The organism is Sinomonas albida (assembly GCF_004919045.1).
GTDB classification, from domain to species: domain Bacteria; phylum Actinomycetota; class Actinomycetes; order Actinomycetales; family Micrococcaceae; genus Sinomonas; species Sinomonas albida.
In genome coordinates, this window is record NZ_SWDW01000004.1 from 1 (window position 1) to 115343 (window position 115343).

The 115343-nt window shown below is 67.7% G+C and carries 92 protein-coding genes (1 of these 92 running past the window's edge); 58 read left to right on the plus strand and 34 right to left on the minus strand.

The annotated features are described in order from the left end of the window. Positions 1-88: 88 nt before the first annotated feature. The 4 genes from E6A26_RS04780 to E6A26_RS04795 all read right to left on the minus strand — a co-directional run bounded on the left by E6A26_RS04780 (position 89) and on the right by E6A26_RS04795 (position 6235). On the minus strand, positions 89-331 hold the full coding sequence (locus tag E6A26_RS04780) for a hypothetical protein (RefSeq protein ID WP_136610065.1): 243 nt from the start codon (positions 329-331) through the stop codon (positions 89-91). 45 nt (positions 332-376) lie between these two features. Beyond that, positions 377-3313 carry a DEAD/DEAH box helicase family protein gene (locus E6A26_RS04785; protein ID WP_136610066.1) on the minus strand — a complete coding sequence of 979 codons (2937 nt, stop codon included), beginning with the start codon at positions 3311-3313 and terminating at the stop codon, positions 377-379. Continuing rightward, positions 3310-5367: a site-specific DNA-methyltransferase gene (locus E6A26_RS04790; protein ID WP_211128958.1), complete on the minus strand. Its 2058-nt coding sequence runs from the start codon at positions 5365-5367 to the stop codon at positions 3310-3312. Before E6A26_RS04790 ends, E6A26_RS04785 begins: the two co-directional genes overlap by 4 nt. A gap of 505 nt (positions 5368-5872) precedes the next feature. Further along, on the minus strand, positions 5873-6235 hold the full coding sequence (locus E6A26_RS04795; RefSeq protein WP_136610067.1) for a transglycosylase domain-containing protein: 363 nt from the start codon (positions 6233-6235) through the stop codon (positions 5873-5875). A 758-nt stretch (positions 6236-6993) separates the two neighbouring features. Between E6A26_RS04795 and E6A26_RS04800 the strand changes: the two genes are divergently transcribed. After that, a complete protein-coding gene (locus E6A26_RS04800; RefSeq protein ID WP_136610068.1) occupies positions 6994-7587 on the plus strand; it encodes a hypothetical protein in 594 nt (197 codons plus the stop codon). Positions 7588-7633: 46 nt separating this feature from the next. Here E6A26_RS04800 and E6A26_RS04805 read toward each other — a convergent pair whose 3' ends face one another. Together E6A26_RS04805 and E6A26_RS04810 are read right to left on the minus strand one after the other, a co-directional pair. Then, positions 7634-8413: a hypothetical protein gene (locus E6A26_RS04805; protein ID WP_136610069.1), complete on the minus strand. Its 780-nt coding sequence runs from the start codon at positions 8411-8413 to the stop codon at positions 7634-7636. A 241-nt stretch (positions 8414-8654) separates the two neighbouring features. After that, positions 8655-8900 carry a hypothetical protein gene (locus E6A26_RS04810; RefSeq protein WP_136610070.1) on the minus strand — a complete coding sequence of 82 codons (246 nt, stop codon included), beginning with the start codon at positions 8898-8900 and terminating at the stop codon, positions 8655-8657. A 388-nt stretch (positions 8901-9288) separates the two neighbouring features. Between E6A26_RS04810 and E6A26_RS04815 the strand changes: the two genes are divergently transcribed. The 3 genes from E6A26_RS04815 (at position 9289) to mobF (ending at position 14448) form a co-directional block, all read left to right on the plus strand. Continuing rightward, positions 9289-9627 carry a hypothetical protein gene (locus tag E6A26_RS04815; RefSeq protein WP_136610071.1) on the plus strand — a complete coding sequence of 113 codons (339 nt, stop codon included), beginning with the start codon at positions 9289-9291 and terminating at the stop codon, positions 9625-9627. Between the two features lie 326 nt (positions 9628-9953). Then, a complete protein-coding gene (locus E6A26_RS18160) occupies positions 9954-11264 on the plus strand; it encodes an integrase core domain-containing protein (protein WP_456114975.1) in 1311 nt (436 codons plus the stop codon). Between the two features lie 136 nt (positions 11265-11400). Continuing rightward, complete coding sequence (mobF, locus tag E6A26_RS04825) at positions 11401-14448, plus strand: MobF family relaxase (protein WP_136610072.1); 3048 nt, start codon at positions 11401-11403, stop codon at positions 14446-14448. A 597-nt stretch (positions 14449-15045) separates the two neighbouring features. On the opposite strand, the gene E6A26_RS04830 is transcribed toward mobF, so the two are convergent. Continuing rightward, positions 15046-18381, minus strand: coding sequence for an SNF2-related protein (locus E6A26_RS04830; RefSeq protein ID WP_136610073.1), 3336 nt, complete (start codon positions 18379-18381; stop codon positions 15046-15048). A 442-nt stretch (positions 18382-18823) separates the two neighbouring features. Between E6A26_RS04830 and E6A26_RS04835 the strand changes: the two genes are divergently transcribed. After that, the gene (locus E6A26_RS04835) at positions 18824-19633 is read left to right on the plus strand and encodes a hypothetical protein (RefSeq protein WP_136610074.1); all 810 of its coding nucleotides are present in this window, start codon (positions 18824-18826) and stop codon (positions 19631-19633) included. A 1454-nt stretch (positions 19634-21087) separates the two neighbouring features. Further along, on the plus strand, positions 21088-22731 hold the full coding sequence (locus E6A26_RS04840; protein WP_136610075.1) for an SIR2 family protein: 1644 nt from the start codon (positions 21088-21090) through the stop codon (positions 22729-22731). A 7-nt stretch (positions 22732-22738) separates the two neighbouring features. Here E6A26_RS04840 and E6A26_RS04845 read toward each other — a convergent pair whose 3' ends face one another. Further along, complete coding sequence (locus E6A26_RS04845) at positions 22739-23092, minus strand: hypothetical protein (protein WP_136610076.1); 354 nt, start codon at positions 23090-23092, stop codon at positions 22739-22741. A gap of 744 nt (positions 23093-23836) precedes the next feature. Here E6A26_RS04845 and E6A26_RS04850 point away from each other — a divergent pair. The 4 genes from E6A26_RS04850 (at position 23837) to E6A26_RS04865 (ending at position 34673) form a co-directional block, all read left to right on the plus strand. Continuing rightward, a complete protein-coding gene (locus tag E6A26_RS04850; RefSeq protein WP_136610077.1) occupies positions 23837-26086 on the plus strand; it encodes an McrB family protein in 2250 nt (749 codons plus the stop codon). After that, positions 26076-27272, plus strand: coding sequence for an McrC family protein (locus E6A26_RS04855; RefSeq protein WP_136610078.1), 1197 nt, complete (start codon positions 26076-26078; stop codon positions 27270-27272). Before E6A26_RS04850 ends, E6A26_RS04855 begins: the two co-directional genes overlap by 11 nt. A gap of 402 nt (positions 27273-27674) precedes the next feature. Beyond that, positions 27675-33107 (plus strand): DUF3320 domain-containing protein, encoded by a 5433-nt coding sequence (locus E6A26_RS04860; protein WP_136610079.1) that lies wholly within the window; start codon positions 27675-27677, stop codon positions 33105-33107. Between the two features lie 747 nt (positions 33108-33854). Then, on the plus strand, positions 33855-34673 hold the full coding sequence (locus E6A26_RS04865) for a hypothetical protein (RefSeq protein ID WP_136610080.1): 819 nt from the start codon (positions 33855-33857) through the stop codon (positions 34671-34673). Positions 34674-35121: 448 nt separating this feature from the next. Here the strand turns inward: E6A26_RS04865 and E6A26_RS04870 are convergent, their stop codons facing one another. After that, positions 35122-36330, minus strand: coding sequence for an IS481 family transposase (locus tag E6A26_RS04870; RefSeq protein WP_136610081.1), 1209 nt, complete (start codon positions 36328-36330; stop codon positions 35122-35124). A gap of 319 nt (positions 36331-36649) precedes the next feature. Between E6A26_RS04870 and E6A26_RS04875 the strand changes: the two genes are divergently transcribed. Further along, a complete protein-coding gene (locus E6A26_RS04875) occupies positions 36650-37405 on the plus strand; it encodes a mechanosensitive ion channel family protein (RefSeq protein WP_136610082.1) in 756 nt (251 codons plus the stop codon). Between the two features lie 65 nt (positions 37406-37470). Here E6A26_RS04875 and E6A26_RS04880 read toward each other — a convergent pair whose 3' ends face one another. From E6A26_RS04880 to E6A26_RS04900, 5 genes are all read right to left on the minus strand, one after another. Next, on the minus strand, positions 37471-37998 hold the full coding sequence (locus E6A26_RS04880; protein WP_211128960.1) for a MarR family winged helix-turn-helix transcriptional regulator: 528 nt from the start codon (positions 37996-37998) through the stop codon (positions 37471-37473). After that, complete coding sequence (locus E6A26_RS04885) at positions 37949-38809, minus strand: N-acyl homoserine lactonase family protein (RefSeq protein WP_136610083.1); 861 nt, start codon at positions 38807-38809, stop codon at positions 37949-37951. The genes E6A26_RS04880 and E6A26_RS04885 overlap by 50 nt, the downstream gene beginning before the upstream one ends. Before the next feature lie 533 nt (positions 38810-39342). Continuing rightward, the gene (locus tag E6A26_RS04890; protein WP_136610084.1) at positions 39343-39720 is read right to left on the minus strand and encodes a VOC family protein; all 378 of its coding nucleotides are present in this window, start codon (positions 39718-39720) and stop codon (positions 39343-39345) included. 23 nt (positions 39721-39743) lie between these two features. Further along, positions 39744-40244 (minus strand): SRPBCC family protein, encoded by a 501-nt coding sequence (locus E6A26_RS04895; RefSeq protein ID WP_168928676.1) that lies wholly within the window; start codon positions 40242-40244, stop codon positions 39744-39746. Then, a complete protein-coding gene (locus E6A26_RS04900; RefSeq protein ID WP_211128962.1) occupies positions 40234-40575 on the minus strand; it encodes an ArsR/SmtB family transcription factor in 342 nt (113 codons plus the stop codon). Before E6A26_RS04900 ends, E6A26_RS04895 begins: the two co-directional genes overlap by 11 nt. Before the next feature lie 100 nt (positions 40576-40675). Here E6A26_RS04900 and E6A26_RS04905 point away from each other — a divergent pair, with 100 nt between their 5' ends. After that, positions 40676-41227, plus strand: coding sequence for a DinB family protein (locus E6A26_RS04905; protein WP_136610086.1), 552 nt, complete (start codon positions 40676-40678; stop codon positions 41225-41227). A gap of 54 nt (positions 41228-41281) precedes the next feature. Further along, on the plus strand, positions 41282-42331 hold the full coding sequence (locus tag E6A26_RS04910) for an LLM class flavin-dependent oxidoreductase (protein ID WP_136610087.1): 1050 nt from the start codon (positions 41282-41284) through the stop codon (positions 42329-42331). 15 nt (positions 42332-42346) lie between these two features. Here the strand turns inward: E6A26_RS04910 and E6A26_RS04915 are convergent, their stop codons facing one another. Further along, positions 42347-43087 carry an IclR family transcriptional regulator gene (locus E6A26_RS04915; protein ID WP_136610088.1) on the minus strand — a complete coding sequence of 247 codons (741 nt, stop codon included), beginning with the start codon at positions 43085-43087 and terminating at the stop codon, positions 42347-42349. Positions 43088-43340: 253 nt separating this feature from the next. Here E6A26_RS04915 and E6A26_RS04920 point away from each other — a divergent pair, with 253 nt between their 5' ends. Next, a complete protein-coding gene (locus E6A26_RS04920) occupies positions 43341-44738 on the plus strand; it encodes an MFS transporter (protein WP_168928677.1) in 1398 nt (465 codons plus the stop codon). A gap of 118 nt (positions 44739-44856) precedes the next feature. On the opposite strand, the gene E6A26_RS04925 is transcribed toward E6A26_RS04920, so the two are convergent. After that, positions 44857-45765, minus strand: a complete 909-nt coding sequence (locus tag E6A26_RS04925; protein WP_136610090.1) for an Fpg/Nei family DNA glycosylase — start codon at positions 45763-45765, stop codon at positions 44857-44859. A 181-nt stretch (positions 45766-45946) separates the two neighbouring features. On the opposite strand from E6A26_RS04925, the gene gcvH reads away from it, so the two are divergent. The 5 genes from gcvH (at position 45947) to E6A26_RS04950 (ending at position 48898) form a co-directional block, all read left to right on the plus strand. Beyond that, positions 45947-46333 carry a glycine cleavage system protein GcvH gene (gcvH, locus tag E6A26_RS04930; protein ID WP_136610091.1) on the plus strand — a complete coding sequence of 129 codons (387 nt, stop codon included), beginning with the start codon at positions 45947-45949 and terminating at the stop codon, positions 46331-46333. A gap of 31 nt (positions 46334-46364) precedes the next feature. Beyond that, positions 46365-46853 carry an FHA domain-containing protein gene (locus E6A26_RS04935; RefSeq protein WP_234865100.1) on the plus strand — a complete coding sequence of 163 codons (489 nt, stop codon included), beginning with the start codon at positions 46365-46367 and terminating at the stop codon, positions 46851-46853. Positions 46854-46862: 9 nt separating this feature from the next. Then, positions 46863-47588 (plus strand): transcriptional regulator FtsR, encoded by a 726-nt coding sequence (gene ftsR / locus E6A26_RS04940; protein WP_136610093.1) that lies wholly within the window; start codon positions 46863-46865, stop codon positions 47586-47588. Beyond that, positions 47588-48094, plus strand: coding sequence for a bifunctional nuclease family protein (locus E6A26_RS04945; protein ID WP_136610094.1), 507 nt, complete (start codon positions 47588-47590; stop codon positions 48092-48094). Before ftsR ends, E6A26_RS04945 begins: the two co-directional genes overlap by 1 nt. Before the next feature lie 210 nt (positions 48095-48304). Further along, positions 48305-48898: a MerR family transcriptional regulator gene (locus E6A26_RS04950; protein WP_136610095.1), complete on the plus strand. Its 594-nt coding sequence runs from the start codon at positions 48305-48307 to the stop codon at positions 48896-48898. Between the two features lie 93 nt (positions 48899-48991). Here E6A26_RS04950 and E6A26_RS04955 read toward each other — a convergent pair whose 3' ends face one another. Beyond that, positions 48992-49816: a ParA family protein gene (locus E6A26_RS04955; protein ID WP_136610096.1), complete on the minus strand. Its 825-nt coding sequence runs from the start codon at positions 49814-49816 to the stop codon at positions 48992-48994. A gap of 210 nt (positions 49817-50026) precedes the next feature. On the opposite strand from E6A26_RS04955, the gene E6A26_RS04960 reads away from it, so the two are divergent. Together E6A26_RS04960 and E6A26_RS04965 are read left to right on the plus strand one after the other, a co-directional pair. Beyond that, positions 50027-53428 (plus strand): pyruvate carboxylase, encoded by a 3402-nt coding sequence (locus tag E6A26_RS04960; RefSeq protein ID WP_136610097.1) that lies wholly within the window; start codon positions 50027-50029, stop codon positions 53426-53428. Positions 53429-53566: 138 nt separating this feature from the next. Next, positions 53567-55006 (plus strand): MinD/ParA family ATP-binding protein, encoded by a 1440-nt coding sequence (locus tag E6A26_RS04965; RefSeq protein ID WP_234865068.1) that lies wholly within the window; start codon positions 53567-53569, stop codon positions 55004-55006. Positions 55007-55057: 51 nt separating this feature from the next. Here the strand turns inward: E6A26_RS04965 and E6A26_RS04970 are convergent, their stop codons facing one another. Beyond that, positions 55058-56872, minus strand: a complete 1815-nt coding sequence (locus tag E6A26_RS04970) for an AMP-dependent synthetase/ligase (RefSeq protein WP_136610098.1) — start codon at positions 56870-56872, stop codon at positions 55058-55060. 160 nt (positions 56873-57032) lie between these two features. On the opposite strand from E6A26_RS04970, the gene E6A26_RS04975 reads away from it, so the two are divergent. Next, complete coding sequence (locus E6A26_RS04975; protein WP_234865104.1) at positions 57033-58055, plus strand: ROK family glucokinase; 1023 nt, start codon at positions 57033-57035, stop codon at positions 58053-58055. 71 nt (positions 58056-58126) lie between these two features. Here E6A26_RS04975 and E6A26_RS04980 read toward each other — a convergent pair whose 3' ends face one another. The 3 genes from E6A26_RS04980 to E6A26_RS04990 are packed head-to-tail and all read right to left on the minus strand — an operon-like array spanning position 58127 to position 60202. Further along, positions 58127-58672, minus strand: a complete 546-nt coding sequence (locus E6A26_RS04980; protein WP_136610100.1) for a COX15/CtaA family protein — start codon at positions 58670-58672, stop codon at positions 58127-58129. Next, positions 58669-59427 carry an alpha/beta hydrolase gene (locus tag E6A26_RS04985; RefSeq protein ID WP_234865070.1) on the minus strand — a complete coding sequence of 253 codons (759 nt, stop codon included), beginning with the start codon at positions 59425-59427 and terminating at the stop codon, positions 58669-58671. The genes E6A26_RS04980 and E6A26_RS04985 overlap by 4 nt, the downstream gene beginning before the upstream one ends. A 19-nt stretch (positions 59428-59446) precedes the next feature. Continuing rightward, positions 59447-60202, minus strand: a complete 756-nt coding sequence (locus E6A26_RS04990; protein WP_136610102.1) for an alpha/beta hydrolase — start codon at positions 60200-60202, stop codon at positions 59447-59449. Positions 60203-60313: 111 nt separating this feature from the next. Between E6A26_RS04990 and E6A26_RS04995 the strand changes: the two genes are divergently transcribed. Beyond that, positions 60314-61099: a lysophospholipid acyltransferase family protein gene (locus E6A26_RS04995; protein ID WP_136610103.1), complete on the plus strand. Its 786-nt coding sequence runs from the start codon at positions 60314-60316 to the stop codon at positions 61097-61099. A 53-nt stretch (positions 61100-61152) separates the two neighbouring features. After that, a complete protein-coding gene (locus E6A26_RS05000; protein WP_136610104.1) occupies positions 61153-62544 on the plus strand; it encodes a class II 3-deoxy-7-phosphoheptulonate synthase in 1392 nt (463 codons plus the stop codon). A gap of 57 nt (positions 62545-62601) precedes the next feature. On the opposite strand, the gene pknB is transcribed toward E6A26_RS05000, so the two are convergent. Together pknB and E6A26_RS05010 are read right to left on the minus strand one after the other, a co-directional pair. Then, positions 62602-64596 (minus strand): Stk1 family PASTA domain-containing Ser/Thr kinase, encoded by a 1995-nt coding sequence (gene pknB, locus E6A26_RS05005; RefSeq protein ID WP_136610105.1) that lies wholly within the window; start codon positions 64594-64596, stop codon positions 62602-62604. A 61-nt stretch (positions 64597-64657) separates the two neighbouring features. Continuing rightward, complete coding sequence (locus tag E6A26_RS05010) at positions 64658-65830, minus strand: lytic transglycosylase (RefSeq protein ID WP_136610106.1); 1173 nt, start codon at positions 65828-65830, stop codon at positions 64658-64660. 199 nt (positions 65831-66029) lie between these two features. Here E6A26_RS05010 and E6A26_RS05015 point away from each other — a divergent pair, with 199 nt between their 5' ends. Then, complete coding sequence (locus tag E6A26_RS05015) at positions 66030-66365, plus strand: Rv2175c family DNA-binding protein (protein WP_407695368.1); 336 nt, start codon at positions 66030-66032, stop codon at positions 66363-66365. A 36-nt stretch (positions 66366-66401) separates the two neighbouring features. On the opposite strand, the gene E6A26_RS05020 is transcribed toward E6A26_RS05015, so the two are convergent. Next, positions 66402-67532 (minus strand): polyprenyl synthetase family protein, encoded by a 1131-nt coding sequence (locus E6A26_RS05020; protein ID WP_136610108.1) that lies wholly within the window; start codon positions 67530-67532, stop codon positions 66402-66404. Between the two features lie 2 nt (positions 67533-67534). Beyond that, positions 67535-68071 carry a hypothetical protein gene (locus tag E6A26_RS05025; RefSeq protein ID WP_136610109.1) on the minus strand — a complete coding sequence of 179 codons (537 nt, stop codon included), beginning with the start codon at positions 68069-68071 and terminating at the stop codon, positions 67535-67537. Positions 68072-68220: 149 nt separating this feature from the next. Here E6A26_RS05025 and dinB point away from each other — a divergent pair, with 149 nt between their 5' ends. The 26 genes from dinB (at position 68221) to nrdR (ending at position 97748) form a co-directional block, all read left to right on the plus strand. Then, the gene (dinB, locus tag E6A26_RS05030) at positions 68221-69501 is read left to right on the plus strand and encodes a DNA polymerase IV (RefSeq protein WP_268815208.1); all 1281 of its coding nucleotides are present in this window, start codon (positions 68221-68223) and stop codon (positions 69499-69501) included. Positions 69502-69691: 190 nt separating this feature from the next. Continuing rightward, complete coding sequence (locus E6A26_RS05035) at positions 69692-70057, plus strand: DUF3040 domain-containing protein (RefSeq protein ID WP_136610110.1); 366 nt, start codon at positions 69692-69694, stop codon at positions 70055-70057. Between the two features lie 321 nt (positions 70058-70378). Then, positions 70379-70810: a division/cell wall cluster transcriptional repressor MraZ gene (gene mraZ / locus E6A26_RS05040; RefSeq protein ID WP_136610263.1), complete on the plus strand. Its 432-nt coding sequence runs from the start codon at positions 70379-70381 to the stop codon at positions 70808-70810. A gap of 205 nt (positions 70811-71015) precedes the next feature. After that, on the plus strand, positions 71016-72014 hold the full coding sequence (gene rsmH, locus E6A26_RS05045) for a 16S rRNA (cytosine(1402)-N(4))-methyltransferase RsmH (protein WP_136610111.1): 999 nt from the start codon (positions 71016-71018) through the stop codon (positions 72012-72014). Next, positions 72011-72670 carry a hypothetical protein gene (locus tag E6A26_RS05050; RefSeq protein ID WP_136610112.1) on the plus strand — a complete coding sequence of 220 codons (660 nt, stop codon included), beginning with the start codon at positions 72011-72013 and terminating at the stop codon, positions 72668-72670. Before rsmH ends, E6A26_RS05050 begins: the two co-directional genes overlap by 4 nt. A 159-nt stretch (positions 72671-72829) precedes the next feature. Further along, positions 72830-74575, plus strand: a complete 1746-nt coding sequence (locus E6A26_RS05055) for a peptidoglycan D,D-transpeptidase FtsI family protein (protein ID WP_234865106.1) — start codon at positions 72830-72832, stop codon at positions 74573-74575. A 132-nt stretch (positions 74576-74707) separates the two neighbouring features. Continuing rightward, positions 74708-76372 carry a UDP-N-acetylmuramoyl-L-alanyl-D-glutamate--2,6-diaminopimelate ligase gene (locus tag E6A26_RS05060; RefSeq protein WP_136610265.1) on the plus strand — a complete coding sequence of 555 codons (1665 nt, stop codon included), beginning with the start codon at positions 74708-74710 and terminating at the stop codon, positions 76370-76372. Beyond that, positions 76365-77870: a UDP-N-acetylmuramoyl-tripeptide--D-alanyl-D-alanine ligase gene (locus E6A26_RS05065; protein WP_136610113.1), complete on the plus strand. Its 1506-nt coding sequence runs from the start codon at positions 76365-76367 to the stop codon at positions 77868-77870. Before E6A26_RS05060 ends, E6A26_RS05065 begins: the two co-directional genes overlap by 8 nt. Continuing rightward, on the plus strand, positions 77867-78976 hold the full coding sequence (mraY, locus tag E6A26_RS05070) for a phospho-N-acetylmuramoyl-pentapeptide-transferase (protein WP_136610114.1): 1110 nt from the start codon (positions 77867-77869) through the stop codon (positions 78974-78976). Before E6A26_RS05065 ends, mraY begins: the two co-directional genes overlap by 4 nt. Beyond that, positions 78958-80493: a UDP-N-acetylmuramoyl-L-alanine--D-glutamate ligase gene (murD, locus tag E6A26_RS05075; protein WP_407695361.1), complete on the plus strand. Its 1536-nt coding sequence runs from the start codon at positions 78958-78960 to the stop codon at positions 80491-80493. Before mraY ends, murD begins: the two co-directional genes overlap by 19 nt. Before the next feature lie 3 nt (positions 80494-80496). Further along, complete coding sequence (ftsW, locus tag E6A26_RS05080; RefSeq protein WP_136610116.1) at positions 80497-81762, plus strand: putative lipid II flippase FtsW; 1266 nt, start codon at positions 80497-80499, stop codon at positions 81760-81762. 2 nt (positions 81763-81764) lie between these two features. Further along, positions 81765-82901, plus strand: coding sequence for an undecaprenyldiphospho-muramoylpentapeptide beta-N-acetylglucosaminyltransferase (murG, locus tag E6A26_RS05085; protein ID WP_136610117.1), 1137 nt, complete (start codon positions 81765-81767; stop codon positions 82899-82901). Continuing rightward, complete coding sequence (murC, locus tag E6A26_RS05090) at positions 82898-84322, plus strand: UDP-N-acetylmuramate--L-alanine ligase (protein ID WP_234865072.1); 1425 nt, start codon at positions 82898-82900, stop codon at positions 84320-84322. The genes murG and murC overlap by 4 nt, the downstream gene beginning before the upstream one ends. Further along, the gene (locus tag E6A26_RS05095) at positions 84315-85439 is read left to right on the plus strand and encodes an FtsQ-type POTRA domain-containing protein (protein ID WP_136610118.1); all 1125 of its coding nucleotides are present in this window, start codon (positions 84315-84317) and stop codon (positions 85437-85439) included. The genes murC and E6A26_RS05095 overlap by 8 nt, the downstream gene beginning before the upstream one ends. 178 nt (positions 85440-85617) lie before the next feature. Further along, complete coding sequence (gene ftsZ, locus E6A26_RS05100; RefSeq protein ID WP_136610119.1) at positions 85618-86835, plus strand: cell division protein FtsZ; 1218 nt, start codon at positions 85618-85620, stop codon at positions 86833-86835. Next, positions 86832-87572 carry a polyphenol oxidase family protein gene (locus E6A26_RS05105; RefSeq protein ID WP_136610120.1) on the plus strand — a complete coding sequence of 247 codons (741 nt, stop codon included), beginning with the start codon at positions 86832-86834 and terminating at the stop codon, positions 87570-87572. The genes ftsZ and E6A26_RS05105 overlap by 4 nt, the downstream gene beginning before the upstream one ends. Beyond that, the gene (locus E6A26_RS05110) at positions 87565-88287 is read left to right on the plus strand and encodes a YggS family pyridoxal phosphate-dependent enzyme (RefSeq protein ID WP_136610121.1); all 723 of its coding nucleotides are present in this window, start codon (positions 87565-87567) and stop codon (positions 88285-88287) included. The genes E6A26_RS05105 and E6A26_RS05110 overlap by 8 nt, the downstream gene beginning before the upstream one ends. 73 nt (positions 88288-88360) lie before the next feature. Beyond that, entirely contained in the window at positions 88361-88894 is a 534-nt protein-coding gene (locus E6A26_RS05115) for a cell division protein SepF (protein ID WP_136610122.1), read from the plus strand. Between the two features lie 7 nt (positions 88895-88901). After that, a complete protein-coding gene (locus tag E6A26_RS05120) occupies positions 88902-89189 on the plus strand; it encodes a YggT family protein (RefSeq protein ID WP_136610123.1) in 288 nt (95 codons plus the stop codon). A 140-nt stretch (positions 89190-89329) separates the two neighbouring features. Continuing rightward, the gene (locus E6A26_RS05125) at positions 89330-89962 is read left to right on the plus strand and encodes a DivIVA domain-containing protein (protein WP_136610124.1); all 633 of its coding nucleotides are present in this window, start codon (positions 89330-89332) and stop codon (positions 89960-89962) included. 72 nt (positions 89963-90034) lie between these two features. Beyond that, positions 90035-90664 (plus strand): signal peptidase II, encoded by a 630-nt coding sequence (gene lspA / locus E6A26_RS05130; RefSeq protein ID WP_234865074.1) that lies wholly within the window; start codon positions 90035-90037, stop codon positions 90662-90664. Then, on the plus strand, positions 90657-91577 hold the full coding sequence (locus E6A26_RS05135) for an RluA family pseudouridine synthase (protein ID WP_136610126.1): 921 nt from the start codon (positions 90657-90659) through the stop codon (positions 91575-91577). Before lspA ends, E6A26_RS05135 begins: the two co-directional genes overlap by 8 nt. Positions 91578-91659: 82 nt before the next feature. Then, entirely contained in the window at positions 91660-95193 is a 3534-nt protein-coding gene (dnaE, locus tag E6A26_RS05140) for a DNA polymerase III subunit alpha (RefSeq protein WP_136610127.1), read from the plus strand. Between the two features lie 10 nt (positions 95194-95203). Further along, entirely contained in the window at positions 95204-95689 is a 486-nt protein-coding gene (locus E6A26_RS05145) for a hypothetical protein (protein ID WP_136610128.1), read from the plus strand. Positions 95690-95835: 146 nt separating this feature from the next. Continuing rightward, positions 95836-97200 carry a histidinol dehydrogenase gene (hisD, locus tag E6A26_RS05150; protein WP_234865076.1) on the plus strand — a complete coding sequence of 455 codons (1365 nt, stop codon included), beginning with the start codon at positions 95836-95838 and terminating at the stop codon, positions 97198-97200. A gap of 68 nt (positions 97201-97268) precedes the next feature. After that, entirely contained in the window at positions 97269-97748 is a 480-nt protein-coding gene (nrdR, locus tag E6A26_RS05155; protein ID WP_136610130.1) for a transcriptional regulator NrdR, read from the plus strand. Positions 97749-97862: 114 nt separating this feature from the next. Here nrdR and ppgK read toward each other — a convergent pair whose 3' ends face one another. Together ppgK and map are read right to left on the minus strand one after the other, a co-directional pair. After that, a complete protein-coding gene (ppgK, locus tag E6A26_RS05160) occupies positions 97863-98657 on the minus strand; it encodes a polyphosphate--glucose phosphotransferase (RefSeq protein WP_136610131.1) in 795 nt (264 codons plus the stop codon). Positions 98658-98742: 85 nt separating this feature from the next. Further along, the gene (map, locus tag E6A26_RS05165) at positions 98743-99621 is read right to left on the minus strand and encodes a type I methionyl aminopeptidase (RefSeq protein ID WP_136610132.1); all 879 of its coding nucleotides are present in this window, start codon (positions 99619-99621) and stop codon (positions 98743-98745) included. A 7-nt stretch (positions 99622-99628) separates the two neighbouring features. Here map and E6A26_RS05170 point away from each other — a divergent pair, with 7 nt between their 5' ends. Beyond that, complete coding sequence (locus E6A26_RS05170; RefSeq protein WP_268815209.1) at positions 99629-99847, plus strand: SPOR domain-containing protein; 219 nt, start codon at positions 99629-99631, stop codon at positions 99845-99847. Between the two features lie 67 nt (positions 99848-99914). On the opposite strand, the gene panB is transcribed toward E6A26_RS05170, so the two are convergent. Further along, complete coding sequence (gene panB, locus E6A26_RS05175) at positions 99915-100805, minus strand: 3-methyl-2-oxobutanoate hydroxymethyltransferase (RefSeq protein ID WP_136610134.1); 891 nt, start codon at positions 100803-100805, stop codon at positions 99915-99917. Positions 100806-100879: 74 nt separating this feature from the next. On the opposite strand from panB, the gene E6A26_RS05180 reads away from it, so the two are divergent. The 3 genes from E6A26_RS05180 to E6A26_RS05190 are packed head-to-tail and all read left to right on the plus strand — an operon-like array spanning position 100880 to position 105625. After that, positions 100880-102220, plus strand: a complete 1341-nt coding sequence (locus E6A26_RS05180; protein WP_136610135.1) for a glutamine synthetase family protein — start codon at positions 100880-100882, stop codon at positions 102218-102220. A 6-nt stretch (positions 102221-102226) separates the two neighbouring features. Continuing rightward, on the plus strand, positions 102227-105265 hold the full coding sequence (locus tag E6A26_RS05185; protein WP_136610136.1) for a bifunctional [glutamine synthetase] adenylyltransferase/[glutamine synthetase]-adenylyl-L-tyrosine phosphorylase: 3039 nt from the start codon (positions 102227-102229) through the stop codon (positions 105263-105265). Positions 105266-105295: 30 nt separating this feature from the next. Then, the gene (locus E6A26_RS05190) at positions 105296-105625 is read left to right on the plus strand and encodes a HutD family protein (RefSeq protein ID WP_136610137.1); all 330 of its coding nucleotides are present in this window, start codon (positions 105296-105298) and stop codon (positions 105623-105625) included. Between the two features lie 167 nt (positions 105626-105792). On the opposite strand, the gene E6A26_RS05195 is transcribed toward E6A26_RS05190, so the two are convergent. From E6A26_RS05195 to E6A26_RS05205, 3 genes are all read right to left on the minus strand, one after another. Further along, the gene (locus E6A26_RS05195) at positions 105793-105981 is read right to left on the minus strand and encodes a RidA family protein (RefSeq protein ID WP_136610138.1); all 189 of its coding nucleotides are present in this window, start codon (positions 105979-105981) and stop codon (positions 105793-105795) included. A gap of 201 nt (positions 105982-106182) precedes the next feature. Further along, positions 106183-107607, minus strand: a complete 1425-nt coding sequence (gene glnA, locus E6A26_RS05200) for a type I glutamate--ammonia ligase (protein WP_136610139.1) — start codon at positions 107605-107607, stop codon at positions 106183-106185. Between the two features lie 278 nt (positions 107608-107885). Beyond that, positions 107886-108488 carry a dihydrofolate reductase family protein gene (locus E6A26_RS05205; protein WP_136610140.1) on the minus strand — a complete coding sequence of 201 codons (603 nt, stop codon included), beginning with the start codon at positions 108486-108488 and terminating at the stop codon, positions 107886-107888. Between the two features lie 152 nt (positions 108489-108640). Here E6A26_RS05205 and E6A26_RS05210 point away from each other — a divergent pair, with 152 nt between their 5' ends. Next, positions 108641-109075, plus strand: coding sequence for an RDD family protein (locus tag E6A26_RS05210; protein WP_136610141.1), 435 nt, complete (start codon positions 108641-108643; stop codon positions 109073-109075). Between the two features lie 128 nt (positions 109076-109203). On the opposite strand, the gene E6A26_RS05215 is transcribed toward E6A26_RS05210, so the two are convergent. The 3 genes from E6A26_RS05215 to lipB form a co-directional block, all read right to left on the minus strand. Beyond that, entirely contained in the window at positions 109204-109923 is a 720-nt protein-coding gene (locus E6A26_RS05215) for a DUF4191 domain-containing protein (protein ID WP_136610142.1), read from the minus strand. 85 nt (positions 109924-110008) lie between these two features. Next, entirely contained in the window at positions 110009-111019 is a 1011-nt protein-coding gene (gene lipA / locus E6A26_RS05220) for a lipoyl synthase (RefSeq protein WP_136610143.1), read from the minus strand. After that, positions 111016-111720 carry a lipoyl(octanoyl) transferase LipB gene (gene lipB, locus E6A26_RS05225; protein ID WP_136610144.1) on the minus strand — a complete coding sequence of 235 codons (705 nt, stop codon included), beginning with the start codon at positions 111718-111720 and terminating at the stop codon, positions 111016-111018. The genes lipA and lipB overlap by 4 nt, the downstream gene beginning before the upstream one ends. Before the next feature lie 118 nt (positions 111721-111838). On the opposite strand from lipB, the gene E6A26_RS05230 reads away from it, so the two are divergent. After that, positions 111839-113569, plus strand: coding sequence for a serine/threonine-protein kinase (locus E6A26_RS05230; protein WP_136610145.1), 1731 nt, complete (start codon positions 111839-111841; stop codon positions 113567-113569). A 106-nt stretch (positions 113570-113675) separates the two neighbouring features. Next, positions 113676-115343 carry the beginning of a S41 family peptidase gene (locus E6A26_RS05235; protein ID WP_136610146.1) on the plus strand. Its footprint extends 1857 nt past the window's final position, so only the first 1668 of its 3525 coding nucleotides appear in the window; it begins with the start codon at positions 113676-113678; its stop codon lies beyond the right edge, outside the window.

A 115343-nucleotide genomic window follows, 5' to 3' on the forward strand; every position in this document is an offset into this window, starting at 1 on the left:
CCTCTACGGGTACTGCGGAGACATCCCACCGGCGGAGATGGAGGCCGCCTACTACACTCGACAACCGGACCCGGCAATCGTCGGATCCTCAAACTAGAAAGTCTCCGGACACGCCGGGGCGGTTCACCCATCCCCAGACGGTCACCTTGCTGCCGTTCTCGCTGACGTAGACCCAGCCCTCTGGCTTGGACACGACGTACGTGTACGCTTCGGTTTTCGTCCATGTCGATCCGACCAGTGTCAGATCGTCTTTCCACCAGAACTTTGCCAAGGCCTCGTGGTCGGACCCGTTGGCGATTCCAAATTCAGCGTCATAGATACGGATGCCCATCGATTTCTCCCCTCGTTGAATCTCTGATGGCCTCGGTGTCGGCAGTCACCAGATCTGCTGCTCGCCCTCTTCTTCCTCTGTAGTACGCAGACGGCTCCGATCCAATAGGTCGCTCGCGCGCTCGTTGGCAGCGATAGACCCCTTTACGGCCTGCTCAGCGAGCAGAACGTAAGCCCACCGTCGATGACTGCGCTGGTCCGGCTCCAGCTCATTGATCTGCTCGCACCAGGCGACTGCAGCAGCCTGTTTCCGTTGCACGTTGATGTCGGACATCGCAAAGTCTGCCTTTGTCTCGACGACGTAGATCATGCTCTCGGTGCGTACCAAGAAGTCAGGGGAGTAGCGCGCGGGCATCCCGTCAGCCTTCAGATAGGGCCGCTGGACGAAGGTGTGCTTGTACTCGCTGACCTTGCAGACGGCCTCAACCAAGGTGTCCTTGTCGATCCACTCTAGGAATTTGCGCTCGAGGCCTCCGGCGTGGGTCGGGATCGGGAGCTTCGGATAGATGCACTTGGTCATCTCGACGCACGATGATGCCCTGACGCTGAGCGAGGTGACTTCCGACAGTCTGCGATGGTTCACCTCGGCGATGGAGACGGTTTCATTCTGAAGCGCGGCGACGAGTGCCGACGCGAAGTTGCCTGCCAGCTCATTGGTTATTTGGTCCCACAGCAGGACGCGCCAGTTCTCGTCCTCAAGCGGGTCGATCTCCATATTGAAGAAGCGATGTCGGACGTACGTGTCGATCCAGCCGAGGAGCTGAGGACGGTACATCTGGAGCAGCGGGAATGCCGCCAGCTCGCTGTACTTCTTAGAGCTTCTAGTAACCTCTGCGCGGCGTCCACCAAGCGCCTCGGTGATGCGCACGGTCACCCTGCTGAGGAAGTCGTTGTAACCGGTAGCCGTCATCACGCCACCGTTGACCCGGTAATCCCCGAACTGCGTCTTGGTCTGAGCATCCTCAGAGACGAACCGATCCCCGGAGCCGACAACCTTCTTGGCTTCGCTGAAGGGGAAGCGCGAGCGCGGAAGCAAGAAGGGGTCGACCAGGGGAGCCTTGAGCTCTTCCTCCCGGTCCCGCACCATCATCGGGACGTGGAAGTCGAACTCCTCGTACCCGGCTTTGAGGTTCACGATCTCAAGGTCACCCGTAGCCGATGTCGGTCGATCCAGCTGGTCACCGATGGCGCTGGCGAGACCAGCGGCCATTAGGGAGTCGTAGAACTGCGAGAATGCCGGGTGTTCAACGACGAAGAGCACGTCGAAGTAGTTCTGTGGTTCCAGGCGCTGAGCGATGCGACGCCGGTTCTCGCGCTTCATCTCGTCGATTTGCTCGTCGCCGCGCCACATCAGGCGTAGACCGCGTCCGATCGTCTGTTCGAGCAAGATGCCCGATGTGCTGGCCCGTAGAGGAACGATCACGGCGATGTTGTTGACATCGAAGCCTTCCCGCAGCATGAGGACGCTAACAATCACCCTGGGAGACTTATGCCGGTCGACGTCGAAGAGCCGTTCGCGAGCGACATCCCACTCCGCAGCCGTCATCTCGCCCTTGCGGTCGGAATCGACTACTAGGACATCTTCGGCTGGGAGGCCTTCGGCGTGTAGGAACTCCTCGACGAACCGCGTGACGGCGGTCTCCTCACAGACGATGAGGAGCTTGGGGTGCTTGTCCGGATCGACCGACGAGAACTCTTGCTCGAGCATCCCCAACTTGGTCAGCCCGGCCCGGATCATGACCCGCTGCCCTGACGAGAGCCCGATGACCTTGCCTCTGCCGTCGCGATCGGCGTTGAAATCGAGCGGCAGGCTCGCGATCTCCTTGCGCTTGTCGAGTGCCAGATTCTTCACGAGACCTAATGACATGGCCTGGTTCAGGTCGAAGTCGACGACGATATGGGGGAACCAGCGCCTGCTCTTCTTCGCGCCTGATCCGCTCTCATTGAAGGGCGTCGCTGAGAAGTCGACTTGGATAAACTTTTGACCCTTGGTCGACGCGATGTCGGAGAGGCTTTTCTGCCACTCAACCTCGTCGACCTGATCGCCCTTCTTGACCGTGTGGATGTGGTGCGCCTCGTCGTTGAACACCATCAGCGACGGCAGATCCTTGAGCCAAAGGAGTGGCCCACCACGGGTGAACTTGTTATCGAGAGCGCTCAGGCTGTTCCCGGCCGTCTTGCCAGGTCGGATCGGGAAGAAGCTCTCGACAGCTGCCTTCGCGTCTATGTCGGCCCCAGGCGAATCGGTGTCGGGTACAAAGTCAGGGTCTTCTACGCCGGCCAGGACGTGCCAGTTTGCGACCGCGATGACGCCGCTGCCGGTCACCTTCGAACCGATCTCGCCCTTGGTCACCACTGATGACTGGACGAATCCGAAGACGGCATCTCGGTAGTTGTCAGGCACAAAGATGTCTTGATTGGTGAAGATGTCCGACGTCTCAAAGTCGCGTTCGCCCTCGCGCTCCTTACCAAGGAACGAGTCAAGAAGCCGGTCGTAGACAATAAGCCCGGGCGCGACGACCAGGAAGTTCGAGGTGAACCGCTCGTCTTCTGGGTACTCACGGTGATTGAGGTACTGCCAGACCAGCAGAGCGTTGAGCACCCACGTCTTGCCGGTGCCGGTCGCCATCTTGGCTGCGTACTTGGGGTGGTTGTGAGCGCTCCGCGTCACCTCACCGAGCACATCGCCATCCAGTAGCGCTTCAGTCGCGATCTCTCGGTAGAGCGATTCGAGGTTGGGCGCTTTGAGGACTTCATGCGCGTAGATGATGTGCAGGATCGCCTCGCGCTGGCCATCGTGGAAGTTCGCGGTGCGGAGGCGCACATAGTCGTCTTGGAACCAGAACTTCAGCAGCTCGGCGGTGATGGGCGTGACCTCATCCATCAGAGCAGTCGGCTGTCCCTTGACGATGTCCGCGACCTGATCCCCGATTACTTTCTGGAGACCCGCGGCAAGTGGAAAGGTGCTCAATCCGGATGTCATGAGTTCACCTCCACGCTCTCGATGATGACCTCCGACTCGAAGCCGAACACATCGACGGCGCGAACACAGACGCGCCGAGCTGCCGGCTTTATTGGCACTGTCACCTCAGCCTTGGTGATGACCCGCAGCTCGTCACCATCATTGTCAGTGTTGCCCCGGTAATCTTGCCAGACAGACCGGAAGACCTGACCGTCATAGTCGGGGTCGATGGCCCAGTATTCGAGGAGCGCGAGCGGCTCTCGATTCATGACATCGAGGAGGAGCTCGCGGTTCTTCTCGTCCAAGTTAATCGAATCAGGCGACAAGAGCACATAGTTGTTGAGGTTCACGGTAAGTGTTTCATCAGCGCCCGAGGGAATCCGACTGACGACGCTGGCACTAAGGTACTGAAGCGTTGAGAATCGAACGTCGTCGGCCAGTTTGTCGACCGAACTGTTCTTGCTGATTCGGTCGAGCAAATCGGGTGGGATCACGCGGACCTCAAGGTGGTCGTCGTTCAGCGCATCGATGTCATGTCCGATCGAGTCGGCAAAGTTCCAGCCGAGTACGTACACCTTGTCGAAGCCGCCCATGACGGATAGCCGGGCTTGTTGCGCTCGACGAAGCGTCGACCCGGTAACGAGCGCGTTAGGGCTTGTGGCGATGACGAGCGCCTTCTCATCAGGAATGCGGCCGAGTGCTCCGCCTTGGCTGATCTCTGGAGGCAGCGGCACCGCACCGAAGAGTCGCAGGACCACCTGAGCAAGCTGGCCAACCCTGAACTTTCGCCCGAGCACCGACTTGGCCTGCTCAACCTGGTAGTCACCGATCGCTTCGTAGACGAAGGGCTGAGCATCTTGGTCGATGAGTCGCTTGCGAGTGACCATGATCGACGGCTTTCCAAGATCAGTAGCCACCCATCGCCGGCCAAGCTTCTCCGCGACGGCGGCGGTTGTACCCGAGCCGACGAAGAAGTCTGCAACCAAGCCCCCTTCGGGCGCGCATGACTCTATTATTCTTGCGAGCAGCCGCTCAGGCTTCTGAGTCGCATAGTCTAACCGTTCGTTTGCCTGAGATTGAACCGGCGATACATCATCCCACAAGTTCTGAACGGGATAGCCTTTCCAATCATCGAGATACGTCTTGCGACGAATCCTGCCGCCTTCTTTTTTGGGAAAGATCAACCGCCCCTCGGCGTCCATCTGTGCCATTACGGCTTCGCTGACGGCCCAACCATTCTTGGGCGGCTGGTGACCTTTGTATACGTACTTCAAATTTGGTCGATCGGCCGGATTGCCAAGGTTGTCACTAAGATAGCGGCGACCATCGGGCTCTACTAGATTGAATTTCGCCTCGATCTCCTCTCGGGAGACATCGCGACGATATTGAGGGGTGAAACGGAATCCGTCGGTTTTGGAGTACCAAAAAATCGAATCGGTCTGGACGCCAAAGGCGTTGTTCGAGCTAGCGGCTCCCGTGCGCCGCTTCCAGACGATCTCGTTCCTGAATTGGTCACGGCCAAATGTCTCGTCGAGCAGAAGTTTGACGTAGTGACCAACGTGATAGTCGATGTGGACGAAGATCGAGCCACTCTCCGCCATTAGCTCTCTCATAAGCACCAGGCGCGGCACCATCATCGCTAGATAGGAAGCGGTACCGTCCGACCAAGTATCAGAGTAGGCAAACTGCTCCAGTACAGTCGGCTTCTGGTCAATCGTTGTGCCTGGCAGCGTGATCTTTGTCCGGTAATCCGCCTTGGAGTCAAAGGGCGGGTCGATATAGATCAGGTCGACCTGATTGCGCATCGACGGACGCTCATCATCGCCAGCGAGAAGTGCTGCCATCGCGAGCAGGTTGTCGCCATATATCAGTTGGTTTGGCTGATCACCGTCCGCTTCGTCACGACGCAGGTGCCGGAAGAGGTCCTCTTCAGTGACGCTTTTGCTGGGTATCACCAGCTCACGAGTCTGAAGGGTGACACGATTGCGGCCCTCAAGCTGCTCGAGGTACTGGGAGGCACGGCGCTTCCCCTCAGCCACGATGCCAGGCAGCATCTCCAGTAGTGACTTGCTCAACGGTCCTCCCCATCAGCGTCTGATTGCTCGATTCAAGACTCTACCTGCGGCGCCGACAATCCAGCCGAACGACCGCCACGCGGTGCCTGTAGCTGACAGGCAAAAGGAGAGGGCCGCGCCCCCTACTGCACGGCCCTCTCCGTCTTTGGGAGAGCGCTACTTGGCGCCATCGCCCGCGAGGCGGTCAGCTACAGCTTGCGGCATGGATGCGCACGCGTCAGGGCTGTTCTGCGTGTCAGCGTGCGCCGAGGCGGTGTCCGTGATGCCGATGGTGGCCACGGCCGTGTGCCAGTCGCCATGGTTGTCGAGCTGCCTTGGAAGCCATACGTGGGGCCGCGCCGTTGATCAGGTCGACCGCGTACTTGTCTGCACCTGGCCCGAGATCGAGTCCACCTCCAGATGCCCGCTTCACCTTATCCGGGTCGGGCAGGACACCCATGAGCTGATCGGCCTGGTACTGCGTCATGGCATACGGCGGCGTGTCGGAGCAGTACCAGCTCGCTGCTTAGATCCCGAAGAGTTTTGGCCCCAACTGCGCGTAGTTGAGGTACAGCTCCATCATCCGTTTCTTCGGCACCAAGAAGTCGACTTCTTGCGATAGGCCGGCTTCGATACCGTTCCGCACCCAGTCTCGGTTTGGCCAGAGGAAGATGTTCTTGACGAGTTGCTGAGGGATCGTCGAGCCAGAGGGATCAGGCCGGCCTGCACTGTACGCCTGAGCCCGCGCCCAGAACGCATCCCAGTCGAAGGCACCGACACGCGTGCCGAGCCGATCGTCCTCATGCACGAGCGCTGCTGCCACGACGAACCGGCTGATGTGATCCATGCCCACCCACTGGTAGACGATCGGTTCGCGCGCTTGGAACATGTACGACGTGCGCTCGACGTGAAGTCAGTTGAGGGAGCTCGTGGCAAAGAGGCTGAGCGGGACCAGGGCGGCGACGAGCCGAAACAGGACGCGAAAGACGCGGCGCGCGCGGTGGTGCTTGATCTTTGAAATTTCCCTCAGGAACGTAGTTGAGATAGTGATCGTACGGAGCTGTCCAGTAGCGTTGACCACGCTCTGCCAGATACCCCATGTTGGCGGAAACTAGCTAGCACGTCGCTCGGATCGAGACCCAACTGGCCAACAGGCATCAATTGCGCGGCTTACTCTTGCGCGAAGATTTCGTTGGCGGTCCTATCGACCACGGTCCAGCACACCGCTTCGACCAAGTTCATCCGGTCTTCTGACCTATCAGTGGAGCTTACGAATGCCCTCTTCGATGAGTGCATAGTTCGTGCCCTCGTTCAGCCGGTTTTGCGCCGCTCGAGCGCACGCTGGTGGGAGGCCTGAACCGTCCATCTTGGCTGCGGCTGCCAACATACTGGCCAGCTACTCAGGCACACCCAGTGTCATCATTTCCAGCTGCATCGAGGTCGCCGAACGACCGAAAAGACCCATGACGCCCCGCCTTTGGGGGACTCGCTCGGACATGGCAACTACCAGCAGCCCATAGCCTAGTTCCCCCATCGAGTTGTACACGTCGATTGTCGGCATGCCGCGATAGTCTCCAAGTGGCCGGCTCGAGGCGAGTCAAGGCCAGACGGCTGACGGAGATGTCAGCATGAAATGGGGAGAAGCACATGGACGAAGACCGTCCCGTCGCGCCGAAACGACGTCGCTGGGTTTGGATCATTGGAGTCTCAGCCGTCGTCGTGGCGGTGATCGCGACCTGCACAATTTGGGCGTCGATCGCCATCGCTCAGTCTCAAGCGCAGTCCGCAGCCGACAGTGTGAGTGCCAGTGCGAGTGCATCAGCGTCCGCCGCGGCCAGTCGATCAAAGGCTGCCAGCGATGCCTTCTGGGCGCAGGTCGCCCAGGATAACCGGCGGATCTACGCATCCGAGAGCGCGTTCGCCAAAGCATTCAACGACTCACAGGCGCAAGACCAGATGACGGCGCAAGGATTCGTGCCGATCGCATCAGGTATCTACCGCAAGGACGGGAACTTCCACTGCACCGGCAGCTTGCCATGCACGATGTTCTACCTCACTGTGACGAAGGCATGTCCGGGCGGCGTGTATGTTGAAGCGTCCGCGATCCAGAACGGCGTCTCGGTCGGCCGAGCTGACGACTTGACCGCTGCCCTGAAACCCGGTGATGAGGCCGTGATCACGCTGACGGATACGTCGGGGATGGCCAACCAGTTCAAGATCACGTCGGCTACGTGCGAGTGATGATGATCAGTCGGAGACTGGCTGTACAACTCGCACCACCATCGCGCTATACGGGCTCCTTTGCTTGGAGTGAAGCCACAAAGGCGTCGCGCGCTTCAGCAACTTGGCGATCTGCAAGCTCAAGGATCTCGGTGAGATCCTCACCTTTGAGATAGATCAAACGCATGGCGGTTACACGGAAAGACAGGTACGCGATCCATAGCGGCTCCAACCAGTCCTTCGCGTCGACTAAGTCTCCGTAGACGGCTTTCGTACCGAGATTGGTTCGATAAGACCTGGTGCCAAGTTCCGCCGCGTGGGTGTACTGAGACGCCATGACATAGAACCGTGGGAGTCCTTCGCCTTCCGCAGCAAGAATTTCCTGTATCGTGTCAACTCTTTTCGGGACGGATACACCATCGGGGAGCTCTGCGGTGACCGCATTTGCAAAATCCTCGATTGCTTTGGCCTGAGCGACGATATGCGGAAAGCCCTCGGTCTCTTTCCGCTTGATCCGAGCCCCCTCATGCAGGAGCGCGATCCATCGCGCCTCGCGCTCCCACTCGTCCTCAGGTTGAAGTAGCCATAGGCAACGAGCAGCTGTTTCGACAGCAGCACGCGCAGTGACCCAGGCTGTCGGAGCCAGCACCATATCGGTCTTCGCGAGCGTGAGGGTTGACTGGGAATGGCGGAGTGCAAGATTGCTCAGCGTCCAGCCATGACGGGGCGCTTCGAACTTGGTGGTGAGATCCCAAGTGCCGCGCTCGGAGAGGAACTGCTTCAAGGCAAAATCGATCCGAGTAGCCAATCGTCGAAGCTCACGGGTCGGTTCGCGCACAGCAGTCATGCAAGCCATCTTCGCAGAAGGCCGCACGCCGGGCCTCTTTTGTCTTCTGCCGACCGCTGGGCGTTGATGGCGAGGCGGCCCAGGGGCCAGAAGCTGACCAGGAGATGGCGGACAAGGCGATGGCGTCGCCTGGCTATGCTGGCCGGCGCCTCTCTGAGGCGTGGGACCAACGATTTCCCCGAGCGTGCAGCAGATCTCGTCGTAACCGTTCGCGCAGATCAGCTGCGGGCCTTTCTTATGTCTAGGCCTTGCGTAGGTGGTGCTTTGCGGCCGCGCCGCCGGCAGCAAGTACGCGTCGGTCCTCCTCGCTGAACGTCTCGATCGACTCTCGCGGGTATCTCGGCAGCAAGAAGTCGAGTGCGCGACACTGATCATCGTAGGTCTTGGCCTTTGCTTCCTCGAGAATCTCGCGCGCTGGATCGGGGGTTTCTTTGGATTTGAGCAGGATCTCGATTGCATTCGGCACGATGGTGCTGGTCTCGGTCATGAACCGACCGTACGACATGGGTCCGACTAAAAGTCCACTTCTTGCGCCAGGCAGGTCGACTCCAGCCACGTTGACGACGTGCATTGTGTAGCCTTCCCCGTCCTAGACCGTCACGAAGAACACCGCATATTCGTTCTCGTCGTCCACCCGAATGGTCATAGAGCACCCGCTTGAGGTCGGTCGATCGGAGCCCCGACGCGCGGCTTCAACCGCTCGCCGGTGTCGCAGGGCGGGCGTGTCATTGCGCATGGCTCGGCCTCCTCGCTGGGACTGCTAGTGCCACTCGGGCGGCCAGCGGTGACGATGCTCGCGTATGCGATCACGATGGTGCTCGCGGAGAAGATCGTGACCGCGATCGAGCGCGGTGAAGCCAACGCCCGCTGGCGACTTGGCAGACGTGTACACGCTAAGCGGCCGGCACGAGATCAACGGAGCTGAACTCCGACAGTCGCTCGAGACGGTTGGCGCCTATCGCAGCGCAACGGTGGAACCACACGCACACGCGCTGGGGCGCGTGCCAGCCATCGCGCAGCCGAAGTGGCGGGCCTGGCGCACCCGTGTCGGCCGCGACGGCGAACTGCCTGAACAGTTCGAAGAACTCCTCGCAGCGCTCTCGATATTCGCCGACCCTGTTCTCACTGGTTCCACGCGCCGGCACCTGGAGCCCGTCAAGCGCCACCTGGAGCTAACAGCCCTCTGGCTCGACACGTGCTCTGTCAGCAATTGAATGTGTTATGTCTCAGGAGATCTCGGACACTCGGGTATCAACACATCCCGGACTGTTCTGGGGTCTGTGGTGTGGACACTTCTGCGGTCGAATAGACCGAGTGCCCGAAACCGAATCCACCAGTAGACCCCCGCATCCGACTCGCGATCGCGCGCTGGCCCGATGACGCCCCCAGGGGCACGGTCACGACGTTCTGCGCTGAGCATGACATCGCAAGGAGCACGTTCTACGCGCTCCGCGACCGCGCCAAACAGGAGGGGCAAGCGGCCGTTCTCGCGCCGAAGTCCAAGCGTCCGAAGACCAGCCCCCGTACCATCGCTGATGACGTGAAACAGCAGGCGGTCCAGGTGCGTGCCGCGCTGGAATCCTCCGGGCTGGATCACGGCCCGATCAGCGTCCACGACAAGATGGTGGCCCTGGGCTTGCCCGCCCCCTCGGTCGCGTCGCTGGCGCGCATCTTCCGCAACGCTGGCGTTGCCCGGAAGGAACCGAGGAAGAAGCCGCGTTCGTCGTATCGCCGCTTCGTGTATCCGGCCCCGAACGCATGCTGGCAGCTCGACGCCACCGAGTACGTTCTCGCAGGAGGCCGCAAGTGCGTGATCTTCCAGCTCGAAGACGACCACTCCCGCCTCGCCGTCGCCTCTCACGTCGCCACCGGGGAGACCAGCGCCGACGCGATCGCCGTCGTCCGGAAGGGCATCGCCGCCCACGGGGTGCCGCAGCGCCTCCTGACCGACAACGGTTCCGCGCTCAACACCTCCCGACGCGGGTGGGAAGGACAGCTCACCGCCTACGTCACCTCGCTCGGCGTCGCAGCGATCACAGGGAAGCCGGGCAAGCCGACCACGCAAGGCAAGAACGAACGGTTCCATCAGACCCTGTTCCGCTGGCTCGACAAGCAACCCCTCGCAGCCACCGTCACCGAGCTCCAGGAGCAGGTCGACCGGTTCGACCTCATCTACAACACCGAACGCCCACATCAAGGCTTGCCCGGCCGGCTGACCCCGCAGGCCGCATGGGATGCGACCGAGGTCGCCGAACCGCCCCGTCCCCTGCAGGACATCCCGAAGTCGATCATTTTCGACCCCGCCACCGCTGCTCCCGGCACGCCGCTGGAGGGTCTGCGCCCGCGTCGGGTGAAGGCCAGCGGCGCGATCGAGATCAAGGGCGTCTCCTATCAGATCGCCCGCGAACTCGCCGGGCACACCATCTACATCGCCACACCCGCCGAGGGCGTGAAGATCTGCGACAACACCGGCGACCTCCTCCTCGAACACCCTTGGCCCGCGCCAGGCGTCAAACACGTCAGCAACGGCAGACCCCCCGGCGCAGGAGCCAAGCGACCCAGGAACATCACCGAAGCGCTCCGCTCGACAGACCAGCAACCCGACGGCGAATACCGCCGCACCGTTCGCACGGACGGCCGCGTGAGCGTCCGCAACGTCGTCTACGGGATCGGCAAGGAACACGTCGGCGAAGAACTCCATATCCTCGTAGACAAGGCGACGGTGACGTTCTGGAGCACACGCACCGGGGAACTCGTTGGCGAGCACCCGCTCCCCGAACCTGGCATGAAACACGTCGGCTACGTCCGCTACAACCGCGCAGCCCGCCCCGAAGTGTCCACGATGTCTTGAGACATGAAGTGTCCGAGATGTCCTGATGCAGAACTGTCCGGCATGTCCCGAGACATCACATCAGCAATTGAATGGACGCATGCTACCGCGGGTAGGTGCTGCGCACCTGTCTCTCACAGAGGTGAGGGAGGCGGGCGTGAAGGGCGGTGTGACGCTGTTCCGCGGGGAGGGTGCGGCCGCGCGCCGGTATGTCGAGTCCGATCGCTCGCGCGCCGATGACTACTATCTCGGCGAGGGGAGCGTTGCCGAGTTCGTCCAGCTCGACCGCGACGGCGAGATCGTGGCCGTCCATGACCTTGCCCCGGAGGCGTACGCCGGATGGGTCGACTGGGCGCACCCGATCACCGGGGAACGGCTGGGTATCCCACGCCGGGCGGGCGACGGCCGTGGGGGATCGCCGCGCTTCGCGGAGATGGTGGTCAACGCGCCGAAGTCCCTCTCCATCGCCGCGGCCCTGCACCCCGAGGTATCGGCCGCGCTCGATGCCGCGCAGCAGGATGCCGCTGCGGAGATCCGCCGGTGGCTTGCCCGGCATTCGGTGACACGGGTCGGGCCGCGCGGGGCGCAGGAGGTGGTCCCCGTCGAGGAACTGCATACTGTCGCCGTCGTGCACCGCACGAGCCGCGCCGGGGATCCGCACCGGCACATCCATCTCCAGATCGGCGCCCGTGTGCGCGCGGCCGGGGCCTGGCGTGCCCTCGACACGGCGGCGCTGTTCGCGCAGCAGGGCGCAATCCGGGCGCTCGGCACTGCTGTGATCGCCGCCCACCCCGGGCTCGCTGAGGTGCTCGACCGGCACGGGCTGACGCTGCATCCTGTCACCGGCGAGGTCGCCGAGCTGCGGCCGTTCAACGCGGCGATGAGCGAGCGGGCCGTCCAGGTGGAGCGGAATCTCGCCCGCCTGACCGCCGAATGGGAGGCCGCGCACCCCGGCGAGACACCCGGGCCGGTGGTCACGGCGCGGTTGCAGGCGAAGGCGTGGGCGCACGGGTGGCCCGCGAAGAAGCCGACCAGCCTCGCTGAAGAGGCCGCGTGGATCGCCGAACTCCGTCAGGCCGGATACGACCCCGCAACGCTGAATCGGCCGGCACCGCGCATGGTGGTTGCACTCGATGAGCTCTCGATCGAGGAGGTCGCATCCCGAGCCCTCGACCGTTGCGCCGCCGGCGCCTCCGCATGGACCACGCACACGGTCACCGAGCACGTCACCGGCCTGGTGACCGAGTATGGCGTGCGCGCAACCGGCGAGGAGCTGCGGGAGTTCGTCGCTCTCGCGACCCGACTTGCGCTGGGGGACTGCCTCTCGCTCCTTCCGCCCGGCGCACCCGCACCGAAGCACGTCGCGCACCTCACGAGCGTGCGCGTGATCGAGGCCGAGACGAGGCTTCGCGACCTCCTGACCGCCCGCGTCGCCGAAGTTGAGCCCGAGCGCCTCGATATCGGTGGCCTCGTCCAGGCCGACGGCCTCGATTCCGACCAGCGCGAAGCGGCCGCGGCTGTTGCCTCGACAGATCGGCTCGTCGTCGTCGAGGGCGCGGCCGGTGCGGGGAAGACGACGATGCTCGCCGCCGCGATCGCCGCCTCCGGGCTCGACGGACGCCGGGTGCGCGTCCTCGCTCCGACGAAGAAGGCGGCAAAGGTCGCGGCTGAGGAACTCGGCGTTGCCGCCGACTCGGTTGCGGCGCTCGTGCACGCACATGGCTGGCGGTGGAACGACGACGGCGTCTGGACCCGCCTCGCCCGCGGCGGGCTCGACCCCGAGACCGGACGCGCCTACGACGGCCCGCCCGCCACCGCCCAGCTCAGCCACGGGGAGCGGATCGTCGTCGACGAGGCGGGGATGCTTGACCAGGACACCGCGCTCGCCCTGTTCACCCTCGCCGCGGAGTCGGGAGCGGCCGTCGCGCTGGTCGGCGACCGCGCGCAGCTCCCCGCCGTCGGCCGCGGGGGAGTGCTCGACATGGCCGCCCGGCTCCGCGGCCGCACCTGGCAGATGACTAGCGCGCACCGCTTCGCCGACCCCGCCTACGCCGATCTGACCCTCGCGATTCGGGACGGACGCGACCCCGGCGCCCTGTTCGACCAGCTCACCGCACTCGGCCTCGTAAGGATCCACGCAGACGCAGAAGACGCCCAGACGCACATCGCCAGCACAGCCCACGACGGCGACGCGATCACCGTCGCGACCACCGAGGAAGCCACCGCCCTCAACGAGCGCGTACGCGCCCGCCGCGTCGGGCAAGGCGTCGTCGACTGCGCGCGCGCGGTCACGGGCAGCGACGGCCTGGCCATCGGATCTGGCGACCTGATCCAGACCCGGCGCAACGACGCCCGGGTCGGCGTCGCGAACCGTCAGACCTGGACCGTGCAGCAGGTCGACGCCGACGGATCACTGTGGGTGCGCGAGGCCGCCACGGGACGCAAGCGCAGCACGAGCGTCCGCCTCCCTGCCGACTATGTGGCGGACCATGCGCACCTTGCCTATGCGGCGACCGCCTACGGCGTTCAGGGCACGACCGTGACGGCATCGCACACGCTGCTCACCGACCAGACGAGCGCGGCGGCCGTTTACGTCGGCATGACCCGCGGCCGCCAGGAGAACCTGCTGCACGTCGTCGCCGAGAACCATGCCGATGCCCGGGAACAGTTCACCGCAGCGATGGAACGCGACCGCGCCGATCGCGGCCTCGCCGTTGCCACGGACCGTGCAAGGGAGGCGGTCCGCGGTCTCGTCGACGACGGCCTGGCCGGGCGGGTACGAGACGAAATTGCCGCGCTAACTGCCCGCGCCGAGGCCGCCGAATGCACGGCCGCACAGTGGGGCCGAGTCGCTGACCTCCTCGCTTCGTCAGGCACGGCCCACCCTCTGTCCCTAAGGGAAGACAGACTGGTCGCTATGGCCCGCGTGTTCGGCATCGAGCAGATCCACCGCGCAGCTGCGCGGTACGAACGAGTCAACCCCGACCGCGAAATTCGACGTTGGACAATGGCCGCCCACGACGCCCGAACCGAGGCCGATGCGCTGAAGGCCCTCACCCCTCGCGACGCCCTCGCCCGCATCGAGCGCGCCCGTGCAGCCGAGGCACGGAAGGTCGCAGCCCGCACGGCCCGGCAAGCCGAAGCTGAGCACCTGGCCATGCGAGGGCAGGCATCCGGCCGGGAGGCTCGCGGCCGAAGCCTCTGAGCGAGGCAGCGAACTCGAGGGGCCATCCCACCAAGCACTTGGGAATCCCGTGGTGCGAACACCGGGGCATTCGTGGAGGTCGACAGATCTGTCTGCCAGCGGAGCGAGCCAGACAGCCATCGAGCACTGCAACGGTGACAGGAACGGTCTCGTCGATGGGTACGTCTGGCATGCGCCGGTCCGGGCTAGAACCTCGGGCGCGGCTACGAGCAGGACTTCGTGGACTCGGCCTCCGGCAGGCTTGCCTCCCGACCCGGGCTGGAGAAGGCGCTGGTGTCGGCGAACAGGAGTGCGGATCAGCTCATGGTGACCATGCAGCGATGCTGTGGATACGTTGATCAAGACCTTGGCGGACTAATGCCATGGTCCTCGGAGCGGATGTCACTCGGGTCAGTATTCGCCCCGACCTGAACGCCGGCCGGCAGAGCACCTGCGAGGAAGTTGGAGCCGATACCTGCGGCTAGCAGAAGCAGTTCTCCGTGACCACGCTCGGCTGTCTAGTGCTCCCACACGGAGCGAGGATGATCACCAGGGCCAGAAACGTCCAGACGATGGCGCGCGCGGCGAACACGTTCCTGGCCGCTTTGGCGCGTTCGTTCACGCGCCGCTGTCGGGAAGAATCAAGCCTTTGTCATAGCTGTGCTGCGGAACAGCCTCCGGGACACCTAGGATGCAGGCGGTGACACGTTTCGTCAGCGGCGCCCCGAGCGGGAGGCCTGTGAACGTTGCCTCGACGTGGTCTATGGGAAATGGCTCTGCGCGCAGTCTCGGCGTGATGTGCTTGAGACGGAGGTAGCGTGAGCGCCGGCGTACGCGGCGGGCGTCGTCGAGCAGCGGCTGGACGAGTGTGAGCCATTGTTCGGCCACGAGGTGCGGGTCGGGGTGCGCCTCGTCGCTGCTGTGAGCGGCGATCGCGCCGATCCTTCTCCAACGTTCGCTGGTCTCATGGTCTCCTTGCCGCGCGGCGTCGGTTGCCCAGTGCCCGGTGACTTCTCCCATTTGCTCGAGTGCTCGCAGCATCCTGCGGGGAAGGAGCAGCCGTTCGAGGCGCGTGGCTGCTGTGAGATAGAGGTTCAGCCATTCGTCACAGGTCGGATCGAAGGGAAGACTTGGCGGGTCGTCGCCCAGTTTCTCACGCAGAGGCTCGGAGACGTTCTCAAGACCGATGATCGGTTGAGCGTCCTTCCCCTCGAGCATGATCCAGCGGGGGGCGCCGTGTCCGACGCCGGTGACGGCAAGGAAAGCCCAGGGCGCTGTGGATCTGACCGGGCTGACCCGTGCGAGCACGCGATGTGAGGTGTTCCGGTGCTCCTCATACACCGGCCGCGAAATCAGCGCGTTCGGCCCCTCGACCAGGCGGCGCACTGGATCGAGTGCATCGCGGATGCCGTCCCAGGCTTCGGTGCGAGGCGCCTCCATTGCGGCGATGTGCTGCTCTATCTCGACGATGTCGTCTTTCCCAGCGGCGAGATCGGGCACCTTGAGATTCGCACCCAGCAGCGACGTGCTTTCCTGTGTCCGAACCGCAAGGAGCTCATTCGATCTCGTGGCGAATGATGCGCCGTCGCGCGGCCACCAGGCTTCGATCGAGTCGTGCGGGCTGTCCATCCGGTCGACCCGTCCAACTCTCTGCTCAGCGACTCGGAGAGTTGTCGGCACGTCGAGATGGACGATTGCCGAGGCGCCCTGAAGGTTGAGCCCTTCGTTCATGGCATCGGAGCACAGCGCGATCCCGGGAACGCCACTGTCCGGGGCGAAGACGCGCTCGACCTCCTTGCGGTTCTTCTTGTTGACGCCGGTTGCAACTATCACTTTGGTGTCGCCTGCGTCGATGAGCGGTTCGATTGCCGCGAGCGTAATGAGGTGGTGGTCGAACGCGATGACTCGTTGGTGTTTGCGGCCGAGCTGCGCGAGGAGGTCGGCCTTAGTCCTTTCGCGTGCCGTCGACAACCGCTGGCCAGCGTTCAGGATCATCCGGTATCGCTCTGCTTCTTGCTCGCAGGCTGCCCGCCATTCTTGGGCGTCGGTGAGCCACTGCGGCACTTCGCACTTGAGGAGTATCTCCGGGGGGCCCTCACGGGCGAGCCGAGTGACGGTTCCCAGCATGTTGCCTGTCGGCTTGGGCTTGAATGCGCCCTCGATCGAGCATTGGCGGACGGCTTCCTCAGTTCCGGCCACGTGCTCGATGAGGGCCGCCTTGGATGACCGCATCGCGGTCAGCACATGGTGGTTGGCGAGTCCGCGGCCCGACGCGAGCCGGATCTCCAGCCAGCGCTCGTCGGTGTACTCATGGGCCAGCCCGGGTGGGACAGCGATCTGGCGGCCGAGCAACGCCAAGCCGGCCAGCTCGGCCGATGCTTCACGAACCTTGCCCGCGGCCGCCTTATCCTCGGAGCTCTCCCCCGTTGGATAGGTCATGGTGTCGTGCTGCGGGTATCGACAGATCCGCCCGGTTTCCGGGTGACGGTATGAGTCAGGGTCGTCGTCGACCATAGAGTTCAGCAACGCCTTGGTGCGTCGTACAGTGAAGCGTTGGATCTCGCGGCGCAGCTGCTCCTGCTGCTGCGACGACAGCTCAACGTTCTGGCCGCGTCGTCGTTCGAGCTGCTCCAGTATCTCCAGCGTCTCGTCCTCGAAGTTGTCCGGCCCCAGGAGCCCGACCAGCTGGAGAAGGTCGGAGGGGCCTCGGTTGATCGGCGTGGCGGTGCACAGCACGACGTGCTCGGCGAGACTGTCCCTAACCTGGCGAGTACGGTTTGCATCGGGGCTCAGGAAGTTGTGGCATTCGTCGACGGCGAGGATCTGCGCGTCCCTGACCGCCAGTTCCTGCGCCCGGGGTCCGTCGCCCGACTGCCGGCTCAGCAGGCCGTGTGAGACCGTGTTGATCGAGACACCGCAAGACACCGCCTCGCGATACCAGGTTTGCTCCACGGACGGCGGACAGACCAGCACAGTCAGATCTCGCCTCACCCGACCGGTGTTCCACAACCGGTCCCGCACAGCGCGCACAAGGTGGGCTCCCATCCGCGTCTTGCCGGACCCGGTGGCGTCGGCTACGAGCACACTGCCAACGTTCTCCACGATCCACAGAGCCTGCGCGATCCCCGATACCTGCGACGGCCAAAGCCGCGAGCCCTCAACGCTTCCTGACAGGTAGCGCTCGGCCCACGCCCCGTCCAGTAGGTCAGAACACGCCCGCGCCAGCGCCTCCTGCCAAGGGACGAACCGGAGCAAGGCGAGCAGAAGTTCACGGAACTGGTCGCTCCACGGCTGACTGATACTCCAATAGTTCTCCGCCACCTTGACGAGGTCCCGGTAGCGCTGGCTGTCGATCCGCCGGTCAAACCTCGTGTTCGCCTCGATCTGGCTGCCGAGGCCAGCGTCGGTGAAGTTGCTCGAGCCGGCCGTCGCCGCGTCCGAACCCACATAGATCTTCGCGTGCAGCCGCGTGCGGCCATCGACGAACCGGACCACGAGCCGGTCCTCATCGAGCGCTTTGAGCACCTGAAGGACCTTGGCCGACAACCTCAGGGACACACCCTCCTCCTCGAGCCAGTACCGCCGGACCTCATCGGTGAACATCACCTCAGCCGAAGCGAAGCTCGATCTTGCCGACGTGAACGGCTCCGTGCCGAGTAGCACCCTCGCCTCGGCAGCATCGGGCTGTCGATCCCAGGCTGCGATGAGATCGACCAATTCGGCGATCGAGGAAAACCCGGCCACCATCAGCGGCGACGCAGACGAAACCAGATCTTTCTTGACCACAGACCGCACGCGCGCGCCCGCATGGTTGACGGGGAACTCATCAGCCGCCGGCCAGCCGAGGCTCGCCAGACTCTCCAACGCGTAGCTGCCCGGCTCGACTGAGAACAGATCGGCCTGTCCCTCCCACTCGTTGCGACGTGGACGCGGACCGGTCCCTCGCGGACTCACGATCGCCCTAGTCGTCCTTGTTCGTGGTGCGGTAGCGCATTGGCGACAACTTGTCGCCAATGGCGTGGGTGAGGCTGCGATGAGTGTGGTTCGTCATGCGCCCATCATCCATGGGGGCACCGACAGAATAAGGAATCTGGGCCGTCAGGCGTCGAAATCGCGGACTGCCGGTGGGCGATTCCCGCCGGTGGGAACGCTATGGTGGGGCGGGGCTGACTGGTCAGGGGTGCTCATCGGGTTCTCCTGCTGTTTGAGGATGGCCGGCGGGAGCGAGACGACAAACGGCGCCGGGGGAGAGTCCGCAGCGAGGACCTGCCTCGATGCGCGTGCTGCGGGCAAGACGTGGGAGGTTGTGATGTGTTCTAACCGAGTTGGGCATGTAGGAATGAGTCAATCGGAGCGCCCGACAAAGGTAGGGCGACGCGTAGCGATACTTGTGGTCGTGACAATCTTGGTTGCTCTAATTCTTGCGTTCATATATTGGCCAATCTGCGAACAGAGAATAACGGATGGGGGACAAGTACTCACCGCTTGCCGTCGCCTGCAGGCGTCGGACCCGCCCGTCCTGGCGGCAGCTGTCGTCCTACTTGTAGCCTTAGGAACCTTCTTCACGGAAGTCGCGGCCTTCGGCATTTCACTAAAGCGGCAGGTCGCCGAGGCAAAAGCTTCCGCGGACGACGCGAGGGTTGCCTCGGGCAAGGCTGAAGAGGCAGCGGCCTCTGCGCAGGGAGCAGAGCGGAGTGTGGCTCAGGCCGAGCAACTCGTAACCCAGCTCGCACTCCCTCAACGTGAGCCCGCGCCAGCCAAAGACCTCGAGGAGCACATCCGAGCACTCGCGGCCGAATACAATGCCATCCGCCGCGACCTTCCTAGCAGCCCCCAACGCACTACCCGCATGACGAGCATCGTTGGCCGGATGGTTACCGCGGCAAATGCCCAAGGGCCGGAAGATGTCGACGTAGCGCCCTGGCTAGGTTCCGCAGACCAGGGTCTGAGGTTGGCGGCATACGCGTTCCTTTACACTCATCCTGTACCCGCACTGACCCTGCAACTTGCCGATGCCGCCGTTGAAGAGGATACCCGGTTCGGCCAGTACTGGGCTCTACGTGCACTACGCCGACAAGTCTCCCTGGATCCGGATTCCTTGGACCTCAATAGCAGGCGACGACTTGAAGGGCTGCTCACTAAGGTCGGCCCCAGCACTGACCGTGGTTATGAACTGCGCCAAATTCTAGAGATTCGAGGCACATGATCCTTTGCCGCGGTCAGCCGGCCGCCCACCATAAACCCATCGAAAACACCCGTGACCGACTTGGGATAATCCGTAAAATCCACATGGGGGAGTCGTCCGATTCCCTGTGTGACCAGGGAAAACGCGAGCTTTCCGCAGCATCCCAGAAGGTTCCAAAATTCTCCAAGCACATGCGGTCTTTTCATCTTGAAACGGTGACAGCCGACGTCTTCAGGAAAGTCGGGCAAACTATCGCGACGCCCTCCAAAAGTTCTTCGCATGGGCCCCCAACCACGTCGATGGGACTGATCTAGGTGGTCAGGCTGGTTTTCGGACTGCCTACCTCACCATGTTGGGAACGCAGGACCTAAAGCAGGCGCTGTCTTCGGCTGCTCAACGAGCGAAAAAACGAATGAAGCCGAAGCCAGGGGAGATCATGCTGAGCGAAACGGCTCTGGAAGATCCTCCTTGATGACACGTTCCCCGTTTCCTAACGGGGAAGACCTGTGTGCGGAGATGACAACGGGCGCGCTGTTACTCAAGGATCCTGAGGTTCAAACGCGGTGCCGGCCGAGGTAGGTTCAGGCGCCCGCGCAACACGAGGATCCCCTTCGTGCTTGACCGTAACCACCAGGGCGCCCTTGGACGCCGCGGTGACCCCAGGCGGCTTTTTTGGGGGGCACAGGCATTGGCGTTCGTCGGGTCCGGGCCGCAACGACACCTCGGTGCCTGCCAGAGGCGCAGCCGGCAGCACCGGGCAGGTGCTTGTTCTTCGGGCAGCTCGATCGTGTGAGATGCCGTGTCCAGCCACCCCTCAAGGATGCGCCGACACGCGAATTACAACCGTGTCATTCCGCAAGAATGGGGGGTAGACTCTGGACATGGAGGGGATGAGAGGGCGATACCTGCGGAGCGGGCAGGGCTTGTCAACGACCCCCCGGTCGGGGGAGACTGGAGTTCGTCCTGCTTCTCTCAGCGCCCGGTCGTGGTGTCCGGCGGATTGTTGCTAGATGCATGGACAAGTTGTCTGTTTTGTAATTACATGTAGCTGTTAGTTATGGAACAGATTAGGTCTTCGGAACTGAATGCAGTACTGCGGTTGCCCAGATTGTGGCTACGACTTCAGCGTCGAAGTCTCCTCTGGTGCTATCGAAGACCTTGTGGAAGAAGGGTTTATGCCGCGAGCTGATGAGAATGCAAACTCTCGCGGGGACATGATTGGGGGAAACGATCAGGTGAAGATCTCCAGTGCTGAAAAGCGAGGCGACACGGTCATCCACGTGCTTGTAGGTGCGTCCAGTCGTGAGATTGCCAGGAAAGCCAACATGGAGGTTAAGAATCGCCGTCTTAGGGGCGACAGAAGTCTGATTCGGGTGATTGGCGCGCGCCGAAAGTCTGAACAGGTGGGGCCTCCTGAAGAATCGAAAGTCGTAAATAAAGTCATTCGGCCTGCGCTGTAGATATCGTCGCCTAGAATGGTGTTCGGTGGGGAGCCCTTTCTTCGTGATAGCGACGTCAGTGCGTCTTTGCTCTCATTGGTTGAGCGTGATTCCTTGGTTATCTACTGTGGTGCCGGAGTCACCCGAGACAGAACCAACCTCGGATGGAACGAGTTGGTCGGCGCGGTCTTTAGTGAGGTCAAGAAGCGAAAGGGCCGGGATAGGACCCGCGATTCGGTACTGGAGATAGCACTCAGGGACGGGGCGATCGATCCGAAGCATAAGGCATCCATCGTCACCCAAGATTGCCAGAAGAGTCTTGAGGAAGAGAACCAACTCCTGGCCCCGATGCTTAGGAAGGCCCTCTATGCGACCCATGGGTGGCAGCAAGGGTATCTTCTCCGCAACGTAATCCGACTGTCAGTGCTTTATGCCGTACAGGGACGTAGGATAAGCATAGTCACTTCGAATTACGACGACTATATCGATCGCAAGCTACAACAAGAGATCGACGACCAGTTCGCGGGCGCGGCTCCTGATGATCCAACGCCTGGGCTTCGAGTTAATGTGCTCGGTAATCCTCATTATCAAGAAGTGCTGAAGGAACCCACCAACGGGGCATCGTATATCGATGTTCATTTTATTCATGGCAGAGTTCCGAAATCGGGTCGCACCCGGGGAACTATCGTCTTTTCCGAAAACTCCTACTCATTAAGCCGCCGTCAAGTTGTCGACTTTCTGATTGGCCAGTTCAACGCGGGATCCACGTTTCTTTCAGTTGGCGCGAGCCTTAATGACGAGCCGTTGATTGAAGCTCTGATCCGGACTCGTCCAGTAGATACGACCCGCGTGGCGCTAGTTGTTCCGGGGGCAACGGACTCTTCTACTCGGGAAGCGGAAGCACTAGCGCAGAAGGTCCGAGGCGACCATATGCGCGTTAGCGTACTCACACCCGATAGCTTCGCTCAGGTTGCCCAGTACGTAGATGAGCTGCGCGTCTGTGCCGCAGCCAGGGAACTCGGGGTCCTAGACCAGCATGAGCCGGTTTTCTGTTATTCAAAGAGATTGGAGTGGTGGTGGCAGGAATGGTCACACTCCAATTGGTCTCGACGACGTGACCGGCACTATCGTCTCCTTAGTGAATCTGTCGCGCAGATACGACAGTTCTTCCAAGTCAATGGAATCGTTCGGCCCTCCGGGCGAGACGAGGAAGTTCTAAGGCTTGAGTTGTGGATCAGAATCGATCCGTCGGTTTCCCGTGACCGAAGAAAATTTACTCTTTTTGCTAACTCTACCGGTCCGCTGCTCGGGCCTTTCGAAGCCATGAGGAGTGAGCAGATCCGCCCGGGGAGTTCCATCGCCGCGATACGCACGTTCATGGAGGGGCGCCCACAACTCTACGACTTGCATGACCTTGGCTATTCCAGTCAAGCGTCGCGCTGGAAGAGCTTCCTTTCAGTTCCTATCTTCCAAGAGCTTGGCTATGAAGTGGACGGGGCATTTTTCACCGGTGCGGTTCCCGTTGCGGTCGTCACGTTGACATCGACGTTGCCCACTAAGGCTTCAGATTCCAAGAAGTCGGTAAGCTCTTTCGCCGACCCGGTGCTCACGAATGATCATTACGTCGAATTGCTTGCTCACATGATCGGTGTCGGCCGGGAAATTACTTCGCTCAAGTAGAGCTGTGTCATGGAGTGCTTCTCGCCGACAATATTGCGATTGTGCTCTTGATTCGAGGGTTGGCAACTATCTGTATCCCGAATCGGGATGCACGCCTTAGTAGGCTGCTTCCAGATCGTCTACGAGCCTTCGCCTTGCCGTCTGCATCGGCCCTGGCCTTGGCGCCCTTCTCGGTCATATCGACGTCGACGACCGGATGCGTGCGCTCTGGGATCGGGACGCCGGCCACAGGCTCCTTGCCGGTGATCTTCGCCGAGTCCGGGGCGTTGTCGAACTGAAACCCATCCGGGCCGCGGAAGACGAAGCGCACGCCCAGCGCGACGAGGGCGGACTGAGGGTCGCCGAAGGCCTGCCCGACCACAGGTGGCATTGTGGGGCGCGGGATGCCCGACGGGGTGCTCCGCGCAGTCGACGAGGACTGCAGGGAGCCGCATGCCGAGAGGCCCACAGCTAATACCGCTGCAATTGGATGGCTTTAGACCGTGCTGGCGGTGCCTGCGTGCCAGGACTGGGCGAGGCTCAGAGTCCTCCACCTTCCGACGTGTGCGCTCCGACTCCTTTCCGAACGCAGCTCGAGGTTCTGCAGGCCTTGGCTGCTGCGCGCCCTTCGAGAGTGTGAGAAGTCGTCAGTGGCTATTCTGTCCTTCTTCGCGTCGTCGGCTGCGCTGACCGCAGCTGCTTGCACATGTCAACCTACCGTCAGGGCGGCTCATAGGCTTTGGACAGCCCTTCGATACGATGCTGCCGAAGCGAAACGACCCAGAGTGCCATCTTGGGGGACTTCTTGGCAGATCCTGCGGCTGGGTTGCCGGAAAGTCGGTCGCCGCGGCGGGCCCCTGGCGTTGAATCCACTCGGGGCGGGGGCAAGGTGGCGTCCAGGCGACAGGGCAGGATCCGCTTAGGGGGACAATTTGATGTCCCCAACTGTCCACGCTTGCGCGCCCGCTTCACTGGAAGAAGCGTGATCACATCTGGGGAACGCTGCCCGCAGCCGGCGATCCCTCCGGAGCCTGTGCTCGCCGCTTTGACATGCGCGGCGACAGCGGGGTAGGGCTGTGACGAACGGGCCTGCACCCTATGCGCACCGTTCGAAAGGAAGGTATCGATGAAGACCCGTCGCCATGGCGAATCCGCGATGCGCGTGTACGAGGCGCTGGACGTGTTCCGGGAGGTGTCGCTCCGTGGGCTCCGCTCGAGCTTCCTGCCGCCGGACGATCCGGATGCCCCCCGTGTCTGGACGGCGGAGTCGGCTGCCAGCCTGATGCGCTTCTTCGTCGAGAGCCCGGACGAGAGCGCGCGGTCATTCCTCGAGAAGCTCGCCGATCAGCTCAGCGGTGTGCCGCGGGCTGCGGGCCAGCTCTTCGAGGAGCTCGCCTGGCTCCATTTCGCCGTAGCGGCCCCCTCCAAGCAGGGCTACGGGTCCAAGCGCAAGCTGCTCGATGACATCGCAGCGATGGCACGGGCCACCGGACCGACAGGCATCTTCGACGAGGCGCTCCACGCAGGGCTTGTCGCGCCGGGCACGTCGTTCTTCACCCGGCGTCCGAACCAGCTGTGGCTGCTCGTCCGCTTTGCCGTCCGCTGGACGGCTGCGACGGCCGACGAGCGCACCCTCTGGCTCTCCGACCCGCGGGCCTTCCGGCAGATGGTCTTCGGCCTGGACGGCGTCGCCGATCAGACGCAGCGTCACGCGCTGCTGCACCTCATCCATCCGGACGCCTTCGAAGACGTCGTCAGCCAGTACCACAAGCACGCCCTCGCCGCCCTCGCAGAGCCCGGCGAGGTCGGAGCCGACGACGACGAGACGATCGCGAACATCCGAGCGCGGCTTGCGAAGGACCACGGCAGCGACTTCTCGTTCTACAGCCCAGAGATCCGCCGCCTCTGGCAGCCCGAGGAGGCTCCTGCGACTGAAGATCAGCACGACGGCGCCGTCCCGGCGCAAGGGGTCGATGTCGACGAACCGGACGCCGCCCTGCGCGGCGCCTGGCTGGTCCGCGGGGCAGGCGGCGAGAAGGTGCCTGAATGGCTCGAGCAGGGAATCTGCGCCATCTACTACTCGGACTCTTTCCCCTTTCCGCTGCTTCAGGGCATGCCCCGGGACGAACTGCGCGCCCTCTCCGAGGAGGCCGGCATCGACACCACGACCGGCGGCTACAACATGGAGCTCGGCCAGGTGTGGCGGTTCGTCAACAAGATCGAAGTCGGCGACTACGTCGTGACCGTCAACGGGTCGGACGTGTATCTCGGCGTCGTCGATTCCGGTCCCAGGGATCGCAGCGCGCGGACCCGGATCGAGACGGTCAGGTCGGTCGAGTGGCTCAACGCGGGCCAGCCGATTCAACGGCGGGCGATCGCGCCGAGCCTGCAGTCGAAGATGAAGACCCTGCTCACCGTCAGCCTCATCACGTCCGAGATCGACGAGCTGGAGCGTTGGGTCACCGGCCACACGTGGGAAGAGCCGGCGACAGCCCCGACCATCCGAGAACTCGCCCTGCCTCGCGCGACCGCCGAGCTCGAACGCGACCTGCTCCTCCCGCAGCAGTGGCTGACGGACGTGATCGAGCTGCTCGAGGAGAAGAAGCAGCTGGTCCTCTACGGTCCGCCCGGCACCGGCAAGACGTTCCTCGCGCAGGCACTGGCCGACCACCTCACCGCCGGCGGCGGGGCGTCCGAGATCGTGCAGTTCCATCCGTCGTACACGTACGAGGACTTCTTCGAGGGCTACCGGCCCGCGCCCGGCGCCACAGGCCGCGTCGAGTTCCAGATCAAGCCGGGGCCGCTGCGCCGCATCGCCGAGGCTGCGTCGGCTGCCCCCGATACGCCCCACGTGCTGATCATCGACGAGATCAACCGGGCGAATCTCGCCAAGGTGTTCGGCGAGCTGTACTTCCTGCTCGAGTACCGCGACCGGCCGATCAGCCTGCAGTACTCCGAGCTGGAATTCACGCTCCCCGCCAACCTGTTCATCATCGGCACCATGAACACCGCCGACCGCTCCATCGCCCTCGTCGACGCGGCAATGCGGCGTCGTTTCTATTTCCTCGAGATGGCGCCGTCTGCGGCGCCGGTCAGCGAGGTGCTCCCGAAGTGGCTCGCCCGGCACGGGATGTCCGACGCTCCCGCCCTGCTGCTCGCCGAACTCAATCGGCGGCTCGGCGATCCGGATGCGGCGATCGGCCCTAGCTACCTCATGAGCAGGTCGGTCACCGAACCCGGACGACTCGAGCGGATCTGGGCGCACGCGATCCTCCCGCTGCTCGAGGAGCGCTTCTACGGCAGCGGCGAAGACCTCAAGCAGTACTCCCTCGGCGCCGTCCGGGCCGCGATCGACGGCGCGGCGAATGAGGATTGAGCTCGACGAGTGGGCGAGCGCCGGGGACCTCGGACTCGCTCCCGGTGCCATCCAGCAGCTAGCGCGCTCATCCGCATTCACCGTCGGCCCCGACCCCGACAGCCCAGGCCGATGGATGCTTGCGGCGAAGCAGCACGTCGGCATCGCCCGCGTAGACGGGCTCGAGCTGCGTGTTCGCCCGAAGGTGCCACCGGATCGCCTGATCGAGCTGCTCGCCGCGTCCCTCGACCGGATCGCCTGGGACCACCGCGACGTTGCATGGGCTGTCTCGGACGATCTCATCGCCACGATCGCGGGAGCATTCCTGGCCACAGCCGAACGCGCGCTCAACCGCGGCATCCTCCAGGGCTACGTGACCGAGGAAGCAGACCTCTACGCCGTCCGCGGCCGCATCGATCTCAGCCGGCAGATGGCCCGCAACCCCGGCCTGCCCCTGCCTGTCGCCGTGACCTACGACGAGTACACGACCGACATCCTCGAGAACCAGCTTCTTGCCGGGGCCGGGAGACTGCTGCTCCGACTCCCCGGGCTCACGAATTCGCTGCAGCTCCGGCTCAGACGCCTCGAGTACCAGCTGCTCGAAGTCACTCCGATGCGGCCTTCGCCGACTCCGCCTCCGGTGCAGTGGACGCGGCTCAATCTCCGGTACAGGCCAGCGGCTGTGCTCGCACGCATCATCCTCAGGTGGGGAGCGCTCGACTTCGAGGGCGAGGGCTCGACCGACGCGCCTGCCTTCATGGTCGACATGAACCAGGTCTTCGAGGACGTCGTTGGGCACGGAGTCCGCGAAGCCCTTGATTCCAAGCTCACCGTCGACCTGCAGCGCGGCGACTCTCTCGATGCGCAGAGGCAGATACCGATCCGGCCGGACATCGTCATCCGCAAGGGCTCCCGGGCGATCGCTGTCGCCGATGTCAAGTACAAGCGGGTCGCCCGGAGGGGGATCTCAAGCGAGGACGTCTTCCAGGCGCTCGCGTACGCCACCCGCTACGGCCTGCGCGAGTGCACGCTCGTCTACCCCGAACAGCCGCCCGTCGAGCGGCTTGAAGTGGGCGAGGTCACGATCTCGCTCGCCGCGGTCGAGCTGGATCAGCCCTCTGCGCAGCGAAACGCGTCGATCCGCGCTCTCGCGGAGCGCCTGGAACAGGCATCGGCACTTCGCTCCGGGAGTCCAGCCGCGCAATGACGGCGCGGATTGGGGGGAGTCGTCCGCGCGGTGTTGGCCTGCGTGCGCTCCATCCGAATTCCGGTTTCCTTACGTTCAGGGAAGGTCCAGCCCTGCCACACTCGGCCTCGACGCAGCGGTCCCCGAGCGCGGGAGCGCACGCTCGGTGAAGCGCCCAACGACATGGACTCCTGCCCATCTCGGCGATGAAGCTGGGCTCGGCTGGAACGGGCCGTAGGACGAAAATCCTCGAACGACGTACTCGCAACTCCTTGAAACCTTCTGCGCCAAAACTCGTCAATCCTTTGCTTAATTTAGGATTGGGTGCGGCTACCGTGGACACGCGGTAGGTGTTTGAGCACTCTCCTCCCAGTGCTCGTGCCCCCAGGCGCGATCGGCGAGGAAGATTCGAGAAGAGGGACAATGACCCAGACCCAGTGGGCCGAGCATCGGGCGGCGCTCAAGGCATGGCGTGACGGGCTGGTCGGGCTGACTGGGCAGAGCGCCCTCATCAAGTTCCGTGCCCCGAAGGGTTCGTCGCTCCTCATCGACTCGCCGTCTCCGGACGAAGTCCTGGCCCGGCTCCAGTCGGGAAAGCCGAACGTATTCCGCGGCGAATTCAGCCCGGAGGACCTGGACGCGCCGAGGCCGCTGCCGGCGGGAAGCTTCTTCCATTCCCCGAGGCCGGACGGCGAGGTCGGCAGGGTCGTCCGCAACCTCATGCGCAAGGCGTCGGCCGAGTTCCTCGACCGCGGCCTCGCGGTGCTGTACATGGCCTTCGGCCTCTTGGACTGGCACGACGTGGACGGCACGCCGATGGCCTCGCCGCTCCTGCTGGTGCCGGTCCGGCTGCTTCCCGAGGGCCCGAAGGGCACGCCCCGGATCACCGAGGGCGAAGACGACCCCGTCCTCAATCCGGCTCTTGCCCTGCGCCTGAGGGAGTTCGGCATCGAGCTCCCAATGGCGGAGGACATCGAGGGGCTCGGGGTCTCCGAGACGCTCGCGGCGGTCCGGGCCGCCCTGGAGAAGCACAAGCCCTTCACAGGCTGGACCCTCCGCAGCACCGCCTTCCTTGCGACATTCTCCTTCGCGAAGGAGGCCATGTTCAGGGACCTCCTCGACAACGAGGCCAGGATCCTCGAGCACCCCATCGTGCGGGCGATTGCCACCTCGGACCCGACCCGGCAGTCGCCGGAGTTCCAGTTCGACACGATCGACCCCTCCGACATCGACAGGCTTGCCCCGCCGGAGGCCACGCCGCTCGTGCTCGACGCCGATTCCTCGCAGCGTGCGTCGGTCGCTGCCGCCCTTGCAGGGAGGACGTTCGTCATGGACGGCCCTCCCGGAACCGGCAAGTCGCAGACGATCGCGAACATGATCGGCGCACTGCTCCATGCCGGTAGGACAGTCCTGTTCGTATCGGAGAAGATCGCGGCACTCGAGGTCGTGCGGAACCGTCTCTCCCACGTCGGACTCGGCTCCTACGTCCTCGAGCTCCACTCGCACAAGGCAAGCCGGAAGGAGGTCGCGGCCGAGCTGCTCAAGACGCTGGACAGCGTCGTCAGGCCCCCAACGCCGATGCCGGCGCTGGCCCGGCAGAGCGTGAAGGAGCGCCGGGAGCAGCTCAACGGCTACGCCGCCGCCATGAACGAAGTGCGCGAGCCGCTGAACATGTCCCTGCACCAGGTGCTGGGCCTGTACGCGAACCTTGCGACGGCGCCGATCGCACCTGTCCCGGAGAAGGCCCCGACTGCCCTCACCGAGGCCGGGTACCTCGGGATCCAGGAGACCCTGTCGAGGCTGGTCCGCGCCTGGCGGCCCGCGGCGCAGGGCAGGTCGTTCCTTTGGCGCGATGTCGTGGACGACCAGTCACTCGAAGTCCGGCTCTACCAGGCCGAGACGGCACTGGAGGAGCTGCGTGGCACGGTGGCGCTCAACGCGGACCTCGTCGACGCGTTCGGCCTCGGGAAGCCGTCCGAAACCCCGCGCCTGATCGCGCTCATCGAGCACCAGCATCGGCCCCACCCCAACAGTGTCATGGAGCAGTGGCTCACCGACGGGTCCACCGAGCCCCTGGAGTCTGCCCGCGCAGACCTCGGCCGGCAGATCGCCCGCCTCCGGGAGGCCGAGGAGAAGGCCGCGCAGGAAGCCGGCGTCCCCTGGACCGCGCTGCCGCAGCCGGAGGCGGTCCCGCCTGGCCCCTCACCAGTCATGGCATCGCCGTTCCCCGTGGACCTGCAGGCCGTTCCGGCCTCGCACTTGGCCCCGGCCGCCGACCGCTTCCAGGCGCAGGCGCGCATGCTGGGCGAGCGGACCTCGTCCCTGTCCTCGCTCGCAATCAGCCTCGGCCTCCCGCCGGTCTCGATGTTCGCGGACGCAGATCGCGTGACCCGCATCGTCGACCTGCGCGCGCAGGGCACGACGCCCGACCGGCGCTGGTTCACCCCGCTGGGACTGGCAGAGGCCCGCGCGGCCGCAGCCAGGCTTCGGGAGCACATCGCCGCCCTGGAAGACGCAGAGTCCAAGGCCTCGTCGGTGTTCACCCCCGAAGCGCTAAAAGCGCCCCTGGCGGAGCTGCAGGACCGGTTCACGAACCTCCACAGGGGCCTGAAGAAGCTCTCCGGCAGCTACCGCACGGACAAGAAGACCGTCGCCGGGCTGCTGACTAATGCCGCCGACGTGAAGAACGGCATAGGCCACCTCGCCGATGCCGTGGCGTGGGGCGAGGCCAGCAGGGACTTCGACGCCTTCGCCGCCGCCCACGGGGCGACCCTCGGCATGCACTGGGCAGGGCGCGAGACCAGCTTCGAGTCGCTCAACGCCGCCTTCGATACCGTCGATGAAGTCCTCGCACTCACCGACGGCAGCGTGCCAGCCCCTCTTGTTGCGTACATGACTGCGACGGACGCCAACGCCGCCCACCGGGCCGTGGCTGAGGCAGCCCGCGCCGACATCGAGGAGTGGAAGCGGGGACTGGAGCCGGCTCCGGCGCTGACCGGCCGTCCCGAGCTCGTGCTCGAGCCCATCGCCCAGGCGATCGACTGGCTCACCGCACACGTCGAGCCCATGCGGGAGGCCTCGGCACGCATCGGCGCTGTGGGGAGCGCCACCGGCCGAGACCACACGCTCGACGAGGCTGACGGCATCCTCGAACTGGCGGCCGACGCCGGGCGGGCGACGGAAGAGCTGCGCGCGGCGGAGCCTCGCTACCGGACCGTGCTAGGGGACGGCTTCGACTTCGCAGGCACGGATCTCGAGAACCTCGACGAGGCCATCGCCTGGGCGCTCGGCCTCCGCTCGCTCGCCGGCGGAGCCCTGACCGCCCGGCAGGCGAAGGCCCTGGCCGACTCCACGCCCGTCGACGCGATGGGCCCCGCCCACGAGAAGTGGGCACAGGCTCGTGACCGTGTGATCGCTGCCTTCGCTGAGAGCCGCCACGGAGAGCTCACCGAGGAGTTCGACAGCTTCAGCGATGCCGTGGAGCTCATGGCCGAGTTCCGTGCCGACACCGTCGGCCAGCAGGAGTGGTTCGACTACCGACGGGCCTACGGGGACCTCGCCGAGTTGGGCCTGGACACGGCCGTCGACTTCTGCATCGAGCAGCGCCTCAGGGAGCACGAGGTGCCCAACGTGGTGATGCGGGCCCTCCTGCGCGGCTGGTCCGACGCCGTCATTCAAGGCGATGCGCGCCTCCGTCCGCTCCTGGCGACCGACCGCGAGGCGCTGGTCGAGGAGTACCGCACCCTCGACGGCGACCTGATCAAGGCCGCAACCGCGGACATCATCCTGGCCGCCAACGCGCGGCGCCCCGTGAACACCGCGATGGGGGAACCGGCGATCATCCGCCGCGAGGGGGCCAAGCAGAAGAAGCACAGCCCGGTGCGCGAGCTCATGTCGCTCACCCGCAACGCCACGCGCAGCATCAAGCCGGTCTTCATGATGTCGCCGCTGGCGGTCTCGCAGTACCTGCCCCCCGACATGGAGTTCGACGCCGTCATCTTCGACGAGGCCTCCCAGGTCACCCCCGGCGACGCCATCAACTGCATCTACCGGGGCAGGTCACTGATCCTGGCCGGCGACGACAAGCAGCTGCCGCCCACATCGTTCTTCGAGCGGAACACCGACGACGACGAAGAGGAGGAGACCGACGTCAAGGACTTCCAGTCCATCCTCGAGCTCGCCAAGGCCTGCGGCGCCTTCAATAACCTCGGCCTGCGCTGGCACTACCGCTCGCGCCAAGAGGACCTGATTGCCTTCTCGAACTACAAGTTCTACGAGGGCAAGCTCGTCACCTTCCCCTCGGCCCACGCCGAAGGGGACGACGTCGGCGTCGAGTTCTTCCACGCCCACGGCATGTACCGCCGCGGCGGCGGCGCCTTCAACCCTGTCGAAGCCGCCAAGGTCGCCGAACGCGTGATCGAGCACTACACGAGGCGCCCGGACCTCACGCTCGGCGTCGTGACCTTCTCCGTCGCACAGGCCGAGGCAGTCCAGAACGCCGTAGACGAGGCACGCGTCGGCCGGCGCGACCTTGACCGGTTCTTCGACACCGAGGACCGCCTCGACGGCTTCTTCATCCGGGCCTTGGAACAGGTCCAGGGCGACGAGCGCGACGTCATCATCTTCTCCGTCGGGTACGGCCCCGACGAGGCAGGCAAGATCTCGACCAACTTCGGCGCCCTGAATAAGGACAAGGGCTGGCGGCGCCTCAATGTCGGGATCACCCGTGCCCGTCAGCGCGTCGAGGTCGTCGCCTCAATGCGCGCCGGACAGATCCCGCCCTCGACGAACGAGAACGTGGAGTACTTCCGCGCCTACCTCGACTATGCCGAGAAGGGGCCCCAGACCCTCGCCGTGCCGTACTCGTCGACCGGCCTCGACCCGGACTCGCCCTTCGAGGAATCGGTCATTGCCGCCGTCCGCGGCTGGGGCTATGCCGTCGAGCCGCAGGTCGGGGCGGCGGGCTTCCGAATCGACATCGGCGTGCGCCATCCCGCGTATCCCGGCATGTTCGCCATCGGCATCGAATGCGACGGCTACCAGTACCATTCGGCTCCCGCCGCCCGGGACCGCGACCGGCTCCGCGACCAAATCCTCACCGGCCTCGGCTGGCGACTGCACCGAATCTGGGGCACAGCTTGGTATCGCGACCGTGCTACCGAGGAGCGCCGCCTGCGCTCCGCCATCGAGGAAGCCATCCGCGCTCCGATCGAGGGCCGGACCAAGAAGGCGCCAGCGATCGAACGGCCCGTCGTCGAGACGGAACAGGCAGACAGCGCCGCGTCCCCGACGTGGACGACCCCGTATCGGATCGCGCCCGCGCAGGCCCTACCCTACTGGGTCGAGCCGGGCGAACCCGGCAGCCACCTCCACATGGTCGAGGCCATCGAGACGCTCGCCGAGCACGAGGCGCCGCTCCACCTCGACGTCGCGTATGAGCGCCTTCGGGACTGGTGGAACATCGGCCGGATCGGTGCGAACATCCGCGGCAACATCCACCTCGCCATCCAACGGGCACAGGTCGTCCGGGACGGCGACTTCCTCCTGGTCCCCGGTGGCGATGTCGCGTCCGTCCGCACACCAACCGCCAAGGTCGCCCGGAAGGCCGAACAGGTGCACCTGGAAGAGCTGGCCGTCGCGGCGGTCCTGACCATCCGCGATGTCGGGGCAGTCAGCAGATCCGAAGCCGTCCAAGGCGTGGCCCGGGTGTTCGGCTGGACCCGAACCGGGACTGCCGTCGATCGCCGGATCAACGAGGCACTCGACCGTCTCGTCGGCCGTGGCGAGATCACGTGCTCGGACGACGACACGCTGACTCTTGCCAGGGCGCTTCCGGAAGGCGGGGCCTCGGTGTAGGCGTCCCGCGACGCCGGCTCTCCTCAAGAAGCAGCGGTGCATCTCACCCGAATCTCACAACCCGCACCCGAGTTCGCTCGATCCATTTGTCAGCGCTCCTGAGGAATGGCACTCTTTCGCTCTTCCTGGGCAAATTGAAAAGCGTTCCCGGGCGCGGTGAGATCAGATGGCTTCAAGAACTGGGGGACGCCGCGCCCGACACGTCCAAGTTGGATCGGATCGAAGTCCCACGGCCTCGCAGCCCGCGACATTGTCATCTACCTGCCCGAGCGCAGCTTCATGAGTACCCAGGCACGCGCTAGATCACGAATACGGTCAGTACGAGCGGACCGCAGATCCTACGCGCCGCCTGGATGTCTAGGACTGGCTGCCCAAGAACTACGGAGCGCATTTCTGCCGGGGATGACACCTGATATGCGGCTCAAGCAGCCTCTCCGAGCGGTGAGATCCAAGATATCGGCCCCACTCTCCAGGAATTGGCGCGATTCGGTGGGCCCGATGCACTGGAGGGCCCACAGCATTTCAGATTTCCAGACGCTGATGTGACGACAGCCCATACGTTGAGGGAGAGAGAATTCCTAGAAGGTTGGCTTTCAGTTGCTCACCACGGTCTGTGCCTGCCGAGGAAGCCGATCGCCGTGCAGACGAGGGTGGGTCGGCCAGAGGCATGAGCGGAATGTCGTCTCGGACTCGCGGAAGGGCGCGCCGTCGGTCAAGACCATCCCGCCCGCCGATAGCATGGGCGTTATGTCTGACGGCAAGGCGATCGAGAACCCCGGATCAAAGTTCACCCAGGTGCTGGACGCTTCGGCGAAGCTCCCAGGGGTACGGATCAACAGGGCGGCATACCTCCGCGCAGCGCTGAAGCGATACTGCCCCGAAGAGCAGATCGACAGGGCGATCGCCGCCAGCCCCGCGGCCGCAGGCGTCCCGCTCGAAGTCATCACGGAGATTGCGAACACCTCCATTGCCTTCGAGACGAGCAAGGTGGCCGGGATCTCCGCTCTCGCCGGATTGCCCGGCGGGTTCGCGATGATCGGCACGGTGCCCGCCGACCTCCTGCAGTACTTCGGCCACGTACTCCGCACAGCGCAGAAGCTCGCCTACATCTACAGTTGGCCGGACCTGTTCGCCGACGACGATGAGGAGCTCGACGAGGCGACCGAGGGAATCCTCACCCTCTTCGTGGGGGTGATGTTCGGCGTCCAGCTGGCACAGTCCGGGTTGTCGAAGGTCTCGGCCATGATCGCTGCGCAGGTTCTCAAGGAGCTGCCGAAGCAGGCGCTCACCAAGGGGACCGTCTACCCGGTGGTCAAGAAGGTCGCCTCCTACCTTGGCGTCAGTATGACGAAGCAGCTCTTCGCCGGCGGCGTCGCAAAGTTCGTCCCGGTTGTCGGAGCCGTCCTCTCCGGTGGTCTCACGCTCGCGACATTCCTCCCCATGTCGAAGCGGCTGCAGAAGCACCTCGCCAGTCTGGAGCTCACGAAACCGGGGCACCGAGATGAAGCAGATGACTTCATCTACGCAGAAGTCAGCGAGGACGAGATCGAACTGTCGAAGCCCTAAGGCGCTACGGGCCCGGTGCTGCTGAAGACGCCGGGGAGCAGCTGCTCTCTGCGGCGAAGTGGCCCGGGCAGAAAGCCTGCGATTGCGGCCGGCACGCCTGCTGTCGTCGTGGGCGTCCTGTTGCGGTTGGCGGTTGTGGTTGCGTTCATGGAGCGGAATCCGTTCGCCGTGCCAAGCGATGGTTCAGGTGGCTCACATCAGACAGAATTTCTTATTTGCCCTCGGCGGTACAGTTTCGCCCGGCCCCAGGCCCATCACATACCCATCGAAAACACCCGTGACCGACCGGGAATGACCCGGTACAATTCAAATGGGGGAGTCGCCCGATTCCCCGTCTGACCAGGGAAAACGCGAGATTTTCGCAGTCTTCCGGAGGGTTCAAAAATCCTCCAAGGGGTCGCAGGTTCAAATCCTGTCAGCCCGACCATGTGATGAGTCGGGTCATCCTTCACGGATGAGTCGGGTCATAGGTAACACCCCTGGTCTTCGGACCGGGGGTGTTCTGTTTTCTGGGTTGGTAGTCCTTGGTGGGGTCGATGGTGAATTCGGCGAAGATTTCGCCGGTGCCGTGTTCGAGGGCGGTGACGTCGGTGTCGTGCACGAGCAGGATGATGCGTTTGTGCTTGTGGGCGCGGCCGATGCCGAGGTGTCTGAGGCGTCCGGCGTGGCGCAGGGTCACGACGCCGACGGTGTCGACGCGGTCGGTGCGGATCCGCCAATGTCTGCCCTGGGCTGCGATCGCGGGTGCGGCTTTGGGGGTTGCCTCGTAGGCCTGGGCCGGGGTGCGGCGGTCGAGTGCCCTGTGGGGTCGTTCGTGGTTGTAGACGTGGCGGAACTTGGCCAGGAGTTCGTTCAGGTCGGCGAGGGTGTGGGCTTCGGGCTGGGAGCGGAGCCATTTCTTCAGGGTCTGGTGGAAGCGTTCGATTTTGCCTTGGGTCTGGGGGTGGCCGGGGTGTCCGTTCTTCTGGGTGATTCCGAGGGACGCCAGGAGGTTCTCGAAGGCGTTGCGTCCGCCGCGTCCGCCGGCCAGACGGGTGGTGTAGACCATGCCGTTGTCGGTCAGGGTGCTGGCGGGGAGGCCGTACTCCTGGGCGGTGGCGAGGAAGGCTTCGACCACGATGGGTCCTGTGACCCTGTGGTGGGCGGTGAGGTGGAGCAGGGCCCGGGAGTGGTCGTCGAGGAAGTCGATGATCTCGGTGTCGGTGCCGTCGGCGAGGGCCCAGTGGGTGAAGTCGGACTGCCAGGTCTCGTTGGGCTGGGCGGCGACGAAGCGGCGCAGGGACGACTTCGGGCGCTTGTGCGGTTCGGGGGATACGAGCCCTGCGGCGGTGATGATCCGGCGGATGGTCGAGACCGCGGGGGCTGGTCCGCCTTCCTTTTCCAGGTGCCAGGCGATCGTAGCCGGTCCGGCGTCCAGGCCCCTGGCGGCGAGCTCGGCGCGCAGGGCCACGATCCGGGTCCGGGTGGCCTCGGCCGTGGCGTGCGGGGTAGTGCTGGGGCGGCGGGATCGCGGTTCGAGGCCGGCCTCGCCTTCGGTGGCGTAGCGGGAGAGGAGCTCGTGGACCCAGCGGCGGCTGACGCCGTAGCGGTAGGCAGCCCCGGACTGGGACATCCCGCCCTCGAGCACGGCCAGGACGATGACCTTGTTCTTCGACATGGCCCATGCTGGCGTTCGTGGCCGTGGGAACCATGTCGCGACTCACCGGTGAACGATCACCTGTGAACGATGTCCCGACTCATGTGGGAACGATGTCCTGAATTCACACACCGTCAGCCCGACCACGAAGCCGCGGAAACCTTACGGTTCCCGCGGCTTTTGCGTTGGTGAGATCACCACCCGGCGCCTACCTAGCGGGGGGTCGAAGCCCCTACCCTTCCGTGGCGTTGTTTGTCCCTGCCCGTGCCGGGGAATTGGATACCAGTCCTTCCCGCCGGGATTGGACTCTGGCTTTGCCGATCAGAACGGGGGCTTCACCATGCTGGACACTCTCACTGCCGGGCTTGCGGAGGTAGCGCGCTTCGTCCCACAGTTCCTTCTCTTCCTGTTGATACTCATCGTCGGGATGCTGGTGGCGAGGGCGCTCGCGAAAGCCCTCTCGCGCCTGCTGGCCAAGGTCGGGTTCGACCGGTGGGTCGAGCGCGGCGGGGTGAAGCGGGCCCTGTCGGGGTCGAACCTAGACGCCAGCACGATTGTGTCGAAGATTATCTACTACGCCCTGGTGCTGTTCGTGCTCCAGTTCGCCTTCGGTGTCTTCGGCCCGAACCCGGTCAGCACGCTCCTGGCGGCGATCATTGCGTTCCTGCCCAAGGTCGTTGTGGCGATCATCATCGTCATCGTCTCCGCGGCGATCGCCGCAGCCGTGAAGACCCTGATCCAGGGCTCGCTCGGGGGCCTGTCCTACGGGCGGGTGTTGGCAAACATCGCAGGCATCTTCATCATCGGCATCGGGATCATCGCCGCCCTGAACCAGGTCGACATCGCCGTCACCGTCACCACCCCGATCCTGATTGCGGTCCTGTCAGCCCTCGTCGGCGTGGTCATCGTCGGTGTCGGGGGCGGGCTGATCCGGCCCATGTCCGAGCGCTGGGAGCGCTACCTCACCCGTGCCGAGCAGGAAGCGCCCCGGGTCAGGGCCCAGGCCCACGCCGCCCCGCCGGCCGCGGAGCAGATCAGGGACGCCGCCCGCCAGTACGCCCCCGAGGACCCCGAGGGCGGCTCCCACCGCCACTGACCCCGGGACCGCCGGGAACGAACCCCAAGGGAGCCCCTCAGGACGCCGGGGGGCCACCGTACAAGCTAGCTCGTCGCGTAGTGGGTGCCGGGGTTTTTGCGCCGCTCAATCGCCTCGCCTGAGGGCTGGTTGGCAACGAGGCCCCCTAGCCAGCGGATCAAACTGTCACGGTCAAACCCTGCCGTCGAGGCGTCGAGCATCGCGTAGAGTTCCGCTTCGACTTGTTCCACCTGCGCTGCTGTTTCCTGACCTCGGTCGGTCAGGGTTAGCTTGATGGCGCGCCGATCCTCGGGGGCGGTTACCCGGTGGACCATGCCCGCCTGCACCATGGAGCTGACGAGGCGGCTTGGGTTCGTTCCCGCTTCGCACACCAGCAATTCCCCCAGTTGCATCAAGCTCAGCGGCGCATGCTCAGCGAGCAGACGCAGCACTTCCGCTTGTGACGGCGTCACCCCGAGCGGGCGGAGGGCATGCGCCAGTTGGCGGTTGCCTTCGCGCTGGGCGGCCAGGATGAGATAGCGCAGCTCTTCAGCGGGCCGCATCTCAGTTTCGCGCTTCCGCCCGGTGGAGCCGATCAGCAGCGCTAGGATCATGCGCAGGCAAGATCACCAGGTCAGGGTAGATAGTACGGAGGGCGTTGACCGCCCGCGTCGTCGCCTGCAGCTTGGCGTGGTCGCCCACGCCAGGGACGCGTTCCTCAGGCATCAGGGCCACGTCATAGGTGAGGTCGCCGACCATCAGAAGCGGTGTCGCGCCTTCGCGCCGGACGAGGAGGGACATCGAGCCTGGTGTGTGACCTGGCGTCGAGAGGAGAATTAACGATCCGTCGCCGAACAGGTCGATCGACGTCGGAAATTCGCCGACCCGTTCACCAGCACCATCCGTGAAGCTAACGCGTCGCCAAGCGAGGCCGGGCAGCTCGATATGGCCGCGCATCAGGCCATTTAGTGCCGCGTCAGGACGCTGGAGGCTGCGCCACTCGTCGTCGTTGACGACAATCTCGGCGTGCCTGAGTTCAGCGAGGCCACCGATATGGTCCTGATGCAGATGAGACAGGATGGCGTAGCGCACGTCGCCGATGTCGTGCCCGGATCGAGCGAGGGCCGCCGGCAGCGTGTCCTCTGTTCCAATCTGGAACTTCGCTAGCCGGCCATACAGCCAGCCAACGATGCCCTTCGGGAAGTAGTGCGGATCGGTCACCGAGGCGCGGTCCTGGCCGGTGTCGAACAGCACCAAACCCTGCTCGTGTTCGACGACGTAGACGTTAATCGGTCGCGGCGCCGTCCACCGGCGGGATGTCAGCAACCACCAGAGCAGCGGCGCGTGAGAGCTCGCAACATGCTCGGGGCGGATCGCGACAGTACCGGTGCTGACGACCTCTACGGAACGGATGGGACTAGACATGGAAGTGTCTCCTAGTCATGTATCGGTACAAAGTATATTACATGTCACATATTTTGTATACCCATCGAGCTAGTCATATCGAGTCGCCTTCCGACTACTGCCTGAAGAAGGCCTGCGCCCTCCTGTAGCTACAGCCAACCTCGGCGGCGATGGCGCGAATGGCTGTGCCCTGGGCGCGGAGCCGGCACATGCGGATCTTCCGCTTGGCGGTCAGGCTTTGCTGCCGCATTGGGACCTTGCGCGCTGAGAAGGCGTAGCAGCGAGGACTTGGCGATGCCTTACCCGACTGCGAGTTTCGTGGTCGGCTTGCCTGCCTCGTAGAGCGCGACCAGCTTGTCCAGCGTGTCTTCACCCAGCCGATCGACGAGGCGGTAGCGCTGGCGAGTGAGTGGTGGGGCTACCGCCGACGGGGTGGACATAGTGTTCGCGGGTTGGTTGTTAAGGGCGGCCTGGAGGGCCGGCAATGGGCGCCCCATGACGGAGAGTCCGGCCTCACAACCCCGAGCCCGCAGTCTTGCCCTTCGTGGTGGCGGCTACGCCCCCGCGAGCGCGCTCAGGTCCTGAAGCTCCCACGAGTTGCCGTCTGGGTCGCGGAAGTGCGCGAACTTGACGCCGCCCATGTCCCGAATCTCGCCAACGTCGGCTCCGCGGGCCCGCAACGATTCGCGGACCGCTTCGATGTCGGTGACGACCAAGTGGAGGCCTCGGACGGTGCCCTTCCCAGGACCGCCGAAGCCCATTCCCGTGCCGATGGCGATGGAGCAGGCGGAGCCAGGCGGGGTGAGCTGGACGATCCTCATGCCCTCCGCGGGCTGAATGTCGTGATCGACCGTGAAGCCGATGGCGTCGGCATAGAACGCCTTGCTGCGGTCGACGTCCGAGACGGGCAGGGGGACGAGTTCGAGCTTCATGGTGAATGACAATGTTCTGCTCCCTAATCGGTGACGGATGCCCGCTGAAACAGGGCTGGGGTGAATTTGTCGAGGGATTGGTGCATGCCGGCGTACGCGAACACGGACATGAGGCTCCGAGTCCAGCCACGCTCGGTGATGGTGAGCTCGGTGAGGCCTTTGACGTCCTTGAACTCGACTACCGTGTGCACGTTCTGGGAGAAATTCTCGGGAAGCCTGTCCGGAGGCAGCGGAACCCCCTGCGCATCGGTGATGTTCTGCGTGAATTCGAGCCGTTCCATGGGGACAATCCGCTGATATGTGCCGCCCGTGAAACTCTCCGCCCCGCCCTGATAGTCCGGCGCGCGCATGCTGAAGACGTAGGAGCCGCCCTCGCGCAGATCGATCGTCGCAGAAGGCGAGGTGTAATCCTCAGGCCCCCACCAATGGGTGACCAACTCCGGGTCCGTCCACAGCTTCCACACCGTTGGCACCGGCGCATTGATAATCCGGCTGATCACAATCTGCGTGCCGTCACTCGCCATCGTGAGTCTCCTGCCTTGTCTTTTCGATATAGGCGGCCATCGCGTCGAGGCGCCCATTCCATTGCCGTGCCCGATCGGAGAGCCAGCCCTCGACCTCGGCCATCGACGCAGTGTCGAGCCGGTAGATGCGCTGCTGGGCTCGTCGCGTGACACTCACGAGCCCGGCTTCCCGGAGCACTTTGAGGTGCTGTGAGATCGCCGAGGCGCTGCTCGTGAAGGCCGTGGAGATGTCTCCAGCGGGCAGCTCGCCCCGCCTAGCCAGCAGGTCCACGATGCCCAGCCGTGTCGGGTCGGCCAGCGCTGCGAACGCGATCGTCGGGCTTCTGCTCACGGCAACAACAATACAGTCAACACTTAATTAAGTGAAGTCTAAAATATACAGGTGAGCTGGTCCCAGCGTCCCGGGAGCCGCCTCGGGTAGCGTGGCCAGCATGACGGAGATCCTGATCGACGATCATGGCCGCCCCGAACCGCCCTATGCGGGAGATGAGGCGTCGACCCTCCTCGGCTTCCTCGACTTCCAGCGCGCGACTTTCGAGTGGAAGTGCCGCGGGCTGAGCGACGAACAGCTTCGGGTGACGCTCCCGCCGTCGTCCATGACGCTGGGCGGGATGCTCAAGCACCTCGCCCTCGTCGAGGATGGTTGGTGCTCGGAGGTGTTGGCCGGCCAGGCGATGTCCGAACCATGGGTGGGCGTCGACTGGGATGCGGACCGCGACTGGGAGTGGCACAGTGCGGCGAACGACGACGGCGCGGCCCTCCGCGCGCTGTGGGCCGAGCGGGTCGAGCGGTCCAAGGAGATCGTCGACGAGCTCCTCGCCGAAGGCGAACAGGCCGCGCTCGCGACGCCGCACGCCAACCGCGAGGGCCGCGAGGCCGTGTCGCTTCGCTGGGTCCTGGTCCATCTCATCGAGGAGTACGCGCGCCACAACGGCCACGCCGATCTCCTCCGCGAGTCGATCGACGGGCAGACGGGGGAGTGACCGTGCAAGTGGGTCGCGGGAATTCCGCGGGGCGCCGGGAAGTTGGCGTGTGACGTGAAAGCATTCGGCTTCCTCTCGTTCGGCCACTACGGCCCGTTCCGCGGTTCGGAGACGCGGACGGCCGCGGACATGATCCTGCAGGCCATTGATCTCGCGGTCGGCGCCGACGAACTCGGGGTCAACGGCGCGTACGTGCGCGTGCACCACTTCGCGAGGCAGCAGGCGTCTCCGATGCCGCTCCTGTCCGCGATGGCCGCCCGGACGAAGCGCATCGAGGTCGGTACCGGAGTGATCGACATGCGCTACGAGAATCCCCTCCAGTTGGCCGAGGAGGCCGCCGCGCTCGACGCGATCGCCGGGAACCGGATCGCGCTGGGCATCAGCCGCGGCTCGCCCGAGCCGGCGCTGCGGGGCTACGAGGCGTTTGGCTACACGGGTTCGGCGGACCCACGCGGCGCGGACCTCGCGCGGTCGAAGTTCGAGCTCTTCCTCTCCGCGATCAGCGGCGAAGGCATCGCCGAGGCGGATCCGCGGCAGGCGCCGGAGGGCACGCGGCTGCATGTCGAGCCGCACTCGCCGGGCCTGAGGGACCGGATCTGGTGGGGGAGCGGAACCCGGGACACGGCCGAATGGACCGGCGCGCAGGGCCTCAACCTCATGAGCTCGACCCTGCTCACCGAAGACGCCGGGGTGCCGTTCCACGAACTGCAGCGCGAGCAGATCGAACGGTACCGGGCCGCCTACAGGGCAGCGGGCCACGAGCGCGCGCCGCGTGTGTCGGTGAGCCGGAGCATCTTCCCGATCGTCACGTCCCGCGACGCGATGTATTTCGGGTCGCGCACGGACAGCGATCAGGTGGGAGTGATCGACGGCTTCCGGTCGACGTTCGGCAAGACGTATGCGGCGGAGCCGGACGAGCTCGTCGAGCAGCTCCTCGGGGATTCGGCGGTCATGGCCGCGGACACGGTGATGCTGACGATCCCGAACCAGCTTGGCGTCGAGTACAACCTGCACGTGCTCGAATCGTTCGCCACGCACGTGGCCCCCGCCCTCGGCTGGAAGCCGAACACCGAGGGCCCTGTCGAGGGAGATCCGGTCGCGTGAGCCTAACCCCTGCGGTCAGGCGAGGGCCTTGGCCACGACGGCGGCCGTCTCGCGGAGCTCCGGGAGCATCGCGATGAGCTCCTTCTCCGGAGTGAGGAACGTGATGCTCGAGAGGCTGATCCCGGCCGGTCCGTTAGGGCCCACGTCGAGGGCGAGAGCGATGCAGCGGACATTCTGTTCGTTCTCCTCTTGGTCGACCGCGTAGCCGAGCCGCCGAATCGTGGCGAGCTCCGCGAGGAACGCCTCGGGGTCGGTGATGGTGGTCGGGGTGCGGCGTGGCATGCCCCGCGCGGCGAGCACCTCGTGGACCTGATCGTCGGGCAGCGTTGACAGCATGGCCTTGCCGACGCCGGTGGAGTGCGCGGGCATGCGGAGCCCCACGCGCGATCTCATGATGAACGCGTTGGGCGCGCTGGCCTTGTGAGTGTAGAGCGCCTCGCCGTCCGCGAGGACCGCAACATGGACCGTCTGGTTTGTCGCGTCAGCGAGGGCATGGATGGCGCGGTCGACGACGTCGCCCCAGCCCGCGTCCGCCCCGCCGAGGGCGCGGGCCCTTGGCCCTAGTCCGTAGAAGCCGCCGTCTCGTTGGACCGCCCAGCCTGCAGAGGTTAGGACGCCCAGGACCCGATGGACGGTCGGCTTGGTCATACCGGTGCGCTCGGCGAGCTCGCCCAGCCGCTGCGGCTGGGCGGACGCGGAGAGGGCTTCAAGCATGTTCAGGATCTTGTGCCCCGAGGCCGACTCGCCTTCAACCATGTGGTCCTCTCTCCCTTTTTGGATGGCCCGTTTGCCGGGTAACCGCTACACGGGGTGACCCGTGCCCGGGGAAACCCTTGACCGTCCGCAACCGCGGTTCTAGTGTGGCCGATGGTTCTGGATTTTAGAACACCATTCCGGATGCCGGAACACCGGGGGTGCAAGGTCTGCCGGAGACGACGACGTCTCGTGCAATGCCGCGCGAGGCCACACATTTCGAAGGGCGAAGATGGATCAGGCCACTATTCGACGGTTGTCCGATGAGGCAACCGGCGTCCTGCTGAACAAGAACGGAACGACGTCCAGTCGCCGTGGCGGCTGGATGATGATCGCGACGATCCTCATCGAGGCGTGGGATCTGTATGCGATCTCCTTCGTCCTCGTCTTCATCTCGGCGGAGTATCACCCGACGGCCGTGGAACTTGGCCTCGTGACGGCCGGCGTCCAGGGCGGTGCCCTCATCGGGGCACTGATCGGCGGCTACGTCGCCGACCGGCTGGGCCGCAAGCGCGTGTTCATCCTCACGATGGTCCTGTTCATCGTGCTCGCCATCGTCCAGGGGTTCTCGGTCGGGGTGTGGGACCTCATCATCATGCGGTTCCTCATCGGCATCCCGCTCGGCAGCGACATCTCCAACGGCTACGCCTACATCATGGAGTCGATGACCAAGGGCGCCCGCGAGGTCATGGGCAGCCGCTGGCAGTTCATGTTCGGCCTCGGCGAGGTCTTCTCGATCCTTGTCATCACCATCATGTACGTGACCGGGATGCCCCACGAGATCCTGTGGCGCGTCGCGCTCGCCATCGGCGCCATCCCGGCGCTCATCCTGCTGCTGGCGCGGCTCAACCTGCCCGAGACACCGATGTCGCTCATCCAGCGTGGGCAGTTCGTCAAGGCCAAGGAAGTCTCGCAGCGCCTCTTCGACGACCCGCTCGAGATGCTCCCGAACCACGACGTCGAGATCGAGAAGCCCAAGGTGAGCGACTTCCTGAAGGTGATCTGGGCCGACAAGACCCGTCGCCGGGCCACGATCTTCGGCTGGATCTCCAACGCCTGCCAGGGTGCGGAGTTCACCGCGTTCGGCTTCTACCTCCCGGTGATCCTCGTGACCGCGGGCGTCGGCGTGGCCGGCAGCGGCGCGAACACGAACATCACGGGCACCAACCTGGTGACCGCGGCGATCTACGTCCTCGCGACGATCTCGGGCTTCACGGCGCCGCTCATGATCAAGAGGATCGGCCACCGCGGCGTGGCGATGTGGGGCTTCGGGCTCGCGTTCGTCGGCCTGCTCATTGGCGCGTTCGCCCTCGGCGCGAACATCCAGTGGCTCATCGTCCTCGGCGCCTGCACCCTCATGTGGGGCCACTACTGGGACGCCTCGAACGGCATGACGATCACCTCGATGGTCGCGCCCTCGCGGTTCCGGGCCACGGCCTCGGGCTTCGGCTACGTGTTCGTGAAGGCGGCCTCCTTCTTCGGGGCGTTCATCTTCCCCGTGATGACCGTCTCGTGGGGCAAGGTCGGCGCGACCCTCGCGGTCTCCGTCCTCTCCCTGATCGGCTTCCTCTCGGCGAAGTTCATCCTGCCCGAGCTCTACGGCTACGTAGACCAGGAGGAAACTGTTCCGAGCGCGAGCGGAACGGCCCGCTAATCGGGTACCGGCCGCGGGCCGATAGGGAGATCTCGCGGCGGAGGCCGTCCTGCTTCACCACGGCGCTGGGCTCACGTTCGGCGCCGTGGTGTCGCGGACGGCCTTCGCCGTGTCGGCACTACTTGAGGAACTTGGAGGTCGTCCGGTCGGCGAGGAGCTTCCCGCCCGTCTGGCACGTGGGGCAGTACTGCAGGGCGCTGTCTGAGAACGTGACCTCGCGGATGGTGTCGCCGCACACGGGGCACGCCTCGCCCGTGCGGCGGTGCACGCGCATGCTGGCACGCTTCTCGTCCTTGAGGTCCTCAGGCGGCCGCCCGACCGCCTCGGCGGTCGCCCCCTCGAGCGTGGTGCGGACTGCCTCGTACAGGCGCTCCGTCTCGGCGTCGTCGAGCGTCGACGCGACCGCGAACGGCGAGAGCTTCGCGACGTGCAGGATCTCGTCGCTGTATGCGTTCCCGATCCCCGCGATGATCTTCTGATTCCTCAGAAGCCCCTTGATCTGCTGGCGCTTGTTGAGGAGCGCGCGGAAGCGTTCGAGCGTGAAGTCGTCCTCGAGCGGTTCGGGACCGAGCTCCGCGATCGCGGGCACGTCCTCGAGCCTCGGGACAATCCACACCGCAAGGCGCTTCCAGGTCCCCGCCTCGGTGAGCTCGATGCCGGTCGTCTCATCCCCGCGAACGAACCCGAAGCGCGCTGCGGAGTACACCTTGCCCCGACCGACAGTGGCTTCGGGCAGCTTGTCGAGGACCTTGACCCAGCCGCCCAGCGCCAGATGGACGACGACGACAAGCCGGCCCCCGCCGTCGTCCGCGCCTTCCGCGCCAGAACCGTCGGGCGAGACGCGGAACACGACGTACTTGCCCCGCCGGCTCACGGACTCGATCGTGCGGCCCACTAGCGCTGTGTAAGGCGGATTGGCGGTCTTGAGGGCGGAGGGAGAGGTGAAGAGCACGCGCTCGAACGTGGCACCCGCGAGCCGTGCGTCGAGGAACGCCGCAAGTGCCGTGACCTGTGGAAGTTCGGGCATGGCTCCCTTTCGTCCGGCCGGCTCCGCAGCCGGTCCGCCGCGTGGGGACGGCGTGCCGCGCCACGCTCCATCGTCGCAGAAACAGGCGCCCTAAGCGGTGGATTTCTTGTGCCTATACTTTCAGCGACACGGCCCTGATGGAAGCGCCGGAGCGCTTCCGACCGACGAAAGGCGAGCCCCCATGAGCAACGTCCCCGCCGATCTTTCCTACACCGCCGAGCACGAGTGGGTCACCGCCGCCAACGGCGACGGGATCGTCCGCGTCGGCATCACCGACTTCGCGCAGGACGCGCTCGGCGACGTGGTCTACGTCCAGATGCCCGAGGTGGGCACGGAGGTGAGCGCGAACGCCGTCGTCGGAGAGGTCGAGTCGACCAAGAGCGTGAGCGACATCTACGCTCCCGTGTCCGGGACGGTCGTGGCTCGCAACGAGGCCCTCGACGGCGATCCGGCCCTCGTGAACTCGGATCCGTACGGGGACGGATGGCTCATCGATGTCAAGCTCAACGACCCTGCGGAGGTCGAGGATCTCCTCAGTGCGTCGCAGTACGAACAGCAGGTAGGGTAGACATCTGGGAGTACGTGATAGAGGAGGAATGATGGGCACCGAGGAGCGTCGCGGGCTCGACGCAAGTGAGGCCACGCAGCGCGACATCTCGGCGTCGGAGACGACGTCGATCCATCTGCCGCCAGTGGTTCCGGAGCCTCCCCGGAATCGGCAGCTAACTTCCGAGGAAGCGGCCGCCATCGCAGCGCTTCCGCACGGCTCCGCCCTCCTGATCGCCCACTCGGGCCCGAACGCGGGCGCGCGCTTCCTTCTTGACTCGGACGCGACGACGGCAGGGCGTCACCCCAACGCGGACATCTTCCTCGACGACGTGACCGTCTCGCGGCGTCATGCCGAATTCCGGCGCACGCCGAGCGGTGCGTTCGAGGTGGTCGACGCCGGGAGCCTGAACGGAACCTACGTGAACCACGACCGCGTGGACAGCGTGACGCTGCGCAGCGGCTCCGAGGTCCAGATCGGCAAGTTCCGGCTCACCTTCTACATGAGCCCCGCGCAGGCCACGGTGAGGCACACCGCCTAGGGGGCGCGCATGGCACTCGCTCATCCGGAGCGCCGGGGGTCCACAACCCTCAACATCGGGGAAGTGCTGGCCGCACTGGCCGAGGACTTCCCGAGCATGACTGCGTCCAAGATCCGCTTCCTCGAGGAGAAGGGCCTCATCTCGCCGCAGCGGACGCCGGCTGGCTACCGCCAGTACGGCGAGGGCGACGTCGAGCGTCTGCGCTTCATCCTCGCCCTGCAACGCGATCAGTACCTTCCGCTCAAGGTCATCAAGGACTACCTCGACGCGATCGATCGTGGCGAGCGTCCCGAGAACCTGCCGGGCGGCCTGACGCTGTCGCCGCGCGCCGTGAGCGAGGACGTCGCAGCGGAGCTGCGCACCACCCGTTCGCGGCTGCTCTCGGAGGAGCAGCTCCGCGCAGAGTCCGGTGCCAGCGCGACCCTCATCGACGCCCTGCGGAGCTACGGGCTTGTAGCGCCCGAGGACGGTCGCTACGACGAACACGCACTGCAGGTGGCGCGCGCGTGTGTCCAGCTCGAGTCCCACGGCATCGAGCCGCGTCACCTCGGCCCGTTCCGCTCGGCGGCAGAGCGCGAGTTCGGGCTCGTGGAGCGGGCTGTCGCGCCGATCGCGTCGCGCCGGGACGAGGCCTCGCGGGCTCGCACGGCGGAGACGGCTCGGGAGATCAGCGACCTGTGCCTGAGCCTGCACCGGGCGCTCGTTCATGGTCGGATTTCCAGGATGGAGGGCTGATGATCGAAGTTGAGGTAGTGGGCGTCCGCATCGAACTGCCGTCCAACCAGCCTCTCGTGCTCCTCCGGGAGAAGCACGGCGAGCGGCACCTGCCCATCTGGATCGGCACGGCGGAGGCCAGCGCGATCGCCCTCGCCCAGCAGCACGTGGTCCCGCCGCGGCCGCTCACGCACGATCTGCTCGTGAACGTGGTCCACGGCCTGGGCCGCCAAGTGGTGAGCGCGACCATTGTCGCGGTCCAGGACAGCGTCTTCTATGCGCAGCTCAGCTTCGACGACGGAACGGTCATCGAGTCCCGCGCATCGGACGCGCTGGCGGTGGCGTTGCGGGTCAACTGCCACATCTGGTGCGCCGATTCGGTGCTCGAGGAGGCGGGCGTCCAGCTGGCCGAGGGCAGCGAGGAAGGCACCGAGGAGGCCGCACCCAGCACTGACGAGGAAGAACGTGAGATGCGTCGCTTCCGGGAGTTTCTCGCCGATGTCGAGCCCGAGGACTTCGACGAGTAGATCCGACACGGCAAACGCTACGGCCCGATGTCTTTGATTTCACTTCCGGCGAGTCCTAACGTCATGGGTAGAAGCTCCCATTGCATCCCCGGCAGGCACGGGCGAAACTGGAAGTTGCACTGATCGTTGTAATTACAGTGCAAGTCTTCAGTCGCCTCCCTCTCCTGGGCGGTGCGGCATCCCCAGGGGGAGCGAGAGAAGGAGGGTGACGTGAGTCCTCAGGGCGATTCTGGCAAGTTGCGCCGTGTCAGCGGCCCCGGCACCGATGTTCCCAGCGGCGAGCAGGGACTGCTGTTCAGCGAAGACCTGCCCGTGCTTGACGAAGAGGCCGGCTACCGCGGCCCCACCGCCTGCAAGGCTGCCGGCATCACGTACCGGCAGCTCGACTACTGGGCCCGCACGGGTCTCGTCGAGCCGACCGTGCGCGGCGCCGCCGGGAGTGGCTCCCAGCGGCTCTACGGCTTCCGCGACATCCTGGTCCTCAAGGTCGTCAAGCGCCTCCTTGACACGGGGGTGTCCCTCCAGCAGATCCGCATCGCGGTAGGCCACCTTCGCGAGCGCGGCGTCGAGGACCTTGCGCAGATCACCCTCATGAGCGACGGCGCCTCCGTGTACGAATGCACCTCCGCGGACGAGGTCATCGACCTGGTCCAGGGCGGGCAGGGCGTCTTCGGCATCGCCGTGGGCCGCGTGTGGCGCGAGGTCGAGGGAAGCCTCGCCGAGCTCCCGAGCGAGCACGCCGAGGACCAGGCGTTCCCGGGCGACGAGCTGGGCCGGCGGCGGGCTGCTCGCAAGATCGGCTGACCATCGGACGACGGCGGCCATTCAGTACTTAAGGCAAAGGGCACCCCGCGTGGGGTGCCCTTTGTCGTTGCCGGATGAGCGGTCGTGTCGGGATCAGCGAGCGGACCGCGGGCGGAACTCGCGGCTCTGCTTCATCACTGAGTCGAGGAGCTGGTCGTACAGCGCGGCGGTGCTGCGTGCGGCATCGCCGGGCCAGTGGTGCACGGCGTGCGCCGCGCCCTGAATCTGCTGCCAGTTGGCGAGCTCGGGGATGGTCGGCGTGAGCAGGAGCGGGCCGAACATCTGCTTCATCTCCTCGAGCCGGTACGCATGCTCGGTCGAGGACGGGCGGACGCGGTTCGCGATGATGCCCGCGGGGGCGAGCGTCGGCGCGAACTCCTCGCGGAAGAGCTGGATGGCGCGCATGGTGCGCTCCGTGCCAGCCACCGAGAACAACCCCGGCTCAGCGACGAGGAGCACACGGTTGCTCGCGGTCCAGGCCATCCGCGTCAGCCCGTTGAGGGACGGCGGGCAGTCCACGAGAACAAGGTCGTAGCCCTCTACTCCGTCCAGCACCGACGAGAGGCGCTTGAGGTCGCGGCGCGCGAGGTCCGGGCGGTCGTAGACGCTGCTCAGCGAGCCGCCGAACGCCACGTCGAGGGCGCGGCCCTTGCGCCCGTCGAGGTTCCCGGCGCGCGCGACCCAGCTGCTGTTGACCACGTTGTCGGCCATCCGGACGCGGCGGGGCGACTTGAGCATCCGCGCGACCTCGGCTTTGCCGTCCGCGGCCACGCCCAAGGCCGTGGAGGCGTCGGCATGGGGGTCGAGGTCCACGACGAGCGTCGGGATGCCGGCCGCGAGGGCCGCCGACGCCAGGCCTGTCGTGACCGAAGTCTTCCCAACCCCACCTTTGAGGCTGCTGATGCTGACTACTTGCACTGGAGAATCCACACCTATCCGCTGGCCGACTCCCCACCATCTTAGTGGTCGCCGAGGAGCGCTGAGAGCCACACCCGTGGTCCTGCGGGCGGCACATTACATGGTCTGTCATCGTGATTCCGGGCACACGCCATTGAGTTGGTAGTTTTCTCGGATAGAGACTAGGCACCACCTAGCTGGACCCATCCGTGCCCCGAATGAGGAGTCGACGTGTTCTCGAAAATTCTGGTGGCCAACCGCGGAGAGATCGCCATCCGAGCCTTCCGCGCAGGCTACGAACTAGGTGCCAAGACTGTCGCGGTCTTCCCGTATGAAGACCGCAATTCGATCCACCGCCAGAAGGCGGACGAGGCCTACCTCATTGGCGAGGAAGGGCACCCGGTCCGCTCCTACTTGGACATCGAAGAGATCATCCGCGTCGCCAAGGAAGCCGGCGCTGACGCGATCTACCCGGGCTACGGGTTCCTCTCGGAGAACCAGGGCCTCGCCCGGGCGGCCGCCGAGGCCGGCATCACGTTCGTGGGCCCGCCGGCCGAGGTGCTCGAACTCGCCGGCCACAAGGTCCACGCGCTGCAGGCGGCCCGCAAGGCCGGGATCCCCGTGCTCAAGTCGAGCGCGCCGAGCGCGGACCCGGAGACGCTCCTCGCTGAGGCCGAGTCGATTGGCTTCCCGATCTTCGTGAAGGCGGTGGCGGGCGGAGGCGGTCGCGGCATGCGCCGCGTCGACACCCCCGAGGCGCTCCCCGAGTCGCTCAACGCCGCGATGCGCGAGGCGGACGCGGCGTTCGGTGACCCGACGGTGTTCCTCGAGCAGGCCGTCCTCCGCCCGCGGCACATCGAGGTCCAGGTCCTGGCGGACGCCGAGGGGAACGTGGTCCATCTCTTCGAGCGTGACTGTTCGCTCCAGCGGCGCCATCAGAAGGTCATCGAGATCGCGCCGGCCCCGCAGCTCGATGAGTCGATCCGCCAGGCCCTCTATGCCGACGCCGTCAAGTTCGCCAAGGCTCTCGGCTACGTCAACGCAGGCACCGTCGAGTTCCTCGTCGACACCGTGGGGGACCGGGCCGGCCAGCATGTATTCATCGAGATGAACCCGCGCATCCAGGTCGAGCACACGGTGACCGAGGAGGTCACCGACGTGGACCTCGTCCAGGCTCAGCTGCGCATCGCGTCGGGGGAGACGCTCGCCGATCTGGGCCTCACGCAGGATTCGATCCAGCTCAAGGGCGCCGCCCTCCAGTGCCGCATCACCACCGAGGACCCGGCGAACGGCTTCCGTCCCGACGTCGGGAAGATCACCGGCTACCGCTCGGCAGGCGGCGCGGGCGTCCGCCTCGACGGCGGGACGGTCTACCAGGGTGCCGAGATCAGCCCGCACTTCGACTCGATGCTCGTCAAGCTCACGTGCCGCGGCCGCGACTACGCGACTGCCGTCAAGCGCGCGCGGCGTGCCCTAGCCGAGTTCCGCATCCGCGGCGTCTCCACCAACATCCCGTTCCTCCAGGCCGTGCTCGATGACAAGGACTTCGTGGCCGGCAACGTCGCGACGTCATTCATCGACGAGCGCCCCGAGCTCCTGCGGGCCCGCAGCTCGGCGGACCGGGGCACCAAGCTCCTGACCTGGCTCGCGGACGTCACCGTCAACAAGCCGAACGGCGAGCTCCCGGTCCACGCCGATCCGCGCGCCAAGCTTCCCGCGGTGAACGCCTCTGCCGTGCCAGACGGATCGCGCCAGCGCCTGCTCGAGCTCGGTCCGGAGGGCTTCGCGAAGGCTCTCCGCGAGCAGTCCGCCGTCGCCGTCACGGACACGACGTTCCGCGACGCGCACCAGTCGCTTCTCGCGACGCGCGTCCGCACCCGCGACCTCGTCGCGGCGGGCCCGGCCGTCTCCGCGCTCACGCCGCAGCTCCTCTCGGTCGAGGCGTGGGGCGGTGCGACGTACGACGTCGCGCTGCGTTTCCTTGGCGAAGACCCCTGGCAGCGGCTCGCCGCGCTCCGCGCGGCCATCCCGAACATCTGCATCCAGATGCTCCTGCGCGGGCGCAATACGGTCGGCTACACGCCCTACCCGGAGGAGGTCACGAACGCGTTCGTCAAGGAGGCGGCCGAGACCGGAATCGACATCTTCCGCATCTTCGACGCCCTCAACGACGTGAACCAGATGGCCCCGGCCATCCGCGCCGTGCGCGAGACGGGTACCGCCGTGGCCGAGGTGGCCCTGTGCTACACGGGCGATCTGCTCGACCCCAACGAGTCGCTCTACACGCTCAGCTACTACCTCGAGCTCGCGCAGAAGATTGTCGACGCGGGAGCGCACATCCTCGCGATCAAGGACATGGCGGGGCTCCTGCGGCCCGCCGCCGCGGCAAAGCTCGTCTCGGCGCTGCGCGAGCGCTTCGACCTTCCCGTCCACCTTCACACCCATGACACCGCTGGCGGTCAGCTCGCGACGCTCCTCGCGGCGGTCGACGCGGGCGTGGACGCGGTCGACGTCGCGTCGGCGTCCCTCGCCGGGACCACGAGCCAGCCGCCGGCCTCGGCGCTCGTGGCCGCACTCGCACACACCCCGCGCGACACGGGAATCTCGCTTGAGGCGGTCAGCGCCCTCGAGCCGTACTGGGAGGCCGTCCGGCGCGTCTACGCGCCGTTCGAGTCCGGACTTCCGGGCCCCACGGGGCGCGTCTACCGGCACGAGATCCCGGGCGGTCAGCTGTCGAACCTCCGCCAGCAGGCCATCGCGCTCGGCCTGGGCGAGCGCTTCGAGGCGATCGAGGACATGTACACGGCCGCGGACCGCATCCTCGGCCACCTCGTCAAGGTCACACCGTCGTCAAAGGTCGTGGGCGACCTCGCCCTGCACCTCGTGGGGCTCAACGCGGACCCGGCCGACTTCCAGGAGAACCCGCAGAAGTACGACATCCCGGACTCCGTGATCGGCTTCCTCGGCGGCGAGCTCGGCGACCCGCCCGGGGGCTGGCCTGAGCCCTTCCGCACGAAGGCCCTCCAGGGCCGCACGGTGCGCGTCCGCGAAGAGCAGCTGAGCGCCGAGGACTCCGCAGGACTCCGCAGCGACTCGGCGACGCGGCGGGCTACGCTCAACCGTCTCCTGTTCCCCGGACCCACGAAGGACTACCTCGCGAGCCGCGAGGCGTATGGGAACCTCTCAGTCCTCGACACGCGCGACTACCTGTACGGGCTTCAGCGCGGCACGGAGCACGTGATCGAGCTCGAGCGCGGGGTGCGCCTCATCGCGCAGCTCGAGGCCGTCTCCGAACCGGACGAGAAGGGCATGCGCACGGTGCTCGCCCTGCTCAACGGCCAGTCCCGCCCCGTCTTGGTGCGCGACCGCTCCGTCGAGAGCAACGTCAAGCAGGCGGAGAAGGCGGACCCGGGCAACGCGAACCACGTCGCGGCGCCGTTTGCCGGCGCCGTCACCGTGACGGCGAAGGAGGGCGACACGGTCAAGGCCGGCGACACGATCGCGACGATCGAGGCGATGAAGATGGAGGCGTCCATCACCACGCCGACCTCGGGAACCGTGTCCCGCGTGGTCATGAACGGCGTTCAGCAGGTCGAGGGCGGTGACCTGCTGCTCGTCGTGTCGCCTTCCTGACCCTCGACCTCAGGGACCCCGGACGGGCGAGCGGCTACACTGACAGCGATCAGAGGCTGGGGCGGCGGAGCATGGGCTGCGCCGCCCCAGCCTCCTCAAATGTCACCGAAGGTGACGAGCCGAGCCTGAGCGGGAGTCATGACCGAGGAGAACACTCACCAGCACGACGTCGAGCCTGACGGCGTCGCCGGGCCCACTCCAGAGGCCGACGCCGCGGCGAACCATCCTCCGGCTGAGGAATCCATCGGGGGCCACGACGGGGCCGAGGCTCCCGGGACTGCCGAGCACGGGAAGCCGCCCGCAACGCACGACGGCGGCGAGGAGCCGAACGAGGCCGGGGCGCCAATCGAGGTGGTCACGGTGGCCGATGCGCAGGATCGTCTGTCCGCGGGCTCGCTCGCGGCGCTCACGATGCCCCAGCCGTCGATCGGCTCGAGCGTGCCTCCGGAGCCGGGCCGGCCGCCGGCGGGCTACCTTCCCCAGTCGCCGCTGCCGCGTGTCGAGACCGTGGGGCTTCCCCTCGGGGACCCCGCCGAGACCAGTCGGATGACCGTCGGCGACCCGCGCCCGCCCGTCGAGGAGGAACCGGCCGTCGCGCGCCAGGACGCGGCCCCCGAGGCGGCCGTGAGCGAGCGCCGCGCCCGGCCGACCGGGCCCGAGCCGGCGTCGTCTCTCACGTCCGATCGGCTCATCGAGAAGGTCGCCACGCCGCCGGTGGGCGGGTGGCGCCTCTGGCTCTACAAGTTCACGTTCGGCTACGTGAACCTCGGCGACTCTGATGCTGTACGGATGCAGCGCGCCCTCGAGCACCGCATCGCGACCCGGCTGGGCGACCGCACGCGCTACGTGCCGATCCTGTCGCGCAAGGGCGGAGTGGGCAAGACGACCGTCACGACGCTTCTGGGCATGGCCCTCGCAGGCCTCCGCGAGGACCGGGTCATCGCCCTCGACGCCAATCCGGACCGCGGAACCCTGTCAGACCGCAATCCCGGCCGTGCCACGTTCACTGCGAGGAGCCTCGTCAAGGACCGCTTCGGCGTGGATTCGTTCGCGCAGCTCTCGGCCTACACGGCCCGGGAGGGCTCCCGGCTCGACGTCCTCGCGTCCGATGCCGACCCCATGGTTGCCGACGCGTTCGACGACGGCGACTACCGCGCCGTGACGGACATCCTCGGGCGCTACTACTCGATCGTCCTGACGGACTCGGGCACGGGCATGGTCCACTCGGTCATGAAGGGCACGCTCGACAAGGCGGACGCCGTCGTGCTCGTCTCGGGTGGCAGCGTCGACGAGGCGCGGCTTGCCTCGGAGACGCTCTCATGGCTCGAGGCGCATGGCCGCGACGACCTCGTGAAGAAGGCGATCGTCGTGGTCAACATGGCCGCAGGCGACGGGACCCGTGTGGACATCGACGAGATCGAGGATCACTTCCGCACGCGCGTGGCGCACGTGATCCGCATCCCGCATGACCGGCACCTCGCCGAGGGCTCGCAGATCGAGTTCGACAAGCTCCGGGCCGAGACCCGCCACGCGGCCGACGAGCTTGCGGCGCTCGTGGTCGAGGAGCTCATCGACTGACAGGGCCCCGTGGTGCGCGGGTGCCCTCGGCGTCCGCCACGCTCGGCCCGGTCAGACGGCGGTGGGCTTCGGCGCCGAGTAGATCTGCTCGACCACGTCCCCGAAGTCGGACATGACCTTGGCGCGCTTGACCTTGAGCGACGGCGTGAGGTGGCCCGACTCCTCCGTGAAGTCGGTCGGGACCACACGGAACGCCCTGATCGCCTCCGCCTTGGACACTGAACCGTTCGCGCGGTCGATCACGGCCTGGACGTGCTCCCGGACCAACACATTGTCGCCCGCTTCGGCGATGCTCAGCGCGGGCTGGCCGTGGCGCTCGAGCCAGCCGGGGAGGGCCTCTTCGTCGAGCGTCACGAGGGCCGCGATGAACGGGCGCCCTTCGCCGACCACGACGACCTGGGAGACGAGGGCGTCCGCCCGGATCTGGTCCTCGAGCTGGGCGGGGGCAACGTTCTTGCCCCCCGCCGTGACGATGATCTCCTTCTTGCGGCCCGTGATCGTGAGGAAGCCGTCGGGGTCCAGCTCGCCGATGTCGCCAGTGTGGAACCAGCCGTCCGTGAACGTCTCGGCCTGGAGCTCTGGAAGCTCGTAGTAGCCGCGCATGACGCACACGCCCTTGGTGAGGATCTCGCCGTCGTCTGCGATGCGCACGGCGTTGCCCGGCAGCGGGGCGCCGACGGTGCCGATCTTGACGCGATGGGGCGTGTTGACGCTGATCGGGGCGGTCGTCTCGGTGAGCCCGTAGCCCTCGAGCACGAGGAGCCCGATCCCGTGGAAGAAGTGGCCCAGGCGCTTGCCGAGTGGGCCGCCCCCGGAGACCGCATACCGAATGTGGCCGCCCATGGCCGCGCGCAGCTTCCGGTAGACGAGCGCGTCGAAGGCCGCATGCCGAAGCCGCAGGCCCAAGCCGGGCTTCCCGCCGTCGTCGTGCGCCGCGGACCACGCGATCGCAGTGTCCGCCGCTGCGGCGAAGATCTTGCCCCGGCCTTCGTTCTCGGCCCGCGTTAATGCCGAGTTGTAGACCTTCTCGAAGACCCGCGGGACGGCCAGGATGAACGTCGGCTGGAAGCTCTGCAGATCGGGGAGCAGGTTCTTGATGTCCGGCGTGTGGCCCACCTGGACGCCCGCGGCGACCGCGAGCACCGAGATGAAGCGCGCGAAGACGTGGGCGAGCGGGAGGAACATGATGGTCTTCGCCCCCGGGGTGAAGACCTCGCGGACGGCGGCGACCGTGTTCTCGGAGAGCCCCACGAAGTTGCCGTGCGTGAGCTCGCAGCCCTTGGGGCGGCCGAGCGTGCCCGACGTGTAGATGATGGTCGCGAGCGAGTCGAGCGTGGCTGCCGAACGGCGCTCCTCGAGTTCCTCGTCACTGATGCGCGCCCCCGCTGCGCGGAGCTGGTCGAGCCCGGCCGGCGTCATCTGCCAGACGTCATTGACCGCGAGGCCCTCCGAGTCGACGGCGATGCGGATCATGTCCTCGTGGCTCGCCGTCTCGCCGAACGCGGCGATCGCGCCCGAGTTGCCGAGGTTCCAGGCGATCTGCGAGGGCGAAGAGGTCTCGTAGATGGGGACGGACACCGCTCCGGCGAACCAGATCGCGAAATCGACGAGCACCCATTCGTAGCACGTGCGCGCCATCACGCCGACTCGGTCGCCCTGCCCGATCCCGCTCGCCATGAGCCCCTTGGCAATCCTCTCGACGTCGGCCCGGAAGTCCTTCGCGCGCACGTCCTGCCACGCTCCCGAGGCGTCGCGCCGGGCGAAGAGGGGTGGGTTGGAGGGCTTCTCCGCCTGTTCGACGACGAAGTCCGTCGTGTTCCGCGCGACTGCGTGGGGGACAAGGGGCGGGACGATCTTCTCGCGCACGGTGACTCCTCTGCTGTGCCCACAAGGGGTGCTTATCTCAACGATAGCCAAGGCGGCGGCGGTGTGGCCCGCGCCACGTTGCGAAAGCTACTGGCCAGTAACTTTACTCCGGGGGCCGGGAGTCCGCCACTGTCTGCCGCTTTAGACTGGGCCGGTGCCCATTCAACGACGCCCTTTTCCGCCGCGCCGCCCAGCAGGACCCCGCCTCCGCCGCCGCGGGCTCGCCATCGGCATCGACATCGGCGGCACGAAGGTTGCAGCGGGCGTCGTGGACGCGGACGGTGCGATCCTCCGCGAGGCTCGGCGCGCCACGCCGGGCTCGCAGCCGCGCGAGGTCGAGCGCGTCATCGCCGAACTCGTCGACGAGCTGAGCGGGGATCACCGCATCGCGTCCGTGGGGATCGGGGCGGCCGGCTGGATGGACCTTGAGGGCGGCACCGTCCTGTTCAGTCCGCACCTCGCGTGGCGCAACGAGCCGCTGCGCAACAACCTCGAGCGGCTCCTGCGGCGCCGGGTCCTCCTGACCAACGACGCCGATGCCGCGGCCTGGGCGGAATGGCGCTTCGGGGCGGGGCGCGCGGAGCCCAGGCTCGTGTGCATCACGCTCGGCACGGGCATCGGGGGCGCGATGGTCCTGGGCGGACGCCTCGAGCGCGGACGCTACGGGGTGGCCGGAGAGTTCGGACACCAGATCATCATGCCCGGCGGGCACCGTTGCGAATGCGGCAACCGAGGCTGCTGGGAGCAGTACGCGTCGGGCAATGCCCTCGGTCGCGAGGCGCGAGAGCTCGCGAGGGCAAACTCTCCCGTCGCGCAGGAGATCATCAAGGCGGTCGACGGCGACCTCGACGCGATCACGGGCGCGGTCGTCACGGACCTCGCCCGCAGGGGCGATCCCACCTCGAGGGAGCTGCTCGAGGACGTCGGCGAGTGGCTCGGCCTCGGCCTCGCGAATCTCGCGGCGGCGCTAGACCCGGGAACGTTCGTGGTGGGCGGCGGGCTGTGCGATGCGGGCGATCTGCTGCTCGACCCGGCGCGAAGGGCGTTCGCCCGCAACCTGACCGGCCGCGGCTTCCGTCCGGCCGCCAGCATCCACCGGGCCCAGCTTGGCCCCCAAGCCGGACTCATCGGTGCGGCCGACCTCTCGCGGGTCAACGCGCGCGGAAATGGATGGGTGCGCTAGACGCGTCCGCCGCTCGCTCTGGGCCGAGCCGAGGGGCGCCCTGACACCCCGCGCGGGTGGCGCGTGATCGCTCAGAGCCGCGCGCCGTCGTCGTCCTCGTCTTTGTCCCGGGGGAGCCGCATGATCAGGAAGCCCACGGACGCGATGAAGATCGCGACAAGCCCAGCGATCGCGTAGCTCGGGATGCCGCGCCAGAACAGGGCGGACAGCAGGAGCGCCACCGGGGCTCCGAGCGCGCCGATCCACGAGAGGACGGCCGCGGGGTCGGCGCCGGCAAGCACCGGCTCGGGCTCCTCGGGGACGAACTCGCCGTCGTCGATGGGCTCGTAGTCCCGCGGCCCGTCCGTCGGGCGTCCGCTCAAGCCCAGAGGGTCGAACTCCGCAAAGCCCTGGGCCTTCCCCGGCTCGGAGGCCTGGGCGCCGTTCGGCGACTCGGACGCGTGCGCAGCCGCGGCGCGCTCGGCCGCGGACGGCTCGAGCGGCGCTGGGCCGAACTCGTCGGCGTCCCAGTCCGGGCTCACCCGCGGATCGCCCGCGCGGAGCCTCGCGACGAGGTCGCGCCAGACGTCGTCGTCGGCCTCATGGTCGGCGCGGTCCGGGTCCGGCTGGCCGTTCATGCATTCTCCTGGCTCTGCGGGCGCGCGCCCTCCGGTTGCGCCGACGTGACGCCGCGGAGGAACTCCGACGAGCGCGTGAAGATCGTCTCGGCGTCGTAGTCGAGCGTCGCGACGTGGTAGCTGTTCGGGAGGCGCACCAGCTCGATCTCGGTGCCGCCGTAGCGGCGGGCGAGGGCAGCCACGCTGCGCTCGGTCGAGACGGTGTGGTCCGCCGTCGAGCGGAAGATCTGGAGCGGCGCCGTGGCCTGCGGGAGGAGGCGTACCGTGTCGCGGAAGAGGAGCTTGAGTTCGTGTGCGGCCGCGACCGGAACGCGAGGGTAGGCCCGCTCGTCCTGTCCCGGCTTCTTGATGTCGTTGCCGATCGCAGGGACCGAGCGCACCGCGTACCGGATGAAGAACGAGAAGTGCGAGCGCGGATCGTCGACGACAAGACCCGGATTGACCACCGAGACCCCGGCCACCGGGTGGAGGGCCGCGAGCCGAAGGGCGAGCGCTCCGCCCATCGAGAGGCCCGCCACCGCGACGGAGGAACATTCGCTCGCGAGGTCCAGATACGCGGCCTCGAAGGTGTCGTACCACTCGTGCCAGCGGCGGGTCGAGAGGTCCATCCACGTGGTGCCGTGTCCTGGCAGAAGCGGCGTCACGACCCGGAGCCCGTCGCGGCGCAGCGCATCGGCCCATGGGGCCACGCTCGCAAGGCCCCCCGTAAAGCCATGGCTCAGGACGACGCCGGCCGGCGTCGTGACGCTGTTCATGTCAAGCATTATGCCCCGATCACGCGCCGACGGCGGGGTGGGCGGTTCTCGCAGCGCAGCGCTCGAAGAATTCCGCGGTCCGGTCCACGATGAGCGGCGCCTCGCGGTCGCGCGTCGCGACGTGCGGGCTCTCGTGCAGCGGGACGAATTCGACGTCGTGGCTCGAGACGCGCCGCAGGATGCGCGCCACGGACGACGGCGGGACCACCGGATCCTCGTCCGACTTGAACGCGAGCAGCGGCGCTGTGACCTTCGGCAGCGCGCGGTCCGCGGCGCGGAAGAGCTGACGGAGCTCGTAGACGGCCGCGAGGGGAGTGACGTCGTACTCGCCCTCGTCGCCCACGGGCTCGGGTGCCGCGGGCTCGTCGATCGGCGCGGTGGTGCGGCGGAAGTGCCTGATGGCGCCGATGTAGCGGACACGCCAGTCGTAGAAGCCGAGGCCCGGGTTGACCACCGCCACGCCTGCGACGTCCAGACGTGCGGCGGCGCGCAGGGCGATGGCGCCGCCCATCGAGAGGCCCGCGACGAAGAGGGCGTCGTTGCGAGCCGCGAGGCGCGCGCATGCCGCTTCGAAGCACTCGGTCCACTCACGCCAGCGGCGGCCCTCGAGGTCATGCCAGTCGGTCCCGTGGCCCGGGAGAAGCGGAACCTCGACGTCGAAGCCGCGGGCGGCGAGTCCCTCCGCCCACGGCGCGACAGACGAGGGCGATCCGGAGAACCCGTGGCACATCGCCACTCCCCACCGGGCTCCGGGCCGATCGACAGGTGCGGTCATGCCTCCATCGTGGCATCGCCACGCGGTGCGTGCACGAATTCGGGCGCACAGGGTGCGGGTCCTTACTAGAGTGAGTGTGGCAAGCATGCCCGCGACCGCGGAAGGCGCACCGTGATCTACTGGGTCCTCAAACGGATTTTCATCGGACCGATCGTCAAACTCCTGTTCCGGCCGTGGGTCAAGGGACGTACGAATGTCCCCGACGAGGGACCCGCGATCCTCGCCTCGAACCATCTGTCGTTCTCCGACTCCATCTTCATGCCGCTCATGGTGCGGCGGCCGGTCGTCTTCCTCGCGAAGCAGGAGTACTTCACCGGAACAGGCCTCAAGGGGTGGCTCACGGCCACGTTCTTCCGGGTCACGAACCAGCTCCCCATGGACCGCTCGGGCGGCGCAGCCTCCACGGCGTCCCTGACCGCCGGGGCCGAGGTGCTCCGCAAGGGAGGCCTCCTGGGCATCTACCCCGAGGGCACCCGCTCGCCGGACGCGCGCATGTACCGCGGGAAGGTCGGCGTGGCGCGGCTCGCGCTCGAGACGCGCGTGCGGGTGGTCCCGGTCGCGATGATCGGCACGGACAAGGTCCAGCCGATCGGCCAGCGCTTCCCGTCGATCCGCCGCATCGGCGTGATCTTCGGCCAGCCGCTCGACTTCTCGGAGTACTACGACCGTGCTGAAGACCGTGACGTGCAGCGGCTCGTGACCGACCGCATCATGCAGGAGCTCCAGCGCCTTTCCGGCCAGGAATACGTGGACGTCTACGCGGCGACCGTCAAGGCCCAGCTGGCCGCAGGGGAGGGCGCCCAGTCCAAGCAGGGGAGCCGAGCGCATCAGGGCGAGCCGGAGCCCGGCGAAGGGACGACGGCGGGGCCCGGCGAAGGGACGACGGCGGGCGCGTGAAGTGCCGTCGTCATGCGGCTTGGCGCCCTGATGCGCTGAGCTAGCCTTGTCTCGTGACTGAACTCTCCACGCCTCCGCCGGCCCCTTTCACGAGCACGTCGCAGAGCGGCGCAGCCGACTATCCGGGGCTCGACGCCTGGCGGTCACTTCCGGCGTCCCAGCAGCCCTCGTGGTCTGACGCGGGAACCTTCAAGCGCTCCGTCGCGGAGCTGTCCGTTCTCCCGCCGCTCGTCTTCGCGGGAGAGGTCGACCTGCTCCGCCATCGCCTTGCCGACGCCGCGCAGGGGCGGGCGTTCCTCCTCCAGGGCGGCGATTGCGCGGAGACGTTCGAGGCGGCGACGGCGGATCGCATCAGCGCGCGGGTCAGGACCATCCTCCAGATGGCCGTCGTGCTGACCTATGGCGCCGCGATGCCGGTCATCAAGATGGGCCGCATGGCGGGCCAGTTCGCGAAGCCGCGTTCCTCGGACACAGAGACGCGCGAGGGCGTCACGCTGCCGGCGTACCGCGGCGACATCGTCAACGGCTACGAGTTCACGCCCGAAACCCGCGCGCACGATGCGGGCCGCATGCTGCAGGCCTACCACACGTCCGCGGCCACCCTGAATCTCATCAGGGCCTTCACGCAGGGCGGCTTCGCGGACCTGCGGCTCGTGCACGCGTGGAACCAGGGTTTCACGAAGAATCCTGCGCACGCGCGCTACGAGTCGCTCGCGCGGGAGATCGACCGGGCCATCACGTTCATGGGCTCGTGCGGCGCCGACTTCGAGGCGCTCAAGCGCGTCGAGTTCTTCGCGAGCCACGAGGCGCTCCTGCTCGACTACGAGCGCGCGCTCACCCGGATCGACTCGCGCACGGGCCTCCCGTACGACACTTCGGCCCACTTCCTGTGGATCGGGGAGCGCACGCGCGAGCTCGACCACGCCCACGTCGACTTCCTCTCCCGTGTCCGCAACCCGATCGGCGTCAAGCTCGGCCCCGGCGTCTCGGGCGACGACGCCCTGCGCCTCATCGACAAGCTCGACCCCGAGCGCGAGCCCGGCCGCCTCACGTTCATCACGCGCATGGGTGCGAAGAACATCCGCGAGAAGCTTCCCGCGGTCGTCGAGAAGGTCACGGCCTCGGGCGCGAAGGTGCTCTGGGTGACCGATCCCATGCACGGCAACACCGTCACGTCGCGCAACGGCTACAAGACGCGCCGCTTCGACGACGTGGTGGACGAGGTGCGCGGCTTCTTCGAGGTGCACCACGCCCTCGGCACGGTGCCGGGGGGCCTGCACATGGAGATGACGGGCGACGACGTGGCGGAGTGCCTCGGCGGCTCGGACCCCATCGACGAGGCCGCGTTCGAGGACCGGTACGAGTCGGTGTGCGATCCCCGGCTCAATCACATGCAGTCGCTCGAGATGGCGTTCCTCGTCTCGGAGTCGCTCACCAAGCGCTGACCGGCCGAACGCCGACCGCGCAAGCCAACCGCGCGCCGTCGTCCGTCCCGACGTCGGTCAGACGACGGTGAGCGTGATGGTCGAGCCCTCGGGCACGTCCCGGTCGACGGGGTCCTGGGCACGGACCGTGCCGAAGAATCCGCCCAGGACGTTCTGGACCTTGACCGTGAAGCCGAGCTTCTGAAGCGCGTCCTGGGCCGCGCTCACCTGCTGGCCCACGAAGTTGGGCACGTGCACCATGCGCGGGCCCTTCGAGAGCGTGAGCGTGACGGTCGAGCCCCGCGTGAGACTCTGGCCGGCGCCCGGATTCTGGGTGACCACGGATCCGGCCGGAATCGTGCGGTCGAACACGGGGGTGTCGGCCACGGACGGCTTGAAGCCCGCCGCGGTCAGCGCGGCGACAGCGTCAGCCTGCGTCATCCCGACGACCTTGGGGATGGGGATCGGCTGCGGGCCCTTCGACACCGTGAGGGACACGGGACTCCCGTGCTTGAGCGGGGTCCCCGCGGTCGGATCCTGCGCCATGACGACCCCCGCCGCGACCGTGTCGCTGAACGACTCGGTCACGGTGCCGAGCGTCATCTTCGCGTTCGAGAGTGCCTGCTTGGCCGCGTCGATCGGGGTCCCCGTGAGCTGGGCGAGGGGGAAGAGCTCGGGGCCCTTCGAGACCATGAGCTGGACGCCCTCGAACTTGCGGATCTGGGCGCCGGCCCCCGGCGTGCTCGCGACGATGAGTCCCGCGTTCACGGTGTCGTCGAACACGTCGTGAGTGGTGAAGCCGAGGCCAGCATCCTGGATGACCGCCTGGGCCTGGGCGACCGTGAGGTTCCTCACCGGTGGCACGGTCGCGAGCGCACCGGGGCCGAAGCCGAAGAACCACCCGATCGCTGCCGCGAGGAGAGCGAGGACGACGACGATGGCGAGCCACACGAGGCCCCGTCGCCGGGGATGGCCCTTGCCGAGCTGGTGGGTGGGGCGCGCGGCCGCGGCGCGCGCAGCGCGATCGGCCTCTTTGGCCTGCCGCTTCTGCTCGCGCGGTCTCGGCGGCTCGTTGCCTTCGGGCCTCGGCATGACCGAGGTGTGGGACGAGCCGTAGGCCGTGATGACCTCGGTGCCGCGCGGCATGGCCTCCGTCCGATCGCCGGAGAGGCGTTCGGTGAGCGAGTCGTGGGGGCCGCGGGCGGCCGGCGCACGGTAGTCGAGCTGCGCGTCCGTGAGGGAGAGCCGGATGTCGCGGATCTCGCCCAGCAGGGCACCGGCGCTCGGCGGCCGGCCGTTCGGGTCCTTGCGCGTCATCCAGCCCACGAGCTCGTCGAGCTCGGGCGCCAGGCCTGGTGCCCGGTCCGAGGGCGGCGGGACGTCGCTGTTCACATGCTGGTAGGCCACATGGGTCCGCTCCGGCCCATGGAACGGAAGGCTGCCGGTGAGCATCTCGAACAGCATGATCCCGGTCGAGTACAGGTCGCTGCGGGCGTCCACCGGCCGGCCAGTGAGCATCTCCGGGGGAATGTATTCGGCGGTCCCGAACAGCGTGTCCGTGACCGACGTCGCGGAGAGGCTCCGGGCCAGCCCGAAGTCCCCGACCTTGACGCGCCCGTCGTCGGCCAGCAGGACGTTCGCCGGCTTGACGTCGCGGTGGATGATTCCCGCCGTGTGCGCGGCCGCGAGCCCGTCCACGACCGCGTCGATGAGCGCGAGGGCCTGCTTCGGGGCGAGCGGCCCGGTTTCGTCGAGCAGGTCCCGGAGGGTGCGCCCCTGGACGTACTCCATGACGAGGTACAGGACGCCGCCGTCCTGACCGCGGTCGAGCATCGACACCACGTGCGGGTGCGAAAGCTGGGCAGCCGCGATGGCCTCGCGCTCGAAGCGCTCCGCGAAGCTGCGGTCGCGGCTCAGGTGGGGGTGGAGCACCTTGAGGGCCACCCTCCGGCGCAATGACGTGTCCATCGCGAGATAGACGGTCGCCATGCCCCCCGTCCCGAGCAGCGACAGAACCTCGTAGCGGGCCCCCACGAGGGAGCCGACGAGGCCGTCGGTGTGCTGTCCGTTCACCCTACGATCCTATGCCGCCCGCCTCTGAGCGGCGCTGAGGCGAGGGCCGTACGGCGAGGTGTCAGTGGAACAGTGCCATGTCGGCGGTGACTGCCTTGACGTAGTCCTTCGTGTCGTCGAACATCCCGCGCTTCGCAACGGAGGTCTGCCCCTGGTAGTAGCTCGCGATCGCGGTCTTCTGGTCCGGGGTTGCGGCGGCGAGGGCGCGCAGGACCGCGACGCCTGCAGTCGCGTTGTCGCGGGGATCGAGCGGGTTGAGCGTGCGCCCCACGAGGGCCGAGGCCCAGGCCGCGGTCGACGGCACGATCTGCATCGCGCCGATTGCGTTCGCCGGGGAGACGGCCCGCTGGTTGAAACCGGACTCGTGGTAGGCGATGGCCTGGGCGAGGACGGGATCCACGCCCATGGTCCGGGCCGTGTCCGCGACGATCTGCCGCATCTGGTCCCTCGAGGGGACGGGCGCCGCGTTCAGAAGGCGCTTGTTGTCATTGGCCGAGGCCACGACGGCGTCCGGGTACGTGAAGCCCAGGAAGGACTTGTCCACGAGCGGCTTGGGTGCCCCGGCAGAGGCCGGGGTCACCGCGGACGCGGGGCTTACCACCGGGGCTGGCGGGGCCGGGAGCTTGAGGGAACGGCCCGCGTAGATCACGGAGGAGAGGCTCAGGCCATTGGCAGCGAGGAGATCGCCCATGGGCACCTTGAGCTTGGCCGAGATGCTGTAGAGCGTGTCTCCCGGCTTGATCTGGTAGCTCCCTGCGGTCTGCGGAGCCGGAGCCGGAGCCGGTGCGGGGTCCGCGGCGGGCGCGGGGGCTGGCGCCGGTGCGCCCGTGAGCCGCAGCTTCTGGCCCGGGAAGATGAGCGAGCTGGGCTGAAGGCCGTTGAGTTTCAGCACGTCGTGCCAATCGAGCCCATAGCGCGAAGCGATGCCGATAACCGTGTCCCCGCTCGCGACGGTGTAGTCGGACCGGGCCTGCGGGGCTTCGGGGACCACCTCGGGCGCGAGGCGCGAGGGAACGAGTGCGGCGATCTCCGAGGCGGGGACGACGTCGGCCTGCCTGGTGCTCTCAGGGACGACGGCGCCGGCACCTTGGACATGGGCGGGCGCGGGCTCGGCGATGGCTGGCTGGGCGAGGGCCAGCGATGAAAGGACAACCGCCGGAAGGGTCGCCGTCGTAACGGCGACCGCGGGCAGCATGGCCTTGGCCCCGGGCTGAGCGTTGCGGATGGCCGACATGACAAGTCCTCCGTGTGACGGTTGTGACTAATGTGACTGGAGCGATGACATAACACTCACGATACATATGTGACTCGAGTGAATCTCTCACGGATCAGTCACGAGCACAAGGCGCGGGCACGCGCGAAGGTTCTCATGCGCCGACTAGGAGCGACCGCAGGGTCCGTGGCACGCTTGACGCGTGAGTGAAATTGAACAGATGGTGTCCGAGTGGCTTCCGCTGCCCGACGTCGCAGAGCAGCTTGGCTGCAAGATCACCAAGGTGCACGGCCTTCTCGACGAGCGCGCCCTCGTCGCACTGAAGGTGGGGGAGCGAAACATCAGATCAGTTCCCGCGCTCTTCCTCGACGGCGATCACGTGGTCGACAGCCTCAAGGGCACCATCGCGGTGCTCGCGGATGCCGGGTTCTCCGACGAAGAGCTGATCGCGTGGCTGTTCACGCCGGACGAGTCGCTCAGGGGCCGGCCGATCGACGCGCTCCGCGAGGGACGCAAGACGGAGATTCGGCGCCGCGCGCAGATTCTCGCCTGGTAGCCCGCGGAGTCGGCTTCTCGGCTGAAGGGGCCGAGCTCAGGCGGCGCGCTGCACCGCGGAAAGGCCGAGGCTGCGCAGCGCCGCGCGCACGTCGGCGGGGAGGTGCAGATCCTCGAGGGCGTCGAAGGCCCGGCCCGAGAGACCTTCGATGAGGTCCTCGGTGGCGGCCAGGGCCCCGCTCTCGCTGATCACGCCGCGGAGCCGCTCGACGTCGTCGTCGCTCAGGTCCTGGCGACCCAGGCTCCGCTCGAGCAGCGCGGCGCCCTCCGCCGTCGCCCGTTCGAGCGCGAACGCGACGAGCACGGTGCGCTTGCCCTCCCGCAGGTCGTCGCCGGCTGGCTTGCCCGTGGTCTGCGGATCGCCGAAGACGCCCAGGACGTCGTCGCGGAGCTGGAACGCTTCGCCGAGGGGGAGCGAGAAGCGCGAATAGGCGGCCAGGAGGGCGTCGTCCGCCCCGGCAAGCGCTCCGCCGATGCCGAGCGGGTGCTCGGTCGAGTACTTCGCCGACTTGTAGCGGATCACGTTCGCCGCCGCGGCGACCGCTTCGCTGCGGGCCCGGCTCGGCCCGGCTACTTCCTCGAGGATGTCGAGGTACTGGCCCGCCATGACCTCGGCCCGCATGGTGTTGAAGATGCGGCGCGCTGATGTCCCCGACGCGGCGGCTGCCCCGATTCCCGTGAACGCCTCTTCGCTGAACGAGAGGCACAGGTCGCCGGTCAGGATGGCGGCGGCCTGGCCGAAGCGCTCCTCGTCGAGCGCCCAGCCGCGGTCCCGGTGGAGTTGGCCGAAGCGTCGGTGCACGCTGGGGCCCCCGCGCCGGATGTCGGATCGATCGATGATGTCGTCGTGGATGAGGGCCGCGCCCTGGAAGAGCTCGAGCGCGGCGCCGGCCCGAACGGCCTCGTCGCCGAGGCGGCTTCCGCCGGCACCACGCCAGCCCCAGTAGCACAGGAGGGCGCGCAGGCGCTTGCCGCCGGTCACGAGTCCCGTGATGGCGTCCATGAGCGGCGCGACATCGGGGGAGACCGCGGCCATCGCCTCGCTCTGGGCCGCGAGGAAGCGGTCGAGCTGGACCGCGAGTGCGTCGCGGTAGGCCGTCTGCTCGTGCCGCGTCTCCTCGTCGAGCGTCGCTCCGTGCTGCTGGGGGCGGGCGTGGTCGTCGGACATGGCTACTTGATGGTCCCGGGGGCCACCGAGGCGCCGACGGTGAACGTCGTGCGTCCGTTCACGACGACGACCGCGACGTTCACGGTCTCCTTGCCGCCCGAGCGGACGAAGTCCTGGCTGTCCGTCGTTCCGACCTTGGTCTTCGCGGCGGCGGTGAAGCCCTGGCCGGTGAACTGGCCCGCATAGTAGTCGAGGATCTGATCAGAGGTGGCCGAGGTCGAGGCCACGAGCGATGCCGTCTGGGGGTTGGCCGTGGCGTCATAGCTCGTCTGGAGCGTCGTGGCTCCCGGCATGATCGGGACCACCTTCTGGGGGAAGCCCGGCACGAGGGCGTTCACGGTCGCCGACGCGGAGCCCGACGGCGCGGAGCTGACCGAGGCGCTTGCGCTGGCGGAGGACGACGGCGACGCCGCGGCCGAAGTCTGCGCGGGGCTCGACGACGGGCTGCTGCTGGCTTGGGCCGAGCAGCCCACGAGGGCGAGAACGGCAAGGGCCACCCCCGGGATCAGGCCTCCACGGTTCCTCAAGTTGACTGGCACTCGTATCCTCCACACATTCGTTTCGTTCAGTCGTCTCGTTGTGGCTCGGCCCTGCCGTCAGGGCCGAGCCCCCGGTCAAGTCTAGGGGGCGGCGCAGGGCACGGCTCAGCTGGCTCCGGTCGGAAGCGCCCGCCGCCTAGTATGGATAGGTGGAGAACCGAGATCCGGCGAAACCCGGCGAGACGCTCGACGTGCTGCGCCGGCGCGGGATCCTCCACGTCGATATGGACGCCTTCTTCGTGGGCGTCGAGGAGCGGGAGCGGCCGGAACTCCGCGACCGGCTGGTGATCGTGGGCTTTCCCTCCGACCGCTCGGTGGTGCTCTCTGCCAGCTACAAGGCGCGCGCCTATGGCGTGCGGAGCGCCATGCCCATGTCGGCGGCACTGCGGCTGTGCCCTCGGGCGATCGTCGTGGAGCCGCGGCACTCCCTCTACTACAGCGTTTCCCGCGAGCTCATGGCCCTCCTGCGCGAGTTCACCGACCTCGTCGAGCCGCTGAGCGTCGATGAGGCGTTCCTCGACGTCTCTGGCGCCGTCCGGCGTCTCGGTCCTCCCGAACAGATCGCTGCGTCCATCAAGTCGGCGGTTCGCTCGCGGCTCGGGCTGACGGCGTCCGTGGGTGTCGCGTCGACCAAGTTCGTGGCCAAGATCGCCTCGACCCGGAGCAAGCCGGACGGCCTCCTCGTCATCCGGCCCGAGGACACGGTTTCCTTCCTCCATTCGCTCCCAGTCGAAGCGCTGTGGGGGATCGGCGGCAAGACCGCCGAGGTGCTCGCGCGGCTCGGAGTCCACACGGTCGCGGATCTGGCCCACACCCCGGACTCGACGCTCCAGCGGACGCTCGGCGCTCCGGGGCTCCATGCGAAGGCCCTCAGCTGGGGCCTCGACGATCGCCGCGTCACGCCCGAGCGCGAAGAGAAGAGCGTCGGCGCGGAGGAGACTTTCTCTGTCGACGTGTCCGAGGACGAGCCCCTGCGGCGCGAGCTTCTCCGCCTCGCCCACCGGATCGCCGTCCGCATGCGGTCGGCGGGGGTCCAGGCGGGGACGGTCGCGCTCAAGCTCCGCTACGCCGACTTCTCCACTCTGTCGAGATCACGGGCGTTGACCGTTCCGACCGACTCCGCCCACGTGCTCTACGAAGAGGGGATGCGACTCCTCGCTGGCCTGGGGGAGCGCCCCCAGAGCGTCCGGCTCATCGGGCTCCGGGGGGAGCGGCTCTCCCGCGGCGGGGGAGCGGTCCAGCTGAGCCTTGAGCGGCGGGATGACAACTGGCGCACCGCCGAACAGACCCTCGACGCGGTGACGGCGCGGTTCGGGAATTCGTCCCTACGTCCCGCCAGCCTGCTGGACGACGGCGGCGAGCGTCGCCGCCCGTCGGGGCCGTCCGACGGGCATCCGCCGCCCCGGGGACGTTCGGCCCCTTTTGGTTGACGGGCCGTGGGCATATCCTTAAAAGACCTTGAATATCGGTGAAAGCATCGTATCGGCGGGCAGCCGGAGAGCCTCACGGACGGGCAGCCTGCTCGTCGGGACCCGTCAGATGCTCGCGGAACTGGACGTCGGTCCGATGCGTTGTGCTGATGGCGGCAGTGTCCGTCGCAGCAAGCATGAAGGAGTCGCGATGCCTCTCTCCGAGCACGAACAGAAGATGCTCGAGCAGCTTGAGAAGCAGCTGCACGAGGAAGACCCCAAGTTCGCTGACTCCATGGGCGCCGATGCGCTGCGTCGGTTCTCCACGCGCCACATCGTCCTCGGAGTTTTGGGCGTTATTGTCGGGCTTCTGGTTCTGCTCTTCGGTGGGGTTCAATTCTCGAACGTCTTCGTCGGGGTCCTCGGCTTCCTCATCATGGGCGCGAGTGTCTATTACGGGACGCTTCGCGGCGCGCGGCGGATGCGCGCGCCCCGCAAGGGCGGCGCAGCTCCGAAGGCCGGGTTCCTGGCGCGGCTCGAGGCGCGGTGGGACGAGCGGCGTCGCGAGCAGGGCTGAACACCCCCACTCTCCTCCACGGCAACACGTCCGAATCCGCCCACTTTCCTCCCCAGACCACCTCAGGGACCCGCTGACAGCGGGTCCTGGGTCATTTAAGGGCCCTGAGCCGCGTTCCGTCTTCCTTTTCCCGCCCTGAACCATCCACTTCCCACCACCCCGGCTCTCGCCCGAGATCCCGGGGTTTTTTCTTTGTCCGCGTGGGAGATAACACGTCGTGTCGCGTTGACGGTGGGGAGTTGTGGAGTAAAGTGGTGGCTGTAAGAGGGAAGTGGCGGATAGGGACGTGCAGCTCCTCGGATCAGACGGGTGGTGGTGCCGATGTTGCTCGGTACTCATTCGCCGCGTCTGGACGAGAAAGGGCGGCTCATCCTCCCGGCGAAATACCGCGACGAACTGGCCGACGGGCTGGTTCTGACCCGGGGCCAGGAACGCTGCCTCTACGTCTTCAGCCAGAAAGAGTTCGAGCGAATCCACGAGCAGATGCGAGAAGCCCCTATCTCCTCGCGTCAGTCGCGGGACTACCTCCGGGTCTTCCTGTCTGGAGCCTCTGACGAGGTGCCTGACAAGCAAGGGCGCGTCACGATTCCGCAGAACCTCCGCAAATATGCGGGGCTCGAACGGGAACTCGCCGTCATCGGCGTGGGAACCCGGGCGGAGATCTGGGACGCCCAGGCGTGGGAGGACTACCTCGCCGAGAAGGAAGCCTCCTTCTCGGAAACCGACGAGGATGCCCTGCCGGGCATCTTCTGACGGAACGGCCGGCTGGCCGCGATCTCCAGCCGCCCGCGGCTCCGTCCTGGCTCACCTTCCCCGGCGCCAGGCTGGAACCCACGGTGCGGAGGGGGATCCCGATCAGTCGGCAGCCTGAATGCCGCACGGGACAGGTGCGGCAGCGAGAGTGCGGCGCGGGACAGGTGCCGGGCTCTCGGGAAAGACACGGCACTAAGGAGGGGACATGCCGCAGCAGGACGACGAACGCCCGACCTCGGAGCGTCACGTTCCGGTGCTCAAGGAGCGCTGCGTCTCCCTCTTGGCTCCTGGTGTCGAGGCCGCGCGCTCGGCTGGCCGCGCTCCCGTGGTCGTGGACGCGACGCTCGGGATGGGCGGACACAGCGAGGCCATCCTCGAGCGATTCCCGGACGTGACCCTCGTCGGCGTCGACCGCGACGAGGAGGCCCTCGCGCTCGCCGGGGCGCGGCTCGAGCGGTTCGGAGACCGGGCGCGTCTGGTCCACGCCGTGTACGACGAGATCCCGGAGGTGCTCGAGGAACTCGGGTTCGACGGAGCAGACGGGATCCTCATGGATCTCGGTGTCTCCTCGCTTCAGCTCGACGAGCGCGAGCGCGGCTTCGCCTACTCCTATGACGCGCCGCTCGACATGCGCATGGACACGAGCCGGGGGCAGACCGCCGCCGACGTCGTGAACACGTACAGCGTCGAGGACCTCACCCGGATCATCCGGGCGTGGGGCGAGGAGAAGTTCGCGGGCCGGATCGCTCGGCGCATCGTCGAAGAGCGCGCCGAGCGCCCGTTCGAGACCACGGGGCAGCTGGTCGAGGCCATCCGGACGGTCGTCCCGGCCGGGGCCGCCAGGACCGGCGGGCATCCCGCCAAACGCACGTTCCAGGCGCTCCGCATCGAAGTCAACGAGGAACTCGACGTCCTCGAGCGCGCGGTGCCCGGCGCGGTCGACTCGCTACGCCTCGGGGGCCGGATCGTCGTCATGTCCTACCACTCGCTCGAGGACCGCATCGTCAAGGGAGCGCTGCAGTCCCGCTCGCGGTCGTCGGCTCCTCCGGACTTCCCGGTCGAGCTCGAGGAGCACAAGCCCGAGCTCAAGACGCTCACCCGCGGCACGGAAGTCCCCACCGCGCAGGAGATCGAAGAAAACCCGCGGGCCGCCTCGGCCCGCCTGCGAGCCGCCGAACGCATTAAGGTCAGGAGCACACGATGAGCGCAGTCGCCCAGCGGAACGTCGTGACGGACGGAACTTCCGCCGTCGCCCGTCCCCTCGCCCCCGCGAAGGGTGCCCCGCGCCGTGCGCCCCTCTCGGTGGTGCGGACCGCACCCGCCCGGCGGCGCGCGCCGTTCGCCATCTTCTGCCTCGGTGTGCTTGGCGTCGCGCTCGTGGCGGTCCTGGTCCTGAACATTGCCGTGTCGACCGGGCAGTACCAGCTCGTCCAGCTTCGAAGCCAGCAGATGGGGCTAGAAAAGCAGAACCAGGATCTCGCGCAACGCGTCCAGAATTTCGAGGCTCCCCAAAATCTGGCCGCCCGAGCGGCACAATTGGGCATGGTTGCCGCGACGTCGAAGGGTCAGATCGACCTCAAGACGCTCCTGGTGACCGGGATGCCGAAGCCGGCGGCGAAGGGTGCCTCCCAGGGCGCCGTCATCGCCGCCCCGGAGGTGCCCGGCCTTGTTGTCGCCGCGCCCGCGCCGCCTGCAAAGGCGGCCGATGCGCTCAAGCCGGACACCGCCGCGGCCAAGGCTCCCGCGGGGACGCCCGCCTCGGCTGTACCCCAGGCGCCGGCGGCGGCTCCGGCCACACCGGCGGCGCAGCTGAACGGCGGGTCCGTGCCCGCGCCGAAGCAGAAGACGCCCGGTCAGTGACGGTGCCGGCTCTTAGCGGGGGCGGACCGGGAAAGAGCAGGGGACAAGAGCGTGGCCACATCGACCAAGAGCACGGCGCCCACGGCGTCGAGGGAGCCCACGGGCCGACCGCCACGGGGGCCGCATGACCACGTCCGGGTCGGGAGCGCGACCCGCAGGCTGAGGCTCGGCGTGGGGGTGATGCTCGTGCTCCTCCTCGTGATCGGCGGCCGGCTCCTCCTCGTCCAGGGCCTCGGCCTCGGCGGCTACGCGCAGGCAGGCCTGGCCAAACGGCTGCAGACCACTGTCCTGCCCGCGGCTCGGGGCGTCATCGAGGATGCCTCCGGCAAGGTTCTCGCCCAGAGCGTGATCCGGTACAACATCACCGTCGATCAGACCACCGCGTCGAACTTCACCGACTATCAGAGGACGGAGAAGGACGGAGACGGCACCAAGGTGGTCACCATGACGCGCAGCCAGGCGATCTCCGACCTAGCTGGCATCCTCGGCATGACGGTGGACCAGGTCACCGCGGCCATCACCGGCGACAAGAAGTTCAACTACGTGGCGCGCAACGTCACGCCCGACGTCGAGAGCCGGGTGGCCGACCTGGCCTTCCCCGGCGTCTACTCGGAGGGCTCGTCGCAGCGCGTCTATCCGCAGGGCGCCGTGGCCGGAAACCTGGTGGGCTTCGTGGGAAGCGACGGCACGGGGCTTGCCGGTATCGAGCAGACGCAGAACAACCAGCTCTCCGGCAAGGAGGGCAAGCGGACGTTCGAGATCGGTGCGGACGGCCTGCGGATCCCCGTCGGCACGGACGAGTACACCCCCGCCCAGAACGGACAGACCGTCAAGCTCACCATCAACTCGGATCTCCAGTACTTCACGCAGCAGGCGTTGCAGTCCCAGGTCGACAAGTACAGTGCCGAGTGGGGGATCGCGATCGTCGAAGACGCCAAGAGCGGCAACATCGTCGCGATGGCGGATTCGAACGCGATGGACCCCAACGACCCCGGGAAGTCCGCGGCCAAGGACCGCGGCGTCCGCGCGGTCACGGCGGCCTACGAGCCGGGTTCAGTCGAGAAGACGCTCACGATGTCCGCCCTCATCCAGGAAGGCAAGGCCAATCCGCTGAGCGAGTACACCGTGCCGCCCACGGTGACGCTCGAAGGCCAGACGTTCGCCGATGCCTTCACGCACGGGACCGAGAAGCGCACGCTCGCGGGCATCCTCGGCTACTCGATGAACACCGGAACCGTCCTGGCGGGGCAGGCGCTCAGCAAGCAGGACCGCTACGACTGGTTCACGAAGTTCGGGATCGGCCAGGCCCCCGACGTCGGCCTGCCGGGCGAGGCCAACGGCATCCTCGCCTCGCCGGACCAGTGGGACGGCCGCCAGCAGAACACGGTCCTGTTCGGCCAGGGGCTCACTCAGTCCACGCTGCAGACCGTGCGTGCCTATCAGGCGGTGGCGAACAACGGCCTGCTGGTCCAGCCACGGCTCATCGACGGCTACATGGGCTCGGACGGCAAGGAGCAGAAGGCGCCGACGCAGCCTTCCAACCAGGTGATCAGCCCGCAGACCTCCCAGCAGGTCAAGGACATGCTCGAGAGCGCCGTGACGAAGGGGGAGGTCAAGCCCGCCTCGATCGACGGGTACCGGGTGGGTGCGAAGACGGGTACGTCCCAGGCCCCCCGCGAAGACGGCATCCCCGGCTACGACGGTGTGACGTCATCGCTCATCGGCATGGCCCCCATGGAGGACCCGAAGTACATCGTCGCCGTCGTCATCCAGCGGCCGAGGGGCGACATCTTCGGCATCGGCAACGCGGACGTGTTCCGCTCCGTCATGTCGCAGACCCTGCGCCTCTACAACGTGCCGCCGTCGACCGGAACCCCGGCGACCCTACCGCAGTACGCCCAGTAGCCCGCCGTCCTCGACCCGCCGCAGCTCGCGTGCCGGAGTCTCGTCAGCACCCCGGTGCATGCCGCCGATCGCCCTAGTCTCGCCCCGCGGGGCCCGGTGGCGAGCGGCTAGAGTTGGAACCTGTTGAAAGCGATGAAGGTGATTGTGAGCGAGCACGAGAGTCCGTCGGACCCGTCGTCCGCGCCCCACGAGGGCGCGCCGGCGAGGTCCCCCTTCCGTCCACTGCACACCCAGCCGGTGCCTCTCTCCGAGGTCGCCGGCCTGCTGGGTCTTCCTCGGGAGGCAGCCGGCGAGACGTTCGTGACCGGGGTCGCGCTTGACTCGCGCGCCGTCGAGCCGGGGGACCTGTATGTGGCGGTGCCTGGGACGGGCCGGCACGGCGCGTCCTTCGCCGCACAAGCCCTCGAGAACGGCGCCGTGGCCATCGTGACGGACGAGGCTGGGGCGCGGCTCACCGCCCTCGACGACGCGGTCGGGGGCGTCCCGGTGCTGGTCGTGGCGGAGGCGCGCGCCGCCGTCGGGCCTATCGCCGCGCTCGTCTTCGCGAGCCAGCCCGAGGGCGCCGAGCGGCCCCTCCTGCTCGGCGTGACGGGGACGAACGGGAAGACCACCACGACGTACTTCGCGAACGCGCTCCTCGCCGCGCTGGGCCACCTCACGGGGCTCATCGGGACCATCGAGATCCTCGCGGGCGGGGAGGCCATTCCGAGCCGGCTCACCACGCCCGAGTCGACCGATGTGCACGCCCTCCTCGCCCTCATGCGCGAGCGCGGGCTGACGGCCGCGTCCATGGAGGTCTCGTCCCACGCGATCGAGTACCGGCGCGTCGACGGCGTCCGCTTCGACGCCGCGGGCTTCACGAACCTCACGCAGGATCACCTCGACCTCCACGAGACGATGGACGAATACTTCGCCGCCAAGGCGAAGCTGTTCACCCCGGAGCGCGCGGCGCACGGCGTCGTGATGGTCGACGACGCGTGGGGCCGAAAGCTCGCGGCAGAGGCCGCGATTCCGATCACCACCCTGTCCGTCGCGGGGGAGGAGGCCGACTGGACGCTCGCCTCGAGCGAGCGCGACGGCCTCGGTACCGCCTTCGTGCTGCGCGGGCCCGGCGAGGTGTCCCTGCGCCTCCGGACGGGACTCCCCGGCCAGTTCAACGTTGCGAACGCAGCCCTCGCGGCCCTCCTGGTCCACTCCGCGGGCACCCCGCTTGAGGAGATCCAGCGGGCGGTTGGCGTGGCCGATCCCTTCAGCGTCGAGGTCCCGGGCCGCATGCAGCTCGTGGGGACCGAGCCGGCCGCGGTCGTTGACTTTGCGCACAATCCCGACGCGCTCGAACGGGCCCTCGATGCTGTGCGGCCGCCGCACGGGGCGGGCCGCGTCGTCGTCGTCTTCGGCGCGACCGGGCAGCGGGACCAGGGCAAGCGGCCCATCATGGGCGCCGTCGCGGTGCGCGGTGCCGACGTCGTGATCGTGACCGACGACGACCCGCACGACGAGGATCCGGCCGCCATCCGCGCCGAGGTCCTCGAGGGCGCTCGGGCGGAAGACCGGGCGGGCAGCCTGGACCGCGTCGTCGAGGAGGTCGCGCCGCGCGCGGACGCCATCCGCCGGGCCGTTGAGCTCGCGCGCGCTGAGGACGTGATCCTCGTCGCGGGCCGCGGCCACGAGGTGTTCCAAGAGGTCAACGGGGTCAACCTCGACCTCGACGACAGGGTCGAACTCCGGGCCGCCCTCGAGGCGCGCGGATTCCGCACACTGGGTGCCGAGCAGATAGAGTCCACAACCGATGATTGAGTTCAGCGCTGCGGAGATCGCCCGCATCACGGGCGGCCGCCTCACAGGCGATCCGAGCCTTACGCCCAGCCACGTCACGACAGACTCCCGGGAGGCGCGGGCAGGATCGCTGTACGTCGCCAAGCCCGGCGAGCATGCGGACGGGCACAGCTTTGTCGGCCAGGCCTTCGCGGCCGGCGCGATTCTCGCGCTGTGCGAGCGAGAGGTCACGGACGACGACGGCCGCGTCTACCCGTCGATCGTCGTGCCGGACGCTGTGCTCGCCATGGGAAAGCTCGCGAAGGAGGCCGTGCGGCGCATCCGCGAGGCCCGGTCCGCGCGAGGCGAAGCCTTCACGGTCGTGGGCATCACGGGTTCCGCGGGCAAGACCACCACGAAGGACCTCCTCGCGGGGATTTTCCGCTCGACCCCTGAGGGATCGGCCGCGGCTGCCTCGACGATCGCCCCGCAGGGCTCGTACAACGGCGAGGTCGGCGTCCCGCTCACGGTCTTCACCGCCGACGAGTCGACGCGGTACCTCGTGATCGAGATGGGCGCGACCGGGATCGGCCACATCCAGTACCTCGCCGACCTCGTCAAGCCCGACATCGGCGTGGTGCTCGTGGTCGGAACCGCCCATGCCGGCGAGTTCGGCGGCGTCGAGAACATCGCGAAGGCGAAGGGCGAGCTGGTGGAAGCGCTCGCCCCCGAGGGGACGGCGGTCTTCAACGCCGACGATCCCCGCGTCCGCGCGATGGAACCGCGCACGCGGGCCCAGAAAGCGTTCTTCACCGCAAACCCCGGGACGGCGGTCGAATACGCCGCGCGCGGAACCGTGGTGGCCGCCCTCGGCGCCCACACGAGAGAGGACGGCTGCCCGGCCTTCGGGCTGCAGATCGACGACGAGCCGCCCGTCCACGTTCAGAGCCGACTCATCGGCTCCCACCACACGGGGAACCTCCTCGCGGCCGCCGCCGCGGCGCACGCGGCGGGAGTTCCCCTGGGTGTGATTGCCGCTTCGCTGTCCTCGCAGGGGCCCGCAAGCAGGTGGCGCATGGAGCGCACCGACCGCCCGGACGGTGTGACCGTCATCAACGACGCGTACAACGCGAACCCAGAGTCGATGCGCGCGGCCCTGCAGACTCTGGCCGACCTGGGCCGCGGGCGCAGGACCTGGGCCGTGCTCGGCGCGATGCTCGAGCTCGGGGACGAGTCCATCGCCGCCCACACTGCGGTGGGGACGCTCGCGGTCCGCCTCAACATCGACCGCCTCGTCGTGGTCGGCCGGGAGGCCCGCCCGCTGTACATCTCTGCGGTCAACGAAGGCTCGTGGGGCAACGAGTGCTCGTTCGTCGAGGACATCGACGAGGCCTTCGCGCTCCTGGAGCGCGAGCTGGCTCCCGGGGACCTCGTCCTCGTCAAGTCGTCGAACGGGGTGGGCCTCCGCCACCTCGGCGATCGGATAGCATGGGCGGCGCAGCCTCAGCCCACTGACCCTGCGGGAACGGAGCTCACGTGATCGCACTGCTGATCGGGGCAGCGCTCGGCCTCCTGCTCGCGTTCGTCGGCACCCCGCTGTACATCCGGCTCCTGGTGCACAAGGGCTACGGCCAGTTCATCCGCGACGACGGGCCCACGAGCCACCACACCAAGCGCGGCACGCCGACCATGGGCGGCACCGTGTTCGTGCTCGCGACGGTGCTCGCGTACTTCTTGGCGCACCTCATCGTGTGGCTTATGCATCCGAACAGCGGCGGACCGACGATGTCCGCGCTGCTCCTGCTCTTCCTCATGGTCGGAATGGGCCTGGTCGGCTTCCTCGACGACTTCATCAAGATCTCGAAACAGCGCAGCCTCGGGCTGAGCGCCCGGGCGAAGCTCATCGGGCAGGGCGCGGTCGGCATCATCTTCGCCCTCCTCGTGCTGCAGTTCCCGGATGCGGCCGGGCGGACTCCGGCGTCCACGATGATCTCGTTCCTCCGCGACATCCCCTGGCTCAACCTGGCGTTCGGCGGCACCGTGCTGGGCGCGATCCTGTTCGTGATCTGGGCGAACTTCCTCGTCACGGCCGCGAGCAACGGCGTGAACCTCACCGACGGGCTCGACGGGCTCGCGGCGGGCGCCTCGATCATGGTGTTCGGCGCGTATACGCTCATGGGCATCTGGCAGAGCAACCAGCGCTGCGGCTCGGCGCGCGTGCCGGGCTCGGTCTGCTACGAGGTTCGCGATCCGCTGGATCTCGCCCTCCTCGCCGCGATCATGAGCGCCGCGCTTGTCGGGTTCCTCTGGTGGAACACCTCGCCCGCCAAGATCTTCATGGGGGACACGGGCTCCCTCGCCATCGGCGCGGCCATCGCCGGCTTCGCGATCCTCACGAGGACGGAGCTTCTCCTCGGGGTGATGGGCGGCCTGTTCGTGATCATCACGCTGTCCGTCATCCTCCAAGTGGGCTTCTTCAAGCTCACCAAGGGCAAACGCCTCTTCAAGATGGCACCGCTGCAGCATCATTTCGAGCTCAAGGGCTGGGCCGAGGTGACGGTCGTTGTCAGATTCTGGATCCTCGCCGGGCTCTTCGTGGCGGTGGCCCTGGCAATTTTCTATGCGGAGTGGGTGGCGGGGCTGTGAGTAGTGCGGAACGGCTTGAGTCACTGACGTCCTGGGATGCCGACTGGTCCGGCCTCCGGGTCGTCGTGACCGGCATCGGTGTCTCCGGTTTCGCGGCGGCGGACACGCTCATCGAGCTCGGGGCGAGCGTCGTCGTCGTCGACGCCTCCGTGACGGAGCGAACTGAAGCGCACGCCGAGACTCTCCGCATCGTCGGGGCAGAGGAAGTCCGGCTCGGGCCGGAGGCGGTCGAATCGCTGCCGATGGTCGACGGCGCCCTCCCGGATCTCGTCGTGACGTCGCCCGGGTGGCGTCCCGACCAGGCCGTCCTCGCGGCGGCCGCGCGAAAGCACGTCCCGGTGTGGGGCGACGTCGAGCTCGCGTGGCGGGTGCGGGCCAGACGCGGCAAGAAGACCGCGGACTGGCTCGCCGTCACGGGCACGAACGGCAAGACCACAACCGTGGGCATGGCCGAGTCGATGCTCCAGGCGGCGGGCCTCAAGGCCATCGCCGTCGGCAACGTCGGCAAGCCAATCCTCGATGCGATCCGCGAGCCGGTCGAGTACGACGCCTTCGTCGTCGAACTCTCGAGCTTCCAGCTGCACTGGGCCGAGTCGCTTTCGCCCGTGGCGTCGGTGGTCCTCAACGTCGCCGAGGACCATGTGGACTGGCACGGCTCCTACGCGGGCTACCTCGAGGACAAGGCCAAGGTCTACCGCAACACGCAGAAGGCCGCCATCTACAACGCCGAGCAGATCGAGACCGAGCGCATGGTCGAGGAGGCGGACGTCGTCGAGGGCTGCCGGGCGATCGGCTTCACGACCGGTGTCCCGGGGCTCAGCATGCTGGGCGTCGTCGAGGGGCTCCTCGTGGACCGCGCGTTCATCGCCGAGCGGCGGGACCACGCGGCGGAGCTCGCCGCGGTCCAGGACCTCGGGGCGATCGCGCCACGGCACACGGTCGCGAATGCCCTCGCGGCTGCCGCCCTCGTGCGGGCGTATGGTGTCGAGCCGATCGCCGTGCGGGAGGGCCTGCGCCGCTTCCTCCCCGGTGACCACCGCATCCAGCCCGTCGCAACGATCGGCGGCGTCGTCTGGGTCAACGACTCGAAGGCGACCAATCCGCACGCGGCCGCGGCCGCGCTGGCCGCGTTCCCCTCGGTTGTCTGGATCGCCGGCGGACTCTCGAAGGGCGTGACCTACGACGAGCTCGTCTCGCGCAACGCCTCGAGGCTCAAGGCGGTGGTCCTCATCGGCGTCGACAGCAGCGAGCTCGCGGGGGCTCTCGCACGACACGCGCCGAATGTCCCCGTGATCCCCGTCGAACCGGGCGAGACTGGAGAAGACCGGCCGGACGGGGCATCCATCATGGAGATGGCCGTCGCGCGCGCGGCCGACGCCGCAGCGTCCGGGGACACCGTGCTCATGGCGCCGGCAGCCGCGTCGATGGACCAGTTCGTGTCCTACGCCCAGCGCGGGGACGCCTTCATCGACGCCGTCCGACGGCTCGTCGAGAGGCAGGCACCGAGCAAGGAGTAGAGGATGGCCACAGCGCAGCAGGAGCGGCCGGGTGAGGCCGCGCAGACGCTGTGGCGGCGCCTCGAGGGCCCTGGCCCGCTGGGGGCGGGCGCCGGCTACTACCTCATCCTCGGCTCGACGCTCGCGCTCACCGCGATCGGCATCATGATGGTGCTCTCGGCGTCGAGCGTGGAAAGCATCTCGCTCGGCGACAGCCCGTACACGGCCGCCCTCAAGCAGACCATGTTCGGCGTGATCGGCGTCATCGGGATGTTCGTGATCTCGCGCATCAACGTGCGGTGGCTCAAGCGGCTCGCGTGGCCCGGCATCGGCGGCACGCTCGTGCTGCTCGTGCTCGTGCAGGTCATCGGCAAGCGCGTGCTCGGCAACCGCAACTGGATCGACGTCGCGGGCTTCAGCCTCCAGCCGTCGGAGTTCGCGAAGCTCTTCCTCGCCCTCTGGATGGCCACGATCCTCAACATGAAGTCGGACCTCCTCGGGCGCTGGGGCCACGCCCTCGTGCCGGTGGTCCCCATGGGACTTGCGGTCGCCGGCCTCGTCGTGTGGGGCCACGACCTCGGCACGACGCTCGTGATCCTGCTCGTCGTCGCGGCGGGCCTGTTCTTCGGCGGAATCCCCACACGCATCTTCGCGGTCTGCGGCGCCTTCATGGCGGCGGGTGCCATCGCGTTCGCCATGACGAGCGCCAACCGCATGTGCCGCATCTACGAGTGGCTCGGCCAGAGCAACTCCGCGTGCACCCAGGACGGCGCGGACTTCGGCTATCAGGTCCAGAACGGCCTGCAGGGGCTTGCGTCCGGCGGATGGCTCGGCGTCGGCCTGGGGCAGAGCCGCCAGAAGTACAACTGGATTCCCGAGGCGCAGAACGACTTCATCTTCTCCGTGCTCGGCGAGGAGCTGGGCCTGTTCGGCACCCTCCTCGTCCTCGCCCTCTTCGCGGTCCTCGCGGTCGGGATCTTCCGCGTCGTGGTCCGCCAGAAGGAGATGTTCCCCCGGATCCTTGCCGGCACGATCATGGCGTGGCTGCTCGGCCAGGCCGCGCTCAACATGGCGATGGTCACGGGCCTCATGCCGGTGATCGGCGTCCCGCTGCCGTTCATCTCCTCGGGCGGCTCGGCGCTCGTCAGCTGTCTGTGCGCGGTCGGCGTAGTCTTGTCTCTGGCTCGCGAAGAGATGCGGCCAAGCCGCGCAGCGCGCACGAAGGGGACCGTGAAGAAGCCGCAGCGCGCCACCCCGAAGACGTCGCCGAAGCGGAAGGCCACCACGTAGCAATGCCCCCTCAGGACCCCTCCGGCACCGCACCGCGCCCACGTCAGTCCGGTCCGTCCGTCGTCCTCGCGGGCGGTGGAACGGCGGGGCACATCAGCCCGCTCCTGGCGATCGCGCGAGCCGTCGTGCGCCACAGCCCCGGCGCGCGGATCCTCGCCGTGGGAACAGAGTCGGGCATGGAGACGCGGCTCGTGCCCGCGGCAGGCTTCGAGCTCGCCACGATCGACCGGGTCCCGCTCCCGCGGAAGCCGACCCTCGACCTCGTGCGCCTGCCCGCGCGGCTCAGAAACGCGGTGCGCCAGGCCGAGCGCGTGCTCGAGCAGGCGCACGCCGACGTGCTCGTGGGCGTGGGCGGCTACGTTTGCACGCCGATGTACTTCGCGGCGAGGCGGCGCGGCACGCCGATCGTCATCCATGAGGCGAACACCCGGGCGGGGCTCGCCAACCGCGTGGGCGCCCTGTTCACCGAGCGCGTCGGCAAGGCCTTCCCGGAGACGAGGCTGCGGCACTCCCGCCTCGTCGGGATGCCCATGCGGCGCGAGGTCTCGAGGCTTCGCCGGGCCGAGGCCCGCGAGGGCGCGAGGCGGGCGCTCGGGCTCGATGCGGAGCGGCCGACCCTCGTCGTGACCGGAGGCTCGTCCGGCGCCCTGAGCATCAACCGCGCCCTCGCGGCGTCCCTTCCGGCGCTCGCGGCGGCCGGTGTCCAGACGCTGCACATCACGGGCCGCGGCAAGGCCGTCACGCGCGAAGGTGGCGAGCCCCTCGCCGCTGACGGATACCACCAGGTCGAGTACGTCGACGGGATGGAGACCGCGTACGCGGCCGCTGACCTCCTCGTGTGCCGCGCGGGCGCGGGCACGGTGTGCGAGGTGGCGGCGGCGGGCGTCCCCGCCGTGTTCGTGCCGCTCCCGATTGGCAACGGCGAGCAGGCCCTCAACGCGCGCGGCCTCGTCGAGGCCGGTGCCGCGCTGCTCGTGCGGGACGCCGACTTCACGCCGGGGTGGCTTGCACGGGAGGTCGTGCCCCTCGTGGCTGATGGGGGCAGGCTTGAAGAGATGTCCAGGCGCGCGGAGGCCCTGGGCATCCGCGATGCGGACGAGGCGATGGCGGCGATGGTCATGGAGGCGGTGAACGCGTGACGGGACATGAGGCACAGCGGCTGGGGGAGGAGCTCGCCCAGCTCGGGCGCGTGCACTTCATCGGTGTCGGCGGCGTGGGCATGTCCGCGGTGGCGCGCGTCATGGTCGCTCGCGGCGTGCCGGTGAGCGGGTCCGATGCGAAGGATCTCCCGGTCATGCGCGATCTCGCGGCGCTCGGCGCCCGCATCGCGGTCGGGTATGACGCAGCGAACCTCGGGGACGCCGAGACGGTCGTGGCCGGCTCGGCGATCCGGCCGGACAACCCCGAACTGGCCGAGGCCCGATCGCGGGGACTGCGCGTCCTCCACCGCTCGGAAGGGCTCGCGGCCACGATGGCCGGAAGCCGGGTGCTCGCCGTGGCGGGCACCCACGGCAAGACGACCACGACGTCCATGGCCACGTGGATGCTGCGCGGCGCGGGCCTCGACCCGAGCTTCGCGATCGGTGCGAACGTCCCGGCCCTCGGCGTCAACGCCGCGTCGGGCGCCACGGACGTGTTCGTTGCCGAGGCCGACGAATCGGACGCGTCCTTCCTCAACTACCGCCCGCTCGTGGAGATCATCACGAATGTCGAGGCGGATCACCTCGACCACTACGGGACGGCCCAAGCGGTCCACGCCGCGTTCGACGAGTTCGCGCGGCTCCTTCCGCCGAGCGGCCTCCTGGTTGCGTGTGCCGACGATCCCGGGGCGCGTGGGGTGGCCGAGCGCGCGCGGGAGGCAGCGCACGACGGCGGCCCCCGGGTGGTGCTCTACGGCACCGCCGAGGAGGCGGACCTGAGGCTCCTGCAGGGCGCCGAAGGCGCGACGCTCGCGTGGGCCGGCGGCTCGGCGCGGCTCCCGCTGGCCGTCCCCGGGACGCACAACGCGCTCAACGCGGCGGGCGCGTTCGCCGCCGTCGTCCTCGGCCTCGGTGCCGAACCGCAGGCCGCCGCGGCGTCGCTCGCCTCGTTCACCGGCGCTGCGCGCCGCTTCGAGCTCAAGGGCGAGGCCAACGGGATTCGTGTGTACGACGACTACGCACACCATCCCACGGAGGTCCGCGCGGCGCTGGCGGCTGCCCGGAGCGTGGCCGGCCGCGGGCGCGTGCACGTGCTGTTCCAGCCGCACCTGTTCTCGCGGACGCGGGAATTCGCGGCCGCGTTCGCCGAGGCGCTCTCCGCCGCGGACACGGTGCGCGTCCTCGACATCTATCCGGCGCGCGAAGACCCGATCCCGGGCGTGACGAGCCGTCTCGTCACGGACGCCCTGCCCGCGGGTTCATATGCGTCGTCGCCCGAGCTCGCCGTAGCCGAGATCGCGGGCCTCGCGGCACCGGGGGACATCGTGCTCACGGTGGGGGCAGGCGATGTGACCGCCCAAGGGCCGGCTCTCGTCGAGGCCCTGCTGGCCCGTGGCCAGGGGGAGCCGCCGCATGCCTAGCCCGCGCAAGCCCCGCGTCCCGCGCACGGGAAGCGGCCAGAGCTCCCCGCGCAGCAGCTTCCAGGACGACGAGGCGCTTGACGCGTCGCGGCTCGCCTCCGAGCCGACGGGGGAGGAGCGAAGCCGGGTCTCGCTCGGCTCATCGTCCAAGGTCACGGTCCTGCGGCCGGTCCGCGACGGGGACCACGGGGACCACGGGGAAGACTACGCCGACTTCGCCGACGAGTGGCACGAGGCGCCAGAGGACAGCCACGACGAGGACACGGCCGACGCGTCCGAGGACGAGGAACCGCGTCCGCCCAAGCCGGCCCGGACGCGCGGCTGGGGCGCTCGGCGGGCGCGCAAGGCTGCCGCGGCCAAGGCCGCGGAGGAGGCTGCCGCCTCCCGCGACGTCCTGGCGTTCCCCGTGCCCCGAGCGCGCCGCGTCCGGCGCCGCGTGATCGTCATCGCCGCGTCCGCGGTCGCGCTCGTCGCCGGGATCATGGCACTCCTCGTGTTCTCGCCCGTGCTCGCCGTGCGAACCATCACGGTCGAGGGCACCAAGATGCTCGCGCCCGCCCAGGTGGTAGCGGCGCTCAAGCCGATCCAGGGGCGTCCGCTTCCCCTCGTCGGCCCGGACGATGTCTCGCGGCTCGTGACCCCCATCGTTCAGGTCAAGTCGGTGCGGACCCGTGCCGTGCCGCCCAACACGCTGCTCGTCACGGTCGTCGAGCGCGTCCCAGTGGCGCTCGTGAAGCAGTCTGACGGGTTCTCCGTCGTGGATGGCGACGGCGTCGAGATCGCGAAGACCAAGGACCAGTCCGCGTTCGCGGTTCCCGTCATCGATGCCTCCGGCGCCCCGATCGCCCACCCGACCTTCCTGGCCATCACGAGCGTGCTCGGGGCGCTGCCCGCGGATGTCCTCTCGCAGCTCGCGACCGCGAAAGCCGACTCGGTCGACTCGGTCCAGCTCAAGCTCGCGGACGGCAAGACCGTCATCTGGGGCAACTCGCAGGACCGCGACCTCAAGGCCAAGGTGCTCGCGGCACTCATGAAGACCAACGCGACTCCGGTCAAGGGCCAGCCCCCCGTGACGGTCTATGACGTGAGCACGCCTCGGCATCCGGTCACGCGATAATGCGTCCCCGCACGGCAAAGCGCGCGACACGCCTAGGCGGTCGTTGCACCGAGGAATCGCTGCAAATACCGTCTTCAACAAGAGCTAGTTGACATAACTATAACCTTCGACTTGAGGGTTAAGGTTGTAGGGATCCAGCTTCTTGCAGAACCAGCAGGCTTCGAACAAGGGACTCAACGTGGCAGCACCGCAGAACTACTTGGCCGTCATCAAGGTCGTCGGCATCGGCGGCGGTGGCGTGAACGCAGTCAACCGCATGATCGAAGTCGGTCTGCGAGGCGTGGAATTCATCGCCATCAACACGGACGCCCAGGCGCTGCTCATGAGCGACGCGGACGTCAAGCTCGACGTCGGCCGCGAACTCACCCGTGGTCTTGGTGCCGGCGCGAACCCCGAGGTCGGCCGCCAGGCAGCCGAGGACCACTCGGATGAGATCGAAGAGGTCCTCCGCGGCGCGGACATGGTCTTCGTCACGGCAGGCGAGGGCGGCGGGACGGGAACCGGCGGCGCGCCCGTCGTGGCCCGGATCGCCCGCTCGCTCGGCGCGCTCACCATCGGTGTCGTCACCCGTCCGTTCACGTTCGAGGGCCGCCGCCGCGCGAGCTCCGCCGAGAACGGCATCGAGGCGCTCCGCGACGAGGTGGATACGCTCATCGTCATTCCGAACGACCGGCTGCTCTCGATCAGCGACCGCAACGTGTCGGTGCTCGACGCGTTCCGCTCGGCCGATCAGGTTCTGCTCTCTGGCGTCCAGGGCATCACGGACCTCATCACGACCCCCGGCCTCATCAACCTCGACTTCGCCGACGTCAAGTCCGTCATGCAGGGCGCTGGTTCCGCCCTCATGGGCATCGGCTCGGCGCGCGGCGAGGATCGTGCGGTCAAGGCCGCGGAGCTCGCGATCGCCTCGCCGCTCCTCGAGGCCTCGATCGACGGCGCCCACGGCGTGCTTCTCTCGATTCAGGGCGGCAGCGACCTCGGCCTGTTCGAGATCAACGAGGCCGCGCGCCTCGTCCAGGAGGTCGCGCACCCCGAGGCGAACATCATCTTCGGCGCGGTCATCGACGATGCCCTCGGCGACGAGGCTCGCGTGACGGTCATCGCGGCGGGCTTCGACGACGTCAAGGCGACGTCGCCGTCGCTCGAGGACACGAAGGCCAAGGCTGCCGCGCAGCAGGCCGCCGCAGCGGCGTCGTCGGCCGTCCCGGCGGCGCCCCAGGCGCCGTCGACGCCGCGACCGTCCGCGCAGCCCACGCCGTCCCACGCGGGCCTGAGCCAGTGGAGCCAGTCCCACTCGACGGCCGATTCCGGCTTCGATGTCGAGCTTCCGGCCGTAGTCGAGCCGGACCTCTCGGGTTCGCGCGACGATCTCGACGTGCCCGACTTCCTCAAGTGACGCTCGGGGCATCCGCCCCCACCCCGCGTGGGGGCGGGGCGGAAGGATTCTTCTGGTGGCGCCGGGACATCCGTCCCGGCGTCACCGCCGCATTCACGCGGGTTTCTGCGGGCAACCTCGCCTTTCATGTCGGAACGGACGACGGCGGCGTGCGCGCAAGTCGCGCGGCGCTGGCCCGGGCCGCCGGCGTAGACCGTTTCCAGTACATGGAGCAGGTACACGGGAACACGGCCGTCTGGGCCGAGGATGCGGGAGAGATCCCGGTCGCGGACGCCCTCCTCTCTCGTGGCGCGCCTGTGGCAGTCATGGTCGCCGACTGTGTCCCGATCCTGCTCGTCGGGGAGCTCCCGGATGGTTCGCCAGCGCTCGGTGCGGTCCACGCGGGGCGAGTGGGTCTCGCGGTCGGCGTGATCCCCGCGGCGATTTCGGCACTGCGGGACGCGGGCGCCGAAGGCCTCGAAGCCTGGATCGGACCGAGTATCTGCGGGCGCTGCTACGAGGTCCCGGCCGCGCTCCGCGACGAGGTCGAGGCAGCGGTGCCCGGGACGGCCTCGACGACCTCGTGGGGGACGCCCGCGCTCGACCTGCCCGCCGGCGTCGACGTCCAGCTCGCTGCAGCGGGCGTCGTGGTCCACGCGGAGGCGGGCGGATGCACGCTCGAGGAGGAGCAGCTCTTCTCCCACCGCCGGGCCCCGGGGCAGGGCCGGTTCGCAGGCCTGGTGTGGGCGCATGCCTGATCGGGACGCCCGGCGAGCCGAGCTCGCCGCAAACCTCGAACGGGTCCGTGGCCGGATCTCCGCTGCGGCGCGGGCTGCCCGACGGGACGACGAGCCCCGGCTCATCGTCGTGACGAAATTCCATCCCGCTGAGGACGTGCGGCTGCTCGCCGGGCTCGGCGTGACCGAGGTCGGCGAGAACCGGGAGCAGGAGGCTACCGCGAAGGCCGCCAAGCTCACGGACCTCGGGCTCTCGTGGCACTTCATCGGCCAGCTCCAGTCGAACAAGGCCAAGAACGTGGTGCGCTACGCGGACACCGTCCATTCGGTGGACCGGCCGTCGCTCGTGGCGGCACTCGAGAAGGCTGTTCTCCATGAGCCGGAACGAGCCGGGCGTCCACCCCTCGCGTGCCTCCTCCAGGTGAACCTCGATGAGGACGCGGCGCCCGGGCGCGGGGGAGCACTGCCCGCCGAGCTGGGGCGGCTGGGAGACCTCGTGGCCCGTGCCGACGGGCTGCGGCTCGCGGGCGTCATGGCGGTCGCGCCGCTGGGTGAGGATCCCGCGCGGGCCTTCGAACGTCTTGCCTCATGTGCCGAGAAGCTGCGCGGGGACCATCCAGATGCGAGGATGGTGTCTGCGGGAATGAGCCAAGACCTCGAACAGGCCATCGCGGCAGGCGCGACACACGTGCGGATCGGTACCGATGTCCTCGGTCCCCGGCCACGCGTGCTGTAGCGTCGAATCGTCGGGACCTCTAGGGCCGGGACCCGTGCACGAGGACCGCGTGGCCCGAGTACAGGAGTCGAGCATGGCCGGAGTTATGCGGAAGACCATGGTTTACCTCGGCCTCGCAGACAGCGATGAGCAGTTCGAGGCCGAGGCCCATCACGCCCGCACGGAAACCACACGTACGGAAGAGGACAAGCCGGTGCACACCGAGCGCGAAGAACGTCGCCAGTCACTCGCAACCCGCGAGCCTGCCGCCGCAGAGGTCGAGGAGTACCGGGCCCCGGTGACGCCTATCAAGCGCGCCGCTGCCGTGCGCGAAGACGGCGGCCTCCGCCAGATCACCACGGTGCACCCGCGTTCGTACAATGACGCCAAGGTCATCGGTGAGAGCTTCCGCGAAGGCATCCCCGTGATCATGAACGTGACCGACATGGGCGAGGCGGACGCCAAGCGCCTGGTCGACTTCTCTGCCGGCCTCGTGTTCGGCATGCACGGCAGCATCGAGCGCGTCACCAACAAGGTGTTCCTGCTCACTCCCGCGACGATCGAAGTCCTCGGCGAGGACAAGAAGACGACGAGCGACGGGACCACGAGCTTCTTCAACCAGAGCTGAGCTTCGCGTGGCCATTGTCTGGGCAATTGCGTATGTGCTCCTCGATCTCCTCCTGGTAGGTCTCGTGGGGCGCCTTGTACTGGACTGGGTTCAGTCGTTTGCCCGATCATGGCGCCCGCGCGGCATTTCGCTGGTTGCCGCGAGCGCCATCTATTCGATGACCGATCCGCCCATGCGCCTGTCGAGGAGGCTCTTCAAGCCGGTTCGGCTTGGTGGCCTGAGTCTCGATGTCGCGTTCATCGTCCTCGTGCTCGCGGTGTACATCGCTATGGATATCGTTCGGAATCTCGCGTAGGTTCTTAGCAAAAGGTCCGGGGCTTCTCCTGAGCCGCACTTAGGTGCTAAGGCGGAAAGTAGAGCGACCGGGTGAATGTCAGTTACGGTAGTCGGGGAGGCGCAAGCCGTCCGACTGACAAGACCAAATGAGGTGAGCAGATGGCTCTGACGCCAGAAGATGTCGTCAACAAGCGATTCCAGCCGACCAAGTTCCGCGAGGGCTACGACCAGGACGAGGTTGATGACTTTCTTGACGAGATCGTCATTGAGCTGCGTCGGCTGAACCAGGAGAACGACGAGCTCCGTAAGAAGGTCGCCGAGCTCACCTCCAAGGGCGGCGTCTCGGCACCGGAGAAGCCGGCTGCCGAAGAGGCCAAGCCGGCCGAGGTCGCCAAGCCGGCCCCGATCGCTCCGGCTCCCGCGCCGGTCCCCGCCGCGACCTCGGCGTCGTCTGTCACGCAGACGGCCGAGTCCGCCGCAGGCCTCCTCGCGATGGCACAGCAGATGCACGACAAGCACGTCCAGGACGGCGTCGACCAGCGCGACAAGATCATCGCCGAGGCCCAGATCGAGGCGAGCAGCCTCGTGAGCGAGGCTCAGGAGAAGTCCCGCAAGACTCTCGGTGCCCTCGAGCAGCAGCGCTCGGTCCTCGAGCGCAAGGTCGAGCAGCTCCGCGGCTTCGAGCGCGACTACCGCGCTCGCCTCAAGGCCTACATCGAGGGTCAGCTGCGCGATCTCGACGCCCGCGGGTCTGTGGTGTCGAACGAGATCCCCGACAACGCCGAGGTCTAAGTCAGAAGTTCGTCTGAGCCGGCGGCCGCACTTCACGCGGTCGCCGGCTTCGGCATGCCAAGGGAAAACAGCATGGACAATTCCACCCCGACGCCGCCCTCACAGGACGCGGCGCCGCCGCCCGCCGCGCGTGGCCGCGTGGCGTGGCGGGCGATTGGTGTGCTCGCCGCCCTTGCGGTCGTGGCCTACCTCGCCGACCAGCTCACCAAGCTCTGGGTGACGAGCACGATGACGGAGGGCGACCGTATCGCCGTCATCCCGCCGCTCGTGCACTGGTACTACATCCGCAACTCGGGCGCCGCGTTCTCGATTGGCGAGAACGTGACGTGGGTCTTCAGCATCATCATGACGGTCGTGGCGGTCGCGATCATCGTCTATGCGCGGCGGGTTCGGTCGATCGGCTGGGGCGTTGCGCTCGGGCTCGTCCTCGGCGGCGCCCTCGGCAACCTCACGGACCGCCTGTTCCGCGAGCCTTCATTCGGCATGGGCCACGTGGTCGACTTCATCCAGCTGCCGAATTTCGCGATCTTCAACGTTGCCGACTCGTGTGTCGTGAGCGGCGTGGCGCTCATCTGCCTGCTCACTCTTCTCGGGATCGGCGCCGACGGGACCCGCCACGCGAAGCACGAGGCGAGGGCCGACGGCCCCGCTGCGGGCACGGGGTCCGGCGGGGAAGAGCGGCCGGGGACGCCGGGTGCCTGAGCGGCACACAGTCCCCGAAGAACTGGCCGGGGCACGGGCCGACGCCGGCCTCGCCGCGCTCCTCGGGCTCTCACGATCAGCGGCAGCCCAGATCCTCTCGAGCGGCCACGTGCACATGGACGGCAAGCCCCTCGGGAAGTCGGACCGGCTGAGCGTCGGCGCAGAGCTCGATATCGACGCGCCAGAGCAGCGCGATCCCCTGGAAGTGGTGGTAGAACACGTGGACGGCCTCGAGATCCTCCTCGACGACGAGGACTTCGTCGTCGTGGACAAGCCTGTGGGCGTCGCCGCGCATCCGTCCCCCGGCTGGGTCGGCCCCACGGTCGTGGGCGGCCTCGCCGCGGATGGCTTCCGCATCTCGACGTCCGGCGCTCCCGAGCGCGCGGGGATCGTCCACAGGCTCGACGTCGGCACGTCCGGCGCCATGGTCGTCGCGAAGACGGAGCACGCCTACACCGTGCTCAAGCGCGCGTTCAAGGAACGCACGGTGGAGAAGGTGTACCACGCCGTGGTCCAGGGCCTCCCGGACCCCCTCGAGGGAACCATCGATGCGCCCATCGGACGGCATCCGGGCTATGACTGGCGCTTCGCCGTCGTCGAGGACGGCCGCGATTCGGTGACGCACTACGAGGTGCTCGAGGCGTTCGGCCGGGCGAGCCTCGTCGAGGTCCACCTCGAGACCGGCAGGACCCACCAGATCAGGGTTCATTTCTCTGCCCTGCACCATCCCTGCGCCGGGGACCTGACGTATGGAGCGGATCCGCGCCTCGCCGCGGACCTCGGGCTCACGCGGCAGTGGCTCCACGCGCACCGACTCGGCTTCGCGCACCCCCGTACCGGCGAATGGGTCGAGGTCACGAGCCCCTACCCGGCGGACCTCCAGTTCGCGATCGACGCCCTCCGCGGCAACTGACCCTGCGCCCACCGTCCCGGCCCGCTCGGAGCGACCGGCGCGGCAGCGCGGAGCGGGCGCGCACCGAGCCTAGACTGGTGCGGTGACTTCCAGCGGTTCGTTCGTGCACCTCCACAACCACACCGAGTATTCGATGCTCGACGGCGCGGCGCGGCTGGGCGATCTGTTCAGTCACGCCGAGGAACTGGGCATGAACGCCGTCGCGACGACGGACCACGGCTTCGTCTTCGGGGCCTTCGACTTCTGGAAGAAGGCCACCGACGCCGGCATCAAGCCGATCGTCGGAGTCGAGGCCTATCTGACGCCGGGCACCGCCCGCCAGGACAAGACCCGAGTGCGCTGGGGCGACGGCGGCCGCAACGACGTCTCCGGTGCCGGCGCCTACACGCACATGACGATGTGGGCCGAGACCACCCAGGGCATGCACAACCTCTTCAGGATGTCGTCGCTCGCGTCGCTCGAGGGCTACCTGTACAAGCCGCGCATGGACCGCGAACTCCTCCAGACCTACGGGAAGGGCCTCATCGCGACCACGGGGTGCCCGTCCGGCGAGGTCCAGACGAAGCTCCGGCTCGGCCTGTATCGGGAGGCCCGGGAGGCGGCCGCGGAGTTCCGCGAGATCTTCGGCCGGGACAACTTCTTCTGCGAGGTCATGGACCACGGGCTCGACATCGAGCGTGGGGTCCAGGCCGATCTGATCAAGCTCGCGAAGGACCTCGGACTCCCGCTCGTCGCGACGAACGATCTCCACTACACGCACGCCGAGGACGCCTCGAGCCACGCCGCGCTCCTGTGTGTCCAGTCCGGCTCGACGCTCGCCGACCCCAAGCGGTTCAAGTTCGACGCCGACGAGTTCTACCTCAAGTCCCCGGCCGAGATGCGCGCGATCTTCAGCGACCATCCCGAGGCCTGCGACAACACCCTGCTCATCGCCGAGCGCTGCAACGTCGAGTTCAACACCAAGGCCAGCTACATGCCGCGCTTCCCCTGCCCCGAGGGGGAGAACGAGGAGTCGTGGTTCGTCAAGGAGGTCGAGCGCGGGCTTCAGTACCGATTCCCGCAGGGCATCCCGGACGATGTCCGCAAGCAGGCCGAATACGAGATCGGGATTATCACCCAGATGGGATTCCCGGGCTACTTCCTGGTCGTCGCCGACTTCATCAACTGGGCGAAGGACAACGGTATCCGCGTGGGGCCGGGACGCGGGTCCGGCGCGGGCTCGATGGCCGCCTACGCCATGCGCATCACCGACCTCAATCCGCTGGCCCACGGCCTCATCTTCGAGCGCTTCCTCAACCCGGACCGCGTCTCGATGCCCGACTTCGACGTCGACTTCGATGATCGCCGCCGCCCCGAGGTCATCAAGTACGTGACCGAGAAGTATGGAGACGACCGCGTCGCGATGATCGTCACGTACGGCACCATCAAGGCCAAGCAGGCCCTCAAGGACTCCTCGCGCGTGCTCGGCTACCCCTTCTCCGTGGGGGAGCGGCTCACGAAGGCCATGCCGCCGGACGTCATGGGCAAGGGCATGCCTCTCGCGGACATCCACAACTCCGAGGCGAAGCGCTACGGCGAGGCCGAGGAGATGCGCGAGCTGCTGCGCTCGGACGCGGACGCGCAGCGCGTGTTCGAGACGGCCCTCGGCCTCGAGGGGCTCAAGCGCCAGTGGGGCGTCCACGCCGCCGGCGTCATCATGTCCTCGCACCCGCTCATCGACATCGTCCCGATCATGCGCCGTGAGCAGGACGGCCAGATCATCACGCAGTTCGACTACCCGACGTGTGAGGGCCTCGGCCTCATCAAGATGGACTTCCTCGGCCTGAGGAATCTCACGATCATCACGGACGCCCTCGACAACATCAAGCTCAACCGCGACCACGTGCTCGACCTCGAGCGGCTCGAACTCGACGACGTGGCGTCCTACGAGCTGCTCGCGCGTGGCGACACCCTGGGGGTCTTCCAGCTCGACGGCGGCCCCATGCGCTCGCTCCTCAAGCTCATGCGCCCGGACAACTTCGAGGACATCTCCGCCGTCCTGGCCCTCTACAGGCCGGGTCCGATGGGTGCGAACGCGCACACGAACTACGCGCTCCGCAAGAACGGCCTGCAGGACATCACCCCGATCCACCCGGAGCTCGCGGAGCCACTCGAGGACATCTTGGGCGGGACCTACGGCCTGATCGTGTATCAGGAGCAGGTCATGGCCATCGCTCAGAAGCTCGCGGGCTACTCGCTCGGGCAGGCCGATATCCTGCGCCGCGCCATGGGCAAGAAGAAGAAGTCCGAGCTGGACAAGCAGTTCGAGGGATTCTCGAACGGCATGCTCGAGCGAGGCTACTCCAAAGAGGCGATCAAGACCCTCTGGGACATCCTGCTGCCGTTCTCCGACTACGCGTTCAACAAGGCCCACTCCGCGGCCTACGGCGTCGTCTCGTACTGGACGGCGTACCTCAAGGCACACTATCCGGCCGAATACATGGCCGCGCTCCTGACCTCCGTCGGCGACGACAAGGACAAGCTCGCGATGTACCTCAACGAATGCCGTCGCATGGGCATCACTGTCCTTCCGCCGGACGTCAACGAGTCCGAGCTCAACTTCACTCCTGTCGGCAGCGACATCCGCTTCGGAATGGGCGCGATCCGCAACGTCGGGGCGAACGTGGTCCACTCGATGGTCGAGGCGCGCTCGGAGAAGGGCGCGTTCACGGGCTTCAGCGATTTCCTCCAGAAGGTGCCCGCCGTCGTCTGCAACAAGCGGACCATCGAATCCCTCATCAAGGCCGGTGCCTTCGACTCGTTGGGGCACCCGCGCCGCTCGCTCGCCATGGTGCACGAGGAGGCGGTGGACGCCGTGATCGTACTCAAGCGCAACGAGGCGGCCAACCAGTTCGACCTCTTCAGCGCGTTCGACGGCGGCGACGGCTCGCTCGGCGCCGGCCTCGCGGTCGAGATCCCGGATCTCCCCGAGTGGGAGAAGAAGGACCGCCTCGCGTTCGAGCGCGACATGCTGGGACTGTACGTCTCGGACCACCCCCTGCAGGGCCTCGAGGGCGTGCTCGAGGGGCATGCCGACCACGCCATCTCCCAGCTCATTTCGGACGAGGGCCCCGCGGACGGCTCGATCGTGACGATCGCCGGCATGATCACGTCGTTGAGCCGCCGCATCGCGAAGGCGAGCGGCAACGCGTACGCGCGGGCAGAGATCGAAGACCTCGGCGCGTCGATGGAGGTCATGTTCTTCGGGCAGGTCTACGGCCCGATCTCCTCGATCCTGGCCGAGGATCTCATCGTGGTGATCAAGGGCCGTCTGCAGCGCCGGGACGACGGCGCCGTGACGCTCAGCGCGATGGAGCTCACGGTGCCGGACCTGAGCCAGGCCGACGGTGGTCCGGTGGTCATCTCGATGCCGACCCACAAGGCCACCGAGCGGATCGTCACGCGGCTGGGCGAGGTCCTCAAGACCCACCCGGGGCACAGCGAAGTGCAGCTCAGGCTGCACGGGACACGGAGCATCGAGGTCATGAAGCTCGGCGTTCACCTGCGCGTGAATCCGAACCCCGCGCTGTTCGGCGACCTCAAGGTCCTCCTCGGTCCCGCGTGCCTCGATGCGTGAGGAGGGGGACGTGATGGAAGCCGCGCCGGCGCAGCGCCTCCTGCCCAGCCTCGCCACGATGATCCGGTGGTTCGCGCTGCCCGCCGCGGCCGGGCCCGTGCTCGGCGTGGCCTGGTGGCTCGCGGCCCCCGGCGGCCGGCTGTATGGGGACGGCTCGGACTTCGGCCAGTGGATCTCGCGCGACTTCGTGTTTGTCGGGCTGGCAGCGGTGGCGGCGGTCGTCGTCGTGGTCTTCGCGGTCCGGGCGCACGAACGCTTCGGTTTCGCGGGGCGCTACCTCGCAGGCCTTGTCGGCTCGGGCGCCGGAAGCGTGCTCATGTGGCTCACGGGCGTGGGCCTCGGCCAGCTGCTCGGGTCGTCGCGGTCGGACCCCAGCGTCGACGGCTCGGCGTTCGGCCTCCACGCGTTGAGCGCCCTCGCGCTGTGGCCGGGGATCGTCGCCGTCGTCGTCCTCGGGCTCGTCACGGTCCTCTGGAGCCCGCCCACCCGACCCTGAGCCCGCCCACCCGGCCGTAAGCCCACCCGGCGTGAGCCTACCCACGCGTGCCTCGGCTCGGCCGCCCTCGGTGAGCGCCGCCGTCGTCCGCCCCGGCTCCCCGCGGCCCGACGCCCAACGCCCAGACGGGACCGTAGACTGGGGTGGTGACCTCTGCAGCCCCCTCCCTCGAGTTCCGCACGATCGATCTGAGGGGCAGGAGCCTCAGCCTCGCCGAGCTGCGCGCGGTGGTGCCGCGCCTCGAGCCTGAGCAGGGCTCGGCGGTCGAGGACGCCGTGCACGGCATCATCTCGGACGTGCGCTCGGGAGGCTTCGCTGCCCTCTCGCTCCTCGCGGAGAAGTTCGACGGCGTGACCCAGCGCCACCCGCGCGTGCCCGCCGAGGCGATCGCCGGCGCGCTCGGCACGCTCGATCCGGCCGTTCGCGCGGCGCTCGAGGAGTCGATTCGCCGGGCCCGGCTGTTTGCGGCCGCCCAGCTGCCCGAGGACGTCACCGTCCGCCCGGGCGACGGCGCCGTCGTCACCCAGCGCTGGGTGCCAGTGCACCGCGTGGGCCTGTACGTGCCGGGCGGCCTCGCGGTCTATCCGTCGTCGGTGGTCATGAACGTCGTGCCCGCCCAAGCCGCCGGGGTGGGCTCGATCGCGCTCGCCTCGCCGCCGCAGAAGGACAACGGTGGCCTCCCGCACCCCACGATCCTCGCCGCCGCGGCCCTGCTCGGCATCGACGAGGTATACGCGATCGGCGGCGCGCAGGCCGTCGTCGCGTTCGCGTACGGCATCCCCTCCGGGTCGGACTCGGCCGGCGTCCTCCCGGCGATCGAGCCGACGGACGTCGTCACCGGGCCGGGCAACATCTTCGTCGCGACGGCAAAGCGGCTCGTGAAGGGCGTCGTCGGGATCGATGCTGAGGCGGGGCCGACCGAGATCGCGATCCTCGCGGACGCGACCGCGCGTCCCGAGCTCGTCGCGGCCGATCTTGTGAGCCAGGCCGAGCACGACACCCGTGCTGGGTCCGTGCTCATCACGGATTCGCCCGAGCTCATCGAGGCGGTCCGCGAATGCCTCGCCGACCAGGCCGAGCGCACGAAGCACCGGGATCGAGTCCTCACCGCACTCTCCGGGCGGCAGTCGGGCGCGGTGCTCGTGGACGACGTCGACTCCGGCGTCGCAGTGTGCGACGCCTACGCGGCCGAGCACCTCGAGGTCATGACGGAGGACGCCGCGGCGGTAGCGGCGCGGGTCCGCAACGCGGGCGCGATCTTCGTGGGCGACTACAGCCCGGTGAGCCTCGGCGACTACACGGCGGGCTCGAATCACGTGCTGCCGACGAGCGGCACGGCCGCGTTCTCGTCAGGTCTCAACGTCGGGACGTTCCTCAAGGCAATCCAAGTGGTGGACTACAGCTCGTCCGCGCTCAGCGCCGTCGCCCCCCACATCAGGAGCCTCGCCGACGCGGAGGATCTGCCCGCCCACGGCGACGCGGTTGATCGCCGGTTCGATCACCGCCCCTAGTGGGGGCGACCACTACATGTGGTAGTCATTCCTTGGTGACTCCGGGCCGTCGCCCGTAGAATCGAGAGATGTATTGCCCGTTCTGCCGTAACCCGGACTCGCGCGTCGTCGACAGCCGCATCCAGGACGACGGCGCGTCGATCCGCCGCCGGAGGCAGTGCCCCCAGTGCGGCCGTCGGTTCACGACGATCGAGACGACGAGTCTCACCGTGATCAAGCGTTCGGGCGTGGGCGAACCTTTCAGCCGCGGCAAGGTCATCAACGGCGTGCGCAAGGCCTGCCAGGGCCGGCCGGTCACCGAAGACGACCTCGCCATGCTCGCCCAGGAGGTCGAGGAGGCGGTCCGTTCGAGCGGCGCGGCCGAGATCAACGCGCATGAGGTGGGCCTCGCGATCCTCGGCCCGCTGCGCAAGCTCGACCACGTCGCGTACCTGCGCTTCGCGAGTGTCTACCAGTCGTTCGAATCCCTCGAAGACTTCGAGGCGGCCATCTCCCTCCTGCGCTCCGAGCAGGCCGATGCACTGGCCGCGGAGCACGCCCAGGGCTGACCGGGCACCTTGGGGCACCGGGGCTGACCGGCCGCCTGAGGGAGGGCAGGCACGGCGGGCGCGCAGGCATGCGAAAAGGGGCCCGGCATCGCCGAGCCCCTTTTCGCATGATGTCTACTTGTGGAGCTTGTGGTGAATGCCGACCTGGAGGGCGGCGCCCACGATGCCCGCCTCGTTCTTCAGCTCGGCAGGAACGATCGGCGTCCGGAGCTTGAGCCGCGGGAGGTATTCGTCCGCGCGCTTCGAGATCCCGCCGCCCACGATGAACAGCTCGGGGGAGAAGAGGAACTCGACGTGGGAGAAGTAGCGCTGGAGCCGCACGCTGTAGTCCTCCCAGCCGATGCCCTCGCGCTCGCGTGCCACGGCAGAGGCCTTCGTCTCCGCGTCGAAGCCGTCGATCTCGAGGTGGCCGAGCTCGGCGTTCGGCACGAGCTGGCCGTTGAAGACGAAGGCCGAGCCAATGCCAGTGCCGAGGGTGATGACGAGGACGGTGCCGTCGACGCCCTTGCCGGCGCCGTAGCGCACCTCGGCGAGGCCAGCGGCATCGGCGTCATTGATGACCTCGACCGGGCGGTCCAGGTGCTCCGTGAAGAACTTGTCGATCTCGAAGTCGATCCAGCTCTTGTCGACGTTGGCCGCCGAGTGGCAGACGCCGTGCTGGATGATGCCCGGGAACGTGATGCCGATCGGCAGGTCCTTGGAGGGCGCGTCGTCGCGCGAATTCAGGTCCTCGACGATCTGGGCGACGACGCCGGCGACCGGCTCGGGCGCGGCAGGCTGAGGCGTGTCGATGCGCACGCGGTCACCCACGAGCTTGCCCTTCTTGAGATCGACGATGCCGCCCTTGATGCCGGTGCCCCCGATGTCGATGCCGATGAGGTGATTGTGCTTCTTGTCGCTCTTGGACATGCGTTCTGCCTCTCGCGGGGAGTTGGAGGGGTTCTTCGGTGGGTATAGCGGTCTCGACGGACGGCGTGGCGCGCAGCCGGCGGGTCTAGGGGAGCGTCAGGACCTCGGCGCCCGAGTCGGTGACGACGAGCGTGTGCTCGAATTGGGCGGTCCGCCGCCGGTCGCGCGTCACGACCGTCCAGCCGTCTTCCCACATGTCCCACTGGATGGTTCCGAGGGTGAGCATGGGCTCGATCGTGAAGACCATGCCCGGTTCCATGACCCGACGGTACGCCGGGGCGGCGTCGTAGTGCGGAATGATGAGGCCCGAGTGGAAGGCCTCGCCGACGCCGTGTCCCGTGAAGTCGCGGACCACGCCGTAGCCGAACCGCTTGGCGTAGGACTCGATCGCACGCCCGATCACGTTGATCTCTCGCCCGGGAGCGACCGCCTTGATGGCGCGCCGCAGGGACTCCTGGGTTCGCTCGACGAGCAGTCGCGACTCCTCGTCGACGTCCCCGACGAGGAACGTGTGGTTGGTGTCGCCGTGGACGCCGTCCTTGTAGGCCGTGACGTCGATGTTGATGATGTCCCCGTCGGCGAGGACGGTCGAGTCCGGGATCCCGTGGCAGATGACCTCGTTGAGGGACGTGCACAGGGACTTGGTGAATCCGCGGTACCCGAGGGTCGACGGGTACGCGCCGTGGTCGATGAGAAATTGATGCCCGATGCGGTCAAGCTCGTCGGTCGTGATCCCGGGGCGGATGTGCCGGCCGACCTCGGCCGTGGCCTGGGCGGCGATCCTGCTCGCGGCCCGGATGCGCTCCACCTGCTCGGGCGTGTAGACGTCGTTGCCGTCGTAGGCCTCCGGCCCGTCCTTGCCGACGTAGCCCGGCCTGGGGATCGAGTCGGGCACCTTGCGCATCGGGGAGACGGTCCCCGGCACGAGCGTGCCGACGGGTGCCGTGGTTGACGGAGAAGGCATAGGCTGAGTGTACTCGGCGCACAGGAGGACGAGCCGCATGGCGCAGTATTGGTACAACGTCCGGACCCATCAGGTCGAAGAGGACGCGATGAGTGACTGGACCCAGCTCATCGGGCCCTACGCGACCCGCGAAGAGGCCGAGCACGCTCTCGAGAAGGTCAAGGAGCGCAACCGCGCCTGGGATCCGTCGGACGCGGACGGCAACGGCTGGTCGGACAACGACTAGGGCGCGTCGGACGGCGACTAGGGCTGGTCTGACAACGACTAGGGCTGGTCTGGCGGGCTGACGCCCCTCAGAAGCTGTGCTCTGGCCCCGGGAAGGTGCCGGAGCGCACGTCGTCGCCGTAGCGGCGCGCGGCGTCCAGGAGCGTTCCGCGCAGGTCCGCGTAGCGCTTGACGAACTTCGCGATCCGCGTGCCCTCGCCGCCGCGGAGTCCCGCCATGTCCTGCCACACGAGCACTTGCCCGGTTGTGGCCGCGCCGGCCCCGATGCCGATGGTCGGGACACGGACGGCGGCGTCGACCGCCGCAGCGGTTTCGGCCGGGACCATCTCCATGAGCACGCAGAAGGCGCCGGCGGCCTCGAGCGCCTTGGCGTCCTCGATGAGGCGCTCGGCGTCGTCGCCCCTTCCCTGCACGCGGTAGCCGCCCAGGGCGTGTTCGCTCTGGGGGGTGAAGCCGATGTGCGCCATGACGGGGATGCCGGCCTGGACCATCGCCCGGACAGTATCGGCGTAGTACGCCCCGCCCTCCATCTTCACCGCGTGGGCGAGGCCCTCCTTGAGGAATCTGACCCCGGTCTCCACGCCCTGGGCGGGGGAGGCCTCGTAGCTTCCGAACGGCAGATCGGCGACGACGAGCCCGTGACGGGCCGAGCGGGCGACGGCGCGGCAGAGGGGGAGGAGCTCGTCCACGGTGACAGGGAGGCTCGTCTCGTGCCCGTAGACGTTGTTCGCGGCCGAATCGCCGATGAGGAGGACCTCGATTCCCGCCTCGTCGAAGATCTGGGCCGCGTACTGGTCGTACGCGGTGAGCATCGCGAAACGCTCTCCGCGCTCCTTCGCGGCGGCGAGGTGGTGAATGCGCACGCGGCCTGCGGTGCGGCCCGTCGTGGCGCCGGTTCCGGCGTGCTGGGGACCGGATCCGTAGGGGGCCGGGGACTCGGGTGACGTGGTGGGGGCCATACGGACGACACTAGTCGAAGCTGAGTAGAGTGGGGGAAGCGCGCAAGGGCCTGAACTCGCAAGGGAGACCTTTCATGAATCGTCAGCAGGAATTCGTGCTCCGCACCATTGAGGAGCGCGACGTCCGCTTCGTCCGACTGTGGTTCACCGACGTGGTCGGCTCGCTCAAGTCGGTCGCGCTGGCTCCGGCCGAGGTTGAAGGGGCGTTCGAGGAGGGCCTCGGCTTCGACGGCTCCTCGATCGAGGGCCTGGCCCGCGTGTCCGAGTCGGACATGCTCCTGCAGCCGGACCCCTCGACTTTCCAGATCCTGCCCTGGCGAGGCGAGACCGAGCCGACCTCACGGATGTTCTGCGACATCCTGACGCCGGACGGCGAGCCCTCGCTAGCGGACCCCCGCAACGTGCTCAAGCGGACCCTCGCCAAGGCGGCCGAGATGGGCTTCACGTGCTACACGCACCCGGAGATCGAGTTCTACCTTCTCGAGTCGGACCAGCTCGGCCCCGACGGCGCGCCGCTGCCGATCGATCAGGGCGGCTACTTCGACCACGTCCCGGGCGGCGTGGCCCAGGACTTCCGCCGCACCGTGGTGAACATGCTCGAATCCGTCGGGATCTCGGTCGAGTTCAGCCACCACGAGGGCGGCCCCGGCCAGAACGAGATCGATCTGCGCTACGCCGACGCCCTCCAGACCGCGGACAACATCATGACGTTCCGCACGGTGGTCAAGGAGGTCGCGATCCAGCAGGGCGCGTACGCGACGTTCATGCCGAAGCCGTTCACGGCGTACCCGGGTTCCGGCATGCACACGCACTTCTCCCTCTTCGAGGGCGACTCGAACGCGTTCCACGAGCCCGGGGCGCAATTCCAGCTCTCGAAGACGGCGCGACACTTCATCGCCGGGCTCCTGCGCCACGCGAACGAGTTCACGGCCGTGACGAACCAGTTCGTCAACTCGTACAAGCGCCTCTGGGGCGGCGGCGAGGCGCCGAGCTACCTGAGCTGGGGCCACAACAACCGCTCCGCGCTCGTGCGCGTCCCGCTGTACAAGCCGGGCAAGGGGCAGTCGGCCCGTGTCGAGTACCGCGGCATCGACTCCGCAACCAACCCTTACCTCTCCTACGCCGTGCTTCTTGGCGCAGGGCTCAAGGGCATCGAGGAGGAGTACGAGCTCCCGCCCGCTGCCGAGGACGATATCTCGTCGCTCAGCTCGGCCGAGCGCCGCGTCCTGGGTCACTCGCCGCTGCCCTCGAGCCTTCACGACGCCATCGGCGCCATGGAGGACTCCGAGCTCATGGCCCAGATCCTGGGGGAGCAGGTCTTCGAACACTTCCTGCGGAACAAGCGCCAGGAGTGGAACGAGTACCGTCTCGAGGTCACCCCCTACGAGCTGCACCGCAATCTGAGCATCCTCTAGGCCGCCATGGCGCCCAGCCTCGCCCGGCGGCTCATCGCCCTCGGCTCGTCCGATCCCGAACGCGCGGAGCGGTTCCTCGGGGCCCCCGAGGTCGCGGGGATCGACGAGGACGTGCTCCTTGAGGGACTCGCGGTGGCCCCGGATCCTGACGCCGCCCTCGTGGCGCTCGTCCGGCTGCTCGAGAAGGATCCGAGTCTCCGCCGCGTCGTCGAGGCGGGACCCTCCCGCAGCGAACCCCTCTTCCGCCTCCTCGGGGCCTCGGAGGCCCTCGCGGAGTTCCTCATCCGGCGGCCCGAGCACCTCGACGTCTTCGACGCGCCGCCGTCCGCGGAGCCGTCCGGGGCGGACCCTGAGCACCTCCGGGTGTCCCTCCTCCGGTCCGTCGGCGCGGACCCGGCCGCGCGGCGCCCCGTGGCGTCGAGGATGGGCGCCGACGCGCACGAGGCCCTCCGCGTCCGCTACAGGAGGCACCTGTGCGAGCTCGCGATCCGCGATCTGGGCGCGGCATCGCCCACGGACTTCCTCCCCGCGGCAGCGGCTGAGCTCGCGGACCTCGCGGCCGCGGCGCTCGAGGCGGGCCTCGCCGTCGCCCGTGCCGAAGCGGCGGCGACGTTCACCGCGGAAGAGGTGGGCGCCGTCGCCCTCTCGATCATCGGCATGGGGAAGTGCGGGGCGCGCGAACTCAATTACATCTCCGATGTGGACGTTATCTATGTTGTCGGCGCGGACCAGCCCGGGCCGGAGGGCCTCGACGATGGGCTCGCCGTGAAGATCGGGACGGCCCTCGCAACAGGTCTCACCCGCGCGGTGTGGGGGACGGCGCGCGAGCCGGCGCTGTGGCAGGTCGACGCGAACCTCCGGCCGGAGGGCAAGGACGGCCCGCTCGTCAGGACGCTCGATTCCCACCTGGCCTATTACGCGCGATGGGCGCAGAGCTGGGAGTTCCAGGCGCTCCTCAAGGCCCGCTGCATAGCGGGCGACGGCGAGCTCGGCCGCCGCTACGAGGAGGCCGTGGCCCCGCTCGTGTGGGCATCCGCGGGCCGGGACGGCTTCGTGGAGTCAGTCCAGGCGATGCGGCGCCGCGTCACGGAGCACATACCGCCCGCCGAGGCGGACCGGCAGATCAAGCTCGGACCCGGCGGGCTGCGCGATGTGGAGTTCACCGTCCAGCTGCTGCAGCTCGTGCACGGCCGCACCGACGAGTCGCTGCGCGTGCGGGACACGACCTCGGCCATCGCGGCACTCGCGGCCGGCGGGTACATCGGCCGCACCGCCGCCGCCGAGTTCGATGCGTCCTACCGCCGCCTCCGCCTGCTCGAGCATCGCATCCAGCTCGCGCATCTTCGCCGCACGCATCTCATGCCCGTCAAGGAGGACGCGCTGCGGGCGCTCGCGCGCGCCGTCCAAGGCGTCATGGACTCGGCCAAGGCGTCTCCGGAATCGCTCCTCGACTCGTGGCATCGGACCAAGCGCGCAGTGCGCGAACTGCACGAACGCATCTTCTACCGGCCGCTCCTCAATGCGGTGGCGAACATGAGCCCCGAGGACGCCAAGCTCTCGCCCGAGGCGGCTCAGGGCCGCCTCGCGGCCCTGGGCTATCAGGACCCGGCGGGCGCGATGCGTCACATCGAAGCGCTCACGGCAGGAGTGAGCCGCCGGGCGGCGCTCCAGCGCCAGCTCCTCCCGGTCCTCCTGGACTGGCTCGCGCAGGGCGTGGACCCGGACGCGGGGCTGCTGGCGTTCCGGCGCGTGAGCGAGACGCTCGGGACGACCCACTGGTACCTCGGCATGCTGCGGGACTCCGCGGCGGCCGCCGAGCGGCTGTGCCACGTGCTCGCCGACTCGCGACTCATCGCCGATCTCCTCGAGGTGTCTCCGGAATCGGTGGCCTGGCTCGGGCACGACAAGGATCTCGCGCCCGTCCCGCTCGAGGTGCAGTGGCAGGAGATCCAGTCCAAGATCTCCCGCCACGACGACCCGACCGCGCGGATGCGGCTCGTCCGGCTCATTCGGCGCCGTGAGATCCTGCGGATCGCGATCGCCGACAGCGCGGGCCTGCTCAATCAGGACGAGGTGGGCCGGGCCCTCGCCGATGCGGATCAGGCTGCGGTGCTGGGAGCGCTTCGCGTGGCCGAGGATCAGGCGGCGGCCCGCGGGCCCCTCCTGACCAATGTGCAGATCGTCGCCATGGGCCGGCAGGGTGGACGGGAGATCGGCTACGGCTCGGACGCGGACGTCATGTACGTCCACCGCCCGCTTCCGGGCGCCGACCCGGCGGCTGCCCAGAGGCAGGCCACCGAGATCGTGACCTCCCTGAACGGGCTCCTCACGCAACCGCTCAAGCCCGCCGTCCGGGCCGAGCGCGTCCTTCAGCTTGATGCGGACCTGCGCCCCGAGGGCAAGTCCGGGCCCCTCGTGCGGTCCCTCGATTCGTTCGCCGAGTACTACCGGCGATGGGCGCTCGTGTGGGAATGGCAGGCGCTGCTGCGGGCGCGCCCCATGGCGGGCGACGACGGGCTCGCGGCCGACTTCATGGCGCTCGCCGACAGCGTGCGCTACCCGAGCGAGCTGTCCGCGGCGGATGTCACGGAGATCCGCAGGATCAAGGCGCGGGTGGAGGCCGAGCGGCTGCCTCGCGGCGCGGATCCCGCGCGCCACCTCAAACTGGGGCGCGGCGGCCTGAGCGACGTCGAGTGGCTCGTCCAGTTCATCCAGCTCCAGCACGCTGCGGAGCGGCCCGAGCTGAGGACGACGGCGACGATCCCCGCCCTGCGCGCGGCGGCGGAGCTGGGGTACTTGGACGACGCGGAGGCGAGGCTGCTCGCCGACACGTGGCGCCTCGCGAGCCGGATCCGCAGTGCGAACGTCGTGTGGACGGGGCGCGCGTCCGATCTCCTGCCCGCCTCGCGCCGTGACCTTGAGGCGGTCGCTCGGTGGTGCGGGTACGCTCCAGGACAGGCGACGGCGCTCGAGCAGCGGTACCTTCAGCTCACCCGCCGGGCGCGGCACGTCTTCGAGGAGAGGTTCTACGCGGTCGGCCGGTAGCGCCGGCGGCCGCAGCGAGGAGGGATCATCGTGGTCCACGACCTGATCGATGTGCCGCACGTCGCCGCGGAGGAGCTCCGACGGGCCCGCGCGAACCCCCACGGCCGCAGTGCCCGGGCGCTCACCCATGACGGCCGGCTTCGCCATACGCTCCTGGCGATCCTCGACGGCGAGTCCCTCGGCGAGCACGCGAAGCCGGAATCGGCAACGCTGCAGGTGCTCTCGGGCTCGCTGGTCGTGAGCTCGGGGGAGATGGAGACGAGGCTCGAGGCGGGACAGCTCGCCGTGCTGCCGGGGCCGAGCCACGACGTCACCGCCGTGGGGGACGCCGTCGCCATCCTCACAACGCTCGCGGGCTGACCCCTTCAGTTGGCTCTCGCCCTGAACGGGGGAAACGGCGCGCCCGGTGCTCTGCCCGTTGTGGACCGGGCGCGCCGACGCACCGTAGCCCGAAGGCTTCTGTGCGCCGTGTCACCGTACCGCCTGAACGCTGTACATGTAAAAGCCGACACGCGTGGGTGCAGGACTCAGCGTGGGCCGTACCTGTCGACGAGGCCGCGCAGCGCGGCCCGGTCGCCGTCGCCCAGGCCGGGCACCTCGAGGAGCTCGCTGATCATGGCCAGCACCTGCCGCGCGATCGGCCAATCTCCCGCCGTCTCGGAAGGGACGATGCCTGTGGCAACGACGGTCTCGCCGTCGGCGATGATTTGGCTCACACTCGAAAACCTAGCTATAGACAGAAGGTTCTTTCTAGGTCCGAAAGGCCTGTCGTGACCCGCCCGTGCGGGCGACCCTCAGCGTCGCGGGCGTCCGCAGCCCGGTCCGTATGCAGAAGAGTCCGCACGGGCTGCCAGCAGTCGATGCCAGCGGCCCGCGCGGACTCTCCACGCCTCTGCCTGGGTCAGCTCCCGGCGGGATCAGACGCCGAAGTAGAGCTCGAACTCGTAGGGGTTCGGTCGCAGCGAGAGCGGAGCGATCTCCTTCTCGCGCTTGTAGGCGATCCAGGTCTCGATGAGGTCCTGGGTGAACACGCCACCGGACTGGAGGAACTCGTTGTCGGCCTCGAGCGCGTCGAGTGCCTCCTCGAGCGAGCCCGGAGCCTTGGGGATGTCCTTGGCCTCCTCGGCCGGGAGCTCGTAGAGGTCCTTGTCGATCGGGGCCGGAGGCTCGATGCGGTTGCGGATGCCGTCGATGCCGGCCATGAGCTGGGCCGCGAACGCGAGGTACGGGTTCGAGGACGGGTCCGGAGCGCGGAACTCGATGCGCTTGGCCTTCGGGTTCGTGCCCGTGATCGGGATGCGGATACCGGCCGAGCGGTTGCCCTGCGAGTAGACCATGTTGACCGGAGCCTCGAAGCCCTTCACGAGGCGCTTGTACGAGTTCACGGTCGGGTTCGTGAACGCGAGGACCGCCGAGGCGTGCTTGAGGAGGCCGCCGATGTACCAGCGAGCCAAGTCAGAGAGGTTCGCGTAGCCCTTCTCGTCGTAGAAGAGCGGCTCGGAGCCGTTCCACAGCGACTGGTGGCAGTGCATGCCGGAGCCGTTGTCGCCGAAGATCGGCTTCGGCATGAACGTGACGGCCTTGCCCCACTCGGTTGCCGTGTTCTTGATGACGTACTTGAACTTCTGGAGGTCATCCGCGGCGCGGACGAGCGTCGAGAAGCGGTAGTTGATCTCGGCCTGGCCAGCGGCGCCGACCTCGTGGTGGGAGCGCTCGACCTCGAGGCCCACGGCGTCGAGGTTCAGGACCATGGCGTCGCGGAGGTCGGCCTGGTGGTCGATCGGTGAGACGGGGAAGTAGCCGCCCTTGAAGGGGGTCTTGTTGGCGAGGTTGCCGCCCTCTTCCTCGCGGCCCGAGTTCCACGGAGCCTCGATCGAGTCGACCTTGTAGAAGGAGCCCTGCGGAGACGACTCGAACTGGACGTTGTCGAAGACGTAGAACTCGGCTTCGGGGGCGAAGAACGCCGTGTCCGCGATGCCGGTGGAGGCGAGGTAGGCCTCGGCGCGCTCGGCCACGCCGCGGGGGTCGCGGTGGTACGGCTCGCCCGTGCGCGGGTTCACGATCGAGAAGTTGAGCGCCAGCGTCTTCTCAACGCGGAACGGGTCGACGTAGGCCGTCGTCACGTCCGGGATGAGCTGCATGTCCGACTCGGCGATGCCCTGGAAGCCGCGGATGGACGAGCCGTCGAACAGCTGGCCGTTCACGAAGAACTCCTCGTCCACCGTCTTGGCGGGAACGTTGAAGTGCTGCTGGATGCCGGGCAGGTCGGTGAAGCGGATGTCGACGAACTTGACGTCCTCGTCCTTGATGAACTTGAGGACTTCCTCCGCAGACTTGAACATCTGTTCTCCTTACAGATCGGAATGGCACGCGCCGGGCGCATACGGAGCGCAGGCAATCATGGCCGCGCGGCAGGCGCCGTGCTGCAACGGCACCCAGCCTACGAACGCGGAGTTTCCCGGCAGTGTCCACATTGTTTCGGCAAGGTTACATCCCCGCCATCGCGCCCTACGCTAGGCCGTGGGGCGGCGGCCAGCCAAGTGCCGGGCGTAACAGGGCCGTTATGCAGAGCCGGATGTCATGTCGACAAACCCGCGGCACGCCTCCTCGATGTTGGCGATCAGCCGGCTTTGCGGGGCTGCGGTCCAACGCCTTCTGGAATCCCATGGTGGACGTGCGGTTCGTAGACAAGCTTCACAGTTCGGCCGTCCAGCACGGTGGACTCGATGAGGTCCAGGTCGAACTCCGCGCCGTTCTGGAAGAGAGCGGCGTAGCCCGCGTGGCCGGTGATGGCGGGGAACATCATGACCTCGAGCCGGTCGACGAGGCCGGCAGCGAGCAGCGTGCGGTTCAGCGAGACGCTGCCGTGCGAGCGCATCGGCACGTCGGTGGTGCGCTTCAGCCGCTCGATCGCGGTCACTGCGTCCTCGTTCAAGACGGTGGTGTTCTGCCACCCTGGCGCCCCCGGGTCGAGCGTGCGGGAGAACACGATCTTCGGCAGGTCGTTGAGGCTCTCGTAGTACGGTTCGTCGTACTCGGCGACGAATTTCCGGAACTCTCGGAACGTTGTCGCGCCGAACACGAGCACCTGGTCCTGCGCGAAGGTGCGCACTCGGTCCTCGATCAGCTCGGGGCCTTCCTTGCCCCAGTACCCGGGCCAGCCCGCGGCGGAGCCGTAGCCGTCGACGCTGCAGAAGAAGTCGACAGTGAAGGTGGTGCTCATGGTTCCACTCCCTTTCTCGGGCCACCCCAGGTGGGGCGGCTTCATCACTTCTACGATCACGACCGCCTCGATGCGACACTGCTCAAGGACTAATGCTCACGGACCAATACTCACGGACCAATGCTCATAAGGCCGCCAACTAGACTTGTCCGGTGATCGAGCGCAGAGACTTCAGTTCGTGGATCAGCGGCCTGCCGACCGAGCCGGGTCACTACCCCGGCCGCGCGCTCGGCCTTCCGCGGTCCGGCCCGGGGTCGATCGCCCGTCCGGGACGGCGCGTCATCGCGCTGTGCGTCGACTGGGCGGCTTGTCTCCTCATCTCGACGGCGTTCTTCCACGGCGACTCGCTCGTGACCTTGGGGATCTTCGCCGTCGAGCAGATTCTCCTGGTGGGGACCGTCGGCTACGGGCTCGGACACCGGCTGATGGGGCTCAAAGTGATGCGCCTCGGAGGGGGCGCCGCTGGGTTCTCCGCCGCGGTCCTGCGGACAGTCCTGCTGTGCTTCGTGATCCCGGCCGTCGTGTTCGACGTCGACCAGAGGGGCCTGCACGACAAGGCCGCGAAGACCGTCCTCGTCCGGATGTGAACGCGCCGAACCGAACGCGACGCGTCGCCCCCAGGGGGTCGTGACGCCAAGGAGGCCCGGACATGGTGTCCGGGCCTCCTTGAGTACGGTCTGACGGCAGAGCCGCCGTGCCTTTGCGCGCGGCTCGGTCAGCGGCCGCGCATGGCGCGACGGTCGGGGCGCACGCGCGTGGGGTCGATCCCCTTGGGAATCGGGAGCCGAGTGCCGAGGGAGGCGAGGCGCTTGTTGACCGCCTGGACCTCGACCTTCGTGAGCTCGGGCTTGAGCTTCTGCATGGACTTGGCGATCTTGTCGATCGGCGTCTGGCCATCGCCGCGGCCGGACTCGATCACATGGATCGGCACGTTCGGCAGGATGCGCGCCAGGCGCTTGCGCTCACCGTCCGCAAGAGCGCGGACGCGGCTGGACGGACCTTCCGTGACGAGGACGACGCCGGGGCGTCCCACCGCGCGGAAGACGACATCCTGCGTGCGCGGGTTCATGGCGACGGGCTGCTCCTCGACGATCCAGCCGCGTCGAAGCGTGCTGAGCGCGGCGCCGGACGCGCCGGGCTGGCCCTCGATCTGGGAGAAGGCCGCGCGCTCGGCGCGGCGGCTCAGAATCAGCACGGCGGCCAGGATGCCGAGCAGGATGCCGATGATCAGGCCTGTGACCCAGTTTTCGAGGATGAAGCCGACCAGGAGGCTCGCGCCCACGAGGACGAGGAACGCCAACGCCATGAGCCAGACGACGTTCGGGTCCGCCCGACGGGTCATCTGGAAGACCTGAATCATCTGCTGGAAGCTGTTCGGCTTCTTCGCCTTCTTCGGAGCGCTCTCCGAGGGCGTGTTGGAGGTGTTCTTCGCCATAGTCCCTCAATTCTAAGGGAAACGCCGCCCTCCGGGATCTCGTCCCGAAGGGCGGCGCTCTGGCCACGTGGTGCGGTCGGTCCGGTCAGCTGCCCTGAGCCGCCAAGAGCGTCGCCGCCTCTTGACGGGTCGAGCCGGACGACTCGATGTGCGCGAGCTGCGGCGGGATCTCGCGGCCCTTCTTGCGCATCGCGGTCGCCCAGAGCCGGCCGGCGCGGTAGGACGAACGCACAAGGGGCCCGCTCATGACGCCGAGGAAGCCGATCTCCTCGGCCTCCTGCGAGAGCTCGACGAACTCCTGCGGCTTGACCCAGCGGTCCACGGGATGGTGGCGCTCCGATGGGCGCAGGTACTGGGTGATCGTGATGAGGTCGCAGCCCGCCTCGTGGAGGTCGCGCAGCGCCTGGGAGACCTCCTCGCGGGTCTCGCCCATGCCGAGGATGAGGTTGGACTTCGTGACCATGCCCTGGTCCCGACCCTGGGTGATGACGTCGAGCGAGCGCTCGTAGCGGAACGCCGGGCGGATGCTCTTGAAGATGCGCGGGACCGTCTCGACGTTGTGCGCGAACACCTCGGGCTTGGCCTCGCAGATCGCCGTGATGTGCTCCGGCTTGCCGGAGAAGTCCGGGATGAGGATCTCGACGCCGGTGCCCGGGTTCAACTCGTGGATCTTCCGGATGGTCTCGGCGTAGAGCCAGGCGCCCTCGTCCTCGAGGTCGTCGCGCGCCACGCCGGTGACGGTCGCGTACCGGAGCGCCATCGACTGGACGGAGCGGGCCACCTTGGTGGGCTCGAACCGATCGAGCGGCGAGGGCTTCCCGGTGTCGATCTGGCAGAAGTCACAGCGCCGCGTGCATTCCGAACCGCCGATGAGGAAGGTCGCTTCCTTGTCCTCCCAGCATTCGTAGATGTTGGGGCAGCCGGCCTCTTCGCAGACGGTGTGCAGCCCCTCCTTCTTCACCTGGTTCTTCAGCTGAACGAACTCCGGGCCCATGTGGACCTTCGCCTTGATCCAGTCGGGTTTGCGCTCAACGGGCGTTGCGGCATTGCGCTGCTCGATGCGCAGCATCCGGCGCCCTTCGGGTGCGAGCGTCACAGGAGTGCTCCTTCGGTTGGGGAAGCGGCGGAGAGGTCCTCGGTGCCGAGATCGTCGGCAGCGAACTCGCCGGCGCGGCGAGTGAGTTCCTCGGTGATGCGGTCGACGATGTCGAGCGGGTCGATCTCGCGCCCCGCCTCAGCGGAGATCGTCGTCGTGCCGGCGTCGGTGATGCCGCACGCGATGATCTGCTCGTAGGGAGCCAGGCTGTTGCTGCAGTTGATGGCGAAGCCATGGCCCGTGATCCCGTCGTGCACGCTGATCCCGATGGCGGCGATCTTCCGGTCGCCGCCGCGCTCGTCGGCGCGGACCCAGACGCCCGAGCGGCCGTCGACGTGTTCCGCCTTGATGCCGTACTCGGAGATGACGTCGATCATGACTTCCTCGAGGAGCTCGACGTACGCACGCACGCCGCGCGGCTCCTTGAGCCTGACGATCGGATAGCCGACGAGCTGGCCGGGGCCGTGCCACGTGAGCTTGCCGCCACGGTCCACCGGAACGACCGGCGTGCCGTCGAGAGGCCGCTCGTGGTCCTCGGTCCGTTTGCCTGCCGTGTAGACGGCGGAATGCTCGAGCAGTAGGACAGTGCTGGGGGCCTCACCGGCTGCCACCTCGTCGTGGAGCTGTCGCTGGGCCGCGAGTCCTGCGGCGTAGTCGACGTAGTCAGGCGCGAACCCCAGCCGGGTGAACGCGAGAGTCATGCGGACTAGCTTAGTCCTCCGGGCGGTGGGTCCTGCCATGAGATGACTCACATCACTCCTGCTCGAAGGCCTGTGGATAACCGCTTGGCGCGTCACCTTGCTCCGGTAGACAGGGGACATGGAACCCCGACTGCCGCCGTCTCCGGATCCTTGCGTCGCCCCGTCCCCTCCGTCGCCCAGCCCCGCGGCGCCCGCGGTGCGGGGTCACGACGTCGTCCGTCGCCTGGGCAGGGGCGGGGGCGGCGACGTGTGGCTCTTGCGCGAGCACGGGACGGGACGACTCGTTGCGGGGAAGGTGGTCCGGGCCGCCGGTCACGGAGGCACGGCCCGGGGACCCTCGACGGCGCGTCGCGAGCTTCGTGCCCTGCGGGCGGCGACGCATCCCCACGTCCTGACGTGCCACGCGGCGGTGCCATCGGGCGCGGAGGGCACCTCGACCGTGGTCGTGAGCGAGTACGCCGCCGGCGGCTCGCTCGCGCGCCTTCTGTCCGTTCGCGGCCGTCTCGGCGTCGGCGAGACAGTCACGGCGATTGGGCCGATCGCCCAAGCCCTGGCCGCTCTCCACGAGCAAGGTATCGCACACCTCGACGTCTCGCCCGGAAACATCCTCTTCACGGCTCAGGGCAAGCCCCTCCTCGCGGACCTCGGCGCGGCGTGGCTTGTAGGCGACCCGCCAGCGGCCCCATCCGGAACCCCCGGCTTCGAGGACCCCAGCGGTCCGCCCGAGGAACAGGACGCAGCCCTGCGGCCCGCCGCAGACGTCTTCGGCCTGGGCGCCGTCGCCTGGTTCTGCCTCGCCGGCGCCGTGCCGGGCCGCACCGCAGAGCGACCGCCGCTCACGATGCTCCGGGAGACGGTTCCTCCAGAGCTCGCCACGGCGATCGATGCGGCGCTCGCCGACCGGCCTGCGGATCGCCCCACGGCGGCGGAGTTCGCCCGGGCGGTCTTCCGGAGCGCACGCCCGGAGCCGGTCGACCTGGCCCCCGCGGTCGACGACGACGTCCTCCCCGAGCTGGTGACGCGGATCCGTCCGGACGAGCGTGGGAAGTCCCGGAGGCGGGGTCGGGGCGCCGGCCGTCTGCCCGGGCGGCCGTCTGCCCGGTTGGGGTTATCGAGCCTCCGATGCGCCATGCTATGGCGACCTCTTGCGGCACGGCTGGCGACCGCAGCCTCGCGATGGCCGTCGGCGCCCTCCCGCGAACCCGCGCCGAGGTCCTTGCGAGCCCACCGACGCTCACGGGCTTCGCATCGTTTGCCCCGGCATCCGTCCGTGGCGAGGCGGTCGCTTGCCCGCTGGGGCGGAATCGCGCTCCTGGCCCTGGCAGGCTGCGCCGTCGCGTGGGGGGCCGCGGCGGGCGGGGCTCCGCGGTCGGCCGCGGGAGCCTTCGCGGGCGCGACAGTCCAAGCTCCCGCGGCATGGTCGGGCCTGCCCGACGTGCTTCGGCGCCGGGCCGAGTCCGCCGATCCTGTCCAGGCCGTCCAGGCGCTCGCCCAGATCAGGGCTCGCGCCATCACTGCGTCAGACCGGGAACTCCTGGAACGGGTGAGCGCTCGCGGTTCAGAGGCCGCCACGGCGGACTCCGGCCTCCTGGACAGGCTTGAGCGGGAGGGGACGCGCCTCGACGGCTTCAGCGCCGAGGTCCTCTCAGCCGAGCTCCTGCCGCAGGCCGCCGAAGCAGGCGGCAGCACCGCCGTCGTCCGGGCTCGCGTGCTGAGCTCCGGGTACGCAACCCTCACCCAAGCGGGCCGCGAGCTTTCGGGCCCGGGCGCCGGAAGGGATCAGATGCTCAGGATCGTCCTCGACCGGACGGAAGGCGCGTGGCGCGTGGTACGGATCCTCTCCGCGTGAGCCGGAAAGCAGGCCGTGGTGCGTTGGGTCCCGGAGCTGCCGTCATGAGCGGACCGAGTGACAGATCTCTCGGGAGGAGGACAGGTCGCTTGCCTATGATCGGAGCATGACTGCCTCCAGCTACTTTCGGTACCCCCATGTCCACGGCGGGCTTGTCGCCTTCGTGGCCGAGGATGACGTGTGGCTCGCGCCCGTGGACGGCGGGCGGGCGTGGCGGGTGTCCGCGCTCCAGCTCCCCGCCCGCAACCCGCGTTTCACCCCGGACGGGGAGAAAGTGGTCTGGAGCGTGGTCCAGGGCACGGCACCCGAGGCTGTCGCCGCGGACGTCGACGGCGGAGGCTTCCACCAGCTCACGTACTTCGGCCACCAGAGCACGCGCGTCAAGGGCTTCGATCCGCGCGGCCGCGTGATCGTCACGAGCGCCCACAACCAGCCCGACTCGAGGCACACCCACGCCTACGCCATCCCGGTCGATGGCGGGTGGCTCGAGGAGCTCCCGTACGGGCCGGTGGATTCGGTCGCGTTCGGGCCGTCCGTCGGTGACGAGCGGCCGGTGGTGGTCGGCACGGTCCTGTCCCGGGACCCGGCGGCGTGGAAGCGCTACCGCGGCGGCGCCATGGGCAAGCTGTGGATCGATGCCGACGGCGGCGGCGAATTCCGGCTCCTCACGCCGGGCCTCGGCGGCAACGTGAGCGATCCCATGTGGATCGGCGGCCGTATCGCGTTCCTCTCCGACCACGAGGGCTACGGCAACGTGTACTCGGTCCTGCGCGACGGCTCGGACCTGCGCCGGCACACAGACTTCGACCGCTTCTACGCGAGGCACGCGAGCACCGACGGCGAACGGATCGTCCTCGAGTCCGCTGGCGAGCTGTGGCTCCTCGACGGACTCGACTCCGAGGCGCGCCGCGTCGAGGTCGCGCTCGGCTCGGCGTCGACCTCGCGCCGCCCGGTCCCGTTGGCGGTTGGGCGTCATCTCGCCGATGCGGTGCCCACGGACGACGGCGCCGCGAGCGTCGTCGAGGCTCACGGCACCGTGCACTGGCTCACGCACCGGGACGGCCCGTCGCGCGTGGTCGAGGCCGCCCCGGGGGTCCGGGCGCGCCTCGCGCGTCCCCTTGGAGCTGACCGCGTCGCCTACATCGCGGACCACTCCGGCGAGGAGGCCCTGTTCGTCAAGGACCTCGCGGACCCGGCAGAGTGGGGCCACGCTGCCCCTGGCGCGGCCGGGCCGACTTCGGCGGACTCGGGCCTCGACGCGGCAGATGAGGGGAGCGGCCTCCCGGCCCCGGTGCCGGCTGGCGGGAGCCAGGTCGCCTCTGTCCCGTTGGGGCGGACGGAACAGCGCTCGTACGCGGTGCCGGTTCCGCACGCCGTCGCGGCCCCCGAGGAGAGCCAGGCCGCCGTCGCGAAGCACTTCGAGCTCCCCACCCCAAACCGGGTCGCGGAGCTCGTGCCGAGCCCTGATGGCCGGCACGTGGCGCTGGGCACTGCCTTCGGCGAGGTCCACCTCGTGGACACGGAGACCGGTCAGTCACGCACGCTCTCGACCGTGGACGAGGGGAGCATCGAGGAGCTTGCGTGGAGCCCGGATTCGTCGTGGCTCGCGTGGAGCGAGCCCGTGACGGCGTTCGGCTCCCGCTCGAAGTTGCGGCTCGCGAATGTCTCGACGGGCCAGATCGCAGACGTGACCGACGGACGCTTCTTCGATGCGTCCCCGGCGTTCACGCCCGACGGCAAGTATCTCGCGTTCCTCTCGGGGCGCAGCTTCGAC

What these genes read in the sequence shown, in the direction of transcription:
- E6A26_RS04780 (WP_136610065.1), bottom strand. Translation starts at nt 331, where the DNA reads ATGGGCATCCGTATCTATGACGCTGAATTTGGAATCGCCAACGGGTCC.
- E6A26_RS04785 (WP_136610066.1), bottom strand. Translation starts at nt 3,313, where the DNA reads ATGACATCCGGATTGAGCACCTTTCCACTTGCCGCGGGTCTCCAGAAA.
- E6A26_RS04795 (WP_136610067.1), bottom strand. Translation starts at nt 6,235, where the DNA reads ATGTTCCAAGCGCGCGAACCGATCGTCTACCAGTGGGTGGGCATGGAT.
- E6A26_RS04800 (WP_136610068.1), top strand. Translation starts at nt 6,994, where the DNA reads ATGGACGAAGACCGTCCCGTCGCGCCGAAACGACGTCGCTGGGTTTGG.
- E6A26_RS04805 (WP_136610069.1), bottom strand. Translation starts at nt 8,413, where the DNA reads ATGACTGCTGTGCGCGAACCGACCCGTGAGCTTCGACGATTGGCTACT.
- E6A26_RS04810 (WP_136610070.1), bottom strand. Translation starts at nt 8,900, where the DNA reads ATGACCGAGACCAGCACCATCGTGCCGAATGCAATCGAGATCCTGCTC.
- E6A26_RS04840 (WP_136610075.1), top strand. Translation starts at nt 21,088, where the DNA reads ATGGTGTTCGGTGGGGAGCCCTTTCTTCGTGATAGCGACGTCAGTGCG.
- E6A26_RS04850 (WP_136610077.1), top strand. Translation starts at nt 23,837, where the DNA reads ATGAAGACCCGTCGCCATGGCGAATCCGCGATGCGCGTGTACGAGGCG.
- E6A26_RS04855 (WP_136610078.1), top strand. Translation starts at nt 26,076, where the DNA reads ATGAGGATTGAGCTCGACGAGTGGGCGAGCGCCGGGGACCTCGGACTC.
- E6A26_RS04860 (WP_136610079.1), top strand. Translation starts at nt 27,675, where the DNA reads ATGACCCAGACCCAGTGGGCCGAGCATCGGGCGGCGCTCAAGGCATGG.
- E6A26_RS04865 (WP_136610080.1), top strand. Translation starts at nt 33,855, where the DNA reads ATGTCTGACGGCAAGGCGATCGAGAACCCCGGATCAAAGTTCACCCAG.
- E6A26_RS04870 (WP_136610081.1), bottom strand. Translation starts at nt 36,330, where the DNA reads ATGTCGAAGAACAAGGTCATCGTCCTGGCCGTGCTCGAGGGCGGGATG.
- E6A26_RS04875 (WP_136610082.1), top strand. Translation starts at nt 36,650, where the DNA reads ATGCTGGACACTCTCACTGCCGGGCTTGCGGAGGTAGCGCGCTTCGTC.
- E6A26_RS04880 (WP_211128960.1), bottom strand. Translation starts at nt 37,998, where the DNA reads ATGATCCTAGCGCTGCTGATCGGCTCCACCGGGCGGAAGCGCGAAACT.
- E6A26_RS04885 (WP_136610083.1), bottom strand. Translation starts at nt 38,809, where the DNA reads ATGTCTAGTCCCATCCGTTCCGTAGAGGTCGTCAGCACCGGTACTGTC.
- E6A26_RS04890 (WP_136610084.1), bottom strand. Translation starts at nt 39,720, where the DNA reads ATGAAGCTCGAACTCGTCCCCCTGCCCGTCTCGGACGTCGACCGCAGC.
- E6A26_RS04895 (WP_168928676.1), bottom strand. Translation starts at nt 40,244, where the DNA reads ATGGCGAGTGACGGCACGCAGATTGTGATCAGCCGGATTATCAATGCG.
- E6A26_RS04905 (WP_136610086.1), top strand. Translation starts at nt 40,676, where the DNA reads ATGACGGAGATCCTGATCGACGATCATGGCCGCCCCGAACCGCCCTAT.
- E6A26_RS04915 (WP_136610088.1), bottom strand. Translation starts at nt 43,087, where the DNA reads ATGGTTGAAGGCGAGTCGGCCTCGGGGCACAAGATCCTGAACATGCTT.
- E6A26_RS04925 (WP_136610090.1), bottom strand. Translation starts at nt 45,765, where the DNA reads ATGCCCGAACTTCCACAGGTCACGGCACTTGCGGCGTTCCTCGACGCA.
- gcvH (WP_136610091.1), top strand. Translation starts at nt 45,947, where the DNA reads ATGAGCAACGTCCCCGCCGATCTTTCCTACACCGCCGAGCACGAGTGG.
- E6A26_RS04935 (WP_234865100.1), top strand. Translation starts at nt 46,365, where the DNA reads ATGGGCACCGAGGAGCGTCGCGGGCTCGACGCAAGTGAGGCCACGCAG.
- ftsR (WP_136610093.1), top strand. Translation starts at nt 46,863, where the DNA reads ATGGCACTCGCTCATCCGGAGCGCCGGGGGTCCACAACCCTCAACATC.
- E6A26_RS04945 (WP_136610094.1), top strand. Translation starts at nt 47,588, where the DNA reads ATGATCGAAGTTGAGGTAGTGGGCGTCCGCATCGAACTGCCGTCCAAC.
- E6A26_RS04965 (WP_234865068.1), top strand. Translation starts at nt 53,567, where the DNA reads ATGACCGAGGAGAACACTCACCAGCACGACGTCGAGCCTGACGGCGTC.
- E6A26_RS04980 (WP_136610100.1), bottom strand. Translation starts at nt 58,672, where the DNA reads ATGAACGGCCAGCCGGACCCGGACCGCGCCGACCATGAGGCCGACGAC.
- E6A26_RS04985 (WP_234865070.1), bottom strand. Translation starts at nt 59,427, where the DNA reads ATGAACAGCGTCACGACGCCGGCCGGCGTCGTCCTGAGCCATGGCTTT.
- E6A26_RS04990 (WP_136610102.1), bottom strand. Translation starts at nt 60,202, where the DNA reads ATGACCGCACCTGTCGATCGGCCCGGAGCCCGGTGGGGAGTGGCGATG.
- E6A26_RS05010 (WP_136610106.1), bottom strand. Translation starts at nt 65,830, where the DNA reads ATGTCGGCCATCCGCAACGCTCAGCCCGGGGCCAAGGCCATGCTGCCC.
- E6A26_RS05015 (WP_407695368.1), top strand. Translation starts at nt 66,030, where the DNA reads ATGGTGTCCGAGTGGCTTCCGCTGCCCGACGTCGCAGAGCAGCTTGGC.
- E6A26_RS05020 (WP_136610108.1), bottom strand. Translation starts at nt 67,532, where the DNA reads ATGTCCGACGACCACGCCCGCCCCCAGCAGCACGGAGCGACGCTCGAC.
- E6A26_RS05035 (WP_136610110.1), top strand. Translation starts at nt 69,692, where the DNA reads ATGCCTCTCTCCGAGCACGAACAGAAGATGCTCGAGCAGCTTGAGAAG.
- mraZ (WP_136610263.1), top strand. Translation starts at nt 70,379, where the DNA reads ATGTTGCTCGGTACTCATTCGCCGCGTCTGGACGAGAAAGGGCGGCTC.
- rsmH (WP_136610111.1), top strand. Translation starts at nt 71,016, where the DNA reads ATGCCGCAGCAGGACGACGAACGCCCGACCTCGGAGCGTCACGTTCCG.
- E6A26_RS05050 (WP_136610112.1), top strand. Translation starts at nt 72,011, where the DNA reads ATGAGCGCAGTCGCCCAGCGGAACGTCGTGACGGACGGAACTTCCGCC.
- E6A26_RS05060 (WP_136610265.1), top strand. Translation starts at nt 74,708, where the DNA reads ATGAAGGTGATTGTGAGCGAGCACGAGAGTCCGTCGGACCCGTCGTCC.
- E6A26_RS05065 (WP_136610113.1), top strand. Translation starts at nt 76,365, where the DNA reads ATGATTGAGTTCAGCGCTGCGGAGATCGCCCGCATCACGGGCGGCCGC.
- ftsW (WP_136610116.1), top strand. Translation starts at nt 80,497, where the DNA reads ATGGCCACAGCGCAGCAGGAGCGGCCGGGTGAGGCCGCGCAGACGCTG.
- murG (WP_136610117.1), top strand. Translation starts at nt 81,765, where the DNA reads ATGCCCCCTCAGGACCCCTCCGGCACCGCACCGCGCCCACGTCAGTCC.
- E6A26_RS05095 (WP_136610118.1), top strand. Translation starts at nt 84,315, where the DNA reads ATGCCTAGCCCGCGCAAGCCCCGCGTCCCGCGCACGGGAAGCGGCCAG.
- E6A26_RS05110 (WP_136610121.1), top strand. Translation starts at nt 87,565, where the DNA reads ATGCCTGATCGGGACGCCCGGCGAGCCGAGCTCGCCGCAAACCTCGAA.
- E6A26_RS05115 (WP_136610122.1), top strand. Translation starts at nt 88,361, where the DNA reads ATGGCCGGAGTTATGCGGAAGACCATGGTTTACCTCGGCCTCGCAGAC.
- E6A26_RS05125 (WP_136610124.1), top strand. Translation starts at nt 89,330, where the DNA reads ATGGCTCTGACGCCAGAAGATGTCGTCAACAAGCGATTCCAGCCGACC.
- lspA (WP_234865074.1), top strand. Translation starts at nt 90,035, where the DNA reads ATGGACAATTCCACCCCGACGCCGCCCTCACAGGACGCGGCGCCGCCG.
- nrdR (WP_136610130.1), top strand. Translation starts at nt 97,269, where the DNA reads ATGTATTGCCCGTTCTGCCGTAACCCGGACTCGCGCGTCGTCGACAGC.
- ppgK (WP_136610131.1), bottom strand. Translation starts at nt 98,657, where the DNA reads ATGTCCAAGAGCGACAAGAAGCACAATCACCTCATCGGCATCGACATC.
- map (WP_136610132.1), bottom strand. Translation starts at nt 99,621, where the DNA reads ATGCCTTCTCCGTCAACCACGGCACCCGTCGGCACGCTCGTGCCGGGG.
- panB (WP_136610134.1), bottom strand. Translation starts at nt 100,805, where the DNA reads ATGGCCCCCACCACGTCACCCGAGTCCCCGGCCCCCTACGGATCCGGT.
- E6A26_RS05180 (WP_136610135.1), top strand. Translation starts at nt 100,880, where the DNA reads ATGAATCGTCAGCAGGAATTCGTGCTCCGCACCATTGAGGAGCGCGAC.
- E6A26_RS05185 (WP_136610136.1), top strand. Translation starts at nt 102,227, where the DNA reads ATGGCGCCCAGCCTCGCCCGGCGGCTCATCGCCCTCGGCTCGTCCGAT.
- glnA (WP_136610139.1), bottom strand. Translation starts at nt 107,607, where the DNA reads ATGTTCAAGTCTGCGGAGGAAGTCCTCAAGTTCATCAAGGACGAGGAC.
- E6A26_RS05205 (WP_136610140.1), bottom strand. Translation starts at nt 108,488, where the DNA reads ATGAGCACCACCTTCACTGTCGACTTCTTCTGCAGCGTCGACGGCTAC.
- E6A26_RS05215 (WP_136610142.1), bottom strand. Translation starts at nt 109,923, where the DNA reads ATGGCGAAGAACACCTCCAACACGCCCTCGGAGAGCGCTCCGAAGAAG.
- lipB (WP_136610144.1), bottom strand. Translation starts at nt 111,720, where the DNA reads ATGACTCTCGCGTTCACCCGGCTGGGGTTCGCGCCTGACTACGTCGAC.
- E6A26_RS05230 (WP_136610145.1), top strand. Translation starts at nt 111,839, where the DNA reads ATGGAACCCCGACTGCCGCCGTCTCCGGATCCTTGCGTCGCCCCGTCC.